The organism is Microbispora sp. GKU 823, assembly GCF_002027145.1.
Taxonomy (GTDB): domain Bacteria; phylum Actinomycetota; class Actinomycetes; order Streptosporangiales; family Streptosporangiaceae; genus Microbispora; species Microbispora siamensis.
On sequence record NZ_MWJN01000013.1, the window covers coordinates 1 to 115,343 of the forward strand.

A 115,343-nucleotide genomic window follows, 5' to 3' on the forward strand; every position below is an offset into this window, starting at 1 on the left:
CTTACATCTATCTCGGCACCGTGACCGTGGCAGCCCTGGTGATCTGGCTCCGCACGTGATCCAAGAAACAGGACCTAGCCGCCTCGATCCGGGCTCAGGCCGGCCGGGCGGCGGGCCGGAGGCCGTCCATCAGGAGGTTCAGCAGGCGACCGGCCTTGGCTTCATGCTCGCGCCGGGGGGCCACGGTGAAGATGCCGATGAGGGAGGCGGCGATGTCTTCGGCGGTGACGTCGGAGCGGAGGTCGCCCGCCGCGCGACCGGCGTCGAGAATCGTGGTGATGGCCGCCAGTAGCTCGCTCCGGGTTTGTGCATGGGCGATCTCGCCCGACTCGATCATCGCAAGCAGCGTGTCGAGCATGCCGTTCTTGGTCGCGATCCAGTCCCCGAACAAGTCCATCCAGCGCCGCATCGCCGCAGCCGGGGGCAGCCGGCCGAGCAGCTCGCGGGCGCCGGTCGTCAGCCGCACGACCTGGTCCCGGTAGACCGCATCGACCAGCGACTCGCGGGTCGGGAAGTGCCGGTAAAGCGTGGCGATGCCGACTCCGGCCTCGCGGGCGATCGCACGCATCGACGGCTCGGCGTCAGCCGACATGAACACGCGGGTCGCCACCGCGAGCAACTGGTCGCGGTTACGGGCTGCGTCCGCCCGTGGCGCACGCATCTCCGCCTCAGTCAAAACGGATCACGCTCCGGTTGTGTTAGGGTCATCCATCGAAACGGAGCATAGTCCGTTTCAACGCGTTCCCTCGGTCCCCAAGGAGACAGGCGTACATGCAGGAACAGAGCGATCAACCGCCGACAGGCAGGAGCAGGGCGGTCCGGCTCAATTCATTCGGCGGCCCCGAAGTCCTGGACATCCGTGAGGTTCCCGCTCCGCAGGCCGGCCCGGGACAGATCCGCGTGCGGGTCACCGCGGCCGGTCTGAACCCGATGGACTGGATCATGACCGCCGACGCGGACACCGCCGCCCGGTTCGGCTTGAGCCTCCCGGCCGGGTTCGGGACCGACTACGCGGGACTGGTCGACCAGGTCGGTGACGGGGTGACCGGCTTCGCGCCCGGCGACCGGGTGTTCGGGGGGCGCCCTGTCCCGCGCGGTCGCCGACTTCGTGGTGATCGGACCCGGCCGGGGGGAGTCGGCGGCGAACGAGGCCCATCACACTCCCGACGGCGTCGACGACCGCACCGCCGCCACCCTCACGATCGCCGGCCGCACGGCATCCGCCGCCCTCGCCGTGGTCGACCCCGGTCCGGACGACACAGTGCTGATCGGCGGCGCGGCGGGCGGGGTCGGGGTGTTCGCCGTCCAGCTGGCCCGGATCGCAGGAGCGCGCGTGATCGGGACGGGATCGGCGACATCATCCGATTTCCTGCGCGATCTCGGAGCCGAGCCGGTCGCCTACGGCGACGGCCTGGCCGACCGGGTCCGAGCCCTCGCTCCCGGCGGTGTCACCGCCGCCATCGACCTGCACGGGACGGAGACAGTGCACGCCGCAAGGGAACTCGGCGTCCCGGACGGCCGCATCTGCACCATCGCCGCGCAAGTCGACGGCGTGCCGACGGCCAACGGCGCGAACGCCGCCCCCGGCGCCCTGGAAGAGATCGCCCGCCTGGTCGCGGCGGGCCGACTCCGGGTGCCTATCGCGGCGAGCTTCCCGGTCGAGCAGATCCGCCGCGCGGCCGAACTCCAGGCCGACCGGCACGTGCACGGCAAGGTCGTCATCGACCTCTAGATCCGTCGGTGCTCGTTGGCGCGGCGCACCTCGCGTTCCAGCTCGGCGATCCGATGAACGTCAGCGGTCGAGGTGCCGGGCCGCTGCCCTCGTCGATCTCGGCCTGGCGCACCCACCCGCGCAGCGCCTCCCGGTGAACGCCGAGCTGGTCGGCCACCCGCGCGATAGCGCCGGGGCGCCGCCGGTCCGCCCTGCGGGACGCCGGCCGGGGGGTCATGGCCTGGTCAGCGGAATGAGCACCTCATCGACGATGGAGGCGATCTCGCCGGGGTCCACGAGACCGCCCTCCCATGCCTGGAGGAGGATCAGGCGTGGCCCGACCGAGACAATGCGCGGGGTGAGGCTGCCGGGTGCGGCTTCGCCGCGTTCGACCGCCTGGCGCAGGACGGACAGCAGTACTTCCTGGTGCGGGCGGACCACCAGCCGGTGGACCTGCTCGAACAGCTCGGGATGGCGGTGGCGGTGGGCGATGAGCGGGAGCAGCGCACGGCCGCGCGGCTCGCCGAGCGCCCGTACGAAGTGCTCGAGCAGGGCGATCAGGTCATCGCGCAGTGCGCCCGTGCCGGGCGGCGCCGGCGGGTCGCCGAAGCCGGTCGCGGGGTCGCTCAGCGCGGCGAGGACGAGTTCGGCCGGGGTGGACCAGCGCCGGTACAAGGCCGCTTTCCCGGTCCCGGCCGCGGAGGCGATCTTGTCGAACGTCAGCTCCTCGAAGCTGCTCCCGGCCAGTTCGCTCAGGACGGCCTGGAAGATCGCGGCGGTGAGGGCGTCTCCGCGGCGACGGGTGGGACTCATGAGGACGGATATATCACGCACTTCGCCGTGCTAGCCTCCATTAGTGAACAAAGTTGTTCCCTATTGAGGCGGGTGGCCCATGTCCACTGACGGCAGGACAGCCTTACGCAATGTGCGGGTCTTCGATGGCAAACGGCTCGGCGAGCCCCGTACCGTCGTCATCGACGGTGCGCTGATCGGCGACGATCCCGCAGGCGCGGAGGAGATCGACGCGGCGGGGGCGGCGCTGCTGCCCGGGCTGATCGACGCGCATGTCCACCTGCACGACCCCGGGAACCTGGCCGCCCTGGCCGCCTGGGGAGTGACGACCGGACTCGACATGGCCTGCTGGCCGGCCGAGCGGGTGGCCTCGCTGCGCGAGACCGAGGGAGCGGCCGACTTCCGTACTGCCGGACTGCCCGCGATCGGGCCGGGCGGCCACCATGCCCGCATGCCGGGAATGCCGCCGGAAGCCGTCGTCCTGACGGCAGCCGATGCCCGGCGGCACGTCGAGGCGCGGGCGGCGGAGGGTGTCGACTACATCAAGGGCGTCGCCGAGGCCCCCGGCGAGGGCGGGCCGCCCGCGGACGCGCTGCGTGCGCTGGTGGAGGCGGCGCGCGAGTACGGGCTCAAGACGATCGTGCACGCCGCCACTCAGGGCGCCTACACGATGGCCGTGGAGTCGGGAGCGGAGTTCGTCACGCACACGCCGATCGCCGGCGGGGTCCGGGCGCACGACGTGGCCGCGATGAGGAGCGCCGGCCAGAGGTCCATCCCGACGATCACCATGATGGAGGCGTTGCTCACCGCCTTCATGACCTCCGGCCCGCCGCCTGGGCGGGCCGACCACCTGGGGGAGGTGCTGGGCGACGTCGGCCGTCTGCACCGAGCCGGTGTTGAGATCCTCGCCGGGACGGACGCGAACGCCGAGCCGTCCGCGCCGCTGCCCGTGCCCCACGGCGAGAGCCTGCATCACGAGTTCGAGCTGATGGCGCGGGCCGGAATGACGCCGGTGGAGATCCTGCGCTCGGCGACCGTGCTGCCCGCCCGAGCCTTCGGCCTGGCCGACCGGGGCGCCGTCCGGCCGGGCGTGCGGGCCGACCTGTTGCTGGTCAACGGCGACCCGACCCGGGACATCACGGTCACCCGCGACATCCGCGCCGTTTGGTGCGCCGGTCACCCCGTCACTCCGGCCACCGCTCGCGAACCCTGAAACCCGAGCGGCTGCGCGAGCGGAGGTCCCGGCCACGGCGGTTCATCATCGTTTCGGCGAACTGACGCACATGGCCCCGGAGCGCTGCCAGCCGGGGACCTATAGCGGTGAGGGTGTTGCTCGCCGGATTCGAGGTGGGCGGGGTTCCGCAGGGACCAGCCGGTGGCCTGCCACACCGTAGGCGGGCACGGTGTTGCGGCCGAGGTTCAGTCGCCGGGCCATCTCCCGGACGCCGTGGACCTGCTTCAGCAGAGCGTGAACGACGGCCGTCCGGCTCACTGAGGTGGCCAGGCGCTGGGTGGGCCGGGATCCGGCGCGACCGCCCAGCGCCAGCACAATCGCCCGCAACGCCGTGCCCGCTGGGATGCTGCGGCGGCCGGATCGCACCATCAGATCCGGGCTGCTCGGCGAACATCGCCCTCGGACAGGTGGCGTTGGGGCAGGAGAATCGGTTCACCCGCAGGTGGATGAGCAGTTCCCGGCCACCGACTGCGGCGTCGGACAACCGCCGTTCATGGTGACTGTGCCTGCGCCGCGACCGAATTCCGCAGTCCGGGCACGCGGCCTCCATGGTGCCGGCTCTGGCCCGTATCCGCACCGTCGTTCCCGCAGGGAACACCTGGTCAATCCTCACGCGGGCCAAGTGGGGAACACAACCGCGACCATCTCACCGCTACCGCCCACCGTCACTCAATCAGCATCCGTCGCATTCGCCAGGAAGGACCGGTTGACCTCGATCAGGTGATCAAGCGCTTCCCTGGCGGCCGTGAGGCTGTCGATCATCGATGTAAGGCGGGTTCGCTCATGATTCATGACGGCCAAGGCATGCAGGGCCTTGGCCCTGGTGGGCTCCGACATGCAGGGGACCATCTGAGCGATGCTCATGCTGGACATGCCAGCGGCTAGGAATGTCTGAATCAGCGCCACCCGCTGGACGTGATCGTCGTTGTAGCACCGCTGGCCACTGGGCGATCTCGTGCTAACCAGCAGGCCCTGCTGCTCGTAATAGCGCAGCGATCGACGGCTTGCTCCCGTCCGGGCAGACAGCTCACCGATCCGCATCTCAACTCCTCGTGTGCATTAGGTCACAATGCCTTGCCCATGACATCGATGTGAGCATTTAGCGTATCCCCGTAGCTGCCAACCCGACGCCGGGGCAGGCGGTCGCCTCCCCGCGCCGCGAGACGAAGGAAGCAAATCATGATCAAGTTCGCTTTCATGATCAACCGCATCGGGGGGATGACCCTCGAGGAGTTCGTTGATTATCACCGCAACCACCACGCCCCATTGTTCGCCTCCATTCCGGAGGCGCGACGGTACGTGAAGAAGTACACCGTCTCTCACCCGGTTCCCGCCGACGGCTACCCGAGCCCCGGCTACGACGGCCTCACTGAGATCTGGTTCGAAACCTGGGCGGACCATGACGCCTTCTTCGGATCGAAGAATTACAAGGAGCTGCTGAACCCGGACGAGAGCAAGTTCATCGATTTGGATTCGGTGGTGGTCATGGTCACCGAAGAAAAGGTTGTGATCTGATACGCGCTGCGGCGGAGCTGGACGACGAGGCGGAGCCTGGCGGGCGAGGTGCGCCACCTCGGTCGGCATCTCCGAGGCCGCACCCGCCACCGTCCGCCGCGCCCACGCCGTCCACCCCGTCACCGCCGGCCAGTACGAGTACCCCCTGTTCACCCGCGACATCGAAACGACCCGCTGCCCCCGCTCCGCGAACTCGGCCGCGGCCCGGCCCTCGCCTGGGTGCTCAACCGGGGCGGGGACGACGTCGTGCCGATCCCCGGCACCAAGCGGATCGCCCGGCTGGAGGAGAACGCCGCGGCCCTGCAGATCGAGCTCCAGGCCGGCCACCTCGACGCGCTCCACAGCCTCGCCGGTCAGGTCGCCGGCGACCGCTACAACCCGGCCGGAATGAGCACCGTCAACCGCTGACCGCTCACCCGGCGCGGATGCCGACGCCGGGCGGGTGGCTTGCTGCTCACGGCTTCACCATCGTGCGGACGAATGTGGCCGCGCGGGTCATCGCCGCGTCGGCCTCGTCCCACGAGGCGGCGAACGGCTGGAAGACGTGCGTCGCGTGCGCGGTGACGTCCAGCGTCACCGACACGTCGGCCGCCACGAGCCTTGCCGCGAGCCGGGTGGAGTCGTCCAGCAGCACCTCGTCAGAGCCGACCTGGATCAACGTGGGCGGCAGACCGTGCAGGTCTGCGAACAGCGGGCTGTGCTGTTCTGCCGTGGATGCGTCGCCGAGGTAGTCGCGCACGCGGCGTTCGAGGGCGGTGCGGTTCACGATGAAGTCCGCCTCGGCCCTGACCGTCATCGAATCGCCGCTGAGCGTGAGGTCGACCCACGGTGAGAACAGCAACGCCGCGGCGGGCATCGGCTCGCCGGCGGCGGAAAGAGCCGCCAGCAGGCCGAGCGCTACCCCGCCGCCGGCCGACTCGCCGGCGACCGCCACCCGTTGCGGGTCGACGCCGGAGGCGATCAGGGCGCGATAAGCGCGTACCGCGTCGTCGGTGGCGGCAGGGGCGGGATGCTCGGGTGCCAAGCGGTAGTCGATGGTGATCACCCGTGTCTGTGACCTGCGGGCGAGGTCTGCGACGATCCCCAGCGAGCTGCGCGCCGACCCGAAGACATACGCCCCGCCGTGGAAGTACAGGACGGTGCCGGCGCAGGGCTCTTCCGCGGGTTCGACCAAGAGGCCAGGGATCGTGTCGTAGTGGGCTTCGGTGACGATGACGTCCTCAGGGACGGGATGGTGGGACAACAGCTGCTCGAACAGGGCGCGCTGTTCGTGGACCGCACCGCCGAGGTCGAGGGGGGACGACGCGCGCAACTGCCGGATGGCCTCTCGCTGCTCGCGGCTCATATCTGCTCCTTGTTGTGGGTTCGGTCGGCTTTGTTCCGGACGGGTCTTGAAGGTGTGAGTTCAGACGGCCCGGGCGTGCTCGATGAGAAGGTCGGCGAAGGCGTCCGGCTGGTCGATCGGGGTGATGTGACCGCAGTCCTCAAGCAGGTGCTGGGTGAGGCGGCCGGTGATCGGTTCGAGCTGGCGGGCGGTGGCCGCGCCGATCGCGCCACCGCCGATGGCGAGGGTCGGCGTCGTCAGTCGCTGGTCCTGCGCCCAGTTCCCGATCCATTCCGCGGTGGCCGGCATTGCGCGGTAGTGGTCGAAGGCATTGCCGAGACTCGTTTTGCCGCGATATGCCTCGACGATCACCCGTGTGAGGTCTGCTGGCAGACCTCGGCGACTGCCGGCGGAGAGGAAGAAGCGGATGTAGCGCTCCGCCGAGTTCTCCAGGACGTCCTCGGCCAGACCACCGGGCGCCTGGTGGAAGCCGAACCACCACGGCGGCCCCTGCCGTAGGAAGGCCTCGGCGCCGGGCAGAAGCCCGATCAACCCTTCGGACAGGGTCAGGCTGGTCACGCGCTCGGGCGACGATGCTGCCAGGGCGAATGCCGGAGCGACACCTAGGTCGGTGCCAACGACGTGTGCCTCGCGGTCACCGAGGACGTCCAACATTCGGAGCAGGTCCGTGGCGATCGCGGATGCCTGGTAGCCGCGGACGGCGGGTGTGCTGTCGCCCAGCCCGTGCAGGTCCGGCGCGAGGGCCCGGAAACCTGCCGCGGCCAGCCGGGGTGCGACATCGCGCCAGATCGCGCGAGTGTGCGGGAAGCCGTGCAGCAGCAGCACAGCCGGCCCCTGCCCGAGAGTCTCCACGGCGAGTTCGACCCCGTCGATCGGTATCCGGTGCACGGTCGCGCCGGGAAGGTGGGGAGAAAGAGTCATCTGGCGCACAGGTGCCCTCCATGGTTACGCTTGGGAACGTGGTAACCGTAGGAGACCTTCAATGAACAGGGAAGAAGGCACTTTTCCGACACCAGGTGACCTCGTGGTAACCGCCTCGCGGCAGGGGAACTTGTTCGATCCTCTGTGCCCGACAAGGCTCCTGCTCGACCGGGTGGGGTCGCGATGGACGACCATGGCGGTGCTGTCGCTTGCCGCCGCCGAGGGCGAGCTGCGGTTCACCGAGTTGAAGCGCGAGATGACCGGTGTGTCGCAGAAGATGCTGGCGCAGACCCTCAGGGCGCTGGAACGAGACGGACTTGTCGATCGTCGTGTCGAGGCGAGCAAGCCTCCACGGGTGTACTACCGTCTGACCGGCCTGGGCACCACGCTCGTCGCGCCGCTGCGAAGTCTGCGAGCCTGGGCTGAGCAGTACATGGCCCTGGTCCAGCACAACTGCGATATGTTCGACGCCGCCGACCGCGCGGACGGCCACGGCTAACAGCCGCGAGCCGACGAAGGACTCCTCCAAGCTCCGTGGTACTGCGTTGGCATGAATTTCGAAAGGCGGGTGGAACCGCCGTTGTTTCGCGCGCTACCACGCTTCGAACAAGAGGATCGCTGCAACGCTGTCGGGCCGCGCTCTTGATCATCGGTCGTTACTGTCGGGGTTTACGCTGGTCGTCGCCGGGCTCAACCGCGATCACAGCACCCCAGAAACTCACCTGAACTCACCGGTGCCCAGCGCTGGCGGCGACAGCGACGGCCAGATGACGGTCAAACGATCAAAGGGCGAAGGTGTGGCGGTCGCCGCGTCGGCGTGATGCCGGGCCATGACCACGAGCGCAGGGCGAGCCGGCAGCGCCCGCGGCCGGTTCCGGCGCGCCGGAAGCAGGGAGAGCCACGCCGGAAGTCGCCCTGATGTCTCGGCATGCCGCCCTTTCTCCCCAAGGAAGGGGCCACAACCTGGCCGCTTCCCCTGCGACTGTGGTCGCCCAGCACGCCTCGTACGGGAAATCCGAGAACTAGGAGCCGGCACCTGTGCTGGACGGTGGCGCCGCCCCATCGTCGGCGGGTGTGTGCGGTACGGCACGGTTATGACGCGGTGGGCGGGCCGAGCGCGGCCCTGGCCGGGACCGGCCCCCAGGCCGCATGCCCGGACGGGTGCCGCAACGATGGGCCGCCACACGGATGGGGCTGGAGGAGTTTCTGCGCCGGGTGGCTGAACGAGAGGGCGCGTCCCTTGACCAGGCGCGGGAACATGCCGCCGCCGTGTTCGCCACGTTGCGCGAGGCCATTACGGACAAGGAGTTCTTCGACGTCACCGTCCAGTTGCCGGACGAGTACCGGGCCATGCTTCCCCGTCCGTGAGCGGGCGACGAGCGGGCTCGCCGCTCCACGTGCGCCTTCGGATCTGGCGCTCCCCCTGGGCGACTTGCTACTGCTCATGGGAGGCAGATGAGGGGCAGGGAGGGTGGTGCGAGGGAACGGCAGGCGGGATCCTGGCATAGGAGACGAAAATCCCGTCGGGGTGTTCCACAAGGCCGACGGGGGATACGCGTCATAGGGATTGTTCTCGCTGGTAGAGCCCTGATACCGCCAACGTCGAAGGTGGCGTGGTTTCCGGTTCTCCCGCTCCGGCCGATGCGCATCGGCGGCGGAGCGAGTCGTTTCCATGAGCTGGAATACCCGAGGGGGTTGGTCCGTGAGCGTCCCGAGAACAGCAGGGCCCCACAAGGTGGTGCTGGCCACCTACAGCAGCTACGACGCGTCCCAGCACGCGGTAGACGTCCTGGCCCGCCACGACTTCCCGATCGCACACGTCACCATCGTGGGCTGCGATCTGCGGTGGGAGGAGAAGGTGCTCGGGCGATGGGGCCTCGGCAGAGCACTCGTCACCGGCGCGGGTACCGGCGGCTGGATCGGTCTTCTCATCGGCTTGATATTCGCGATCTTCAGCCCGTGGGCCGGATGGGCCATCGGCTCCTCGATCGTGCTCGGGCTGATCTTCGGCCTCGTCGGGGGTGCGATCAGTCACGTGGTGCAGCACCGGGCGTTCGCCTCGATGCCTGCGGTCGTCGCCGGCCACTACGACATCCTCGTGGACCCCGAATTCGCCGACGAGGGCCGGCGCGTGCTCACGCACGCTCGTGCGGCCGCTGCGCTCAGGTGAGCGCCAGGAGGGGGATGAGGACATGGCCAAGGCGGTGGGCATCGACCTCGGCACGACGAACTCGGTCATCGCGACCACCGAGGACGCGCATCCGACGGTCGTCCCGAACGCCGAGGGGTCGCGCACGACTCCCTCGGTGGTGGCCTTCACGGACCAGGGCGAGGTGCTGGTGGGCCAGATGGCCAGACGCCAGGCGATCCTCAACCCGAAGGGCACGATCTATTCGGCCAAGCGCTTCATCGGGCGCAAGTTCGACGAGGTGCAGAGTGAGATCAAGGCGGTCTCGTTCGACGTCGTGCCGGGCCCGGACGGCGCCGTGCGGTTCAAGGTGCGCGACAAGCTGTATGCGCCGGAGGAGATCTCCGCCTTCGTGCTGCGCAAACTGGCCTCGGACGCCGGGAAGTTCCTGGGGGAGAAGGTCAACGAGGCCGTCATCACGGTGCCCGCGTACTTCAACGACGCGCAGCGGCAGGCCACCAAGGACGCCGGCAAGATCGCCGGCCTGGAGGTCCTGCGGATCATTAACGAGCCGACCGCGGCGGCCCTGGCATACGGCCTGGACAAGAAGGGCAACGAGACCGTTCTCGTGTTCGACCTGGGCGGGGGCACGTTCGACGTCAGCGTCCTCGACATCGGCGAGGGCGTCATCGAGGTCCGCGCCACCTCGGGCGACACTCACCTGGGCGGCGACGACTTCGACCGGCGCATCGTCGACCACCTGGCCGACGAGTTCCACAAGCAGCAGGGCATCGACCTGCGGCGCGATCCGCAGGCCCTCCAGCGGCTGTTCGAGGCTGCGGAGAAGGCCAAGGTGGAGCTGTCGGCGGTCACCCAAACGCAGGTCAGCCTGCCGTTCATCACGGCCGATGCGACCGGCCCCAAGCACCTGAACACGGCGCTCATGCGCTCGACCTTCGAGCAGATCACCCACGACCTGTTCGAACGCTGCCGGGGCCCGGTGGAGCAGGCCATGGCCGACGCGAAGCTGACGACGAACGACCTCGACGAGGTGATCCTCGTCGGCGGCTCCACCCGCATGCCGGCCGTGCAGCAACTCGTGCGGCGGCTGACAGGCAAGGAACCGAACATGACGGTCAACCCGGACGAGGTCGTGGCCGTCGGCGCGGCCGTCCAGGCCGCCATCATCAAGGGCGAGCTGAAGGACGTCGTGCTACTCGACGTCACTCCTCTGTCGCTCGGCGTCGAGACGCTCGGCGGCGTGATGACGAAGATCATTGACAGGAACACCACGATCCCGGCCCGCCGTACGGAGACGTTCAGCACGGCGGACGACAACCAGTCGGCCGTGGACGTGGTCATCCTGCAGGGCGAGCGCGAGCGGGCCGCCGACAACCGGGTGCTCGGCCGGTTCCGGCTGGAGAACATCCGGCCCGCGCCGCGCGGGGTGCCGCAGATCGAGGTCACCACCGACATCGACGCCAACGGCATCCTGAACGTCTCCGCCAAGGACAAGGACACCGGCGCCGAGCAGCGCATCACGATCAGCGAGAGCTCCAACCTGGACAAGAGCGAGATCGACCGGATGATCGCCGACGCGGAGCGGCACCGCGCCGAGGACGCGCAGCTTCGCGCCGCGATCGACGCCCGCAACGAGCTGGACTCGGTCGCCCATCAGGTGGAACGCCGGCTGTCGGAGCTGGGCGAGGCCGTCCCGGTGCACGAGAAGGCGCGGGCCGAGCAGCTGATCATGGAGGCGCGTCAGGCGATCAAGGAGGAGGTGCCCGTCGACCGGCTGCGCGGCCTGACCGCGGACCTGCAGCAGGTCCACCACGGCCTCGGCGTGGCGGCGTCCGCCGCCCAGGCCCAGACCCAGGGGCCGACTCAGGCCGGGCCCGGCCAGGCCGCCGCCGGCCCCTCGGACGAGGACGTCATCGACGCCGAGTTCACCAGCCCCGAATAGCCCGTGACATGACATGACCGAGCGGAATGAGACACCACCTCCGGAGCCCCGGCAGGCCGTCGAGGAACCCGTTGCGGAGAAGCTCGCCGAGCTGGAGGACCGGTGGCTGCGGGCCGTCGCCGACCTCGACAACCTCCGCAAGCGTGTCGCGCGCGACATGGACCGGCAGCGGATCGAAGAGCGTACGCGCGTCGCGGCCGAGTGGCTGCCGGTGATCGACAACCTCGAACTCGCGCTGAGGCACGCGGGCGCCGACGCCGACGCGGTGATCGAGGGGGTCCGGGCCGTCCGCGACCAGGCGGTCGGCGTGCTCGCGCGCCTCGGCTTCCCGCGCAGGGACGACGTGGGCACGCGGTTCGACCCCGCCAGGCACGAGGCGGTCAGCACGGTCGCCGTCCCGGACGCCGACCCCGGCACCGTCGTCGAGGTCGTACGGCCCGGCTACGGCGACGGCGCGCTGCAACTGCGCCCGGCCTCCGTCGTCGTCTCCACGAAAGCCGACGAGTGATGGCGGAGCGCGACTTCTACGAGATCCTGGGCGTGCCGAGAACGGCGGACCAGGACGAGATCCAGCGGGCCTACCGGAAGCTGGCCCGCACCTACCATCCCGACGTCAACAAGTCCCCCGACGCCGAGGACCGCTTCAAGGAGGTCTCGGAGGCGTACGAGGTGCTGTCGGACCCCGGGACGCGGCGGCGGTACGACGCGTTCGGACCGGACTTCCGCCGGGTGCCCGAGGGCGTGGACCCGGCGGCGTACGCCCGCGCCCGCGCCGGAGCGGGAGCCGGCGCGGGGCCGGGCTGGGCGGGGCCGGGGCCCGGCTGGGCGCGCGGACCGGGCGGGGAGGAGATCCACTTCACCACCGGCGAGGGCTTCGAGGGCATCGACCTCGAAGACCTGCTCGGCGGCGTCTTCGGCAGGCGCAGGCGCGGCGCGACCGGCCGCGGCTGGGGCCCGGTGCCCGGCGCCGACCAGGAGGCCGAGCTGCCGCTCACGGTGGAGGAGGCCTACCGCGGCGGCCGGCGGACCATCACGATCCCCGGCCCGGGAGGCGGGCGGAGCCTCCAGGTGAACATTCCCCCCGGGGTGACCGACGGCCAGCGGATCCGGCTCGCGGGCCAGGGCGGCGCGGGCAGCGACGGCGCCAGGGCGGGCGACCTCTACCTGATCGCGCGGATCGCCGACCACCCCCGCTACCGCCTGGAGGGGCGCGACATCCACGTCCGCCTCCCGCTGACGCCGTCGGAGGCCGCGCTGGGGGCGACCGTCGCGGTCGACACGCCCGGCGGGGAGGCGAAGGTCAAGGTGCCGCCGGGCACCTCGTCCGGGCGCCGCCTGCGCCTGCGCGGACAGGGCATGCCGAACCCGCGCGGCCGACCCGGAGATCTGCTGGCCGAGGTCCGGATCACGGTGCCGCCCACGCTCGGCGACGAGGAGCGCCGCCTGTACGAGCAACTGGCCAGGATCTCGGCGTTCAACCCGAGGAGCCCGTCATGACCTATCCGCTCGTCCGGCTCGCCCAGGTGGACGTCGGGCACCTGGACCTGGAGTCCTTCTCCCGGGCCACGGGACTGCACCCGGAACTGGTGCGTCGCCTGGTGGCGCTCGGGCTGATCGAGGCCTGGACCGGCTTCTCGGGCGGCCTGTGCTTCCCGCCCGCCCAGGTCGCCGCCGTGGGGCGCCTTCAGCGCCTGCACGCGGGGCTCGCCGTCAACTACGCCTCCCTCGGCCTCGTGACGGACCTCCTGGACCGCATCGCGGAGCTGGAGGCGGCTCTGCGCACCCATACGAGATGGACCGGAGACAGATCGTGGACCTGAACCGCCTGACGCAGAAGTCTCAGGAGTCCCTGCACGACGCCCAGACCGCGGCGATCCGCTTCGGACACACCGAGGTCGACGGGGAGCACCTGCTGTTGGCGCTGGTCCGGCAGCCCGACGGGCTCGTCCCGCGCCTGCTGTCCGCCGCCGGCGCCGACCCGGACAAGCTCCGGCTCGAACTGGAGCACGAGCTGGAGCGGCGGCCCCGCGTCACCGGTCCCGGCGCCGCCCCCGGCCAGGTCTACGTCACCCAACGGCTGTCGCGGCTGTTCGATGCCGCCGCGCGGGAGGCCGGCCGGCTGAAGGACGAGTACGTGTCGGTCGAGCACCTGCTGATGGCGCTGCTGGACGAGGGCGTCGACAGCGCGGCGGGCCGGCTGCTCAAGGGACACGGACTGACCCGTGAGCGCTTCCTGCAGGTCCTGACGCAGGCACGGGGGAATCAGCGGGTGACCTCCGCCAATCCGGAGGTCGCCTACGAGGCGCTTGAGAAGTATGGGCGCGACCTCGTCGCCGCGGCGCGGGCGGACAAGCTCGACCCGGTCATCGGGCGGGACGGCGAGATCCGCCGGGTCGTCCAGATCCTGTCCCGCAAGAGCAAGAACAACCCGGTCCTGATCGGCGACCCGGGCGTGGGCAAGACGGCGATCGTGGAGGGCCTCGCGCAGCGCATCGCGCGCGGCGACGTGCCGGAGGGCCTGAAGGACAAGACGATCTTCAGCCTGGACATGGGCGCGCTCGTCGCGGGGGCGAAGTACCGCGGCGAGTTCGAGGAGCGCCTGAAGGCCGTGCTCACGGAGGTGACGGCGTCCGAGGGGCGCATCCTGCTGTTCGTCGACGAGGTGCACACGGTGGTCGGCGCGGGCGCCGCCGAGGGGGCGATGGACGCCGGCAACATGCTGAAGCCGATGCTGGCCCGCGGCGAGCTGCACATGATCGGCGCGACGACCGTGGCGGAGTATCGCAAGCACATCGAGAAGGACGCCGCGCTGGAGCGCCGCTTCCAGCCCGTCTTCGTCGACGAGCCGTCAGTCGAGGATTCCATCTCCATCCTGCGCGGGCTGCGCGAGCGGCTCGAGGTCTTCCACGGCGTGAAGATCCAGGACGGCGCGATCGTCGCCGCGGTCGTGCTGAGCCACCGCTACATCTCCGACCGCTTCCTCCCTGACAAGGCGATCGACCTGGTCGACGAGGCGTGCGCCATGCTCCGTACGGAGATCGACTCGATGCCCGCGGAGCTGGACGAGCTGACCCGCCGGGTGACGCGGCTGGAGATCGAGGAGGCGGCGCTCGCCAAGGAGGACGACCCGGCGAGCCGGGAGCGCCTGGAGACGCTACGCAAGGAGCTGGCCGACCTGCGGGCCGAGGCCGACGCCATGCGGGCCCAGTGGGAGGCCGAGCGGCACGCCCTGCGCAAGGTGCAGCAACTGCGCGAGGAGATCGAGAGCGTACGCCGGGAGGCCGAGCAGGCCGAGCGCATGTACGACCTGAACCGCGCGGCCGAGCTGCGACACGGCAGGCTTCCCGAACTGGAGCGCAGGCTGCGTGCCGCGGAGGAACAGCTGGAGAGCAAGCAGGGCGGGCACCGGCTGCTGCGCGAGGTGGTGACCGAGGAGGAGATCGCCGGCATCGTGTCGCGGTGGACCGGCATCCCGATCAGCCGCCTGCAGGAGGGCGAGCGGGAGAAGCTGCTACGGCTCGACGAGATCCTGCACCAGCGGGTGATCGGCCAGGACGAGGCCGTGCGGGCGGTCGCCGACGCCATCATCCGGGCGCGCTCGGGGATCAAGGACCCCCGCCGCCCGATCGGGTCGTTCATCTTCCTCGGGCCGACCGGAGTCGGCAAGACCGAGCTGGCCAAGACGCTGGCCGAGGCATTGTTCGACACCGAGGAGAACATCGTCCGCGTCGACATGAGCGAATACCAGGAGCGCCACACCGTCAGCCGCCTCGTCGGCGCCCCGCCCGGGTACGTCGGCTACGAGGAGGGCGGCCAGCTCACCGAGGCCGTGCGGCGCAAGCCCTACTCCGTGGTGCTCTTCGACGAGATCGAGAAGGCACACACGGACGTGTTCAATACCCTGCTGCAGGTGCTGGACGACGGGCGGCTCACCGACGCCCAGGGGCGCACGGTCGACTTCCGCAACACCGTGATCATCATGACGTCCAACATCGGCTCGCACTACCTCAGCGAGAAGGCGGCGCCGTCGGGCGAGATCGACCCGGAGGTGCGCGAGATGGTCATGGCGGAGCTGCGCGCCCGCTTCCGCCCCGAGTTCCTCAACCGCATCGACGACATCGTGCTGTTCAAGCCGCTCACCGAGGCCGAGATCGAGCAGATCGTCAAGCTGATGTTCAACGACATCAGAGCGCGGCTCGCCGAGCGCAGGATGACGCTCGAGATCAGCCCGGAGGCGGTCCGCCACATCGCCGAGCGCGGGTTCGACCCGATCTACGGAGCCCGCCCGCTGCGGCGTTACATCGCCCGCGAGGTGGAGACCCGGGTCGCGCGGGCGCTGGTCGCCGGCGACGTCCGCGACGGCGCGACCATCCGGGTGGAACTGTCCGGCGGCGAGATCGTGGTCACGTACGAGAACCCGGAGGGCTGACCGATGCCGCCGAAGGTCACGGAGTCGAGCGTCGTCCGGTGCCCGCACTGCGGCCGCAACAACCGCGTGCCCCGGGCGGGTTCCGGGGTCCCGCGCTGCGGCGAGTGCCGCGAGTCGCTGCCCTGGGTGGTGGACGCGGGGGACGAGGACTTCACCGAGGTCGCCGAGGCGGCGCGGATTCCGGTCGTCGTCGACTTCTGGGCGTCCTGGTGCGGACCATGCCGCATGGTGAGCCCGGCGCTCCAACAGGTCACCACTGAGCTGGCCGGGCGGATCAAGCTGGTGAAGGTGAACATCGACGAGGCACCCGAGACATCGCGGCGCTTCGACGTGCGAGCCGTGCCGACGCTCGTCGTCCTGCGGCTCGGACGGGTCGTGGCCCAGCGGGCCGGTGCGGTGCCGGCGCCCGTGCTGCGGGAGTGGGTCGGCGATGCGCTGGCCGGATGAGCTCACCGAGCCGCCCGATCTGCAGGGCGCCTACCCCCGGCTGAGTGATGTGCAGATGCGGACGCTGGCCGCCCACGGCGAGCGTCGCCCGGCTCACCGGGGCGACGTGCTGTTCGCGGAGGGCGACCCGTGCGCCGCCTTCTTCGTCGTACTGAGCGGCAAGGTGGCGAGGGCGTGCCGGACTCCACGAGTCGGCCGTTCCCGCTGGAGACCGGCAGAGCGGATGTGTTCGCGGTCGGCGACGTTCGGAACGGATCGATCAAACGCGTCGTGTCGGCCGTCGGCGAGGGCGCGATGGCCGTGCGCCTCGTGCACGAACACCTTCAGCTGAGGGGCTGAGTCGCCCACGCGGGGAGGAAGGGCACTGGCGATGGCAGAAGTGATGGCGGTGCCGAGGTTCGAGCGGTTCTTCAGGACGGCGGCGGGCCTCGACGTCGACAAGGAGGATCTGCGGCGCTACAGCGACTTCGTGAACCAGAAGCTGTACGACCTGCTGGTGATCGGCCAGGCCCACGCGAAGGCGAACGTCCGGGGACGTCGTCGAGACCTGGGACCTGCCCATCACCAAGGGCCTCCAGGAGAGCATCCACCGGTTCCGCGACCTCGACGAGGACATCGAGCTGAAGCCGATCCTGGAGCAGCTCGCGGCGTTGCCTCCGCTCGACCTGTCCATCGGCGAGGAGGTGAGGGAACGGCTGCCCGAGACGTCGGCGGGCTGGCGCTGGCGCTGGCGCGCACGTTCACCATCCTCGATCCCGGCCTGAAGAATCCGAGGACCGAGCAGTGGGAACGCGTGATCCGCGTTTTCGAGCTGCTGCTCTAGAAGCGAGGACATCATGAAGGCAGTCGTATACGAGGGACCCCGACAGGTCGCCGTCAAGAACGTGCCGGACGCGCGGATAGAGACGCCCACCGACGTCCTGGTCCGTGTCACCACGACCAACATCTGCGGGTCGGACCTGCACATGTACGAAGGCCGGACCGACCTGGAGCCGGGCCGTGTCCTCGGCCACGAGAACCTCGGCGAGGTGGTCGAGGTGGGGTCGGGAGTGGTACGCGTCCGCGTCGGCGACATGGTCTGCGTGCCGTTCAACGTCGCGTGCGGCTTCTGCGCCAACTGCGAAAGAGGCCTGACCGCCTTCTGCCTCACCACCAACCCGGAGCCGGGGGTGGACGGGGCCGCTTACGGCTTCGCGGACATGGGCCCGTACAACGGCGGCCAGGCCGAGCTGCTGCGCGTGCCGTTCGGCGACTTCAACTGCCTGGTCCTGCCTGAGGACGCGCGGGAGAGGCAGAGCGACTACGTCATGCTGGCCGACATCTGGCCCACCGGCTGGCACGCGACCCAGCTCGCCTGTGTGCAGGCCGGCGACTCGGTCGTGATCTACGGGGCGGGGCCGGTCGGCCTGATGGCCGCCTACTCCGCGACGTTCAAGAGCGCGGGCATGGTGATGGTCGTGGACCGCCACCCGGACCGGCTGGCCAAGGCCGAGGAGATCGGGGCGATCCCGATCGACGACTCCAAGACGTCGCCGGCCGACCAGGTCATGGAGCTCACGCACGGCAGGGGCGCCGACCGGGGCTGCGAGTGCGTGGGCTTCCAGGCGCACGACCCCCAGGGGCACGAGCATCCCAACATGACGCTGAACAACCTCGTCAAGTCGGTGAGGTTCGCCGGGACGATCGGGGTCGTGGGCGTGTTCATCGCCACGGATCCCGGCAGCCCCGACGACCTCTACAAGCAGGGCGAGATCGCCTTCGACTACGGGATGTTCTGGTTCAAGGGCCAGACCATGGGCAACGGTCAGTGCAACGTCAAGAACTACAACCGGCAGCTCTGCACCCTCATCCACGAGGGGAAGGCCCGGCCGTCGTGGATCGTCTCACACGAGCTGGATCTGGACGACGCGCCCGGCGGCTACGAGCACTTCGACCGGAGGGATTCCGGCTGGACCAAGGTCGTCCTGCATCCCGCCGGCACCGGCTGACCCTCCCGTGGCGGCCACGGGCCTCGCGGTCCGACCGCTCTGGCAGTGAGGGAGCGACGCGCCATGCGCATGCCGGACGCCGACTGCCTCAGCAAAGGCTGCACGACGCCTTCAGCAGGCACGATCTGGACGAGGTGATCCAGTGTCACAGTACGCAGCTCGCAGCAGCTCTCGCTTGATCGACAAGACCGGCTCTACCCGGCGGGGCGTTGGCCGGACGTCGACGACGGAGAGGCGTCCGACCGCGGATAGCCGAGGTTCCCGATGACCAGGGTGGTCAGCATGCTCCGCAGTGTGCTGGTGAAGTCGAGCCGCTGCTCAGCCAGTGATGGGACGAGCTCATAGGCGGCGAGCATGCTCGGCGACGGCACCGAGTGCGTCCAGATGGCGCCGATCACCAGGATGGCTTGGGCGGCCAGTTGGCCGGCGCCGTCGCCGAGTTCGGGCAGCGAGCCACGAATCAGCCCGGCGAGAGTGATCACGTTGTCGATGGCCGCGTGCTTGTACCGAATGGCGACTTCCGGCGAGACATTGTGCTCCAGAACCCCGGCCTGGGCCGAGAGCAGGTCGCATAGCGTGCGCTGGCGGTCGAGCGAGCGGGTGAGGGTGTCGACGAGCTGCGCGCAGCGCTGCTGGGCGGTGTCGTCGATGTCGATGCCGACGGCGAGTTCTTCGGAAAGCTGGTCGAGCCACAGTTTCCAGGTGCGGTCCAACAGTTCGAGCAGGATCGCCTCGCGGGACTCGAAGTAGCGCAGCAGGGGTGACTTGGCCAGCCCCACCCGGCGGCTCAGCTCGTTGAGGCTGACCTTGCTCACGGGCATCTCGTCGAGCATGGCGGCGGCGGTGTCGAGGATCGCCTGCCGACGGATCTCCCGCTGTTCCTCGCTGCGCGCCCGACGGAATGTCGTCATGTTCGCCATGATAGACCGCCGGTACATTGACATGATACCGCCGGTCTATTACCTCGGCCGGGAGAGTAATAGACCGCCGGTATATAAGGAGTTCGATCATGTCGAAGGTGTGGTTCGTCACCGGAAGTTCTCGCGGCCTGGGCCGGGCTCTGGTCGAGGCGGCGCTGGAGGGCGGCGACCGCGTCGTCGCTACCGCACGTAAGCCCGCTCAGCTGGACGACCTGGTCGAGCGCTACGGCGAGCACTCGAGCGCCTCCGCCCTGCTCGGCATCATCCCGGCCGTCGTCTTCTTCCTCATCTTCCAGCGCACGCTCACCCGTGGCGTCATGGTCGGCGCCATCAAATAGGACCGGGCTGGCAGAACGCCCACTATCTCGTGGACAAGCTTCATGACGGACGAAATCACATCATTCAAGCCACGGCGCACAGACTTGTGGCGGAGCCTCGGCATCCGCCGAGCGGGGCAACATGACCGTCATCCCGTGCTTCGCCATGGCGCTCATCGGACTGGTCCGGGGTCAGTACCGACAAGCAGAAGACCCAGCGGCAGCATGACGCCCTCGATCCGGTCTGCCTGAAGGTCATCGAGGAGAAGGCCAGCGGCAAGCTCGCCACCGAGGACCGGCCCGACCTGCTCACCGCGCTGTCCTACATCCGCGGGGGCGACCTGCTTCGTCCAGGAGGTCGACCGGCTCGGCCGCAACCTCCTGGAAGGATTGATCGTCCTCAACGACCTGTTCCAGCGGGGCGTCGGCGTCAAGGTGCTGGAGGGCATCGGCGCGGGGAATCCATCCGCACCATCGCAGCGGGTGTGAAGGTCTCCGTCGGCGCCGTCCACAAACCCTCACAGCCGCTGCCGAGGGCAACCTCACTGACCAGCCCCCGACTTCTTGAGGAGCACGCCGTGACACTGCCGCAGATCCCGCTCAACGACCCACGCGTGCTGGCCCCCGCCAAGGCCCGCCAGCAGTTCGCCCACGACTGCGCGTTTCGGCCTTCGGGGAGGATCGGACCGAACTTTGGCGCAATGCAGCCGCCCGAGGAAGCCGGACCCGGTCAGGCCAGGTCCCCTGCTCGGAGCGCGCGCTTGACCGTGGTCATCGCCGGGTGGAGTCGCGCAGGACCAGGCGCCATTCGATCGGACCGGTCTCAGCCGCCACTTCCTCGCCTAGGACCAGCTGCGCGCAGCGGGCTCCCTGGGCGCGCAGGTCCTGCGCGACGGTCGTCAGCCCGGCGGCGGCGGCCGCGTCGGTGCCGTCCCACCCTGTGACGGCGAGGTCGCCGGGGATGGCGAGACCGGCACGGGCGGCCGCTCGCATCAGGCCCAGGGCGAGCTCATCGCTCATGGCCATGACAGCGTCCGGCGCGTCCGATCCCTTGAGGAACGCCGTGGCCAGGGAGTCGGCCTCGCGCGCGCTGTTGCGTGCGCACACCGCGACCCGCACCTGCGGCCACCGGCCGCCGACCGCCTCCCAGGCGTCACGGACTCCGCGCAGACGCTCACGGGTCACGCGGAAAGTCGCCTCGGCCGGATCCAGCCCGTTGTGGACCCCCGGCGTCCTGGCGCGGTCGAGCGGGAAACTGAGCACCATCGGCCGCCGGGCGCCGGCGAGGGCCTCGGTGGCGACGGCGCGGGCTGCGGCACGGTCGTCGATGGCCACGATCGGCAGGTCCCGGTGGTGTGGTCCGCCGTGCACGACGGCGGGGAGACCGGTGGCGGCCACCGCTGGCAGCACGGGGTCGTCGTCGCTGGTCGTCCAGACGACGAAACCGTCCACCGCGGCCTCGGCGACCCGGTCGGTGTCCGAGGGCGCCCCGGTGATGGGCACGATCGTGAGCCCCAGGCCGTGACTGGCACAGACCTCGGCAACGCCGGCCAGGAACCGGGTGGCCTGGGGGTCCTCGAAGGCGTAGGTGAGGTGCTCGCCAAGCACCACCCCGAGGCTGCCGGTCCGTCCCCGGCGCAGCGAGCGGGCCCCCGGATGAGGGCCGGGGTATCCCAAGCGGGCAGCGGCTTCGCGGACCCTGGCCCGGGTGCGTTCGGAGACGCGATCAGGCTGGGCGTAGGTGTAGGAGACGGTCATCACCGAGACCTTCGCCGCGCGGGCCACCTCCGCCATGGTTGGCCGGGGCTGAGAAGGGTCTTTGGCCATGCCTCACTCTATCTTGTGTATCGTTACACGGCATGTGTATCGATACACAAACAGCCGCCGATCATGGTCACATCCGAGCCTGGGTGCCGTACGCGGGATTCACTGTCTTCGGCGCGTTCTGGGGCGTGTGGGGTGCGTCCGTGCCCGCCATTCGCGACCAGGCCGGGCTGACCGATGGCCAACTCGGCACGGCGCTGCTGTTCATCGCCGTCGGCGCCCTGCCCGCAATGCCTCTTGCGGGCAGGGCCGTGGACCGATGGGGGCATCGCGTCACGGCCATCACGCTCACGTCGCTCGGCATCGCCGGCATCGCCGTGGCCGTCACCGCTCGCGACCTGCCTGCCTTATCCGTGGGACTGGCGGTTCTCGGCGCGGCGTCCGGCGCTGCGGACGTGACGATCAACGCGGCGGCCGGCTCCGTTGAACGGGCCAATGGCCGTCCGGTCATCACCAGGGCGCACGGCTTCTTCTCCTTGGCCGTGGTCGCGGCGAGCCTCGTCACCGGCCTGCTGAACGCCGCCGGCCTGCCCGTGGTCGTGCCGTACTTGCTGGTCCTGCTCGTCGCCAGCGCTGCGAGCGCCGCCATCGTCACCGACAATCGCACGCAGGCTGATTCCGGCCGTCACGATCACGACCGGACCTCAGTTGCGCACAGCCGGGCGGGTCTGCGCGCTCATCTGCCGCTCCTGCTTGTCGCGGGCGGACTCGGTGCGCTCGGATTCGCAGTCGAGAACGCTCACCAGAGCTGGAGCGCCGTCTACCTCGCCGATACCGTGCACGCCGGACCCGCGCTGGTCGGCGCCGGACCCGCGGTCTTCGCACTTGCCGTCTCGCTCACCCGCTTCGCGATCAGCGCGGTGAAGACCCGGCGCGCCTGGATCGTCCTCACCACTGGCGCGGTGATCTCCGCGGCGGGACGTCCCTGCTCGCCCTCACCGCGTCTCTCCCTCTGGCTCTGCTCGGGCTGGCCCTGGCCGCCGTCGGCACCGCCGTGCTCTTCCCCACCGTGCTCGCCCTGGCCACCGCCAACGTCCCCGCCGCGGCCCGCGGTGCCGCCACCTCGGTCGTGTCCACCTTGGCCTATCTCGGCTACCTCGCCGGGCCGGTGTATGTGGGGCACTGGGCGCAGGCGACCGGGCTGCCGGGTGCCATGCTGGCCGTGGCGGCACTCGCCGCGGCCTTGGCGCTGCTGGCGTGGCCCGCGCTCAGAGCCGTCGTTCCCTCCCCCGCACGGCGCGGCACCGCCGAAGCACGAGCGACGGGCAGGCCGCACACGTAACGGGGCAGCTCGTCGCGGGCGAGGTCGGCCTTCCTGGCTAGCTCGCCGCCGAGCGAGACGCTAAGCCGGGCCCGCCGGGCTCCTTAACGTCACTGGCCGTTCGGTTGCTGGCCCCGAGGCAGACCGAGCGGGGCTACTTCGCTTGGTCGAGGATGACCTTGGCGAGGGCGTCAGCGGCATCGGGCCGGCCCAGGGCTTTGGCGGCATCGGTCATATGCGCTCGGAGGCCAGGGTCGAGGAGAAGTTCGTCGAGTTCGGCCCGGAGTTGCTGTGGGGTCGGGTCGGGTTCGAGTAGGGCGCGAGCGGCTCCGGCGTGGACAAGGTAGCGGGCGTTGTTGCGTTGCTCGTCTCCGGCGGCGGGGACGAGGGGGATGAGGACGGACGGCTTCCCGACCGCGACCAGCTCGGCGACGGTTCCCGCGCCGCTGCGGGAGACGACGACGTCCGCGGCGGCATACACATCGGGCAGTTCCTCGCCGACGTACGCCGTGGGGTGATAGCGCTCGCCGATCTCGGCGGGGAGGTTGGCGGCGACCTCGGTGAGATGGCCGATCCAGTCCCGGCCACACTGGTGCAGCACCTGGGCGCGGGTGAGCAGCGTGGGCAGTATCTGCTCGATCAGGGTGTTGATCTGCCGACTGCCCTGGCGCCGCCGGTCACGTAGACGAGCGGCAGATCCGGGGCCAGGCCGTGCCGCTCATACGCCCGGGCAGGGTTTCCGTGCAGGAGCTGGGGACGGATGGGGTTGCCCGTGACCACGGCTCGTGCGCGTGCCCGCTGAGGGAGGTGGTCGATGGAGGTGGGATGGGTGAGCGCGACCGTCGTGGCCACGCGGGCGAGGATGCGGTTCGCCAGGCCGAGCGAGGTGATCTGCTCATGCATGACCAGCGGGCGGCCGAGAAGGCGAGCGGCGAGACCGAGTGGCACGCAGACATACCCTCCCGTCGACAACACCACATCGGGCCGGTAGCGGGCGGCTATGCCGGCCGCCTGCAGAACGCCGATCGGGATCTTGAAGAGGTCGATCACGTTCTGGCCGAACTCTCGGAGGCTGGGTGATCGTCTGACCTTGCCCGCGCTGATTGCCTTGAACGGGATGTGCTGCTCCGCGGCGATGCGCGCTTCCAGCCCATCCGCCGTGCCCACCCACAACACATCCACGTCGCGGCCCTGCCCGGCGGCGTGCTCGCGCACCGCCGTGATGGTCGTGAGCGCGGGATAGGTATGTCCGCCGGTCCCGCCTCCGGTGACGAGCATCCGGATCTTCCGCGCGGCTGTCATGCGGTCGTCTCCTCCATAGGTACGGCAAGGCCGAAGCGAGCGCCGGCCTGGCGGATCGTTTCGGGGGTCTTGATCGGCACCCACTGTTCCACGGGTACGGCCATGCCCTTGGTGTCCGCGGGCGAACAACACGCTCATGGAGACCTCGTAGTACCCCAAGTCCGCGAGCGTGGCAGTCAGCTCTCGGACGAGGCGGGCGCCGTTGATGCGGTGAACCCAGATGTTGGCCCAGGCTCCGGGCGAGCAGCCGCCCGGCAGGGCGCTCGACGATTCTGTTGATGCGGAAGTCGGGGCCGAGGGTGAGCATGCCGCTGATGAAGGTGTTCTGGAGCACCGCGGTTGTCACAGCGATCGGCGACGGGCAGGCAACCAGCCGCTCATAAGTGTCGTCGGGGACAAGGTCGGTGATTCCGCTCACGAACACGGAGCTGGCCGTACGGACACGCCGCAGCCCGGTCAGAGCGGCACCATCCGCGGTGAAACCCTCCTGCAAGCAGACCTTGACGTCGCTATAACCGGTGGCAGCGACGTCCGCCTTGATTTGCTGCACGTTCCCCGGATTCGCGATGACCAGGAAGCGGTGAACCCCCGCGCGGGCAGCCTGGCGCATGTGTCGTTGCAGTAAGGTCTCGCCGCCCAACCGAAGGGTCGCCTTGTCCGCGGCCGAGGCGGGTGCCACTGCCTCCGGCGAGCAGGATGGCGATCATAAGCTGGTCTTTCACCTCTCCAGGTCTTCTGCCAGAAGGCAGTTCTTAAGGGCGTCCGCCACGGTCATGCAGTCGGCTGTGCTGAGCGAGGGATGAAAGGGGAGGGACAGCGTGCGCACCAGCAAGTCCCGAACCTCACCCCAGTCCTCTTCGCCCTGGTGGACCGCGAGGGTCGGGTAGTCGAACCACGGCCGGTCGAACATGACCGTGCTGGCGACCCCATGCCTCGCGAGCCTTTCCCGTAGGTCAGGCATCGGATTCGGAAGGTGAACGGCGTAGCGGCTCTGGGTGGCCTGAGGAGTACGGCCCGGCATCACGACGGCCAGGGGGAGAGCTCGTTGGTAGGTGTCGGCGACGCACTGCAGGCAGGCACGCAGAAGGTCGCGCTGCGCCCACTGGTGATAGGCGCGACTGTCGCGCCTCCTATTCCGCGTGCCCGCCCACCTCGGCCTTAAATGGCTCGGCGTCGCCCCATTCCCAATAGGCAGTACCATCTCTAATCTCCCGCTCTACCGCAGCGAACAACCCTGCAGGATCTACAGCGGCCGGAATGTCTACGGCAACATGCCTATCCCCACTCCATTCAGAAAGGAAACCACCAGAGGAGATCGCTGAACGCAGTGCTCCACGCAAATCCGAGCCCCTGATAGGAGGACGAGGAGCCGTGAAGAAGACGCGAAAGACGCGCCTACCGGATTTGGACGCGACACTCGACACGAACTTTCCATCCCTCAGCTTAACTCTGTCACCAAGAGCGACCCCGTAAACTCTGAACGGAATGCAACAGAATTCGAACTCATCACCTTCCAAAGGACGCAGCCATACTTGTTCCCACTCATCCTCAAAGCCAAATGGGGCGAGGTCCACCATGGCGATGTAGTTGTGCTCGGCACGCCAAACTGGGGCGTCATGAGTAATGTAGGAAACGTGGCCTGGAGAGTTGGTCATCTGTAACTCCATCTGCTCTGGAACGTCAGCCTGGCCCGCCACAGGAGCGGCGGGCCAGGCAGCAGGTTCATCTAAGGATAACTCCTTGGTACACGAACCGTGGACTGCATCCATGTGGGCCACCACGGAGGGGGCCATGATCCTATATAGTTTGGCGGGGGATTGAGAGGCGCTATTCTGTTTCTCTTCGAGCTGTTGCAAAACGTGCAGGCTGGCGTGAGGTTGTCATCCTCAAGATTGCCGCCGTTGATCCGGGCATGCACGTGGTCGACAGATGTAGCTGTGTTAGTACGGCAGTACGAGCAAAGTGGCTGGTTGCTGCCAGGGGTGGCTTGCTTGCCAATGTTGTAAGACTTAAGAATCGATTTGGTGATGGGCTTTCCGGCGGTCGGACCGCCGCTCGATCCTGGGGGAATCTCATATATCGGATCACCATTCGGCCCACACCCGACCGGGGTATTGATGTTGTGTACGAGGACCGGTGTGTTGCCAGTAAGAACATAGTAGGTATGAAGGTCGGCGATAGTAAGGTTGTGAACGCGCTGGTTGTGGGCTGTCCATTTTTTTATAGCCGTAACCTGGACGTAGGTGCCAGCGGAAGTACGCAGCCACATGCCGCGCTTGAGGTCGGTTGCGTCCACCCACTTGCGGAGCTCCTCCACCCAGAAGGGGTGGTGGTCCGTGGCGATTACTGGGCTAGACTTTTTGCCCCGGTCGCCGTCAGTGTTGACGGTGATTTGCACCAGATTCTTTTCGCCTTCGCCGATGATCAGAGCGATGACTGGCTTGGCTTCGCTCTCGCCGGTTTCCGGGTCGGTGGCGAGGACCTTGTCGCCGACTTTGACCTCTTCAATTGGCTTGGAGGAGCCGTCGGCCATAACAACTTCTGTGCCGGGAGCGAAGCTGTTTGGGGTGCATCCGTAGTTGGCGATCCCTCCGCTCGAGCGTGGCGTCGCCGACCCGCCGAGTGGCATTCTCCCAGCAGAGGCGCAGAAGCTGGTTGCGCATGCCGCGGCAGCAAGCCAGCTCTCGGTATCTGATATGCGGCTCAGATCCGCGCGGAACTGCTGCGAACATCCCGTGCCGGGGTCACCGCAAAGGGCTCGGACAAGGTCGAGTTCGCATTTCTGGATGCCCCCCTGACCGTATTCTGAGAAGCTGCAGGAGTTGTTGACCTGATTGACGTACGTCTTGGACAAAGCCTCTTTGAACTTCGGGTTTTTCTGGTCGGCCTCGGGGACGGCAACGCCACCGATCTTGTCCAAGTTGGCGCATGCGCCGTTGCTGTAACACACGGACTTGTCCAGGTCCAGCCCCCCACCGCCAGAGGGGTTGGCCATCAGCATGTGGCCGTCGAGTTCGATGCCGGTGATGGGATTGCCACCGGCGAAGGCATAGCGGTTGGCGGTCCAGGGGTCGGTGCCGAGGTTCAGGTCGTTCAGGGCGCCGTTGTAGTAGTCGAGGGTGAGGAAGCGGTTGAGGTTGGGGTTGTAGTCCCGGAACCCCATGTCGTACATGCCGGTGGAGTTGTCCCAGCGCTTGCCGTTGAAGCGGTAGGGGTTGTACTCCTCCTTGGCGGTGGGGTCGACCGGGTCAGGCTTGTCGACGCCGGTGAACAGCTTGTCGTCGTTCTTGCCGTAGGACGTGTAGCCGTAGGTGGCGCGAGTGTCACCGGTCTCGGACGTGACCTGCTCGACGTCGGTGTGCGCGTTGTAGCCGTAGTAGGAGGACTCCTCACCGCCGGTGGCGGTGAATTTCACCTGCGACAGGCGCTCACCCCAGGGGGAGTACTGGAAGGAGCGGGTCAGCTTGCCGGCGACCTCTTCGTCCAGCACCTCGCCGGACATGCCGAGGTAAGAGTAGTCGGTGGTCTTCGCGGCGGTGGTGCCGTTCTTTTCGGTTTTGCTGGTGGTGCGGTCGAGCGGGTCGTAGGTGTAGGTGGTGACGGTCGAGGTGGTGCCGTCGGTGCCGAGCTTTTCGTGCTTGGTCAGGTGGTCGAAGCCGTCGTAGGTGTACTTCTCCCAGGTCTTGCCGCCGCCGGTGATGGTGCGCAGCCGGCCGTAGGGGTCATAGTTGTAGGTCGACGTCTGCCCGTTGGTGGCCGAGGTCATCAGCCGGTTGCGGTCGAAGGTGAACTCGGTGCGCTCACCGTGGACGGTCTGGTCGTAGACGCTGGAGTTCGGGTCGTGCAGGTAGGTCTCGGTCTCCGCCGCACCCCCGCCGACCGGGGTCTTGACCGTCTTGGCGATGCGATCCCGCGGGTCGTAGGTGTAGGTGAACTGGTTTTCCAGGTACGCGCCAGGGTTATCGGCGTTCTGCACCTTGGCCAGGTCGCTGGCGCGGTTGAGGTTGGCCTGGTAGCCGATGGTGTGCTCGGCGACCACCGTCCCATTGGGCTTCTTCTCAAGCGAGTAACGCAGCAGGCTGTCGAGGAAGTAGTCGTAGGTGACGGTGTTGCCGTTGGCCTTGGTCTCAGTTTTGCGTTCGGCCTTCTTCGTATACGTGTAGGTGGTGACCTTCGGGGACGCATCGGTGGCCGACTTGGCGTTGGACACCCGCTCGACCAGGTCGCGGATGTCGTAGCCGTAGGTGGCGACGGTCTTGTCGTGCGTCCGGGTGATCGGCGCGCCGTTCTCGTTATAGTCGTAGGTGGTGGTGTTCTTGACCGTGCCGTTCAGCTTCTCGAGGATCTGCTGGACCTGGTTGAGCCCCGTGTAGGTGACATCCCAGGTGTCGATCTTCGCGGTTGGCGTCCTGTCCTTGATCTGCGTCAGGTTGGCGTTGACGTCGTAGAAGTACTCGAAGTCCTTCTTCTCGTTGTCGGTGTCGCCGCTGTTGTCGCGGACCAGCTTGACCGAGTCGGCCGCCACGGTGCCGTTGGCGTCGTTGGTCAGCGTGATCGAGTGGGTGATGCCCTCGGTGAAGGTGTAACTGCCCAGCTCGACCCACTCGCCCGGGCTGGCGGTCTGGTCGACGGTCTTGGTGTCCTGCCCGCCGTCGTACTTGACCGTGTACTTGGCGTTGGTCGCGCCCGCCCCGGAGGGGTAGCGCACGTACGCCTTGTAGCTGCCGGCCGTGGGGATGGTCAGGTTCCAGGTGAAGCTGGCGTCCCCGGTGCCGGCTGGCGCGGTGGCATAGTCGTAGCCGGTGAAACCGGACGTGCCGGCGACGGTGGGCCCGGCGACCAAGGACGAGGTGCTTCCGCCGGTGGTCCAGGTGCCGGTGGTGGTGACCTGGCCGGTGTCGGAGTTGTCGGCCAGCACCACGTCAAGGCCGAGTGGGACGCCGTTGTCGGAGTGGGTCTTCAGCTTGCCGTCGGGGTAGTAGGTCCACTCGATGGCCCGCTGGGAGGACCCGCCAGCCGAAGTGACGGTCCGGTTCTTCTGCTCGCCGAGCTCGTTGTAGTCGTAGGTGGTCTTGATACCCCACGGGTCGGTGGTGGTCTTGGTCCACCCGTTGTCCCAGTAGGAGATCGTGGAGTCGTTACGGATCGTCTGCCCGTGGGACGGCGGGTGAGAGATCTTTTCCAGCCGCGACACCGCGTCGTAGCTGTAGATGACCTTGTCCGGGGTGTTGTACAGCGGATCGTTGTGGTCGAACGGGTAGATCTGCTCGCTGACGCGGTTCAGCTTGTCGTAGACCGTCTCCTGGACGAAGTCCGTCGTCGATCCGGCTTCTACGGCCCGCGGTGTGATGACCTTGGTTTGGTTGCCGACCTCGTCGTACTCGAATTTGGTGACGGTGTACTTGATTGTGCCGCCGGTCTCCGAGTGCGGGACCCTGATCTCCTTGACGTCGCCGCGCTCGTTCAACAGGTAGTCGGTTGTCTTTTGGTCTTGGTCGGTGGTGGAGATGACCAGGCCGTCCAGGTCGTAGCCGGTCGAGGTTTCGTAGCCGGCGGCGTCCTTCACCGATTTGACGTGGTGGTTGAGGTCGTAGGTGTAGATCGCGGTGTAGTCGGCAGTGTCGGCGGTGGCGTTCTTGCGGGGGTCGATGACGGTCTTGACGTTGCCGACGTTGTCGTAGGTGTAGGTGATCTTTTTCTGCTCGGCGTTGATGACGCCGGTCAGCTGGTAGATCTCGTCATACTCGTAGGTCGTGGTGAAGTCGCCGGGCTGGGCCTCGGCAAGGTTGCCCTTCGGCTCGGTCTGCGTCTTGAGGTTGCCGGCCGCGTCGTATTTGAACGTGGCCTTGCGCTCGGGCCCGCCTTCGGTGTCCTTGGGCAAGTAGGACTCGATCAGCTGGTCAGCGTCGTCGTATACCGCGGTGGAGGTGGCCCCGTTGGGGGCGGTCATCTTGGTGATGTTGTCGTTGCGGTCGTAGACCGGGGCGGGGGTGGTGATGAAGACCGGCGGGGAGGCGTTCTGGTCCTTGGGGGTCTTGTTCTCCAGCGGCCGCTTGAAGATGTCGTAGGTCTGGGTGGTCTGCTTACCGAGCGCGTCGGTGACCTTCAGCACGTTGCCGCGGACGTCGTAGACGAAGGTCGTGTCCTTCAGGTCTGCGTTCGTAATCTTCTGCGGATAACCGGTGGGGTGGTAGTCCGCATACTGGGTGGAATGCTCGTTGGCGTCGGTGACCTTGGTCAGCTGGCCGTAGGGGTCGTACTCATAGCGGGTGGTGTAGTCCCCGTCGGCGGCGGTGCTCACCCCGATCGGGTCGGTGACGCTAGTGAGATTGCCGTTGGCGTCGTAACCGAACTGCCATGCGTGGCGCTCGGGGCTGATCTTCTCCTTCAGGTCCGCCACAAAGTCGTTGAGGTGCCAGTAGTAGTCCAGCGTGGTGGGATAGGTTCCGTTATGGATGGCTTCGGCATCCCAGATCTTGCGCGGGTAGCCGGTCTTCTGGTCGTACTCCCAGCGAGTGTGCGCCTGGTTGGCCTCGATCAGGTCGGTCAGGTTGTGGTCGGAGTCCCACCCCAGCGTCGTGGTCTCGTTCTTGGCGTTAGTGATCGACTTCGGCCGGCCAAGGGCGTCCAGCAGGTAATGGGTGGCGTGCTGGAGGGGATCGGTGACGGTGGCGTTGATCTCTCCGAGCTGCGGGCCATCGAGGTCTTCGTAGTCGAAGTGAGTGACGCCGTTCAGCCGGTCGGTGAGCGTTTCGACCTTCCACTTGTCCTTCGGGTCGACCGGCGCCTTGTAGTAGGTGAACGTGGTGTCGTGCGTGCCGTCCTCGGTGGCCCCGCGGGGGTCGGTGACCTTGACGAGCTTGACGTTCTTGTTGCCCTGGGTCGCGTCGTAGGTGAAGCGGAACGTCTTGGCCTGATCATCGCCCGCACCGTCGACCATCTTGGCCATCAGGCCCTTGTCGGTGTAGGTGAAGGTCACCTTCCGCCCGGCGATGTCGGTGATGGACTCGACCTGGTCGATAATGTGCGGGTTGGTCAGCTTGGTGTCGTCGACCTCATCCCCGTCGTCGTTGACGTAGGTGTAGTCCTGACCCTTGCTGTAGTACGTCAGGGTCAGCGTGGTGCGCCCGGCGGCGTCGGTGATGGTCTGCAGGAACTTGGTCGGCTTGTTGTTGGACCGGCGCCGTTCGTAGGTGAACGACATGGTGTTGCCGTTCTTGTCCACGATCGCGGACTGGAAGCCCTCGTCGTCGTAGAAGAACTGGGTGCGGTCGGGCTTGGTGAACACCCACTGCCGGAGCGGGTCGTCCAAGCCGGTCTTCTGCAGGTACAGGTGCACCCCGCGCGGTGGATGTAGTCGCAGGTGGTCGGCTGGCAGTTCTTGGGGTCGCCGTCGGCGGGGTCCCGCGTCCACACGTGGGTGGTGCCGTCCCCGTCGGTCAGCCGCACCTGATCGGGCCAGCTCTGGCCAGGCGGGTGGAACTGCAGCTGGGAGCCCAGCCGCTGCAGGGTCGAGGTCTGCAGCGACCAGCCGTATCCCATGGCCGAGGCGGAGGTGTCCAGGCTGTTGTAGGTCATCCGGACGAACGTCTGCACTCCGCGGGAGGGGTTGGTGAAGGCGTTGTAGGACCACATCAGGTTCCCCGCGTACGGGTTAACCATCGCGGTCGATCCGGCGCCGTGTTCTTGCCGGTGTAGGCGTAGAACTTCTCCGCCCCGAGCAGGTCGGAAGTGGGTGAGTCCACCCGGATCTGCTGCGGCAGGGTCGGCAGCTGGTGGGAGGCGGACTTCCAGTTGTTGTTGAGCGTGTCCTGCACGTCCCACACCAGGGTGAGGCCCTCGGCGAGGTTGGTGCCGGCACCGGAGATGGTCGGGGCCTTGACGTCGGCGTTGACCACCGTCGTCTCCCCGGGTGCCAGATCTTTGGTCAGCTGCTTTTTGAGCTGGTTGTCGGGGGTGGAGATGTCAGTGCCGTCGGGCAGCTGCCAGTGGTAGCTCACCGCGGTGGAGGAGGCCGGCCAGGGCTGGGAGGTGGTGTTGGTGATCGCCACCGGGATCTGCGTGGTCGCCTCGCTGTCCATCCGCTCGGGGGTGGCGGGGACGAAAAAGGCGGGCGAGGTGGCGGTGTCCGCATAGGTCACCCGCAGCCGGGGTTGCAGCAGGCTCTCATCGGCCTCGCTGGCGAGGAACTGCGCCGTCTGCTTGGCGGTTCCCGGCTCGTTGGCGACCTTCACCAACAGCCCGTGGTTGCTGCCCGGGTCGGCGATCCAGGCCTTGGCCGCGTCGGTGACCGTCCACGTCCGCCAGCCCGGGTTTGCCGGGATGTCGACGACCGTGCCCAGCACGGCCGGGTCGAAATCGCCGCCGGGGCTGGTCCACGGCGAGTTCCACGTCGCCGTCTCGTCGAAATCACGGGTGAGCTTGTGGGCGTTGAAGGCCGCCCCTGCCCCGGTCGTGTTGACTCCCCATAGGGAAAGCTCCGCCTTGCTGATCTTCGCATCGGCGGGGATCCGGTCGGCGAAGTCACCGAAGCCGATCACTGCCCGGGTGGTGCCCGCGCTGCTGGTCGTGTTGCCGGCCTGCAGCCACTTCTGCCCGCCTGTCCCGATGGTGTCGTGGCCGGTGGAGGGCTCGCTGGCGGCAAGGGTGGTATCGGCGCTGCCGTAGACCACGGCGGTGACCAAGCCCGGCTTGGGCAAAATCACCTTCCTTTCCTGCGACGCGACAACCTCCCCGTTCTTCAGCACCGCCTCGACCCAGTAGCGGACCTCATGAACGTAGGAGGGGTCGCCGACCTTCGCAGGATCACCACCGCTGCTGGTATCGACGAAGGAGGTGACGCCAGGGGGCAGCGTGGTGATGAGCGAGTCCACCACACCGCCGTTGGGATTGACCTGGCAGGCCGCAGGGCACCAGCGGCGCAGCCGATACTCGACCAGATCATCGGACGGGTCGGAGGGGGTGGCGTCGTTGTAGGCAGTCCAGGACAGGGACGCACCCACCGCGCTGGCCTGGCGCGGCTCCTTCACAATCACGCCCGGATTGCCGTAGGTGACCACCAGCTTGGGGACGTTCACCGACTCCGGCGCAAGACCATCCGCGCCGTACAGCTCAGAAGAGCCCTCATACACCGGGCCGGCGATCGGAGCCGACGACGATTCGTTGGTCGCCTTCAACATAAAGCCGTTGGTCCAGTCCGGGTTGGAGAACCAGGGGCGGACGAGTTGCGTCACGTTGAAGGAATGCCACCGCGACAGTTCCCCCTGATTACGCGTCACCGTCGCGACCGGCTGAGTCGCGAAGGTCGGCTGGCTGCTCCAGGTGACAGTGGAGGGATCCCAGTCGGAGGTCACCTCGTATACGCCCACCGTCACCGGCCCGGCCTCGCCCAGCGCCTGGTCGAAGTACACCTCAAGTCGGGCGTCGTCGATCAGCGTGGCCTCTTCCGGCACCGGGACGAGCCACGGGGAGATGTTGATCAGCGCGCGGTTGATTGCGGTACCGGCCTTGCCGACCGGCAACCGCCAGGAGGAGTCGAAGTTGGTCGTCTTCTTGCTGGAGTCCACATAGGCGTCCCAGGCCTCCGGCCACCCCGGCTGCATCCTGATCGTCGGATCGATCACCACCGGCCACTTGCGCTCCGGCGCGGTCAACCACGCTGCGTCGGGGGTGATCGTGATCGTGGTCTCCGCCCCCTGCTGGGAGGTCAGCGTCTGCGTCACCGCGTCCGAGTACCGCTTGCCGTACGGCGAGGCCGGGTCGTCCTGGGCGTCGAGCATGAACGGCTTGGGCACCGAGAACACCGGACCCGATCCGTCAGCCGCATCGAAGACGATCGACCCGTCCTGCTGCTGCCGGGCGTTCACCCCGCCGGTCTTGACCGTGAAGGTGAACGAGGCGCCCGCCGCCGGCGGCTTGGTGAGCGTGATGAGCTCCTTAACCCCCTCAGAGGTGACCGCGTACGTCAGGTCCGCACCGTCCCACACCCCGGGATAGGTGACCGCGGATCCGCCGACCTGCGGGCTGATCTGCCGCCCCTGACCGATCACGCCGAGGGTGACCTGCCGGTTACCCAGCTTGATCTTCGCGAGCTTGTCGGTCTTGTCTCCGAACCGGGAGGAGAAGCCGGCCTTGTCGTTGCCCTGGACGAAGCCCTCCTCGGAGGTGCCCTGCAGGCGGGTCTCGATGTTCTGCCACTTGCCGCCGGCGTCCCGATAGTGGACCGGCCTCGATGAAATCTCCGCCTGGAGCCGACCGTCTTCCAGCTCGTACACCGTGCCGTAGCGCGACCGCTTGCCGGTCAGCTCCTTGACCCGCTTGCCTGGCGGTGGCGCCGCCTTCGCCTTCTGGGATGCGGCACTGCGCCCCGGCAAAACGAAAGCGTTGTTGCTCGGCCGCGTCCCCCTGTCGGGGTCCTCGGCGAACAAACCGGCGACGGTACCGCCGAGCCAGGTCGCCAGGCGCGTCAACAGCCCAGGCGTATCAGCGGAGGCGGCCGTCTGCGCGTTGGCCGGGGCGGTCAACGCCAGCGAGGCCAGCACTACCAGCGTCGCGATGGCGGCGACCGCACGGCGTAATCTCCCGCGGCGCCGTGTTCCACCGGGGTCGGATGCTCTCTTCCACGGGTGCAGGACACGGTTCGACGGCGACAGGCGCACGCGATCTCCCTCGGGCGAGATAAGGAGAAGTTAAAAACGAACCGATCAAGCCAAAAACCCGACAATCCGTCAAGATCAACGCAAAGTGATCATCATTTACTCGAACATGTGTCCGTACACGTTGGAACGAGTCATTAAGCTGGCCAAAGATCCCAAAGTGGACGTTGCAGGTGACAACCCATCAAGGTGACAGTCTGTGATAGTCCAAGGTCAAATCAGACGCAGCGTTATCAAAGCGTGATCTTTGTGGCTGGTACTGCCCTGAGATTCAGGGCAGTCGGAAGGGTTTGACGACGACCAGGGAGACAGCCGTCCAAGGCGATGGCCAAGCGCAGAGGCATCACACAAAGTCAGGTGACGGGCTGGTGCCGCCGAAAGATGATCGCTAGTCTCGCCGTCCGTGCAGGAAACCCTCTCTTTCGGACCGCCCGAGGGTCCGCCTCGCGCGAGGAGATCACGGTGGCTTTGGCCGGCCCTGGGCCTTACGGCCGTCGTGGGTTTGAGCTCTGGGGCGTACGGCGCCATCGGGGTCAAGCGGGAACTCGACCGGCCCCCGACCGAATCCGAGCTGCACGCCGTGTCGGTGCAGGAGATCGAGCTGCGGTGGCGCACCAGATCGGCGGGCGAGATCTTCCCGGCCACCGTCGACTATGGCTCGGGCAGGACGAAAGAGCTGGCCGTCCGTGTGGGGATCGCTCCGCAAGCGTCCTGCACTAAGGCCCTGGACGCGGTGATCGCGAAGGTGGCCGTGGCCGACGGCTGCAGGGCCGTGCTGCGCGCCACCTACCTGGACAAGACCCAGACGCTGGTGACCACGGTGGGCGTCGCCGTGTTTCCGGACGAGACGTCGGTGTGGAAGGTGTCCCGAGTCGTGTGGGGGAACAGTGCGAGTCGGGGTGTACGTGCCGTGGCCTTCCCCGGCACGCTGTCGGCCCGGTTTCGCGACGCCGCTCGGCAGCGGTTCTTCATGACGAACTACGCCAACTATCTGATCTTCGTCAGCGGGGGATACGCCGACGGCCGGCCGAAGGCCAAGCTGGACCGGCCCCAGCTGTTCATGTTCGGTGACCAGATCGCCGCCCAGGTCGGCGGACGGCTGCAGACCTACGTGGATCCATGCACGGTCAAGGGGGTCGTCACATGCTGAAACGCACGCTCCCCCTGCTGGTCGCGGCCATGCTCCTGCCCGCCGCGCCGGCCTCGGCCTCCACCGACGACGTGCTGGGACAGCTCGCCGGGGATTTACAGGCCGCCCACCGCCTCGCCACTGGCAAGGGCGTCACAATCGCGATCCTGTCCGACGGCGTGGACCCGGGGCTCCACGAACTCGCCGGCCGCCTCAAGATCGCTCCGGACCTGGTCAAAAGAACCGAGCCGGACCAGCGCGTCGGCACCCTGCTGGCCTCGGCAATCGCAGGAACAGGCACGATCACGGACCGGCCGATCAAGGGCATCGCTCCCGCCGCGACGATCCTGTCGGTCCGGGTACGGCCCTCGTCAACGGCCGCGTACAAGAAGTTCCTCCAGACCGACGCGCTGGACAAAGTGGCCACCGGCCTCCGCTACGCGACAGATCACGGGGCCAAGGTCGTCTTCATCGAGGAAGGGCGCGGAGCCGCGGCCAACACCGACAAACTGGCGCAGGCCGTCGACTACGCCCTGCGCAAGAACGTCGTCATCGTGGCCGAGGCCTCGCGACTGGTCACCTATGAGGGGAAGCCGATCCCGCCCGAGTCGCTGTCCTATCCGGTCGCCCTCCCGGGCGTCATCGGTGTCGGCGCCACCGACGAGAAGGGACGACCGCTCACCAAGATGTCGGCCCGCAACTCCACCGTGCTGCTGTCGGCGCCGGGGACACGGCTGAACGTCACAGGCGACGGCAACCAGAGCCGGTGGTACATCTACGGACCGCCCACCGCCGCGGCATGGGTGGTCGGCACCGCCGCCCTCATCAAAGAGAAGTACCCCAAGCTCTCACCGGCGCGGGTGGCTCAAGCCCTCGCCGTGTCCGTACGACACCGGCCCAGAGGCGGATACGACGCGACCGTCGGCAACGGCATCCTCAACCCGGTCGAAGCACTCAGGCAGGCCGCCCGGTTGAACCAGCTGCCCGGCTCCGCGCCACCGAGCAAGTACGCGGTACGGCCCACGACCCGCTTCGGCGGCCTCCCGGACTCTCCGATCAAGGCCGTACAGTGGGACGGGACCAAGCTGATCCGCTACGGCTCCATCTCCGGTGCCGGATTCCTCCTGCTGGTGATTTCTCTTGCCATCGCTGCCGTGGCCGTGATCCGCAGGCGCAGGGAACGCTTGGAAAGCACCGTCCCAGGTGGTCCGCTGACGGACCGCTCCCTCGGGACACCGCCCGCGGTAGCCGAACCCGGAGGGATGAACCACCGCCCTGAGTGACTTGTGAGGTGCGACAGCGCTCCCAGTACGGTCCACATGATCACCAGATTGGACGACGGCGCCGTCCGAATCCGGCATCACACGCCCGGCACCCCCGACAGCTGGGTGATCAATACATACCCCGCATGCCGACGATGGACGTGCTGGCGTATGAGATGAGCTCAGGACAGCGAGCACTCTCTTCAGGAGGAGAGGGGGAACACTTCGACCACTTCTCAATGGCGGAGAGTGAGTACGGCCCGGCGCCTGATGACGCGCCGCCGACAGTTCGGCCGATATGGCGTCGATGTCAGCCTCGTCCATGATGATCGCCGCCTCTCGCGGTTTACGTGTATCCATCATCGCGATCCGAAGATGCGTGGGCGGATGGGTCGTGTCGATGGACGACATACGCAGGGCCGATACTCGCAGCCGTCGTAGCCGCTCGGTCTGGGGGACCGAAGCGATGTAATCCCGCAGTTCCTGCCAGAGGTCGAAGTCGCTTTCCTGGTTCAGCGCGCGGTAGAACCCTCCCTTCTGATGCAGGGCGGTCTGACGCTGGAGCAGGGTTTCAACGCTCTCGTGCAGGGCCAGGGCTTCCAGCATCGATCTGGTCGCCGACGACGAGGCCACCCGCGCGGCGAAGTCGTCGGCCAGGTACTCGGCTCGCTGCCCGCTGCGCAGCGTGAGACGGTGCAGCAACAAGAGGACCAGGCTCGTGATCTTATGCGGGATGAACAGCAGCGCCGCGGCGGTGACGGAGGCGAGTGTCGAGATGAGATCCGAGCCCGCACTGACGATCCTGCTCGGATGGGTGACCTCATACCAGTGCGCGAGAGCCGCGGAGGCCGAGTGCAGCCACAGGCTGCGCCGGTTGTCGCCGTTGCGGGCATGCCCGAACTCGTGCCCCAGCAAGGCGACCCGCTCCTGCGGGCTCAGTACCTCCCACAACGCCAGGCCGATCGTGAGGACGGTACGCCGGCGCAGCCCAACCCTGCCGAAGGTCGCGTTGTAATCCGGGGTCACGCGGATCATGTCGGCGGGCCCCACCCCCAGCTCAGCGGCGACCCGATCGGCGAGACCGTAAAGACGAGGTGCCTCGGCCCGGCCCAGCGACCACTCATCCCGCCGAAATCTCCCCAGTCTCGGCCGCAGGGAGAAGGCGACGACCAGCCCCAGCACGCCAAGAACCCGGGCCAGGAATATCCCGTTGATCACGAGCCATATCGATCCGGCTACGAGAAGCACGGTGCCCAGGTGCACCACACCTGCGATGACCATAGCGGCGGCCCCCGCTCGGTCCCGCCCGTGGGCCGGCTCACGGGCACTGCTGACCTCGGCGTACAGCCGTTCGACGGCCGCCCGGTCGGCAGCGCGGCGTCTGTCCTGCCATCGACGCCCTCGCCGGGTGGGCGTGGCGGCCGTCTCCGCCAGCGGGTCGACGTTCCAGTCACATGCCGGGCACCAGGCGCTGAACCGGGGGTCCGTTGAGACGGGGGCGGAGCACGAGGGGCAGATGCTGTCGGACGGGGACGTCATGACGCAGATCTTGCCGAAGAAAGAACGTGTAGCGGGACGAATTTGGGTAACCGCCGTAGATCGTTCGACACCAGGTTCCTGAACTCACCCAGTCCGCCATCCGACCTGGTCCTCTCACCGAAGACGCCTCCCGTTACTGCGACAGGAGTACGCGCTGGTGCGGGTACGGGGTTGGGAGCAGATGGTCGCTCGATAGAGGCGGCTGCGCGTGTCAGCCGACGCAGGCCAGCCCCACACTGGTGAATCTAGGACTGCTCCGATCGCGGAAGGTCTCCGGGCTGTTCCCGTAGAACCGGAAAGGCGCCGCTTGCCCGAGTGGGGGCGGCGCCTTCGTCATGGCGGTTCAGCAGATCTTGTAGTCCACCTTCGTGGAGTTGTATGAGCAGGAGTCCACGAGCTTGCCGGCGGCGTCGCGCAGGGACGCGGTGTCCTGTCGTTGTTCCACACGTAGTTGCCCATGCCCCAGTAGCGGGTGCTGGTGCCGCTCTTGCCCGAGCCCGTGCGAATGGTGATGGTCTTCCTGGCCGGGATGGAGAACGTGGGGAAGGTGTACCGATGGCGGGAGGCGTCGGCGAGGGTCCAACCCGTGACGGTGACCGTCTTGCGTGAGGTGTTCTTGATCCAGACGTACTCGGCGTTCAGGCTGGAGTTGGAACGGGTGTCCGTACCGGGACTGTCGTAGTAGATCTTCGTTATCTGAATCGCCGGGCCGGCCGCGAGCGCGGGCTGCGAGACGACGAGCAGAGCGCCGACCGAGACCGCGGCCGACAGAAGGAAACGAGTTCGCATGGGGGACTCCTGACAGAGCGAATGACAGGAGTGAGGACGGACGACACTGCTGGATGGTTGCCTCGGATCGCTATCTGGAACCCCAGGAACCGCTCGGGGTCCCACAGGAAGACATCCAGGCAGTTCCAGCCGATCGGTATAAAGATCTTCCACTCGGTGTGGATTTGTCTCCCGCCGCCCCTCTCGCGGCCGTCCGGGGGATAAAACTACACCTCTCACATCTCAGGAAGTGATCATGACCAGATAGCGTTTACTCACGTGAACACGCTCCCCGAACCCCAGTTGCACGATGGTTGGCGGATCCTGCGGAGCGATGCCGGACGACTGTGGGCGACCCGCGAGCGCCCCTTCGATCTCGCAGCCGAGAGGGCAGGCGCCTTCCGTACCGTCGATGGCGACGACCTTGCGCAACTACACGCCGAAATCGCGCAGCAGGAACGTACCGCTCACGCGGCTCTGTCGGGCAGCGAAGGCACCGCCAGAAGTGACGCGTGACTTACGCAGGTCAGCGGGCCGCTCCTGACGTTCCTGGAGTCAAACTAGCGATCAGCGCAGCGACTGTCGGCGTTGATCCCATGCATCGAGGAGTTGGCGTACCCGCTCAGAGGACAGCCCATGGTGAGCTTGGCGACCGTAGGCGAGAGGGCCGCCGGTCTCAGTGAGCCAGAGGTGCGTGTCGCGGACAGTCGCCGCGATCGATCGGCATACCAGGCCAGCCGCCAATGCCGCCGCCGAGTCCACCTGCCATGTTCCCAGGGGAGTCCGCCACAGGGGGATCTCAGTCCACTGTCTTACGTCGTGCTCGACGAGGAAGGCGTCGTCCACCCAGGTCAGTTCGGCCGCCGAGCTCGTGACCGTCTTGCAGGCGTCGAGCATCTCCCCGAAGGTCGCCCGGCTCTTCGGGGCGGTGACGTTGAAGGTCCCTGTCGTGCCCTGCTCAAGGCAGCTCAGCGTGAAAGCGGTTAGATCACGGATGTCAACGGGCTGGATCGGCTTGGCCGGCTGGCCCGGAGCCAGGACTCTGCCACCTTGTGCGCCGCTGGTAGCGCGCACCGCTACGGACGCAGCTACACGACCTCGACACGCGTGCTGGTTACGGGTAGTTGACCCATGGGCTATAGGCGGTCGCGATTACATATCCGCCACTCCCGCTACTCTTATTCCAAAGTTCCACCTTGTTCCGCACGCTGCCGCTGCTCCCGAAAATGGAGGCGTAGCACGGAACGGGGCCATTGTGTCCGATCGCCGGTGTGTAGACGTTATCCACAACCTGGGAGCGGCCGTCGGCGTGCACGAGGACCTCGTGGTAAAACTCGCCATGGCCGCTGTACTGCGGAACGATGCTGTTGATGTAGAAGTCGGGCAGGAGCATCTTGTCCGACCCGCGGTAGCTGATGCACACGCTGATGTTCCAAACACCCAAAACGTTGGTGATGGTGCAGCCGCCGCCAGTCGCCGCCGACGCCGGATTAACGGCGATTCCCAGCCCCAGGATCGCGGTCACAAGGACCACCAGGGATTTGAGCACGCGTTGTCGCCACGCTGGTCTCGTCACTGAACCTCCTGTTGCTCTTTACGTCGAGTTCCCGTCGTACTCAGAGGGCCAGGAGCGTGAGGCCGCGGATCTCGTTGCGGCCTGATGAAGGTGTCTTTCACCTTCCTCCTGGAGCTCTCAACTGCACCGTTAGCGAGGTGGACCAGACGCCTCCACAACCATTGGCGTTTGCGGTTGTTGCGTAGCTGTTGCACCTTTTTCGCTCGATTCACGTGAAGTGAACACGATCAAGGAGTGATGGTCAAGAGGTCCGGATGTAAGTCAGTATGAAATGGCCGACCATAATTAATCCCGCTATGTCACGGACGATGACGGTGTGTTGACGTACGCGGCGGGTGTCACGAGCAGGTTGATGGCCGCCACCGGCTTGCGGCAGTGCGGGCAACTCTGCACCGGCGCAGTCCGCCAGGGGCAAGTACGTCAGCGGCACCGCCGGTCACCAGCTCGCCGATTTCCCGGCGACAACCGAGACCAGCGCAGCTTCGGCTACTGGCTGACCCTCATCCTCGCCGAGTGCCTGCGTACTAGGGCCTGTATCAAAGTCGGTCAGAGCCATTCGTTGATCGCGGCGACGAGGACCGTGGCTTCGTAGCGCACGGCGAGTTTGTCGTAGCGGGTGGCCACCGCGCGATGGCGTTTGAGCCGGTTGATACCGCACTCGACCGCGTGGCGCTGTGTGTAGACCTCGGGGTCGAAGGTGGGCGGCCGCCCGCCCTTGGATCCCTTGGCCCGGCGGTTGGCGTCCTGGTCAGCCTTGCTCGGGATAGTCGCTTTGATGCCGCGCCGCCGCAGGTAGGCGCGGTTGGCCGTGGAGGTGTAGGCCTTGTCGGCCAGGACGCGGTCCGGGCGCGTGCGGGGACGTCCCCCGCCCAGGCGGGCACCCGGATACCGCCGATGACCGCAGTGAACTGCGGGCTGTCCCCGCGCTGCCCGGCGGTCAGCACGATCGCCAATAGCGGCGGAACAGGGCGTACACCGCCGGCCAGGATCCGTAACAGGCGGGCACATCCCGCCAGGGCGCACCGGCCCGGACCCGCCAGCGGATCCCGTCGATCAACTGCCGTCTGCTGAACGACGACGGCCGCCCTGCGCGTTTCGGCGCAGGTAGCAGCGGTTCCAGCACCGCCCACTGCGCATCGGTCAAGTCGAACCGCCGCGTCACCGCTAAGGTGGCCAACGAGGTCTCCGGTATTCAGGTTGTTCTTGGTCGATCAACCCTCTTACCGGAGGCCTCGTTCGTTGTCGATCTCCCACGCGCACACAAGCTTCAGAGCGGCGGGGCCGCCACAGCGGACTTTGATACAGGCCCTAGTCGGCCCGGCGCCTCCGCCCTGGTCTTCTGCGACTGGCGCCAGCTGCCAGCTACCAGCGACGCCCTACAGGCCCCGGCTGGATATGGCGGGGAATCGTGCCCTGGCACAAGCCGATCAGCCGTCCCCAGCGCGACGGCTTCCGACGCGAGTGCGAGTACGTGCTGTGGGGCAGCCATGGCCAGCCGCGCCGGCACGCCGAGCCGCTCTACCTTCCCGGCCTGGTCCACGGCTCTAGCCGCGCGGCCGCGGCCGCGTACACATCACGCAGAAGCACAGGCGCAAGCGCTGATCGAGAGCAGTCCCGACCGTCCCCGCCTCGTAGCCGACTCCCTCTCCGGGCAGGAGAAGCGGTTTCGGAGGCAGCTGCGCAAGGTACGTGGACCGAACCGGCCTCGCTCCGGCGGTGATCTCTCGATCCAGGAAGCGTCGCAAGAGAGTCCTCGGCGAATCCAACCCCTGTGTAAGGCTCACATCACGGAACGTACAGGGTGGCTATGACATTGCCAGTGATGCCGTTCATGACCTCACGGGCGTTCAACCCCATCCGCACGCAGGGAAGATCGGCTGCCAGGACCTGTCGATGTGGATCGATGTCTGCTACCTGGTGCCGGACGCCCGTGATGGCGAATCGATGGCAAACGATCAAAAGGCCAGATCCCGAATCTTGGGAACTGGCCTCTGAGCTGGTACTTCGTGGTGGGGCTACCAGGACTTGAACCTGGGACCTCTTCCTTATCAGGGAAGCGCTCTAACCGACTGAGCTATAGCCCCGCACCGCGCAACGAACGTTACCGCATCCCGTTTCCGGTGGCGAATCCGTCGTTCCGAACGAGGAAAAGCTTACCGTGTCCGGGCCCGTGGTCGTGCCATCGAGGCGCATCCGTACGGCGGGCCGCTCGCGTGGGCGGCCTGCCGTACCGGTAGGGTCACTCGGCTTCGCTGAACGTGACCTCAACACCGCCCACGAGGTCCGCGGAGATGTTGTAGATCACGGCGCCGAGCGTGGACAGCGCGGTGATGAGCACGACGTTCAGCGCGCCCAGCAGGGCCGCGTACCCGAGGATGCGGACCGGCTCGAACCAGCTGCCGATGTCGATGGTGCCGGCCCCGGCGCCACCGGCGCCGCTGGTGAGCTGGTTGACGGTGTCGGTGATCGAGGAGAAGACGCCGAGTGCCGACAGCACGCCGTACAGCACGGCGACGGCCACGAACAGCACGACGAAGCACACCAGCGACACGACGAAGCTGAACTTCATCGCCGACCACGGCTCGATCCTGCGCAGGACCAGGTGGGCCTTGCGCGGCGGACGCACGCCGAGCTTCTTGTCCTTGTCCTTCTTGGAGGACTCGGGCCGGTCCCCGGCCGGGCCGAAGTTCAGGCCGCGTACGGAACCGCCGTCCACCGAGGGCCGGCCGTTGTCCACAGACGGACGGACGTTGTCCACAGGGGGTGTGGACGCACCGGCGCCGGTGGGCCGGGGGTACTGCGCGGTCGCCCCGCCGCCGTCGGACCTGCTGCCGTTGTCGGACGCGCCGTCCGTGGCCGTCTGCCGCTTCCATGGCTGGTCAGCGGCCGAGGTCCGGATGCGCATGGTGTCGTCGGCCTTCGCCTTGTCGGCGGCGGTCACGTCATCTCCTTCGGAAGCCACCTTGGCGACGCTACCGCCATCGTGCGCCCGCGCGGTAACCCCGTTCGGGGGCGACGCCGGGCGGGCGCCCGTGGGTCTCTGCTTGCTGCCGGGTGTCCGCGGCCCACCGGTGTCGCTCATGCCACACCCTCACCCGGTGCGCACTCGCGGATGACGACTCGCTCGCTCATGCCTCGTCTCCTGCCCCGTTCTCCTCGGTCTCCAACGACTCGGCGTTGCGAGCGAGGGCCACAACGCTGTCACCCTCGGCCAGGTTCATCAGGCGGACGCCCATGGTCTGGCGGCCCGACTGCTTGATCTCGCCGGCGCTGGTACGGATCACCCCGCCGGCAGAGGTGATCGCGAAGACCTCGTCCTCGGGACGCACCATGACGGCTCCGACCAGCTTGCCACGAGCGCTGACGATCTTCGCCGTCAGTACGCCCTTGCCGCCCCGGCCCTGGACCGGGTACTGGTCGGCGGGTGTCCGCTTCGCATACCCACCCTCGGTCGCGATCAACACGTCATCGCCGTCGCTCATGACGTTCATCGCGAGAAGTTCGTCACCGTCCACGAACCGCATGCCGATCACACCGCTGGTGGCGCGGCCCATCGGGCGCAGCGCCTCGTCCGACGCGGTGAACCTGATCGACTGCGCGTTCTTGGACACGAGCAGCAGGTCGTCACCCTCGGAGACGAGACGTGCGGCGATCACCTCGTCATCTTCGCGCAGATTGATCGCGATCAGGCCACCGGATCGCGGCGAATCGTATTCGGAAAGCCGCGTCTTCTTCACCAGACCGCTACGGGTCGCCAGCACCAGGTAGGGCGCGACGTTGTAGTCCCGCAGGTCGAGGATCTCCATCACGTGCTCGTCGGGCTGCATGGCGAGCAGGTTGGCCAGGTGCTGGCCGCGGGCGTCCCGGCCCGAGTCCGGCAGCTCGTACGCCTTGAAGCGGTAGACCCGGCCCTTGTTCGTGAAGGCCAGCAGCCAGTGGTGCGTCGTGGTGACGAAGAAGTGCTCGACGATGTCGTCCTGGCGGAGCTGCGCGCCCCTGACGCCCTTGCCGCCGCGCCGCTGCGCCCGGTAGAGGTCGGTGCTCGTCCGCTTGGCGTAGCCGCCGCGCGTGATCGTGACGACCACGTCCTCCTCGGCGATCAGGTCCTCGATGGACATGTCGCCCTCGTACGCGGTGATCTCGGTCTTGCGTTCGTCGCCGTACTTGGCGACGATCTCCCCGAGCTCGTCCGACACGAGCCGGCGCTGCCGGGGCTCGGAGGCCAGGATGTCCTGGTAGTCGGCGATCTGCGCCATCAGGCCGTCGTACTCGTCCTGGATCTGCTGCCGCTCCAGCGCGGCCAGCTTGCGCAGCTGCATGTCCAGGATGGCCTGCGCCTGGACCTGGTCGATGTCCAGCAGCGTCATCAGGCCGCCCTGCGCCTCGGCCGCGGACGGCGACCGCCTGATCAGGGCGATGACGTCGTCGAGCCGGTCGAGCGCCTTGAGCAGACCGCGCAGGATGTGGGCCGCTCCTCCGCCTTGCGCAGCAGGAACCGGGTCCGCCGGACCACGACCTCGATCTGGTGCGTGATGTAGTGCCGGACGAACTGGTCGAGCCGCAGCGTCCGCGGCACGCCGTCCACCAGCGCGATCATGTTCGCGCCGAAGGTGGTCTGGAGCTGGGTGTGCTTGTAGAGGTTGTTCAGCACGACCTTGGCGACCGCGTCGCGCTTGAGCACGATCACCAGCCGCTGGCCGGTCCGCGAGGACGTCTCGTCGCGGACGTCCGCGATCCCGGTGATCTTGCCGTCCCTGACCAGCTCGGCGATCGTGAGCGCCAGGTTGTCCGGGTTCACCTGGTACGGCAGGGCCGTGACGACCAGGCACTGCCGTCCCTTGGCGTCCTCCTCGACCTCGACGACGGCCCGCATGATGATCGACCCACGGCCGGTGCGGTAGGCGTCCTCGATGCCGCGACGGCCGACGATCAGCGCGCCGGTCGGGAAGTCGGGGCCCTTGACCCGCGCGAGCAGCCCGTTGAGCAGCTCCTCGTCGGTGGCCTCGGGGTTGTCGAGCGCCCACTTGACGGCCTCGCCGACCTCACGGAGGTTGTGCGGCGGGATGTTCGTCGCCATGCCCACCGCGATGCCGGCGGACCCGTTGACCAGCAGGTTCGGGAACCGCGACGGAAGGACGACCGGCTCCTGCGACCGCCCGTCGTAGTTGGGCTGGAAGTCGACGGTCTCCTTGTCGATGTCCCGGAGCATCTCCATGGCGATCGGCGCGAGGCGGCACTCGGTGTACCGCATCGCGGCGGCCGGGTCGTTGCCCGGCGAGCCGAAGTTGCCCTGGCCGTCGACGAGCGGGTAGCGCAGCGACCAGGGCTGCGCGAGCCGTACGACGGTGTCGTAGATCGACGTGTCGCCGTGGGGGTGGTAGGAGCCCATGACGTCGCCGACGACGCGGGAGCACTTGAAGTAGCCGCGGTCGGGCCGGTAGCCGCCGTCGAACATCGCGTACAGCACGCGGCGGTGCACGGGCTTGAGGCCGTCGCGGACGTCGGGCAGCGCTCGGGACACGATGACGGACATCGCGTAGTCCATGTAGCTGCGCTGCATCTCGGCCTGGATGTCGACCGGCTCGATGCGATCGGCGGGGGGCCCAGGCGGCGTGTTCACTTCCGTCACGAAAAGTCCTTCTGGTTGGCCGCGCTGCTCAGACGTCGAGGAACCGGACGTCGCGGGCGTTGGTGATGATGAAGTTCCTGCGGGCCTCGACGTCCTCACCCATCAGCACGCTGAACAGGTCGTCGGCCTGGGCGGCGTCGTCGAGGGTGACCTGGCGCAGCACCCGGGTGTCGGGGTTCATCGTGGTGTCCCACAGCTGGGAGGCGTTCATCTCGCCCAGACCCTTGAACCGCTGCACACCGTCGTGGAGGCGGGGGTCACGCCGGCCGCGGGCGACGCCGTCCTCGATGATCGCATCCCGCTCCCGGTCGGAGTACGCGTACGAGGCGTCCTCGCCCTTGCGGTCCCACTTGATCTTGTAGAGCGGCGGCTGGGACAGGTAGACGTGCCCGGCCTCGATCAGCGGGCGCATGAAGCGGAACAGCAGCGTCAGCAGCAGCGTGGTGATGTGCTGGCCGTCCACGTCGGCGTCCGCCATCAGGATCAGCTTGTGGTAGCGCAGCTTCGAGATGTCGAACTCGTCGTGGACGCCGGTGCCGAGAGCCGTGATGAGCGCCTGGACCTCGTTGTTCTTGAGGACCTTGTCGATCCGGGCCTTCTCGACGTTAAGGATCTTGCCGCGGAGCGGGAGGATCGCCTGGAACTTGGGGTCGCGCCCGCCCTTGGCCGAGCCGCCGGCCGAGTCGCCCTCGACGATGAACAGCTCGCACTTCTCCGGCTCCGACCACTGGCAGTCGGCCAGCTTGCCCGGCAGGCCGCTGCCGCTCTCCAGCAGCGACTTGCGCCGGGTGAGGTCGCGGGCCTGCCGCGCCGCGATGCGGGCGCGGGCCGCCTGGAGCGACTTGTTGATGATCTCCTTGGCCTCGCCCGGATTGCGCTCGAACCAGTCACGCAGGTGGTCGTTGCAGGCCTTCTGGACGAACGACTTCGCCTCGGTGTTGCCCAGCTTGGTCTTCGTCTGGCCCTCGAACTGCGGGTCGGCCAGCTTCACCGAGATGATCGCGGCCAGGCCCTCGCGGACGTCGTCGCCGCTGAGGTTGTCGTCCTTGCCCTCCTTGAGGAACTTCTGCTCGCGCGCGTACCGGTTGACGATGGTGGTCAGCGCCGCGCGGAAGCCCTCCTCGTGAGTGCCGCCCTCAGCCGTGTTGATCGTGTTGGCGAACGTGTAGACCGACTCGGCGTAGGAGGCGTTCCACTGCATGGCGATCTCGACCGAGATGCCGTCGCCGTGCTCCTCGAAGTCGATCACCGAGTTGTGGATCGGCTCCTTCTTGGAGTTCAGGTGCTTGACGAAGTCGGACAGGCCGCCCTCGTAGTGGTAGGTGACCACCTTGGCCGCGCCGTCGATGATGTGGTCGGGCCGCTCGTCGGTCAGCGTGATCTTCAGGCCCTTGTTGAGGAAGGCCATCTCCTGGAATCGGCGCGCGAGCGTCTCGAAGTTCCAGGCGGTCGTCTCGAAGATGGCCGGATCGGGCCAGAAGCTGATCGTCGTGCCGTGCTCGTCGGTCGGCTCGCCCTTCTCCAGCGGGGCCGTCGGCTTGGCCGTCACGTACTTCTGCCGCCACACGTGGCCGTCGGTGCGGACCTCGACCTCCAGGCGCGTCGACAGCGCGTTGACGACCGAGGCGCCCACGCCGTGCAGACCGCCCGAGACGGCGTACGACTTGCTGTCGAACTTGCCGCCAGCGTGCAGCACGGTGAAGACGACCTCGACGGCGGGCCTGCCCTCGGCGGCGACGATGCCCACGGGAATGCCGCGTCCGTGGTCCATCACGCGCACGCCGCCGTCGGCGAGCAGGGTGACCTCGATCAGGTCGTTGTAGCCGGCCAACGCCTCGTCGACCGCGTTGTCGACGATCTCGTAGACGAGGTGGTGCAGCCCGCGCTCACCGGTGGAACCGATGTACATACCGGGGCGCTTGCGGACCGCTTCCAGCCCCTCGAGAACGGTGATAGAGCTAGCGTCGTAGGACAAGTGCGAAATCCTCCTGCCGCGGACACGCGGCGGGCGGCACCGTGGATTGGCTGCCCCTGCCGTGCCCGTCACCGTCGTGAGTGCCCCGATGCGCACACCCAGGGAAACCGGCCCATGGGACCGGGGTGACGCAAACCGGACGTGTCCTTGAGTCCGTTTACATTCTACCGGTCCGACGGACATCAGGTGGCATTCACGGGGGCTGTGGTGCCCTGTCGCTTGACGATCATGTTTCTGAGCACCCCCCACACGGAATGGGGGTCGGAGCCTCAGACGCGATTTTGGGCCGGTTCGGGGTCTCCTCGGGTCGGTTCTGAGCTCGCCGCGAGCTCGTGCGAGCCCCCGGGAGACGGCGCCGACGCCGGCCCCGGAAGGCGCTCGCCCCCCGGTGCTCAGCCGTACGTGTCGCCCGGGCCGCGACTCCCGCGTACGCGCAGGCCGCCCTCCGGGCGGTGACCCGCACCGGGGCCGTGCACCTTCACACGTGTCACGGTGCCGTCGCCGAGCTCCTCGTTCAGCCGTCTGACCAGGGTGGACGCGAGGAGCCTGACCTGGGTCGCCCAGGCGGTCGAGTCGGCGGCGACCACCACCTCACCGTCCTCGAAGCTCTCCGGCCTGGTGTGCGCGGCCAGCTCGGGGCCGACGATCTCCGCCCAGCGGCCGAACACCCCGCCCACCGCGACCGGCTGCTCCCATCCGCGGGCGGCGAGCAGGTCGCGGATCGCCCGGCCGAACGGCAGCGGGTCACCGGAGTCGCGCCGCGAGGCACCCGAGCCGGAGCGGCGACGCGGCTCGGTGCGGGGGAGCTGCCCCCGCTTCAGCGCGTCGGCCTTCGCCTGGGCCAGCTTCTCCCGCGCCAGCGCGGCACCCCGCGCGACCGCGCCCTGCGGGGACTGTCCACCGCCTGTGGATATCTCATCGGACACGGGTCACATTCCCTTCCATCACGTCGAACCGGGCGCCGGCCAGCTCGGGCGGCACGTCGTCCGGCACCGCCGCCGTGATGAGCACCTGCTCGGCCGGGGCGACGATCTCGGTGAGCCGCCTGCGCCGCTGGCCGTCCAGCTCGGCGAAGACGTCGTCCAGGATCAGCACGGGGTCGCCGCCGTCGGCCCGCAGCAGGTCGTAGGCGGCCAGCCGCAGCGCGAGGGCGAACGACCACGACTCGCCGTGGCTCGCGTAGCCCCGGGCCGGCAGCTCGCCCAGCCGCAGCAGCAGGTCGTCGCGGTGCGGGCCGACGAGGGTCACGCCGCGTTCGAGCTCCGCCTGGCGCGCCTCCGTGAGGCCCGCCCGCAGGTGCTCGGCCAGTAGTTCCCGGTTTGTCCCCAGGGTGGGGATATCTGTGGATAACCCCGACAGTCGGTATTCGAGATCGGCGAGTCCCGACGACGGCGCGAGAGTGGCGTACGCCTTGGCCACGAGCGGACGCAGCGCGTCCACCAGGCGCAGCCGCGCCGCCAGCAGTTCCGCCCCGTGGCTCACCAGGTGGGAGTCCCAGACCTCGAGCGTGCTCAACACGTCTCCCGCGCCGGCGGCGGCGAAGGCCGCGTCGTCCTCCTGCCGCCGGCCGCCGCGCCGCCGTCCTGCCCGCGTCGCCGCGGCCGTACGCAGGAGCGCGTTGCGCTGCTTGAGCACGCGCTCGTAGTCGGCGCGCACGCCCGCGAACCTGGGGACACGGGCGACGAGCAGGTCGTCCATGAAACGGCGGCGCTCGGACGGGTCGCCCTTGACCAGGGCGAGGTCCTCCGGGGCGAACAGCACGGTCCGCAGCAGGCCGAGGGCGTCGCGCGGACGGGGGACGGGCGAGCGGTTCACCCTGGCGCGGTTGGCCCGGCCCGGGTTGATCTCGATCTCGATCAACGCGCGGCGGTCGTCCCTGACCACCGCCGCGCGCACGATCGCCCGCTGCGCGCCGTGCCGTACGAGCGGCGCGTCGGTGGCCACGCGGTGGCTCGAATGGGTCGCGACGTAGCCGAGCGCCTCGACCAGGTTGGTCTTGCCCTGCCCGTTCGGCCCGACGAACGCCGTCGCCCCGGGTTCCAGCACGAGTTCGACCTCAGGGTAGGACCGGAAGTCGGTGAGGGACAGGCTCGCCACGTGCACCCCGCCAGGCTAGTGCCGGTGCCCGCCCTTCGTGTCCCGGCCGCGGCGGCTGTGGAGAAACGGCGCGCTGTGGAGAAACGGGTGGGTGCGGGGTGGTTCGTCCACAGCCTGTGGAGGATCGACGCCGCCGGCCCGCGGTCAGGCAGCGTCACCCGGACGAGGCCCCGACATCCACACCCTTGTGGACGAATCCAAGGCCACGCGTGGACGCCGAGGTCCGGCCGCGCGTCAGCGCTCGGCCTCCACGGGCGGGGTGACGTCGGCTCCGGGGGAGTCGGCGCCCTTGCCGGTCTGGCCCTCGGCCGAGGCGACCGCGTGCCCGCCGAACTGGTTGCGCAGCGCCGCGACCATCTTCATCGACGGGGAGTCGGCCTGGCGCGAGGCGAAGCGGGCGTACAGCGCGGCCGTGATGGCCGGCAGGGGCACGGCGTGGTCCACGGCGGCCTGGACCGTCCACCGGCCCTCGCCGGAGTCCTCCGCGTAGCCCTTGAGCTCGGCGAGGTCGGGGTCCTCCTCCAGCGCCCGCACCAGCAGGTCGAGCAGCCAGGAGCGGATGACCGTGCCGTGCCGCCAGCTCTTGAACGTCTCGGGGACGTTGGTGACGACGTCGCTGGCCTCCAGCAGCTCCCAGCCCTCGGCGAAGGCCTGCATCATGCCGTACTCGATGCCGTTGTGGACCATCTTCGCGAAGTGGCCGGCGCCCACGCTGCCCGCGTGGACGAAGCCGTCCTCGCCCTCGGGCTTGAGCGTCTCGAAGATCGGCATCAGCCGGCGGATGTGCTCCTCGTCGCCGCCGGTCATCAGGGCGTAGCCGTACTCCAGTCCCCAGACGCCGCCGCTGACGCCCACGTCGACGAAGCCGATGCCGTGGGCGCCGAGTTCGGCCGCGTGCCGCTGGTCGTCCAGGTAGTGCGAGTTGCCGCCGTCGATGACGATGTCGCCCTCCGACAGCAGGTCGCGCAGCTGCTCGACCGTGCTCCGCGTCGGCGCCCCGGCGGGGACCATGACCCAGACCGCACGCGGCGCCTGAAGCCTCTCGACGAGGTCCTTCAGGCTGCCGACGTCGCTGATGGAGGGATCGCGGTCGTAGCCGACGACCTCGTGGCCGCCGCGCCGAAGCCGCTCGGCCATGTTCCCGCCCATCTTGCCGAGCCCGATCATGCCGATCTGCATCTGAGCCACCCCTCAACCTCTGCGTCGTCCACCGAGGCACGCGTACCCATGCATCAGGGGTCCATGCCCGCAGGAGATCGTACGCCCGGGGTGTCGGAGGCGCGTCAGCTGGACAAGCGGATGGGCATGATGAGGTAGCGGTAGTCCTCGCTCCCCCCGTCGTCCACAGGCTTGCCCCCGGTGAGGATGGCGGGCTTGGTGGGAGTGGTGAACTGGAGCCGCGCGACGTCGGAGTCGATCGCCCCCAGGCCCTCCAGCAGGAACTGGTGGTTGAAGGCGATGTTGATCTCGTCGCCGTCGAACTCGACCGGCAGCGCCTCCACGGCCTGCGCCTCGTCGCCGCTGCCTGCCTCCAGGACGACCTCTCCGCCGCGGAAGGCCAGCCGTACGGGGGTGTTGCGCTCGGCGACCAGCGCGACGCGCTTGACGGCCTCGACGAACGAGGCTGTGGACAGGTCCGCGCGCGCGGAGAACTCGGTGGGCAGCAGCGAGCGGTACTTGGGGAACTCGGGGTCGAGCAGCCGGGTCGTCGTCCGCCGTCCGGAACTGGAGAACCCGATCATGCCCTCGCCGGTGCCGCCGGCCGAGCTCAGCGCGATCTCCACCTCCGCGCCGGTGCCGCCCAGGGCCTTGGCCGTGTCCGCAAGCGTACGGCCGGGGATCATTGCCACGGCCTGGAAGTCGGGCTGCTCGGGCTGCCACTTCAGCTCGCGTACGGCGAGGCGGTAGCGGTCGGTGGCGGCGAGGGTCACGGTGTCGCCCTCGATCTCCATCCGTACGCCGGTGAGCATCGGGAGGGTGTCGTCCTTGCCCGCGGCGACGGCCACCTGGCCGACGGCGGAGGCGAACACGTCGCTGCCGACCCGTCCGGCGGCGGGGGGCATGGCCGGCAGGGAGGGGTAGTCCTCCACAGGCATGGTGAGAAGTGTGAACCGGGCGCTGCCACAGGTGACGACGGCCTTGGCTCCGTCCACAACCAGCTCGACCGGCTGTGCGGGGAGGGCGCGGGTGATCTCGGCGAGGAGCTTGCCGGAGACGAGCACCACACCTGGCTCTCCGGTCTGCACGTCGAGGGTCACCTCGGCGGAGACCTCGTAGTCGAAGCCGGAGAGCTTCAGCCGCTGGTCGTCGGTCACCTCCAGCCGCATGCCGGCGAGCACCGGCACCGAGGGACGGGCCGGAAGCTCCGTGCCGTCCACGCCACGGCCTCGGCGAGCACGTCGCGATCGATCCGGAACATCACGTGGATCAGCCTCCTGGGTGTCGCTGCTTCGTCAAGTCTTCACTCTCCCGCACCTGTGTGCCTCCAGAACCCCTTCTATGGTTCTTGAGTTCTTAGGGAGAGAGATACAAGTCGTCTCATTAGGCAGTGTGGATATGTGGATGTCGAGCATTTTCGCAGCTCAGCGGAGCTGATTCATCCACTGCCGGTGTGGGGGAAACGTGGACGGACCCCCTGTGGACTGTGGGCGGTCCCGCTGTCCCCACACCCGTTCCCCAGGCGAAGGGCCCTCTGTCCACGAGTAATCCACGATGTTTCCACCGGTTGTCCACGGGGTAAATGGGACAGCTGAGCTGTGTGTGACGAGTACGCACAGGGCGTCCCCAGCTCGTCCACGGGTATTCCCCAAGCCATCCCCAGCTTCTCCCCAAAGTTTTCCCCAAGTAGGGACGGCGCGTTGGCGGGCCGGAGAGGGTGGGGGTAACGCACGGAGCCGCCGCCGAGGGCGGCATTTTTGATCCACAGAGTTATCCACAGCTGTGTACTAAGCGTTGCGTGCGCGCTGCTTGATCCGTGTCGTCAGCTCGTTGACCTGGTTGTACATCGAGCGCCGCTCGGCCATGAGCGACCGGATCTTACGCTCCGCGTGCATCACCGTGGTGTGGTCGCGCCCGCCGAACTGCTGGCCGATCTTCGGCAGGGACAGGTCGGTCAGCTCGCGGGCCAGGTACATGGCGATCTGGCGGGCGGTGACCAGGGCGCGCGAGCGTGAGCTTCCACACAGGTCGTCGAGCGAGACGCCGAAGTACTCGGCGGTTGTGGACATGATGAGGGAGATGGTGATCTCCGGGCTCGCGTCCTCGCTGATGAGGTCCTTGAGGACGATCTCGGCGAGCTGGATGTCCACAGACTGCCGGTTGAGGCTGGCGAACGCGGTGACCCGGATCAGCGCGCCCTCGAGCTCGCGGATGTTGGTCGCGATGCGGCTGGCGATGTACTCCAGCACGTCGGGCGGCGCGGCCAGGCCCTCCTGGATCGCCTTCTTGCGCAGGATCGCGATGCGGGTCTCCAGCTCGGGCGGCTGGACGTCGGTGATCAGCCCCCACTCGAACCGGTTGCGCAGCCGGTCCTCCAGCGTCACGAGCTGCTTGGGCGCCCGGTCGCTGGAGATGACGATCTGCTTGCTGGCGTTGTGGAGGGTGTTGAAGGTGTGGAAGAACTCCTCCTGCGTCTGCTCCTTGCCCTCGAGGAACTGGATGTCGTCCACGAGGAGGATGTCCACAGCCCGGAAGCGGGAACGGAACCCGTCGGCCTTGTGGTCGCGGATGGAGTTGATGAAGTCGTTGGTGAACTCCTCGGAGCTCACGTACCGCACCCGGGCGCCGTCGTACAGGCTCTGCGCGTAGTGGCCGATCGCGTGCAGCAGGTGGGTCTTCCCCAGCCCCGAGTCGCCGTAGATGAACAGCGGGTTGTACGCCTTGGCGGGGGCCTCGGCGACCGCGACGGCGGCGGCGTGCGCGAAGCGGTTGCTCGCGCCGATGACGAACGTCTCGAACGTGTACTTGGCGTTCAGCCGGGCCGGCTCGCCCGAGGTGCGGCCGCCGCGGGCGTCCCAGCGGTTCTGCCCCGCGCCGGGCACGGGACCCGGCACAGGTGGTCCGGGCACAGGACCGGGCAACGGGCCAGGGACCGGCTCGGGCTTGGGCGCGGCGGGCGGCTCGGGGGAGTAGCCGCCGGGCCGCTGCGGGTGGTCCGGCGGGGACATGTGCTGCGGAGGCTGTGGATACTGCTGGCCCTGTGGATAGTGCGGCGCGTGCGGCTCGGCGTCGCGCCGGATCGGGCCGTCCTCGCCTAAGGGGAAGCGCGGAGCCTGGGGACGGGCCTGTGGATAATCTGTGGACGGCACCTGTGGACGATGGTCGGCCGGCGGTGCCGCGGCGGGGTCGGAGGCGGCGGGCAGGCCGGCGCCGGGATCCACCATCACGGCGATCCGCACGGGCCGGCCGAGCTCCTGCGACAAGGCGTGCACGATCAGCGGGCGCAGCCGTACCTCGATGACCTCCTTGGCGAAGTCGTTGGGGGCCGCCAGGAGAATCGTGTCGTTGATCAGGCCGGAGGGCTGCGTCATCTGGAGGAACGCGCGCTGCTGCCCCGAGACGCCCTCGTCGAGCAGGGTCCTGAGCGCCCGAGCCCATACAGCGTTGAGATCGACGCCTTCCATGGCTCGGCCCCTCCTCTCGTTACGCGGCCCCGCTCGCCCGCCGCGATCCGTGTCGTTTTCTCAGTCCCGTACGCCTCGCCGCACCGGCCCTCGTCCGGCTGCCATCCACATATGATCCACATGATGTGCACAGCCCGTGCATCCTCCCCGGGCACATTCACGCTGATGGGGGGAAGGGCCGGACGGCCGACGGTAGCGGTGTGCGCAACCTGCGTTCAAGGCGTTGTCCACAGCCTAACGGGCCATGGTCGCTCGCCGTACTCGCTTGCCGTCACGGGTGCCGGTTTGACCTGACGTACCGTGGGCCCGTAACGTGTCCCGGTCGGCTAATCACGCGACGGCTTTTTCGCATGCCCGCGCATCTGACGAGCCGTGACCTTGGAATGTACCGCGCCCGCGGAACGCCGCGGACGTACCTGAAGCCTGGAGCCCACCCGTGAGCAAGCGTACTTACCAGCCGAACAACCGTCGCCGCGCGAAGACCCACGGCTTCCGGCTGCGCATGCGCACCCGGGCCGGCCGCGCCATCCTGGCCGCGCGCCGCCGCAAGGGCCGCGCCGAGCTGACGGTCTGACGATCAGACGCCGCCCGCCCGTGCCGAGCGGAGCGGGCGGCCGTACGTCGAGGAAGGCCCGGTGCTGCCGTCCGCGTCCCGCATGCGGCGGGGTGACGAGTTCGCCGACGCGATTCGCCGTGGGCGGCGCGCCGGGCGCCCCACCCTGGTCGCACACCTGAACCTGCGTGACGCCGACGAGCCACCGCTGGTCGGCTTCGTCGTGAGCAAGGCGGTCGGTGGCGCCGTGGTGCGGAACCAGGTCAGGCGCAGGTTGAGACACCTCGTGCGGAGCCGTCTGCCGCTGCTGCCGAGAGGTAGCCTTCTGGTGGTACGCGCCAATCCACCGGCCGCGTCCGCGCGCAGCGAGCACCTGGCCGCCGAACTCGACGTCGCGCTGAGTCGTTTACTCCGGCGGCGCGGGTCCGATTCCCGGACCCCGACGGATGGACGGTCATGACAGCGCAGCAACCGACCCCGGCCGTGGTGCCCGGGGAGGCCGATCGGCCCGCGACCGGGCCGGTCGCACGTGTGCTGCTCGCGATCATCCGGTTCTACCGCGCCTTCATCAGCCCGATGCTGGGGCCGAGGTGCCGGTTCGAGCCGTCCTGCAGCGCCTATGGTCTGGAAGCCGTCGCCGTTCATGGAGCGGCGCGCGGGGTATGGCTGACCGTCAGGCGTATCGGACGGTGTCACCCGTTCCATCCTGGAGGTTTCGACCCGGTGCCCCCACGCCGAGTCCGGTCTCACGACGAAACGCAAGGGAGCTAGCTCGGTGGAGCTGCCATTCCTGAACTGGCTGTATACGGCGGTGGCCTGGGTGATCACCCAGATCCACGCCGGCTACAGCACTTTCATCCCCTCGAGCAGCGGTCTCAACTGGGCGCTGACCATCATCACGCTGACCGTGCTGATGCGTCTGCTGATCTTCCCGCTCTTCATGAAGCAGATGCGCTCGTCGCGCAAGATGCAGGAGCTGGCGCCCAAGGTCCAGGAGCTGCGCAAGAAGTACAAGAACGACAAGCAGCGCATGAACCAGGAGGTCATGCGGCTGTACCAGGAGGCCGGCGCCAACCCGCTCGGGGGCTGCCTCCCGATCGTCGCGCAGTTCCCGATCTTCATCTCGATGTTCACCGTGCTGCGGGCCATCGCCGAGGACCGGGCCGTTTTCGGTATGACCAAGGAGCTGGTGAACAGCGCGCGTGCCGCGCACGTCATCGGCGCACCGCTGGCGGCGAAGTTCTTCGACAGCGCCGAGGTCATCAGGAGTCTCGGCGCCCAGCCGGTGATGACGAAGATCGTTCTCGCCTGCTTCGTGGCCGTCAGCTCGTGCACCACGTTCCTCACCGTCCGGCAGAGCGTGAAGCGCTCGATGGCGCAGATGCCGGACAACCCCATGGCGCAGCAGCAGAAGATCCTCATGTACATCTCGCCGCTGTTCGCCGTCTTCAGCCTGAACTTCCAGCTCGGTCTGATCCTGTACTGGGTGACCACCAACCTGTGGACGCTCGGCCAGCAGCACTGGTTCTACAGCCGTCATCCCATGCCGGTCGTGGACGAGAAGGGCAACGTCACCACTCCCGAGCCGACGAACGGCATCTTCACCAAGCTGGTGGGAAAGCCCAAGGCGCCGGCGCAGCCTGAGCCGGAACCGGCCCCCAAGATCGTCCGTCAGCAGCCGACGCGCCAGCCTCGAAGCAAGCGCACCGGCAGCAAGAAGTCGTAGGAGAAGGAGAGTCCGGACGTGACCGAAGCTGAGGAGACCCTCAAGCCTGCTCCCGACATCGAAGCCCTGGAACAGGAGGGCGAGATCGCGGCGGACTACCTGGAGGGCCTGCTCGACATCGCCGACCTGGACGGCGACATCGACATGGACGTCGAGGGAGACCGCGCGGTGGTCTCGATCGTGGGCATCAAGGGCGACGAGCTCGTGGGTCCCGGCGGGGAGGTGCTGGAGGCGCTGCAGGAGCTGACGCGCCTGGCCGTGCACCGCCAGACGGGGGAACGTTCGCGGCTCATGCTCGACGTGGGCGGTTATCGGGAGCGGCGCCGCGCCGAGCTCACCAAGGTGGGCGCCGCGGCGGCCGACGACGTCAAGCGCACCGGTGAGCCGAAGGCGCTCAAGCCGATGACGCCGTTCGAGCGCAAGATCGTTCACGACGCGGTGGCCGCGGCAGGCCTGCGCAGCGAGTCCGAGGGCGAGGAGCCCCGCCGCTTCGTGGTGGTCCTGCCCGCCTGACCGCTTTTCACAGTTCCGACGCGGGGAAGCCGCCGGTCCCGACCTCCGGGACCGGCGGCTTTTCCGTCCTGTACGTCCCTTCCTCGCCCTGCCCCTCAGGCCGGGTCCGCACGGCCGGCCGTCGCCGAGGGGGAAGGACGGTTACCCTTGGCCGAGAGCGTTCCTGGATGAGTGAGTGATGACGGAGAGCAACGAGCTGCCCGAGGCGCCCCCGGTGGCGCGGGAAATCTTCACCGGTGAGGCGTTGGAGCGGGCCCGGGTGTTCGCCGAGTTGCTCGCCGGGCCGGGTGTGGTGCGGGGACTGCTGGGGCCGCGCGAGGTGCCCCGCATCTGGGACCGGCACCTGCTGAACTGCGCGGTCGTGGAGGAGGCGGTCCCGCCGGACGCGACTTTGGTCGACATCGGTTCGGGCGCGGGCCTGCCCGGCCTCGTGCTCGCGATCGTCCGCCCTGATGTGACGGTGACGCTGCTGGAGCCGCTGCTGCGCCGCACCGTGTTTCTGTCCGAGTGCGTCGAGGCGCTCAAGCTCGACAACGTGGAGGTGCTGCGCGGGCGGGCCGAGGAGCTCGCCCACAAGCGCGTCTTCGACGTGGCGACGGCGCGGGCGGTCGCGCCGCTCGACCGTCTGCTGTCGTGGTCGATGCCGCTGCTGCACGAGGGCGGGGAGTTGCTCGCGATGAAGGGGGAGCGGGCACAGGAGGAACTGGACGCCGCCCGCCCCCAGTTGGAGTCGTTCGGCGTGAGGCACGTCGAACTGGTCACAGTGGGGCGCGGTAGGGTCGAGCCGCCCGCGACCCTCGTTCGCGTCGTCGCCGGACGGTCTCCGCGAACGGACGCGCGGAGGCGACGAAAGAGGTGAGCCGGTGGCGGACGCCGGATCAGGCGGTGTGACAGCGGGCCTGGGTTGGCCGGAGACTCGGCTCCCCCTACGCTGGGAGATCGCGACAGCAGGCCGGTCCTCCGGGGTGGGCTGGCCTCGTCCCCCTGTCTCGCCGGTCGAAAGGACGACGACCGTGTCCCAGACCCCCCTTAACTCTGGCGATTCGCCGCTGGTACGAGAGGCACTGAGTTCTGTGGTTTCACGTGAAACAGCCGCCGCGCCCCCGCAGGCGGCTGCGCCTTCCGTCGGTTACTCGACGCGCGACGAGGGGGCCTGGCCCCGGCCTTCCCGGTGTCGCGTGATGACGGTGGCCAACCAGAAGGGCGGCGTGGGGAAGACCACCACGGCCGTCAACCTCGCGGCGGCGCTGTCCATGCACGATCAGCGCGTTCTCGTGGTCGATCTCGACCCGCAGGGCAACGCGTCCACAGCGCTGGCGACGGAACACCGGTCGGGGATGCCGTCGGTGTACCAGGTCCTCGTCGACGACATGCCGCTGTCGCAGATCGTGAAGCCGGTCCCCGACATGCCGAACCTGTACTGCGCTCCCGCGACCCTCGACCTCGCAGGCGCGGAGATCGAGCTGGTTCCGATGGTGGGCCGGGAGACCCGCCTGCGGCGGGCGCTCGCCTCGTTCGACGCGATGGAGTTCGACTACATCCTCATCGACTGCCCGCCGTCGCTGGGCCTGCTGACCGTGAACGCCATGGCGGCGGCCCAGGAGGTGCTGATTCCCATCCAGTGCGAGTACTACGCCCTGGAGGGGCTCACCCAGCTTCTGCAGAACGTGGAACTGGTGCGGGCGCACCTCAACCAGACGCTGTCGGTCTCGACCATCCTGCTCACGATGTACGACGGCCGGACCCGCCTCGCCTCTCAGGTGGCCGAGGAGGTGCGCTCCCACTTCGGCGACACCGTGCTCGACGCCGTCATCCCCAGGAGCGTCCGCGTTTCCGAGGCGCCCAGCTACGGCCAGTCGGTCATGACGTACGACCCGGGATGAGCGGCGCACTGGCGTACATGGGCGCCGCTCGCGAGATCGCCTACCGGGCGGCGGCCCTCACCGGCGCCTGACCGGGTAACGGCGGCACCCCGGACGGTGCCGCGCGGGAGACAGCGGGTGTGCGGCGAGACGTCGCAGGTACCCGGTCACAGGCTTCGGCCCTCGGGACGCGTGGTGCTAGAGGCGTCATGACGTCGAGGCGTGATGCGCGTGGGCCGTGGCAGCTTGAGTGTCAGGGCTCCGCAGGTGCCGGCTTGTGGATGCCACGGCTTTGGGGCGTCACGGCATTCGGACGTCACTGCGCCGGGCAGAAGCTCCGGTCCTCGCGAAGCCCGCTCCGCTGGGCCTTCGCTGCGGTCCTCGCTCCCGCCCGCCCCGCTCCTTACGCCCGGCCCCGTGCCGGGGTCTGAGGGTGGGGCGTGCACGGCTGAAAGCGCGGAGACTCATGGCGGGGCTTCGCAGCGGTACTCTCTCCTGGTGTGCGTGCCGGTGCCCAGTGACCCCGAGTCGCTGGGCACCGCCTTCTGTGCGGGTGCGGGTATGAGGGAGCAGCGGTGAGCCAGCAGCGTCGGGGACTGGGCAAGGGTCTTGGGGCTCTGATCCCCACAGGACCGATCGTCGATCCGGCGTCCGTGGCGAGCGCTCCTCCGCCCGCCGGTCCGCTGTCGGCCGCGCCGGGGACGGACGTGGCCGGCCTGCGTCCGGTCGAGGGCGCCTACTTCCAGGAGATCGAGGTCGACTCCATCTCCCCGAACCCACGGCAGCCGCGGGAGGTGTTCGACGAGGACCGGCTCGACGAGCTCGCAGCCTCCATCAAGGAGGTCGGCCTGCTGCAGCCGGTCGTCGTCCGCGCAGTGGAGGACGGCCGCTTCGAGCTCATCATGGGGGAGCGGAGGTGGCGCGCCTCGCAGATCGCCGGGCTTGAGCGCATCCCCGCGATCGTCCGGAGCACCCAGGACGACGAGATGCTCCGCGAGGCGCTGATCGAAAACCTTCAGCGGGAGCAGCTGAACGCGCTGGAGGAGGCGGCGGCCTACCAGCAGCTTCTGGACGACTTCGGCGCCACCCACGAGGTGCTCGCCAGGAAGGTCGGACGGTCGCGCTCGCACATCAGCAATACCCTGCGATTGCTTAACCTTCCTCCCGAGGTGCAGCGCCGGCTGGCGGCCGGGGTCATCAGCGCCGGGCACGCGCGGGCGCTGCTGACGCTGAACGACCCCGCCGCCCAGGAGCGGCTGGCTACCCGGATCGTGGCCGAGGGGCTGTCGGTCCGGACGTCGAGGAGATCGTGGCGCTGGGCGAGGCGACGGCGGGGCCGGCTCCACGCAAGCCCCGGGCGAAGAAGCCGACCGCCCCGGCGCTTCGCGACCTGGCCGATCGACTCTCCGACCACTTCGAGACGAAGGTGAAGGTCGATCTCGGCAGCCGGAAGGGGCGCATCGTGGTGGAGTTCTCCACGATCGACGACCTGGAGCGCATCATCGACACGATGGCCCCCGACGCGGCCCACGCGATGCGCACCAGGGGCATCACGACGGAGTAACCGCAGAACCTGCAGTAGCACAGGCGGCTAGCCACCGGTTTCACGTGAAACATCGCGCCAGGGCCTACTGGCGAGGGCCACCGCGCCGATGTGACGACCCGCTGCGCCCGAGTCCGCCATCTGTCTGCCCGACGGCATCTGCGTGAGCGCCAATGCCACGCTCGTCTCGGCAGGCGGCGATCGGGAGGGGACCTTCTGGGGCGGTCGTACCGTGGTGGCTGGAGCGTGTCACGCTCGCCCGGCGTCCCTGCTGTGCTGTGGCCAACGATCGCCGTGGAGGAGGGAGCGGAGCGGAAGGGAGCGAGGACCGCAGCGAAGGCCCAGACCGGGCCCCGCGGAAATTCCGAGCTTGCGAGGAATTTTCGTGGGTGGAGCGGAGCGGGCTTCGCGAGGACCGGAGGTTCCTTCCGGCGCAGTGACCGGACCCGGCCAAAGTCCTGGACACTCTACTGACAACGCTCGCTGTGCCGCCCCAGGGGGAGCGCGCGGTCGCCGAACGCTGACGTCTGAGCGTCCTCGCCGCTCGGGTGCTTGCTGGTCGGAGCAACCCCTCCAGGCGAGCCTGGAGGGGAGTGTTTCACGTGAAACCGAGGGCGGGGTCAGCCTCGGGTGGCGGCGAGCTCCAGGAGTCCCTTGCACAGCGTGCCGAGGTCCCGGCCCGCTGCCTCCGCCGCCATCGGCAGCAGAGAGGTCTCCGTCATGCCGGGCGCCACGTTCACCTCGAGGAAGTACGGCTTGCCGTCGGCGTCGACGATGAGGTCGGTGCGGGAGATGTCGCGCAGGCCGAGCGCGGTGTGGGCGGCGACCGCCATACCCGCACACGCCTCGGTGGCCTCGGGGGAGAGCCGGGCCGGCGCGAAGAACTCCGTCTGCCCGGCCGTGTACCGGGCCGCGTAGTCGTACACGCCTCGGTCGGGCACGATCTCCACCGGTGGCAGGGCGACCGGTCCGTCGCCGAGGTCCACCACGGAGACCGCGACCTCCACGCCCTGGACGTACCGCTCGATGAGCGCGGTGTCGCCGTAGGCGAAGCACCCGACCATCGCGGCGGGCAACTCCTCCGCCGTGCGCACGATGGAGGCGCCCAGCGCGGAACCGCCGCGCGAGGGCTTGACGAAGAGCGGCAGGCCGAGCCGGTCGATGATGCGGGCGAGCACGGCCGTGGCGCCGAGATCGTGGAACGTCTCCTTGGGCAGCGCCACAGAGTCGGGCGTGTTCAGCCCCCAGGAGCGGACGACCGCCTTCGCCGTGGGCTTGTCGAAGGCGACCCGGCAGGCGTCCGGCGTCGCCCCGACGTAGGGCACGTCGAGGAGTTCGAGTACCGAGCGGATGGCGCCGTCCTCTCCGGCGCGCCGTGCAGGGTGACGAAGACCGCGTCCGGCGGGTCCGCCAGCACGGCGGGCACGAGGGTGGCGTCGGCGTCGCGTGTCTCCACGTCCACACCGGCCGCGCGCAGGACCTCCGCGACGCGCGTCCGGACCGGATGGAGACCTCACGCTCGTAGGAGAGCCCTCCCGCGAGGATGAGCACGTGGCCCAGATCGCTCATGGCGCCTCACCGCCGATGCGCTCCGCCGCGGCGCCGGTTCCGGGCCGGCGGTGATCTGTCTCGCCTGGTCCGGGTCGCGTCCCCCTCCACGGACGCGCGGGGGGCGATCCTTGGGTCATCGTTCGCTCGCTCACGAAGAGGGCCTTTCTCGCCTCGAGAAGTCAGTACGGCCAGCCTGAACAGGCTAGTGCCCCGCCCGCGCCGCCGCGTCGCCGCGTCACGTCTCAGACAAGGTCGTACTTGCGCCGGAGCCGCCCATGAGCGGTGTCATGGGCGGCTCCTCCGTCACGTGGGGGGCAGCGGCCGTACGTGTCTAGGCGAGATCCGGGCCGGGGGTGTCGACGCCGGCGCGCCCCGGAGTGGAGCCCGTGCCGAACGTGTCCCGCAGCCTGAGCTCCTGCTCGATCACACCGGCCAGGCGGCGCACGCCCTCCTTGATGCGGTCGGGCTCGGGGTAGCAGAACGACAGCCGCATGTTCCGCGAGCCGCCGCCGTCGGAGTAGAAGCCGGTGCCCGGCACGAACGCGACCCGCTCGGCGACCGCACGGGGGAGGATCGCCTTGGAGTTGAGCCCTTCGGGGAGCGTCACCCAGACGAAGAACCCGCCGGCGGGGCGGGTCCACGTGCAACCGGGCGGCATGAGCACGTCGAGCGCGCCCAGGAGCGCGTCACGCCGCTCGCGGTACAGCTCACGGAACGACTTGATCTGCTCGCGCCACGGCTGGGTGGCCAGATACTGGCCGACGGCGAGCTGGGTGAAGGACGAGTGCGACAGCACCGCCGACTCCATCGCCAGGACCAGCTTGTCGCGTACGGCGTGCGGGGCGAGGGCCCAGCCGACGCGGAAGCCGGGGGCGAGGGTCTTGGAGAACGAGCCGAGGTAGACGACGCCCTCGGGGTCGTCGGCCCGCAGCGCCCGCATCGGCTCCCCGTCGAAGCCGAGCAGTCCGTAGGGGTTGTCCTCCACCACGAGGACGCCGGCGCGGCGGCAGATCTCCAGCACCTGGCGGCGGCGCACCTCGTTCAGCGTCACGCCTGCCGGGTTCTGGAAGTTGGGGATCGTGTAGAGGAACTTGATCCGGTTGCCGGCCGCCTGGAGCGCGTAGATGGTCTGCGCGAGGGCCTCGGGGATGAGGCCCTGGTCGTCCATGGCGATGTGCACGACCTTGGCCTGGTAGGCGCTGAACGTTCCGAGCGCCCCGACGTACGAGGGACCCTCGGCGAGCACGACGTCGCCGGGGTCGATGAAGATCCGGGTGATCAGGTCGAGCGCCTGCTGCGAGCCCACCGTGACGACCACGTCGTCGGCGTTCGCCTCGATGCCCTCCATGCGCATGACCTCGCAGATCTGCTCGCGCAGGGCGGGGTCGCCCTGCCCGGAGCCGTACTGCAGGGCCACCGAGCCGCGCGAGGTGACCAGGTCGGCGACGAGCTCGCTGACGAGGTCGAGGGGGAGCGCGTTGACGTACGGCATGCCGCCGGCGAGCGAGACCACCTCGGGCCTCGATGCGACGGCGAAGAGAGCTCGGATCTCGGAGGCGACCATCCCGGCGGCGCGGGCGGCGTACCTGTCGACGTAGGCGTCAATGCGCGACCCATGGGTCACGTTCGTCCGACCGTGATCAAGCTCTTGTGCCACGGTCCACCTCCGATCACGTAGCCGAGAAATCCAGGGTACGGTAACGCGCCACTCCGATCACAACAGGGTATTGACCATCAAGGGCCCCTTTTCTTGCATTCCCGCACCACTGGTTTCGGCCCGGCCAACCCCTTTAATGGTCGTCCGCGACCGTTGTGGCGCACCCGCTCCCGCCCTTCCGCTGAGTTACGATGCGAGCTGGAGACGCCGTATTCGCGCGCTTTTCTGGCAGGACTCCTGACGGGGATTGGGGCATCACGTGTCGCGTCGGCTGGTCAATGTCACCCTCGACAATCTCGATGACCTGCCGCGCCGGTGCCGGCGGTGCGTGTTCTGGGAGCTCGACCCCGTGAACGGCGAGCGCGCCGTGGAGGCGGGCGACCCGGCCCTGGAGAAGGAGGCGTGGATCTCGGCGACCCTTCTCGAATGGGGGAGCTGCGGGAAGATCGCCTACGTCGACGGCGTGGCGGCCGGGTTCGTGCTCTACGCCCCGCCGCTGTACGTCCCGCGCTCGGTGGCGTTCCCCACGTCCCCGGTCAGCTCGGACGCCGTGCTGCTGATGACCGCGCACATCGTGCCGGAGTTCACCGGCGGCGGGCTGGGCCGGATGCTCGTGCAGGGCGTCGCCAAGGACCTGACCCGCCGCGGCGTACGGGCGATCGAGGCGTTCGGCGACCTGAAGTGGGAGCAGCCGGGCGGCTGCGTGCTGCCCGCGGACTACCTGCTGTCGGTCGGGTTCAAGACCGTGCGCCCGCATCTGCGCTTCCCCCGGCTCCGGCTGGAGCTCAAGACGGCCGTGTCGTGGCGTGAGGACGTCGAGGTGGCGCTGGAGCGCCTGCTGGGGTCCATGTCCCCGGAGCGGGCCCTGCGGCCCGTCTGAGGGGCTTCCAGGAGTCCCAGGAGCACCGGAGAACGCGGAAGCCCCCCGCGCCGCACGCACGGGGGGCTCTTCGGGTGGTGCCGGCGGGAACGGCGTCAGATGACGCCGTCGAGCTCGCGCAGCAGCATGGCCTTCGGCTTGGCGCCGATGATCTGCTTGACGACCTCGCCACCCTTGTAGACGTTCATCGTCGGAATCTGGAGCACACCGTAGTCCCGCGGCGTGACCGGGTTCTCGTCGATGTTCAGCTTGACGATGGTCAGCTTGTCGGCGTTCTCGGCGGCGATCTCCTCGAGGATCGGCCCGACCTGACGGCACGGGCCGCACCACTCGGCCCAGAAGTCGACCAGAACCGGCTTGTCGCTCTTGAGGACCTCGGCCTCGAAGCTCGCGTCCGTCACGCTCTTGATCGCGCCCACGGTATCTCTCCCCTTGCGTGAGTGGTGTGGCGGTGCAGACAACCGCGGGGACGGTCCCCGCATTCCCGATGTCGGGACTCAGGCGTTCAGCGTCAGCCAGCGCTCGGCGTCCAGCGCCGCCGCACATCCGGTCCCGGCCGCCGTGATCGCCTGACGATAGATGTGGTCGACGACGTCCCCGGCCGCGAACACCCCGTCGATGTTCGTCCGCGTCGACGGCGAATCGACCTCGATGTACCCCTGCTCGTCCAGATCGACCTGACCCTTGAGCAGCTCGGTGCGCGGCTCGTGTCCGATCGCGACGAACACGCCGCCCACCGGCAGGTCGGACTCCTCGCCGGTCTTGACGTTGCGTACCCGCACCCCCGAGACCCGCTCCTCGCCGAGCACGTCGGCGACCTCGCTGTCCCAGATGAAGCGGATCTTCTCGTTCGCGAACGCCCGATCCTGCATGATCTTGCTGGCACGCAGCGAGTCGCGGCGGTGGATCACCGTCACCGACTTCGCGAACCGGGTCAGGAAGATCGCCTCCTCCATCGCCGTGTCCCCGCCGCCGACGACCACGATGTCCTGGTCGCGGAAGAAGAACCCGTCACAGGTGGCGCACCACGACACGCCCCGCCCCGACAGCCGCTTCTCGTTCTCCAGCCCGAGCTCGCGGTAGCGCGACCCGGTGGCCAGGATCACCGCCTTGGCGTAGTAGGTGTCGGTGTAGGTCTTGACGACCTTCGGGTTCGCCTCGAGGTCCACCTCGACCACGTCGTCGGCCACCAGCTCGGCGCCGAACCGTTCGGCCTGCTTGCGGAAGTTGTCCATCAGGTCCGGGCCCATGATGCCGTCGGGGAACCCGGGGAAGTTCTCCACATCGGTCGTGTTCATCAACGCCCGCCGGCGGTGACCGACCCCTCGAAGACGAGCGGCTTGAGGTCCGCGCGCGCGGTGTAGACGGCCGCTGTGTAGCCGGCCGGCCCCGACCCGATGATGATCACGTTACGAACGTCGCTCAACGGACCCGCCTTCTTCGCTCCCGGTTGATGTGCAGTGCCGACAACAGATCCTAGGCCCCGGTCATTCCCGGGCCGGTCCCCGATACGGCGAAGCCCCCCGGAGGTCGCGGGGGGCTTCGTCACTGCTGATGGTACGGCTCGCGCCGCGTGGTCACTTCCAGGAGGCCAGGACCTCGGGCCGCAGCTTGTGGCACTGCGAGTCCACCACGACCACCCGGACGGCGTTGCTGCTCTTGTCCTCCCAGAACGCCATCACCGTGGCCTCGTTGCCGTTGTAGAGGGCCTTGTCGACGCCGATCGGCGTGCGGTCGAGCTCGGTCGAGAACCGCTTGACACAGGTGTCGAGGTCCTCGTCGTCGTTGGTGCCCGAGCCGGGCGCCACGCCGAAGTAACCGAGCAGCGGCCCGCGCAGCTCACGGCTGGTGTAGTTGTGGCCGCTCGCGTAGGTCGAGTAGGTCAGCGCCTGCGCCTTGGCCGGGCTCTGGCCGGGCTGGGCCTGGCTCACCACCTGCTGGGACGGCGAGTCGCCGAACGAGAGCAGGCCGGTGGCGAGACCGCCGCTCCCGATCACGACGGCCGCCGCCGCGGCGACCGCGGCCGGCAGCGCCCACGTGCGCCGCCTGGACGCCTTGCGGCCCGCCGTACGCGTTCCAGAGCGGCGCCTGGCCGGCACGATCGTCCCGTCGTCGGCGACGACACCCAGGGGAGCCGCGGTCGCGGCGACCGGCACCGGCTCGCGCTCCGGCTCCACGTGCGTCTCCACATCGGTTTCCGCGGTGGTTCCCACCGGGGTCGCGACCGGAGGCTCGACCGTCTCCCACGGGACGTTCTCCCACGGAGCGCTGTCCCATGGGGCGTCCCGCAGGACGCGGTCCCAGTCCGGAGCCTCGGCGGCCAGCGCCTGGTCGATGCGTCTGGCGACGCCCAGTGGCATCGCCGGCACCGGCAGCGCCGCCAAGACCTCGCGGACCGCGGCCAGGTCGGCGAGGCTCTCCCCGCAGGGGTCGCAGACCGCGAGATGCTCGCGGACCCGCCGGGCCGTGGTGTCGTCGAGGAGACCCTCCGCCAGTTCGGCGAGAACCTCCAGGTCGTAGTGCGTGTCACCCGTCACGAAGTTCTGCTCCCTTCCCGGATGAGACGCGAGTGAGGTCAGATCGGTTCCGCAGATGCGAAAGAATCGGGGCGAGTTTGGCGCGTCCCCGCGCGCAGCGGCTCTTCACGGTGCCCGGCGGGACGCCCAGCACCGCCGCCGCGTCGTCCACCGCGTACCCCATCATGTCGACGAGCACGAGGGCCGCCCTCTGGTCGGCCGGCAGCAGCTTGAGCGCCGCCGTGACCTCCAGGGAGACCTCGCGCTCGCCCGCCTGGTCCGTGGCCGGGACCTCGCGTTCCGCGGCCTCGATGAGCTCGTCGTCGGCGACCGGGCGTACCGACTTGCGGCGCATGCGGTCGAGGCAGGCGTTGACCACGATGCGGTGGAGCCACGTCGTGACCGCCGCCTCGCCGCGGAAGCTGTCCGCCTTCCGGTACGCCGAGACGAACGCGTCCTGGACCGCGTCGGCGGCCTCGTCGGGATCGCCGAGCGTACGCAGGGCGACCGCCCACATCCGGTCGCGGTGCCGCCTGACGATCTCGCTGAACGCGTGAGGGTCGCCGCCGAGATGGCGGGCCAGCAGATCGGCATCGGGCATCGCGCGTCGCGCGTGCTCAGCCGTCGGGGGATTGTCTGGTGGGGAATTCACAAGTCCCTGCTATGCCGATCCTGGGGAATGCACCGTTACTTCGTAGATAGTGCCACGATACTGCCCGTTGTAGGAGGGAAGCCGGGTGAACCAGATCAAAACGTACTGACCCGTAGCGGCCTTTTCCGGAGTGAGCGTCACGGAACCCGATGCGCCCTTCTTCTCCGCCACGGTCTTCAACGAGGACAGCTCCGCCGCGTCGCCCACCTTGAGCTGCACCGTCGAGCCGCCCGCGTCGCCCAGGGAGACGACCACGTCGGCGACGGAGACCGGCTTGCCCATGTCGAGGATGAGCCCGACGCCGTCCTTGAGCCGTCCCAGGTCGGCGCTGCTGTAGCTGTCGGTGTGCCAGTCGGTGGACGGCTTGCCGTCGATGGCGAGCGGGGCGATCTCCGGCTTCTCGGCGCGGTCGGAACCGAGGGGGTCGAACCCGGTCGCGCTCACCGGCTTGACGGTGACCGGCTTGCGGGAGGGGGAGGGAGAGGCGGCGGAGTCCGACTGCGCCACGCCCCTCGGGGTGTTGCCGAGGTTCTTGCCCACGGTCCAGGCGCCTACGCCGACGGCCGCCATCACGAGCAGGACGATGACCGTCAGCAGGATCTTGCTCGCGGTGCCGGTCTGCGGGCGCGGCGGAGGGACCATCGTCATCTGCGGCCCCATATGCGACGGCATGTGGGGCGGCATGGTGGACACGCCCAGCCCGTCCGGCGCCTCGCTGCGCAGGTTCAGCGCGGGCGGCGCGGTGGTGACGGGGGCCGGCGCGGGGCGGGGCACCTCGGCGAGCGCCTCGGCCACGTCGGCCGGAGTGGCCAGCGGCGGCTGCCCCCGTCGCGGCTCCTGGAGCAGCGCGCGGCAGGTGATGGCGTCCAGGTAGCCGGGGACCCCGGCGGTGACCTGCCGGGGCGTGCAGATCCTGCCGTCGTCCAGGGGCGCGGCGGGCAGCCCGCAGTCGAAGTCGCCGGGCCAGTGGCCGGTCAGCGCCGCGTAGAGCAGGCGGCCCAGCCCCTCGGCGTCCTCCCTGGCGGGCTCGTCGCTGCTGAGGTCGAGGATCGCGGCGTCGACGGCGAGCCCGAGGAGCTTGACCGTGCCGCCGCTCGTCCAGACCAGGCGGCCGGGAGTCAGGTGCAGGTGGGTGAGCCCGGCCGCGTGCGCGTGCGCCAGGGCCTCGGCGGCCTCGGCGACCAGGGCCGCGCCGCGCTCGGGCTCGATGGGCCCGCTCTCCAGCAGGTCGAGAAGCGAGTCTCCGCTGACCCACTCGCTCACGACGTACGCCGTGCCGTCCTCGTCGGCCGCGTCGAAGACCTGGGTGAGGCGGGGGTCGGTCAGGCGGCTCGCCAGACGGGCGGCGGTGACCACCTCCTGCACCCGGGGGAAATCGGGCGCGAACGTGTGGACCGCGACCGGGCGGGCCAGGATCTCGTCCAGGGCCTTCCACAGGGTCGCGCCGCCGGACTCGTGGACCCTGTCCTCCAGGCGGAACCGATCCGCCAGCCGGGTCCCCGGTTCGACCGTGGACATGCTCATGCGGCCGCCCCGCTCCGCGGCCCGTCGGCATGCATCAGCCGATGCCGGGTGGTTCCGCCCACGCCTTCCCGCTTCCGCTCGCCGGTCCGAAACTCCAGATCGCGCCCCTAAGACCTCCTGCCTGCCGCGGTCGCCGAGCGGAGCACCGCCGGGTCGGCGAGACCCCGGAGACGAGCATTCGCGGGGCCGGAATCGGCCCGCGCGGCGCCGCCGCCCGGTCCTCCTCCGCCTCGCGTCGCCCGCCCGGCCGAATCCATCGGTAGGGCAAGATCTACGGGACGTTCCCTGGGTGTGTCTCAACACTCCCTGGCGCACCATGCTAGTGCCGTGCCGCTTGTGCCCGCCTTCCCGATCGAAGACGTCCGAATCGGACTTTCGGGTTACCTTCCAGTTGCCGGTCGTTCTTGAGGACTCTTACCGTCCTACCCGGCCTGCGACAAGTCCAATGATGGAACGGACCTCGGGCACCCGCAGCCGGTGCGCGGCCAGCATGTACAGCATCAGCCCCGCGCCGCCGCCCACCACGAGCACCACGGCCGAGGTGACCGGAGTGATCGAGGTGACCTCCCTGGCCAGCCACAGGACCGCCAGCGCCAGCGCGGCCGCGGGGATGGCCGCCGCGTACATCCGGCCCAGGCCGGCGGTGATCTCCCGGCCGCCGAGCCCGCCGATCTTCCGGCTCGCCAGCACCCACGCGACCCCGGTCAGCGCGACGTACGTGATCAGGTAGGCGAACGCCAGTCCGATGACGATGTACCGGTCGGGGAGCGTGAAGTAGGCGACGAGACTGAGCGACGCGTTGATGACCACGTTCACCGCCGCCATGATCGCGGGGGTGCGGGTGTCGCCGAAGCTGTAGAAGACCCGCAGCAGGAGCTGGAAGATCGAGAACGGCACGAGCGCGACGCCGAACACCTGCAGGACATGGCCGATGTAGATGGCGTTGGCCGTCGTCATGTGGCCCCACGAGAAGATCAGCGTGGTCACCGCAGGGCCGAGCACCATCAGCAGCAGGCCCGCCGGGACGATGACGGAGGAGACCAGCCGCACCCCGGAGGAGAACTCCTCGCGGGCCGTGGCGAAGTCCCCGTCCGCCACGAGCCTGCTCATCCTGGGCAGCATCGCCGTGATCACCGACACCGCGATGATCCCGTACGGGAGCTGGAAGAGCTGGAACGCGTACGCCCACGCGCTGTTGCCGGCGCCCGGCGCCCGGTCGCCCGCGCCGGTGGCGAGCTTGGTGGTGACCCAGAACCCGATCTGGTTGATGCCGACGAAGGCGAACGTCCACGCGGCGGTCCTGGCCGCCTCCCCGAGTCCGGTGTCGCGCACCCCGAACCGCGGGCGGAACCGGAAGCCGACCCGGTGCAGCGCGACGATCAGGACCAGCGCCTGGGCCACGATGCCCGCGGTGGTGCCGAGCCCGAGCAGCATGAGGTCGCGCTCGCTCACCTTCTCGATGTCGGACGTCCCGACGGCGTAGTAGGCGGCCAGGACGCCCATGACCACGATGTTGTTGAGCACCGGCGCCCACATGGGCGCGGCGAACCTGTCCCGCGTGTTCAGGATCGCCCCGGCCAGCGAGCCGATCCCGAAGAACGCGATCTGCGGGAGCAGGAACCTGGCCAGTGTGGTGGCCACCGCCACCTTTTCGTCGGACCAGTTCGAGGCGGTGTAGAGCTCCATGATCGGCCGGGCCAGCAGCACGCCGATCACCGCGACGGCCGTCAGCACCACCACGGCCAGCGTCATCAGCCGCTGCTCGAACGCCTGCCCTCCGTCGGGATCCCGCTTCTGCGCCCGCACGATCACCGGCACGACCACGGCGCTGAGGACGCCCTGGAGCAGCAGGTCGAGCAGGATGTAGGGGATCTGGTAGGCCGCGTTGTAGGCGTCACCGAGGGCGACGGTGCCGATGGCCGCGGCGAGCATCGCCGTGCGGACGAAGCCGGTGAGCCGCGAGACCATCGTCCCGGCCGCCATGATCGCGCTGGCCCGCAGCATCCTGCTCATGGTTGTCCTTCGGTTCACGGCGGCCGGAATCGGGTGGCCGCCTTCCTCCAGTGGTCCCGGACTTCAGGGTGGTCCAGAGTACGGCGACCCAGACTACGGCGACTGGGTGCGCTCGGCCGGGACGGCTCCCTGCCGGTCGCCGGGCGGGCCGTCCTCGTCGTTCGGCCCGTCGAACGGGAACGCCTTGCGCGACCTGCGGCGCAGGATGCGCATCACCACGGCGGCCAGCATGATGACCACGGCCGCCCCCACGATGACGAGGGCGATGCCGGTATAGCCCGTCGCGCGCACGACGACGCGGACCGCGCTGCCGTACTTCTCGTCCCCGTCGGTCAGCAACTGCACCGAGATGCTCGCGTCGCCGCCCTCGTTGCGTACGATCACCGGCACGTTCACGAGCTGGCTGCGCCCCGAGAGGATCCTGGTGGTGGGGGTCACGTAGACCCCTCCGGGGGCGTCGATCGTGAGCCGCGACTTGCTGGCCGAGGTGACCCGGATCTTGATCTGGATGTCCTTGTCCAGGTTGTTGGCCACACTGACCGGGACCTGGCCGTTGCTTCCCGCGACCGCGCGCGGGGTGTCGAGCACGGACACGTCGTCGATGCGCTCGTCGATCGCGTTCTGCACCTGCCCGGCGAAGGACAGCGCCCGCTTGCCGTCGTCCCGCCAGGAGGCCGAGGCCAGCCGGAGTATGGCCGTGTGGAAGACGTCCGTGTGCTCCTCGGTGACGGTGGCCACGGCGTCGGCCTTGCGCTCCAGCTTGCGTACGGTGGCGAGGTAGGAGCGGCTCAGTTCGGCCTGGCGGTCGTGCTCGGTGTACGTCAGGTCGCCGCGCGGCACCCCGGCCCGGCCGGGCTTGACCGATTCGAGCGAGGTCATGCGCAGCCAGGGGGCGCTGGAGGCGGCCTGCAGGAGGCTGGAGACGAACGCCGGGTCGGGAGTCCACAGGTGTGACTCGGGAGCCGCGATCACCGTGCGCGTGGCCGTCTTCGCGGTCGTGCCCTGGCCGGTCTGGCCGGTCTGTCCGAACTGACCCGTCTGCTGAGTCTGCTGCTCGAAGGCGATCATCGCGGTCTCGGCGAGGAACCGCTGCCGCGCGAGCATCGCGGCGCCGGGGGCGGACACGTTCCCGCCGAGGACCTCGCTGAGCGTGGGGTCGGCCAGCAGCGCCGTCAGCGGGTTGTCCGCGACGGTGTCGAGCCTGGCCGCCGCGTCGGGAGTGGTCTGCGCGGGCGGGGGAGCAACGGGCTGTCCGTTCTGCGGCGCGTCCTGCCCCGTGTCCTGCGCAGTGCCCCGCGGCGGCAGCGCGTCGCCCGACAGCAGCACGGACGTCACACCCGACATCGCCAGTTCGTCCACCGCGTCGCGGTCGATCTTGCCGCCGGCCGGCCACGCGGTGGTGCCGTGGATCTGCCGGCCGAGCAGTTCGCTCGCGAGCGACGCCCCGCGCTGGATGGACGCCGCGGCCTGCTTGTCGAGGCCGTGGTGGACCAGCGCGGCCACGTCCGGGTCGGCGTACGGCGTGGCGACGACGGTCTTGTCCGTCAGCGCGCTGCGCAGGCCGTTCAGCCACTGGCCCGCGGCCGGGTCGGCGTTCTTGCGCGTGCCGCGCACGTTCCTGGTGCCGGAGGACAGGACGCGGACGTCGTCGAGCAGGGCGGGGTCGACGAACCAGGTCACCCCGTCGCCGGTGTCCTGCGCGGTCTGGAGCAGCGACGCCAGGCGGCCGGAGGCGAGCGAGGCGGACAGGTCGTCGTCCATGAACGTCGCGTCGTCGGCGCGGTGGGGCCGGTCCACGATCGGCAGGGCGACGGCCAGCTTGACCTTGGGGATCTGCTCGCCCTTGGGGGCGTATGTCAGGAAGGTCCGCTCGATCCCGAGCCGCTGCCCGGTCGCCGCGTCGGTCACCTCGATCTCGAAGGGATAGACCCCGGGCCGGGGCATCCCCAGCTCCCCGGGGGTCACGGTGAACCGGAAGGGCAGCTTGCCCGACTGGTCGAGCGGCGTGGCCTGGACCCTGGTGCTCCAGTTGGTGGTGGCGTACCCCTGCTCCGACAGGTAGGCCGCCATCTCGGCGCGGGAGGCGAACGGCCGGCCGCGGGAGTAGCGGACGGCGACCCGCACGGAGGACCCCGGCGTGCCCGAGAAGGACCCCGAGACCGTTATGGGGGCGGTGGCGACGCGCACGACCTCCGGCGTGATCTCGCTGACGAGGAGCGGATCGGCCGGAGCCGCGGCCGCGGCACGACCCGGAGGAGGAGCCGCGACAGCCGTACCGGCCATGCCCGCGGGGGAGGCGAGCAGGGCGGTCAGCAATGTCAGCAGCGCGGCCTTACGGATCATGTGCCGGCCGGCGGTGAGGTACGGCGCACGTCCAGAATGCTATTGGCTACGCGGTCCGCATAGGACTCACGAGGCTCGCGAGACCCCTCCGCTGGGTGGCGGTCAGGTCGACGGGCTTGGCCGCCACCAGGTCGAACAGGTGGATGGCGCGCACTCGCAACGCGGTGCGGCGCTCGCCGGTCGCGGTGTGGACGACCTCGTCGGGATCGACGCGCTCCATCAGGCGCTGGTCCACCAGGACGGTCAGATCGTCGGGCAGCAGCAGCGGGCAGACCAGGCCGTGCGCGTAGTCGGTGGCGGAGTTGACGGTGAAGGCGGACGCGGGGGTTACCCTGTGGGCGCGCAGGACGGCGCCCACCGCCGCCGGCCCGGGACAGGAGTTCACGGCGCTCACCACGGCCACCTCGTGTGTCCGCCCGCGCGCCGACACCTCGAACAGCGACACGCACAGGCACGTCTCGGGAGTGACCCCCAGCACCTCGGGAAGCTCGTCCGAGCATGTCAACGGGCGCGGAAGACGTACGATCTCATGGTGGATCTGGTGGGCGAGGAGCCAGCGGTGAATCGCGAGAGCGTCTTTCATCTCGTGTGCTCCTTGCGTCGTCCAGCGCCCCCGAACCGTCCGTGGCCTGGTGATCGCTAAGTGTGTCTCCCCTGGGTGACACCCGAACACCTGGGCCGTCGGGGGAGAGTTTCTGTTCCGTGACCGAAGGACCTACCCAGCCTTGTCCGTTTCAAATCTGAGCGACAGCCAGCAGCGCGCCGTGAACGAACTGTTCCGCCGGATCGCCCCGGTCGCCGATGAGCTCGGTGAGCTGTTCTCGGCCCGGGGGCACGAGCTGGCCCTGGTCGGCGGTTCCGTCCGCGACGTCCTCCTCGGCCGCGCGAGCAAGGACCTCGACCTGACCACGGACGCCCGCCCCGAGCGGGTGCTGGAGATCGTCAAGGACTGGGCGGACGCCGTCTGGACGATCGGGATCGACTTCGGCACCGTCGGCGTCCGCAAGGGCGGCTGGCTGCTGGAGATCACCACCTACCGCAGCGAGTCATACGACCCCGCCTCGCGCAAGCCCGAGGTGATGTACGGCGACTCGCTCGAGGGCGACCTCGCCCGGCGCGACTTCGCGGTCAACGCCATGGCCGTCCGCCTGCCCGGTCACGAGTTCGTCGACCCGTACGGCGGGCTGCCGGACCTCGCCGCCAGGACGCTGCGGACGCCGGGCAGGCCCGAGCAGTCGTTCGACGACGACCCGCTGCGGATGCTGCGGGCGGCCAGGTTCGCGGGCCAGCTCGGGTTCACCGTGGCCCCCGAGGTCGTCGAGGCCATGACCGCGATGTCCGGCCGCATCGAGATCGTCTCGGCCGAGCGCATCCGCGACGAGCTCGACAAGCTGATCCTCGGCGCGTACCCGAGGGCCGGGCTGGCGCTGCTGGTGGAGACCGGGCTCGCCGCCCACGTCCTGCCTGAGCTGCCCAAGCTGCGGCTGGAGATCGACGAGCACCACCGGCACAAGGACGTCTACGAGCACACGCTGATCGTGCTGGAGCAGGCCATCGGGCTGGAGACGGCCGGCCCCGACCGGGTGCTGCGGTGGGCGGCCCTGCTGCACGACATCGGCAAGCCGAAGACCCGGCGCAACGAGCCCGGCGGTCGGGTGTCGTTCCACCACCACGAGGTGGTCGGCGCGCAGATGACCAAGAAGCGGCTCACCGAGCTCAAGTTCCCCAAGGACGTGGTGTCCGACGTGTCCAGACTCGTGGAGCTGCACCTGCGCTTCCACGGCTACGGGACGGGGGAGTGGACCGACAGCGCCGTCCGCCGCTACGTCCGCGACGCAGGACACCTCCTCGAACGCCTGCACAAGCTGACCAGGGCCGACTGCACCACCCGCAACAAGCGCAAGGCGCAGGCCCTGTCGCGCACCTACGACCAGCTGGAGGAGCGCATCGCCCGGCTGGCCGAGGAGGAGGAGCTGGCCAAGATCCGGCCCGAGCTGGACGGCAACGAGATCCAGGAGATCCTCGGCGTGCCGCCGGGCCCGGTCGTCGGCAGGGCCTACAAGCACATGCTGGAGGTCCGCATGGACCAGGGCATGATCGGCAAGGAGGCCGCGCGGGAGGCGCTGCTCGCCTGGGCCCGCGACAACGGGATCCTGGCGTAAGTGGACGCCGGGGAGGTCCTCCGGCTGGACCGGGAGCACGTCTGGCACCCGTACACGGCCGTGCCGTCGGGCGTGCCCGTGCACGTCGTCCGCCGGGCCGGTGGCGTGCGGATCACGCTCGGCGACGGCCGTGAGCTGATCGACGGCATGGCCTCCTGGTGGGCGGCCATCCACGGGTACAACCACCCCCGGCTCAACCGGGCCGCGCGCGACCAGATCGACGACATGGCGCACGTCATGTTCGGCGGACTGACCCACGAGCCCGCCGTACGGCTCGCGCACCGCCTGGCCGGGATGACCGGGCTCGACCGCGTCTTCCTCGCCGACTCGGGCTCGGTGGCGGTCGAGGTCGCGATCAAGATGGCGGTCCAGTACAGCGGGCGCTCGACCCTGCTGACCGTGCGGGGCGGCTACCACGGCGACACGTTCGCCGCGATGTCGGTCTGCGACCCGGTCAACGGCATGCACCACCTGTTCACCGGGATGCTCCCGCGGCACGTCTTCGCGCCGGCGCCGCCGCACGACTACGGCCGCCGTCCGGTCCTCCCTGCCTCGGAGTCCGTTCCCGACGAGGCGTACCTGGCGGAGCTGACCGCGGCCGTCGAGGCCCACGCGGACCGGCTCGCCGCGATCATCGTGGAACCGGTCGTGCAGGGCGCGGGCGGCATGCGGTTCTACCACCCGGCCTACCTGCGGCGGCTGCGCGACCTGGCCGACGAGCACGGCATCCTGCTGATCGCCGACGAGATCGCCACCGGCTTCGGCCGTACGGGGGAGATGTTCGGCTGCGACCACGCCGGGATCAGGCCGGACATCATGTGCGTGGGCAAGGCGCTCACCGGCGGATACATGACGCTCGCCGCCACGCTGTGCACGGCGCGGGTGGCCGACCGCATCGGCGTGCTGATGCACGGCCCGACCTACATGGGCAACCCGCTCGCCTGCGCCGTGGCCGGCGCCTCGCTCGACCTGCTCGCCGAGCGGCCCTGGCGGGAGGAGGTCGCGCGCATCGAGGCCGCCCTGCTCGACGGTCTCGCCCCGGCCGCGGACGCCCCCGGCGTACGCGACGTGCGGGTGCTGGGCGCGATCGGCGTGATCGAGACCGACCAGCCCGTCGATGTCGCGAAAATTCAGGACATCGTGATGGAGCACGGCGTGTGGCTGCGCCCCTTCGGCCGCCTGGTCTACACGATGCCGCCCTACGCCTGCACACAAGAGGACGTCGCCCGCATCGCCGGCGCGATGGTCGCCGCCACGGCGGCGCTCTGAACCCAGCCGGCGGCGTCAGTCGGCGCCGTCAGTCAGTGGCGGGGACCGGCGGCCTGCGTACGGCGGAGGGGAGGATCAGCCGGTACACCACCGCGCCGAGCAGGTAGCCGACGCCGATCACGGCGAGCGCGAGATAGGACTTGCCGTCGGGCGGCAGCAGCGCCGCCGCGAGCACCGCGCCGAGGACCGTCATGACGTTGAACAGCATGTCGTACACGGAGAAGGCACGGCCGAGATAGGCGTCCTCCACGTCCCGCTGCACGACGGTGTCCGCGCAGATCTTCACGCTCTGTCCCGCGACGCCGATCACCAGCCCGGCGACGAGGAACGCCCACTCCTGGAACGTCGCGCACAGCGCGAACTCCAGGACTCCGCAGGTCACGAGCATCATCGGGACCCAGGACTCGATGCGGACCCGCTCGGTGGCCCACGGGGTGACCACCACCGCGGCGAAGCTGCCCGCGCCGACGGCGCCCAGCACGAGCGCGATTCCCTTCAGCGCGTCATCGGGGTCGGTCGTGAAGTGGTAGCGGTAGAGCATCGCCACCGCCGCGGTGGAGATGCCGAACATGAGGCGGTGGGTCGCGATGCCGCCGAGCGCCGCCGCCGCGGAACGCCGGTGCGCGATGTGCCGCGCGCCGTCCACCAGGCCGGCGAGCACGTGCCGTACGGCCTCGCGAGCCTGCGGGCGCTCCGGGTCGTACGCGGGGCCGAGCAGGGAGCGCTCCATCGTCCGCGCGATCAGCGCGCTCAGCCCGAAGACGAGGCCGGAACAGACCAGCAGCACCGCCACGCCCCTGTCGTCCGATCCGGCGATCACGCGGAGCGCGATGCCGGCGCCCGCCCCGACGAACGTCGCCACCGTGCCCGAGGTGGGCGTGACCGCGTTTGCCATCATCAGGTGCTCGGACGGCACGACATGGGGCAGCGACGCGCTGAGAGCCGACAGGAAGAAGCGGTTGACCGCGAGGACGCCGAGCGCCGCCGCGTAGAAGACGGCGTCGGAGGCCCCCGCCGCGACGAGGCAGGCGGCCAGCACCAGCAGCGTCCCCCGCACGACCGGCGCGATGACGAGGATCTGCCGCCTCGACCAGCGGTCGATGAACACCCCGACGAAGGGCCCGAGGATGCTGTACGGCAGGAGCAGCACCGCGAGGCCCGCCGCGATGGCGGTCGCGCTGGCCTGCCGTTCCGGGCTGAAGACCGCGTAGCCGCCGACGGCGAGCTGGAAGATCCCGTCCGAGAACTGCGAGACGAGCCGTGTGGCGAAAAGCCGCCGGAAGTTGCGGCCCTGGAGGACCACCCGCAGATCGGAGACGTAGGACACGGCCACAGCCTACGCGGACGATCACGTGCGGGCATCAGGATCAACCCTGATAAAGCCCCCTACGTCTCACTCGCATCAAGGTGATCACGTACTCTCGCAGAGTGACCTCACAGGAACATGTCGTGCTGGTCGACGGCGAGGGCAACCCGATCGGCACCGCTCCAAAGTCCACCGTGCACGGCGCCGAGACGCCGCTGCACCTGGCGTTCTCCAGTTACGTCTTCGACCACAGGGGCCGCGTGCTGCTGTCGCGGCGGGCGGGCTCGAAGCTGACCTGGCCCGACGCGTGGACCAACAGCTGTTGCGGGCATCCGCTGCCGGGCGAGCCGCTGTCGTCGGCGGTGATCCGCCGCCTCGGGTTCGAGCTGGGCCTGGCGGTCGAGTCCGTCGACCTGATCCTGCCGGGCTTCTCCTACCGGGCCGTGATGGACAACGGCACGGTGGAGAACGAGCTGTGCCCGGTCTACCGAGCCGTCGTGACCGAAGAGGCCGCGCCCAACGCCGAGGAGGTGGGCGAGGTCCGGTGGGAGCCCTGGACGCGCTTCGCCGCCGAGGTGATGAGCGGGGAGCTGGACATCTCGCCCTGGGCCCGGGAGCAGGTGCCGCAGCTCGTCGCGCTCGGGCCGGACCCGCTGGCCTGGCCGGTGGCCGACGCCGCGGCCCTGCCGCCCGCCGCGCGCCCGCTCAGCAACCGCTGAGGCACGCAGGCACGCAACCGCCCCGGTCCGCATCGAGCGGAGCCGGGGCGGGACACGCGGTGGACGACGAGCGTCAGCGCTCGAGCTCGCCGCGGATGAACTTCTCGACGGCCTCGCGGGCGTCGTCGTCGGAGTACTGCTCCGGCGGCGACTTCATGAAGTAGGACGAGGGCGACAGCAGCGGGCCGCCGATGCCCCGGTCGAGGGCGATCTTGGCCGCGCGGACCGCGTCGATGATGATGCCGGCCGAGTTGGGCGAGTCCCAGACCTCGAGCTTGTACTCCAGATTGAGCGGGGTGTCGCCGAACGACCTGCCCTCGAGGCGGACGTAGGCCCACTTGCGGTCGTCCAGCCACGGCACGTGGTCGGACGGGCCGATGTGGACGTCGGCCTTGGCCATCTCGTGCGGGATCTGCGACGTGACCGACTGGGTCTTGGAGATCTTCTTGGACTGGAGGCGGGTGCGCTCCAGCATGTTCATGAAGTCCATGTTGCCGCCGAAGTTGAGCTGGTAGGTGCGCAGCAGCTCGACCCCGCGGTCCTCGAACAGCTTGGCCAGCACACGGTGCGTGATCGTGGCGCCGACCTGCGACTTGATGTCGTCGCCCACGATCGGGACGCCGGCCTCGGTGAACTTCGCGGCCCACTCGGGGTCGGAGGCGATGAAGACCGGCAGCGCGTTGACGAAGGCCACCTTGGCGTCGATCGCGCATTGCGCGTAGAAGCGGTCGGCCTCCTCCGAGCCCACCGGGAGGTACGACACCAGCACGTCGACGCGGGCGTCCTTGAGCGCCTGGACGACGTCGACCGGCTGCTCGTCCGACTCCTCGATGATCTCCCGGTAGTACGTGCCCAGCCCGTCGAAGGTCGGGCCGCGCTGCACGGTGACGCCGAGCGGCGGCACGTCGCAGATCTTGATCGTGTTGTTCTCGGAGGCGACGATGGCCTCCGAGAGGTCACGGCCGACCTTCTTGGCGTCCACGTCGAAGGCCGCGACGAACTCCACGTCACCGACGTGGTAGTCACCGAACCGCACGTGCATGAGGCCCGGCACACGGGTGCCCGGATCCGCGTCCTTGTAGTAGTGGACGCCCTGCACCAGTGATGAGGCGCAGTTGCCCACACCGACGATGGCTACGCGCACCGAACCCATAGCACTCGCTCCTTTACCTATCTGCCTCGGGCGTGTCCGCCCTCTGGGTCTCTTCCTGTACGGCTTGCGCGGGATCCGGGGGGTGATCCCCCTCGCCGGGAGCCGAACGGCTCCGCCGTTCCGAGTCGATCAGCTCGTTCAGCCAGCGGACCTCGCGCTCGACCGACTCCAGCCCATGGCGCTGGAGCTCAAGCGTGTAGCTGTCCAGTCGCTCTCTCGTACGGGCGAGAGCCTCACGGACGCGGTCGAGGCGTTCTTCCAGGCGGCTGCGGCGGCCCTCCAGGATCCGGAGCCGCACCTCCGCCTCCGTGTGACGGAAGAAGGCGAAGTGGATGCCGAAGCTCTCGTCCTCCCAGGAGGACGGGCCCGACTGGCTGAGCAGCTCCTGCAACCGCTCCTTACCCTCCGCCGTGATCTTGTAGACGATCTTCGACCTGCGGCCGAGGACCGTGTCCTCAGGGGGCTCCTCCTCGGCGATGAGGCCCTCGTTGAGCAGACCCCTGAGGCAGGGATACAGCGAGCCGTAGGAGAACGCACGGAACATGCCGAGCAGCGTGTTGAGCCGTTTGCGCAGCTCGTATCCGTGCAAGGGCGTTTCGTGCAGCGATCCCAGGACGGCGAGCTCCAGCACACCTCCACGAGAGCCCGTCACTGGAACCACCCCCTGTGTCCGACCGATGTATCGACTCGATACATCCGCAGGATACGTCGGGGCGTCATAGATGGCAACGGGTCAACGGTTGGGCAAGATTTGGCAAAGGGTCGTAATCTGGCCACATGTGGTCACAGCGGTCGGTCGTGGACTACGGCCTCGCTAAGCGGGCGGCCGTGCAGTCCGTCCGCGCCGGCCGCATGCGGGCGCGGGACGTGTGCGACGCCCACCCATACCTGCTGCGTGCGGCTCGGTACCACGGAGAGCCGACGAGTCGCATGTGCCCCATATGCGAACGAAGGAACGTGACCAACGTCACATACGTATATGGGGATGAACTAGGACGAGTAGCCGGCCAGGCAAAAGGGATGGCCGAGCTCACCGCGATGGCCCGGGAATACCGCGAATTCCGGGTCTACGTCGTGGAGGTCTGCCAAGGTTGTTCCTGGAACCACCTGGCGGTCTCGTTCGTCCTCGGAACAGCCGATCCCCCGGGCCCTTCTCTGTAGGGCGACCTCCACCTCCAGGAGGACCGCCCGCCGGCCTGCCGGCCGACGTCGATCAATTCCCCGAAACATCTGACGAGGACGCGTGACTTACAGCAGCTACGGACCGGAGCCGACCGGCCGTCCCGAGGACGCCTCGGGCTCCGGTGGATCATCCCGCCCTGGGCGCCGTCGTCGCTCGCCCCGGGAATCCGACGAGTACGGCGAGCCCGCTCCGCCGCGACAGCCCGGCAGAGGACCCGCCCCACAGCCGCCTCCGGCCGCCCGGCCGGCCGGACCCGAGCAGCGCCGCCGGGAGGCCGCGGCCTTCGAGGACACGGCGGCCATGAACGCGGTGCCGCAGGGACCGGCACAGAGACCGGAACAGGGGCCGCCGCACAGACCGCAGCAGGGGCCGCGGGGGCCGGTGGGTGGCGGACGTCCGCCGGCCGGCCGTGACCCGCGCTACGCGGCAGGCCCCGGTGGCCCGGCCGGTCAGGGCGGTCCCGGTCGTCCCGGTCGTCCCGGTCGTCCCGGCGGGGACGAGCGCACCCAGGCGATGGGCATGCCGACGGGCGGCTTCCGCGGCGATGCGGACGGGCAGCGCACCGAGGCGATCCAGACCGGCGGCCGCCGCCGCAGGCCCTCGGGCCGAGGTGGCCGCGGTCCCGGCGGCCCGGGTGGTCCCGGTGGTCCGGAAGGTCCCGGCGGGCGCGGTCCCCGGGATCCACGCGACTTCGACGAGGACGACGAGAAGCCGCGCCGCCGCCGTACGGGCTGGAAGCGCTTCCTGCCGAGCTGGAAGATCCTCGTCGCGGCCTTCACCGTGCTGGCCGCCGGCACCTTCGGCATGATCGCGGTGGCCTACGCCAACACCCCGACGCCGACCGCGACCCAGGCGGAAGCCGTGGCCCAGGGCAGCGCCATCTACTACAACGACGGCAAGACCCTGATCGCCAAGGTGGGCACTCCGCGCGTCATCCTGGACAACATCAACAAGGTGCCGCGGCACGTCCAGGACGCCGTCATCGCGATCGAGAACAACACCTTCCGCGAGGACAGCGGCATCTCGATCCCCGGCATGATCCGGTCGGTCTGGATGACGGCGACCGGCCAGCAGCTCCAGGGCGCCTCGACCATCACCCAGCAGATGGCCCGTAACTACTACGACGGCCTCAGCCAGGAAGTGTCGTTCAAGCGCAAGATCAAGGAGATCTTCGTCGCGGTCAAGCTCGACAAGGAGATGCCCAAGGACCAGATCCTCCTGCAGTACCTCAACACGGTGCCCTTCGGCCGTGCGTACGGCATCGAGGCCGCCGCGCAGGCGTACTTCAAGAAGCACGTCGAACAGCTCACCCCGGAGCAGGGCGCCTACCTCGCCGCGCGTATCCAGACGCCCGCCCTGGACGCCGACGCCCCGCGGTTGCAGGCCCGGTTCAAGGACGTCGTCAACGCCATGGCGAAGCTCGACCCGGCCAAGTACGGCAATCTGCCGAGCACGGCCAAGTTCCCGAAGACCGTCCCCGAGCGCAACAGCAACGAATTGGGCGGTCTGAAGGGCTACATGGTCGTCCAGGTGATGCAGGAGCTGAAGACCCGGATGAACCTGTCGCCCGACCAGGTCAGGAGCGGCGGCTACAAGATCATTTCGACCTTCGACAAGAAGCTCATGCAGGCCGCCAGAAAGGCGGTCATCGGCACCACCTCCAGTTTGCCGAAGGAGATCCACGCCGGTCTGGCCGCCGTGGACCCCAAGACGGGACGGGTGCTCGCCTTCTACGGCGGTGAGGACTACGTCAAGGACAACTGGAACGAACCGTTCGACTCCTACAAGCAGGCCGCCTCGGCGTTCAAGCCGTACGTGCTGGCCGCGTGGCTGGACGCCGGCTACAGCTTGAACAGCTTCGTGCCCGGCAACAAGACGGTGCCGGAGGAGCTCCCGGGCACCAAGCCCATCGGCAACAGCCACAACGTCGGGTCGGCGATCAACGTCACCACGGCGACCGCCGACTCGGTCAACACGGCCTTCGCCTCGATGGCGTACAAGCTGGACGAGGACAACGGCACGATCGGGCAACTCAGCGCGGTGAAGCAGATCGCGGAGGAGGCCGGGCTCGGCAAGCAGCGCATGGAGGACGACGTCAAGGCGCACAAGTACGCCTTCTCGATCGGCAGCGCCCTGGTCACCCCGGTCGAGCAGGCCGCCGGCTACTCGATCTTCGCCAACGAGGGCAAGCACGTCGACTACCACGTGGTCAAGGAGGTCCGCAAGGACAAGGAGGTCGTCTTCCCCGAGCGGCGGGACGAGAAGCAGGTGATCACGCCTGAGGCGGCGGCCGACTCCGTGGCGGCCATGGAGGAGGTCCTCAAGTCCGGTACGGCGCGGGGCAAGGGCATCGGCCGCCCGGCCGCGGGCAAGACCGGCACGAACAACGACAACAAGGAAGCGTGGTTCGTCGGCTTCACGCCGCAGATCTCCACCGCCGTCGGCATGTACCGCGAGCAGTGCGTCACCAAGAAGGGCAAGATCGTCCAGCCCGTCAACGCGAACTGTCCGGAGACCCCCGGAGGGAAGCCGAGCAAGAAGTACGGCCCGACCAACCGCTACTCCGAACCCCGTGAGATATCGCTCGGCACCGGCATCGAGGGCGCGACCTACCCGACCACGATCTGGCGGAACTTCATGATGGAGGCGCTCGCGGGCAAGCCGGTCGAGCAGTTCCCGCCGAAGGCGGGGCTGGGCAGTCCGGAGAACATCGTGCCGAGCCCGACGCCGACGCCCAGTCCAGAACCGGACGACGCCGGGTTCCCCACCGACTTCCCGACCGACTTCCCCGACGACGGCGGCTGCTACGACGGCGGCCCGGGATGCGACAACGGCGGCGGTGACGGCAGGGGCTTCGGCGACGACCAGGGCCATGGCGGTGGTCAGGACGGCGGCCCGGGAGGCGACGACGTCCCGTTGAACATCCCCAACGGAGGCCCGGCCGCCCTGCCGACCGGGTCCGGCAACGGCAAGAGCGGCAGCGGCGCCTGATCCGCGATCCGGTGTCCCGAAGGGGCCCGCGGCGACTCCCGCCGCGGGCCCTTTCTGCGCCAGGAGTCGCCAATCCGAGGCGTTGAATGGTGCAATACCGAGCATGACGACCCGGACCACGAACGACTCCGCCCCGCTGCCCGGGGTCGCCGCGCGGGCGGTGCCGTACCTGCCTCTCGGGCTTCTCGCGGGGCTCGGCGCCGTTCTCGCATATCTGTGGAAGTATCCCTGCCGGTTCGGCGGGGCCTGGAACGGCGGTGTCGGGCAGTTCACGAACTTCTGCTACACCGACATCTATCCGCTGTTCTGGGCCGAGAAGCTCAACGAGGGCAAGGTCCCGTACGTCGACTACCCGGTCGAATACCCGGTGGGCATCGGCGGGATCATGGAGTTCGCCCGCAGGCTCGCGCACGGCGACGGTGTCGTGTTCTACGACGTCACCGTGGTCCTGATGGGAATCGCGCTGGTCGTGGGCGTGCTGCTGACGGCCGCGCTCGCCGGCCCGGCCCGCCGCTGGGACGCCCTCTGGTACGCCGTCGGCCCGGCCGTCATCCTCTGCGCGTACATCAACTGGGACCTGGCCGCGGGGGCCCTCGCGCTCGGCGGCCTGCTGGCGTGGGCCCGCCACCGGCCGTGGCTCGCGGGCGTGCTGCTGGCCCTCGCAGTGGCCACGAAGTTCTACCCCCTGATGTTCTTCGGCGCGTTGTTCCTGCTCACGGTGCGTACGGCGAAGTGGGTGCCGTTCCTCAAGACCGTCGCGGCGGCCGCGGCCGCGTGGCTGCTGGTGAACGTGCCGATCATGCTGGTCAACTTCGAGGGCTGGAAGAGGTTCTACGCGTTCAGCAGCGAGCGCGGCGCCGACTGGGGCGGGCTGTGGTTCTTCTTCCAGAAGACCCAGTGGTTCGGCATGGAAAGGCCCGGTTTCCTGGCGTTCCTCGGCGACGCCGAGAAGCTGAACACCATGGCCATGGCCGCGCTGGCGGTGCTGCTGCTGGGCGTCGCCGTGCTGGCGCTCGTCGCGCCGCGAAGGCCGCGCCTGATGCAGCTGTGCTTCCTCGCCCTGGCCGCCTTCATGATCACGAACAAGGTCTGGTCGCCGCAGTACGTCCTGTGGCTGGTGCCGTTCGCGGTGCTGGCCCGGCCGAGGTGGGGCGCGCTGGCCGCCTGGCAGGTCGCCGAGTGCTGGTACTTCTTCTCGATCTGGCTCTACCTGGTCAGTCAGTATCCCGACCAGGCATCCCTCGGCATCGGCGACAACCCGTACTTCCTGTCGGTCTGGGCCCGGGCGCTGACCATCGTCATCCTCATGGCGCTCGTCGTCCGCGACATCCTGCGGCCCGAGCACGACGTCGTACGCCAGGGGGAGGCCGACGACCCGTCGGGCGGGGTGTTCGACCACGCCGAGGACCGTCTCGTGCTGCGCCGTTCGCTCCTCGTCCGGGGCGCGCGGCAGCAGCCGGAGGCGGCCTGAGCCCCTGAAACTTACATCGGATTTCGCCCCGGTCGCGGCGCGGCGGGGAGCGGCCCTCCGGCGAATCGGATCCTGCGCCGCTTCCCCGAGCCGAAGCCGCGAGAGCGGCTTCAGCCGAGCGCAGGCGACGGACCTGCCCGACTCGGTGAAGCCGCTCGAATTCCCGCCTTCGGCGCCTCGGCGAGGTGTTCAGCTCTCCGGCTGAGCCGGCTCGGCCTGCTCACCGCCGAACACCTCCGCGAGGAGGCGCTGGGTCGCCTTCTGGAACGCCGCTGCCATGGACAGGTCGGCGTCGTCGACATAGTTCAGCGCGGCGGTCAGGGTCGTGCCGCCGTCGGGCGTGCTGTACATCAGCGCCGCGTGACCGGCGATGCCGCCGTTGTGCGTGATGACGGTGCCGCCGCCCGGCGCCTGCTGGACGAACAGGCCCAGGCCGTAGCCGGCCTTGGATTCCGGCGTGCACATCTCGGCCAGCAGTTCGGCCGGCAGCAGCGTGCCGTCCAGCAGCGCGGAGATGAAGGTGTGCAGGTCGCGGGTGGTGGAGATCATGTCGCCGCCGCTGGAGATCCAGGAGGGGTTGTGGCGGGTGACGTCGACCGTCCGAGTCTGGCCGTCCTCCTCGTAGCGGTAGTAGGCGTGGGCGTGCGGTTCGGGGATGTCGGTCTCGCTGGTCGGCTGGACGGTGCCCGACAGGCCGAGCGGCCCCAGGATCCGCCGCTGCATCTCCTCGGCGACCGAGCGGCCGGTGACCTTCTCGATCAGCAGCCGGGCCAGCACGTAGTTGGTGTTGGAGTAGCTCCAGTCGGTGCCCGGCTCGAACCGCGCGGGCTTGGACAGCGCCAGCCGGACCAGTTCCTCGGGCCGGTAGGTGGTGAACCGGTTGTCCACCCACTCCTTGCCCGCGGTGGTGGCGGGGATCCCCGGCGCGAACGTCCCGTCGTCGTAGTACTCGCCGGTGAAGTTGAACACCCCGCTGGTGTGCTGCAGCAGCATCCGCACCGTGATCCGCCCGTCCAGGTCGAACTCGGGGAGATAGGCGGCCACCGGGGTGTCCAACGCGATCCTGCCCTCGGCCACCAGTTGCAGCACCAGGGTCGCGGTGAAGGTCTTGGTGTTGCTGCCGATCCGCACGTGTCCGTCGACGGGCGGCTTCTCGGCGTGGCCCAGCTCGGCCGCCCCGGCGCTGCCGGCCCACTCGCCCCGCTCGTCGTTCACCCGCAGCGTCACTCCGACGAAACCGGAATCGACGATCTCCTGGAGGAGCTGCCGCAGCTCCGGGCGATCCTGCCCCGCAGCGGCCTTCGGCACGGCCCCGCCGTCCGCGTCGAGGGCTTCGGTGATCTTGCGAGCCATCTCCACCATGGTGGGGCTGGGCTCGCCGCGGTGGGAGCGGGCGGCTGCTTCGACGGCGACGAGAACCGTGCGGCGGAAGTTGTCGGCCTCGGCCGGATCCTGCTGCTTGAGCAGGCTCATGGCCGCGGTCAGGGCGGGCAGCACCTGGTCGGCGAGCTCGGCCACGGTCTTGCCGTACTTCACGCCCTTGGGCGCCTTGGTGAGCACGTGCCCGACCAGGCCGGTCGCGGAGGTCAGTGCGATGGAGCCCTCGGTGCCGGCCTTGTGGGCCGAGCCGGCGGCACCGGCGGCGGACATCAGCGAGACGGCGCCCCACGCCGCGACGCGCAGGGTGAGCTTGTCCTGGTCGGTGAGGGTGACGGACATGGTTACGCGCTCCTTGGATTCGTGACGAAGGTTCGACGGAACGGATGGATCGTTCAGGTCGTCCGAGAGAGTTCTCACTCAGCCGGCCGCGATCGCCGGGCCGTTCCATGTCGTTCACCTTCGCCGACGGCGCTGATACCGGGCCGTCGCCGTGCTGACGCCGCCGCTGACACGACACCGCATGTTCTCCCCGCATGCGGGAGCCGTCGGAGCGGAGGTATCGCGTAGCGTCGCGTGAGAGTGTGCGACGAACGGGGGAGAGCGATGCGCCGGAGGCCACCATGGCTCCTGCTGCTGGTGTGGGCCGTGACCAGGGGGATGCTCCTCCTCGTCGCGACCCAGACCATCCCCACCGGGCACGGCGAGTCGTTCAGGAACGACGTCACCCTCTACCGCCACTGGTCCGACGTCCTCATGGAGGGGGAGTTCCCTGCGGGTGACGAGAAGTGGCAGTATCCGCCGTTCGCGGCGCTGCCGCTGCTCGCCCCTCGCCTGCTGCCGCTGGACTACCACGTCGCGTTCTACCTGCTGGCGGTGCTGTGCGACCTCGTGATCCTGCTCCTGCTGTGGCGGTTCTCGACCTCCCGCCGCGGCGGGGGCCGTACGGGCCCGTGGGCGTGGACCATGGGCGCGGCCCTGCTCGGCCCGGTGCTCGTCTCCCGGTATGACCTCATGGTCACGCTCGTGGCGGTGCTCGCGCTGACGACGTCGGCCAACCCGGCGGTGCGCGGGTCGCTCATCGGCGTCGGGCTCCTCGTGAAGGTGTGGCCGGTCGCGCTGCTCGCCGGACTGCGACGGTGGCGCGAACTGCTGACCGCGTCGGGGCTCACGCTCGTCGTCGCGGTGGCGGGATGCGGCGTGGCCGCCCTCGTCCTGCCGCACGCGCTGGACTTCCTGGCCGCGCAGGAGGAGCGGGGGCTGCAGATCGAGTCGCTGGCCGCCACGCCGTTCGCGCTCGCCCGGGCCCTCGGCTGGTGGGACGGCTACACCACCTACCAGCACGGCGCGATGGAGGCCGTGGGCGGCGGCGTGGGCGTCGCGACGTTGCTCAGCCTGGCCGCCACGCCCGTGGCGCTGGCGCTGGTCGGCCTGTGGTGGCTGCGCGCGGCCCCGAGCCCGCGGTCGTACTACGACGCCGCGCTCACCACCGTGCTCTTCCTGGTCGCCACCAGCCGGGTGCTGTCGCCACAGTATCTCGTTTGGGTGATCGGCATCGCCGCCGTCATCCTGTCGGTGCGGCGCGACCGGCCGGGCCCGACGCAGCGGCCGGCCGCCCTGCTCGTCATGGTCGCCGCCCTGCTCACGGGGATCATGTATCCCTGGGTGGAGCAGGACTACAGCTGGACGGGCGCCTGCCGGGGACGCTCGTGCTGGTGCTGCGCAACCTCGTCTTCCTGGCCGCGGCCGTCACGTCGTACGTGCAGTTGTGGCGCGCCACGCGCAGGCCTTATCGGGTGAGGCAGGGGCGGGGCCTTCAGGCGGCCCTACCCGCTTCCTGAGGGGTTCAATCCGCAGAGTTATCCACAGGGTGTGGACGACTGTCTACAGGTGCTTGCGCAGGAACGCGATGTCGTCGGCCTGGCCCTCGAACGGCGTCTCGACCACGATGGGCGCTCCGGCCGTCCGGCAGACCTCCAGGATCGACTCGGGGTCGATCTGCCCGCTGCCGAGGTTGGCGTGACGGTCGGCGCCGGAGTCGAACGCGTCCCGCGAGTCGTTGCAGTGCACGAGGTCGATGCGGCCCGTGATCGCCTTCACCCGCTCCACGAGCCCGGCGAGCTCCTCGCCGCCCGCGTGGAAGTGACAGGTGTCCAGGCAGAAGCCGACGACCGAGGGGTCCGGCGCCCCCGCCGTCACCGCGTCCCACAGCCGCGCGATGCGATCCAGCTTGCGCGCCATCGCGTTGCCGCCGCCGGCCGTGTTCTCGATCAGCACGGGGATCGGGCACTCGGTGCGCTCGAAGACCTTGCGCCAGTTGTCGAAGCCGGTCTGCGGGTCGTCGCCCGCGTTGACGTGCCCGCCGTGGACGATCAGGCCCTTGGCGCCGATGGCCGCCGCCGCCTTGAGATGCGCGTCGAGCAGCTTGCGGCTCGGGATGCGGATGCGGTTGTTCGCGGTGGCCACGTTGATGACGTACGGCGCGTGCACGTAGACGTCCACGTCCGAGGTGCGCAGGGCGTCGGCGGTGGCGGGTGTCACCGGGCCCTTCCACCCCTGGGGGTCGCCGAGGAAGAACTGCACCACGTCGGCGTCGCGGGCCGCCGCGTGCGCCAGCGGGTCGTCCTGGTCGACGTGGGCCCCGATCCGCGGGCGGGAGCCACTGTGGCTGTCCATGCCGTTCCTCCACCGTTGCGTGCGTGTCAAGGGGCTGCCGGACGCGGGGGGCGAACTCTATGCGCTCTCCAAGAGCGTTTCAAGAGGACACGCTGTTTCAAAAGTGCGAACCAGGGCAGTCGCGTGTCGCGCGCCCCCGAAACCCGCGCGCGATACTACTTCGTCGCCAAGGAGACGAGCATGAGATATCGCTTAGGCAGCTTCATCCTTCTCATCTACATCCTCGTCGGCCTTTACGTGGCCTGGCTCCACAACTACATCACCCCCACGCTCCTCAAGCAGGTCGCCCAGGCCCTGATCGCGGTCTTCCTGTGGTTCCTCGTGCTGCTCGGCGTGGACCTGCACATCGGCGGCTGAGCCGGCTCTTCTCAGCTGCGCAACGTGAATCCGCGGGGGAGGAAGCCCCCGTGCGCGATGCCCAGCGCGGCGCCCACGAACGACCCCACGATCCCCACGATGATCAGCGACCGCTGTCTGGAGGTCGACGAGACGAACTGGGCGTACAGGCCGCCCCAGAATCCGATCGCGCCCACCCATGACGCGATCATGTGGGCTGTCACGATGAAGCCCGTGACGAACGCCACCAGGCCGCACACCAGCGTCGCGATCGTCATCGCGTTCTCCCGCGGGTGCGGCCTGCCGTCCGTGTTCAGCGTGAGATGAACGGGGTGCCTTCTCTTGCGGCCGATGGCGTGTCGCATCGCGCCTACCCCCTCTCCGACCTCCAGTTTCGCTCTCCGGGACGGGTACGGCCAAGTGGCTGGTAGCCTTATTCGACTGCGTCTGATAAGGGCCGGGGGCATTGCCGCCCGGCGTGAGGCGCAGGGTCCTCCTGTCACGGCAAGGCGTCGTGACCGCAAGAGTCCAGAGGAGGTTGGATCACACATGCGTCGCTACGAGATGATGGTCATTCTCGACCCGTCCCTCGACGAGCGCACCGTGCAGCCGTCGCTCGACCAGTTCCTCACCGTCGTCCGCAACGACGGCGGCACCGTGGAGAAGGTCGACGTCTGGGGCCGTCGCCGCCTGTCCTACGACATCGCCAAGAAGTCCGAGGGCATCTACGCCGTGGTCGACCTGACCGCCGAGCCCGCCACCGTGAAGGAGCTGGACCGCCAGCTCAACCTGAACGAGGGCATCCTCCGCACCAAGGTCATCCGCCCCGAGCTCCACTGAGCTCCAATGGCAGAACCCCGAAGCCCGGCGATTTGTCGGGCCAGGGCCGTACTCTGAGCCCTTGACGGCTCAGCTGACGGGATAGGAAGGCGAAAGCGACCGATGGCAGCAGGCGACACCCAGATCACGATCGTCGGCAATCTTGTCGACGACCCGGAGCTGCGCTTCACCCCGACGGGGCAGGCCGTGGCCCGGTTCCGCATCGCGTCCACTCCGCGGTTCCTCGACAAGCAGACCAACGAGTGGAAGGACGGCGAGGGCCTGTTCCTCACCTGCAACGTCTGGCGGCAGGCGGCGGAGAACGTCGCCGAGAGCCTCCAGCGCGGCATGCGGGTGATCGTGCAGGGACGGCTGCGCCAACGGTCGTACGAGACCAAGGAAGGCGAGAAGCGCACGGTCTACGAGGTCGAGGTCGACGAGGTCGGCCCCTCGCTGCGCAACGCCACGGCGAAGGTCAACAAGACCTCCCGCCAGGGCGGTGGCGGCGGCTTCGGAGGCGGCCCGGCCAACGACCCGTGGGCGACCGCGGCGCCCGCTCCGCAGGGAGGCTACGGCTCCGGCGGTGGCGGCGGCTTCGGCGGCCCGCAGGGCGGTGGCGGCTTCGGCGGCGACTTCAGCGACGAGCCGCCCTTCTAGGTCACGGGGGCCTTCCGGTCCCACCACCGTAAACACAACCGAGCGACCATTCCCGCGACATGCGGGGCTCTGAGAGGAGCACCACGATGGCGAAGCCGGCAGTCCGCAAGCCCAAGAAGAAGGTTTGCCTTTTCTGCCACGACAAGATCTCCTACGTCGACTACAAGGACACGGGGCTGCTGCGGAAGTTCATCTCCGACCGCGGCAAGATCCGTGCCCGCCGGGTGACGGGCAACTGCACCCAGCACCAGCGCGACGTGGCGACCGCTATCAAGAACGCCCGTGAGATGGCCCTGCTGCCGTACACGAGCACCGCGCGCTGAGAAAGGAGACTCAGGACAAATGAAGCTCATCCTCACGACTGAGGTCTCCGGCCTCGGCGCTCCCGGCGACATCGTCGAGGTCAAGGACGGCTACGGCCGCAACTACCTCATTCCCCGTGGCTTCGCCATCCGCTGGACCCGCGGCGCCGAGTCGCAGGTCGCCTCGCTGAAGAAGGCGCGTGCCGCCCGCGAGATCCGCGACCTGGGCTCCGCCAAGGAGGTCGCCGGCCAGCTCGGCGCCCTCAAGGTGCGGCTCAAGACCCGCGCGGGCGAGTCGGGCCGGCTGTTCGGCTCGGTCACGACCGGCGACATCGCCGAGGCCGTCAAGGCCGCCGGCGGTCCGCAGCTCGACCGCCGTCGCATCGAGATCGGCAACGCGATCAAGAGCGTCGGCACCCACAAGGTGAGCGTCCGGCTGCACCCGGAGGTCGCCGCCACCCTCGATGTCGAGGTGGTCGCGGGCTGACACCCGTCGCAGTCCGTCGAGGGCCCTTCTCCGTACGCCGGGGAGGGGCCCTCGCGCTTCTCCGAGCCGCCCGGCGAGGCGATTCCCCTCAGGTAAACACGGGTTATACGGAACGCTAGTATCTTGCCGTCCGATTTAGCGGATTTCGTGGAAAGACCCCCTGATGGAGGCTGTGATGCGCCGTCCCTCACTCCTGCTGGCGTCCGGCGCCCTCGTGCTGGCGGCCGCCGCCTGCGCTCCGGCGGACGACACCTCCACCAGCGCGAGCGTCGCCGCGAGCCCGGCCGGTTCCGCCGCCGCGAACGCCTGCGCCAAGGAGAGCCTGAAGCTCACCACTCCCGGCAAGCTCACGATCGGCACCGACAAGCCGGCGTACGAGCCGTGGTTCAAGGACGACAACCCCTCCAACGGGCAGGGCTTCGAGAGCGCGGTCGCCTACGCGGTGGCCGAGAAGATGGGCTTCACCAAGGACGAGGTCACCTGGACGGTCGTGCCGTTCGACTCGTCGTTCGCCCCGGGGCCCAAGCAGTTCGACTTCGACGTCAACCAGATCTCGATCACCCCCGCGCGGCCAAGGCCGTCGACTTCAGCCAGGGCTACTACACGGTCAAGCAGGGCGTCGTGGCCCTCGACGGCACGAAGTTCGCCTCCGCCACGAGCCTCGCCGAGCTCAAGGACGCCAAGATCGGCGTCCAGGCCGGCACGACCGCCCTGGAGGCGGTGCGCTCGGTCATCCAGCCCAGCAACGAACCGAGTGTGTTCAACCAGCAGGTCGACGCGGTCAACGCGCTGAAGAACAAGCAGATCGACGCGATCGTCGTCGACCTCCCGACGGCCTTCTACGTCACCGCCGCCCAGGTGAAGGGCTCGAAGATCGTCGGCCAGTTCGCCGCGAACGGCGGGCAGCCGGAGGAGTTCGGCCTGCTGTTCCAGAAGGGCAGCCCGCTGGTGAGCTGCGTCGACAAGGCGCTCGGCGACCTGAAGTCGTCCGGTGAGCTGGCCCAGATCGAGAGCCAGTGGCTGACCGCCGCCGCGGGCGCTCCGGAGTTGAAGTGACCGACGGGCAATCGGCCGCGGCGGCTCCAGAGGACACGGGATCGCCCGTCTGGGTGAAGAGCGAGCGGCAGCTCCGCCGGGAGGCGGAGTTGCGCGCCCGCGGGCGGCGGTCGGTCTCGGTCGCCACCGCGTCCACGATCGTCGTGGTGTTGGCCCTGATCGTCGCGATCACCTCGTCGCCGGGGTGGCCGCGGGTCCGGGAGACGTTTCTCAGCCCTGAGGCGTTCGTCGCCGCGCTGCCCGACGTGCTGCGCGGGATCCTGCTCAACATCAAGATCTTCCTCATCGCCGAGGCGTTCATCCTGGTGCTGGGCCTCCTCGTCGCGCTGGTCCGCGGCCTGCGGGCGCCGGTGTTCTTCCCGCTGCGCGCCCTGGCCGTGCTCTACACCGACGTGTTCCGCGGCATTCCGACCATCCTGCTCATCTACCTGGTCGGGTTCGGCATCCCGGCACTCGAACTACAGGGCGCGCCGAGTGACCCGGTCACGCTCGGCATCATCGCGCTCGTGCTGTCCTACGGGGCCTACGTCGCGGAGGTGTTCCGGGCGGGGATCGAGTCGGTGCACCCCAGTCAGCGGGCGGCGGCGCGGTCGCTGGCCCTGAGCCACGGCCAGACCATGCGTTACGTGGTGCTGCCGCAGGCCGTCCGCCGGGTGGTTCCGCCCCTGCTCAACGACTTCGTCGCCCTGCAGAAGGAGAGCGCGCTGGTCTCCGTGCTCGGCCCGCTGGAGGCGCTGCGGCAGGCGCAGATCCACAAAGACACCGATTTCAACTTCACGCCCTACCTGGTCGCCGCGCTGCTGTTCATCGCACTGACGGTGCCGATGGCGCGGTTCACCGACCATCTCGCCGCACGGACCGCCCGGCGCCAAATGGGAGGCGGCACGGCATGAGCCTGCTCACGATCGAGGGCGTCTGGAAGCACTACCACGGGCAGAGCGTGCTGCGCGGGATCGACCTGGAGGTCGCCCCGCACGAGGTGGTCTGCCTGATCGGCGCGTCCGGCTCGGGCAAGTCGACGCTGCTGCGCTGCGTCAACCTGCTGGAGACGATCGACGACGGCGCCATCTACCTCGACGACACCGAGATCACCGACGTCCGGGCCGACGCGGACGACGTGCGCCGCCGTATCGGCATGGTGTTCCAGGCGTACAACCTGTTCCCGCACATGACCGTGCTCGACAACATCACGCTCGCGCCGCGCAAGGTGCACGGTGTGCGGCCGGAGGAGGCCGAGGCGCGGGCACGGGAGCTGCTCGACCGGTTCGGACTGGCCGACAAGGCGGGGGAGTACCCCGACCGGCTGTCCGGCGGCCAGCAGCAGCGCGTCGCCGTCATCCGCGCGGTCGCGACCAACCCCCGCCTGCTCCTGCTCGACGAGGTCACCTCCGCGCTCGACCCCACGCTGGTCACCGAGGTGCTCGGGGTGATCCGCGAGCTCAAGGAGACCGGGATGACGATGATCCTGGCCACCCATGAGATGGGCTTCGCCCGCGACATCGCCGACACCGTGTGCTTCCTGGAGGGCGGCGTGCTGCTGGAGAGCGGCCCGCCCGAGCAGATCTTCAGCGCGCCGGAGCATCCACGCACTCAGGCGTTCCTCCAGCGCGTGCTCGGTCGTGTCCCGTGATCTTTCTCGCCTACTGCGGTCGTCCAGACGGCGCCTCGCTGCGTTCTCGTCGTCGCCCATAGCTCCGCTATGGGCTCCTCCTCGGCCTTGCGACGCATCCGTCTGGCCGATCCTCGCTACGGCAAAAGATCACGGGACACTCCCTGGAGGCCCGCCGCATGTGAGTCAGGCGGCCGTCCCGCCGGTGACCATCCAGGTGGTGCCGTACGCGCGGAGGGCGAGCGTGACGAGCCGGGCGGCCATCCAGACGCCGAGCGCGATCCACAGGGCGACCAGGGTGCCCGCGACGGCGGCGAACGGCAGGTAGGCCAGCGTCGTCCACAGCCCCGCCCAGGCGAGGTAGCGCTGGTCGCCGGCCCCGATGAGCACCCCGTCGAGCACGAACACGACGCCCGCGATCGGCTGCAGGAGCGCGACCGGCCACAGCACGGCGAGCAGCTCGGTGGCCGCCTCTCCTCGCGCGTCGAACAGGGCCGGGACCAGCGGGCGCGCCAGCAGGACGGCCGCGCAGAACACGACGCCGCACCCCACGCCCCACATCACCATGCGCCTGGTGGCCGCCCGGGTGCCCGACGTGTCGCCCGCGCCCAGCGCGCGGCCCGTGATGGCCTGCCCCGCGATCGCGATGGCGTCGAGGGCGAAGGCGAGGAACGTCCAGATCCGGGCGGCGATCGTGTGCGCGCCGATCTGGTCATCGCCCATCCGGGTGGCGATCGAGGTGGCGACGAGCAGCACGGCCTGCAGGCATGCCGTACGGACGACCAGGGCGAACCCGGCGGCGCCGGCGGCCCGCACTCCGGCGAGGTCGGGCAGCAGCGAGGCGCCGTGCGCCCGGGCGGTCCGCACGACCAGCGCGAGGTAGGTCGCGGCGGCCAGGGACTGCGCGACGACCGTGCCCCAGGCCGACCCGGCGATCCCCCAGCCGAGGCCGAGCACGAACCAGACGTTGAGCAGCCCGTTCAGTACGAACGACGCGACGGACACGGCCAGCGGCGTGCGGGTGTCCTGCAGCCCGCGCAGCACGCCGGTGCCGGCGAGGACCAGCAGCATCGCGGGGGTGCCCAGGAGGCTGATGCGCAGATAAGTGACGGCCTGCGTGGCGAGCTGGCCCGTCGCTCCGAACAGGTGTACGATAAACGGAGCAAGAGGCCAGCACGCCACACTGACGGCCAGGCCGATGATCGCGGCCAGCCACAGGCCGTCCATCCCCTGGCGCATCGCCTGCCTGACGTCCCCCGCCCCCAGCCTCCGCGCGACCGCGGCCGTGGTGGCGTACGCGAGGAACACGCACAGCCCGACGAGAGCTGACAGGGCCGCGCTGGCCACGCCGAGAGCGCCGAGCGCAGGATCGGGGAGGTGGCCGACGATGACGGAGTCGGTGAGCAGGAAGAGCGGCTCGGCCACCAGTGCCCCGAACGCCGGGATCGCGAGCCTGAGGATCTCCCTGTCGTGGGCACGGCCGTGTCCCGTTCCGGAGGTAAGTGGCATAAGCCTATTTTGCGGCTTACGGAGCCATGCTCGATCGGTATCGCGAATCTCCGGTGACTTTCTTTCTTCCACAGGCCGTGGATATCGAAATCCCAGGTGGGAGCGGATCTCCTCGACGCGGTCACATCGCTGTCCACAGGGTCGTCCCCAGGGTTTTCACATGTCCGGGGAGCGGACTGCACACGTTGTCCACAGGGTTGTCCACTGGTCAAGTTGCCGCCCGGCCCTGGGGTTGGGGAGACTTGCGCACCGGGCTGGGGTTGCCGTGACCGCTGGGCAGGGGGTGTGAGGGTGAGCGTGCTCGACTTCCCGGGGGGATCGGGAGGCTCCGATTCGATGTTCGAGCGGACGCCGCCGCACAACATCGAGGCCGAGCAGTCGGTGCTGGGCGGCATGCTGCTGTCCAAGGATGCCATCGCCGACGTCATCGAGGTGCTGCGCGCCGACGACTTCTACCGGCCGGCCCACCAGATCGTCTTCGAGGTGATCACCGACCTGTACGGCCGGGGCGAGCCCGCCGACTCGGTGACCGTCTTCGACGAGTTGCAGAAGCGTGGCGAGGTCGCCCGGGTCGGCGGCGGTGCGTACCTGCACACGTTGACCGCGATCGTGCCCACCGCCGCCAACGCCGGCTACTACGCCAAGATCGTCCGGGAGCAGGCCGTCCTGCGCCGCCTCATCGAGGCCGGCACCCGCATCGTCTCCTACGGGTACGGCGGCCAGGGCGAGGAGGTCGACGACCTGGTCGACCGCGCGCAGGCCGAGATCTACAAGGTCACCGAGCGCCGCACGTCCGAGGACTACCTCCCGCTTTCGGAGATCATGCCGTCGGCGCTCGACGAGATCGAGGCCATCGGCAGCCGCGGCGGCCAGATGGTCGGCGTCCCTACCGGCTTCCAGGACCTCGACGCCCTGACCAACGGCCTCCACCCCGGCCAGATGATCGTCGTGGCCGCCCGCCCCGCGATCGGAAAGAGCACCCTAGGGCTGGATTTCGCCCGATCTGCGGCGATCAAGCATGGGATGACCACGGTCATCTTCTCGCTGGAGATGTCGCGCAACGAGATCACCATGCGTCTGCTGTCCGCCGAGGCTCGGGTGGCGCTGCACACGATGCGCTCGGGCATGATGAGCGACGACGACTGGACGCGGATGGCCCGCCGCATGGGCGAGGTCGCTGAGGCGCCGCTGTTCATCGACGACTCCCCGAACATGTCGATGATGGAGATCCGGGCCAAGTGCCGCCGCCTCAAGCAGCGTCACGACCTGCGTTTCGTGATCGTCGACTATCTCCAGCTCATGAGCTCGCCCAAGAAGACCGAGAGCCGTCAGCAGGAGGTCTCGGAGCTGTCCCGGGCCCTGAAGCTGCTGGCCAAGGAGCTTGAGGTGCCGGTCATCGCGATCTCCCAGCTCAACCGTGGTCCCGAGCAGCGTACGGACAAGCGCCCGCAAGTGTCGGACCTACGTGAATCGGGCTCCATCGAGCAGGACGCCGACATGGTCATCCTGCTGCACCGGGAGGACGCGTACGAGCGGGAGTCGCCACGCGCGGGCGAGGCGGACCTGATCGTGGCCAAGCACCGAAACGGCCCCACGGCCACGGTCACGGTGGCCTTCCAGGGCCACTACAGCCGCTTCGTGGACATGGCCACTCACTGACGTCGTCATCATGCGCCGACCGCGCGGCGGGCACGCGTCCGACCGCGAGGCCGCCGGGGCGGGAACCTGAGGCCTTCGGGCCGACGGCGTCAGCGGTCAGTCGACCTCGGGCCAGTCCCAGCCGAGCTGGAAGAACATGCCCAGGCGGTCGCTCACCGCGCGCATCTCGGAGATCTTCCCGTCCCGCAGGGTGAGGATGAAGATCGCCTCGACGGTGAACGAGCGGTGGGTGGGCTCGGGCATGCGCGGGTGGGAGCCGGAGTTCACCCCCGACATCGTCAGCCGCACGGCCACCCGGTCGCCCTCGCCGATCATCTCCTCGACCTTCAGGTGGAACGGGTCGAACGCGTCGAGCTGCTGGGCGATGGCGTCGAACGCCGCGCCCGGCTCGTCGGGCTCCCCGTGGATCACCTTGTTGTGGTCGATCACGTCGTCGGTCATGTAGCGGCGCAGGTCGCCCAGCCTCCGGTCGTTGATCGCGTCGAACAGCCCTTGGACGACGGTCTTCGCGGCGGTGCTCATGGGTGCTCCCCTTCGTTTTCTTACGGTGTAAGAGGACGATATTCTTACGACGTAAGAGACGTCAAGTGGAGGATCGATGCCGCGAGTGGGACTGTCCCGGGAGAAGGTGCTCGCCGCCGCGCTGGGCCTGGTCGACAGGGAGGGCATCGCGGCGCTGTCGATGCGCAAGCTCGGCGCCGAGCTGGGCGTGGAGGCGATGACGCTCTACTACTACGTGCCGAACAAGGACGCCGTCCTGGACGGGCTCATCGACATGGCGGTCTCGCGGGTCACGGTCGAGCCGGTGGGCCCGTGGCGGGAGTGGCTTCGCGCCTTCGCGGTCGCGATCCGGCGGGAGCTGCTCGCGCACCCCGCCCTGCTGCCGCTGGTCGCCACCCGGCCGGTGCTCGCGCCCGGCGGTCTCGCGACCGTGGAACGGATGGCGGCCGCGCTGCGGGCCGAGGGGTTCGGCGCACTGGAGGGGCTCCAGCTCGTCAACGCGGTGGCGACGTTCGTCGTGGGGCACACGCTGGCCGAGGCCGGACGTACGCCGGGGCACGACGAGCCGGACGTCGCCGGCGTGATGGAGAGCCTCGACCCGGGGGAGTATCCCGTGCTGGCCGAGGCGCTGCGCGCCGGGCTCGGCACTCCCGAGGACCATCAGGAGCGCTTCGACCGCGCGCTCGACGCCCTGCTCCGGGGTCTGGCTCCCCGCGCCACCCTCTAGATCACGCCGACTGGCCGTACGCACGGCGGCTGTGGTTTTCCCCACCCCTGAACGGCCACGCGCCTCATGGTGGCTCTACCCTGATCGTTCCTAGTCTCGGGCGCATGACGGAATGGCTGATTCACCTGATGGAGCTGCTCGGCGCGCCGGGGGCCGCGATCGCGATCGCGCTGGAGAACCTCTTCCCGCCCCTCCCCAGTGAGGTGATCCTGCCGCTGGCCGGTTTCACCGCCTCCCGGGGAGAGATGAACCTGCTCGCCGTCCTGCTGTGGACCACGGCCGGCTCGGTGGCCGGGGCGCTGGCGCTGTACTGGGTGGGCGCGATGCTCGGTCGTGAGCGCACGCTGGCCCTGGCCGCGCGGATCCCGCTGCTGAAGGTCTCCGACATCACCAAGACCGAGGCCTGGTTCCTCAAGCACGGGCGCAAGACGGTGTTCTTCGGCCGGATGATCCCGATCTTCCGCAGCCTGATCTCCGTTCCCGCCGGCGTGGAACGCATGCCGCTGGGCGTCTTCACGCTCCTGACCACGGCAGGGAGCCTGCTCTGGAACACCCTCTTCGTACTGGCAGGCTGGACGCTCGGCGAGAACTGGTCTCTGGTGGAGAAGTACGTGAGCGTGGGCACCAACGCGGTCGTCGCCACGGTGCTGCTGGCCGTGCTGGTCTTCGTGGGCGTACGGCTGAGTGAGCGGCGCAAGGGGCGGCATGCGCTGGACGGTTAGAGCGCTGAGGCTCGTCGGGGCGGTGGCCGCAGGCGCGGTCACCGCCCTTCCGGGGTTGGTCTTCGTCCTGGTGGCGGTGCCGTTCGCCGGCCGTCCCGCGGTGCGCGCGACGGCCGCACGGCTGACCGGCCTGGAGTTGCGGCGGCTGCGCCTGGACCTTCCGGGCCGCACCGAGGAGGGTGAGCTGCGCTTCCTGGCCGCCCGGGCGCCCGTGGGCCTCCTGGGCGGCCTGGTGGTGCTGCTGCTGGTGGTCGGCGTCGGTATGGCGGTCAGGCTGGCGTGGTCCTGGGGGCGCGGGGAGGCGTTCGACGGCATGCTGCCCACCCCGCCGTTGCTGGCCTACTTCCTCCTCGCGGGCGTCGTCCTGCTTTTCCTGGACGTGTCCGGCCTGGTGGGGGTGGACGCGCTGGAGCGGCGGCTCGCCGTACGCCTGCTCGCTCCCGACCCCGCCGAGGTGCTCCGGCGGCGGATCGCCGAGCTGACCGAGAGCCGCGCCGGGGTGGTCGCGGCGGTCGACGCCGAGCGGCGGCGGATCGAGCGCGATCTCCACGACGGGGTGCAGCAGCGGCTGGTGGCGCTGTCCATGCTCGCGGGACGCGCCCGCCGGGGCCGCCCCGAGCTGCTGGAGCAGGTCCACGAGCAGGCTCAGCAGGCGCTGGTCGAGCTGCGCGAGGTGGCCTGGCGGGTGTACCCGTCGGGGCTGGACGCGCACGGGCTGGGGGAGGCGCTCGCCGGCGTGGCCGAGCGGGCGCCGGTCAAGGTCACGGTGACCTGCGCGCTGCCGGAGCGGCCCCCGTCGGTGGTGGAGGCCGCCGCCTACTTCGTGGCCAGCGAGGCGGTGACGAACGCGGCCAAGCACTCCGGGGCCACCCTGGTCACCATCGACGTACGTCAGGAAGGCACGATGGTCGTCGTGCGAGCGGAGGACGACGGCGTGGGCGGAGCCGACGCCACCGGCGGCGGGCTGACCGGGCTGGCGCGGCGGGTGGCCGCGCTGGACGGCCGGTTCACCGTGACCAGTCCGCCCGGCGGGCCCACTGTGATCGAAGCGGAGTTGCCGTGCGGGTGATGCTGGCCGAGGACTCGGCGCTGTTGCGCGAGGGCCTGGTGCGGCTGCTGAAGGAGGAAGGCCACGACGTCCTGGCCGCGGTGGGCGACGCCGACGCGCTCCTGGAGGCGGTGGACGGCGACAGGCCCGACGCGGTGGTGGTCGACGTACGCATGCCGCCCACCCACACCGACGAGGGCCTGCGCGCCGCGCTGGAGATCCGGCGGCGCGGCCGGAGGTCAAGGTGCTGGTGCTGTCGCAGTACGTCGAGAAGAAGTACGCCACCGAGCTGATGAGCGGCAGCATCGACGGCGTCGGCTATCTGCTCAAGGACCGCGTGGCCCAGGTCGGCGACTTCCTGGACGCGCTCGAGCGGGTGGGCGCGGGCGGGACGGCGTTCGACCCGGAGGTGGTGCGCCAGTTGCTCGCGCGCACCAGCCACGCCGACCCGCTGGCCCAGCTCACCGCCCGCGAGCGCCAGGTGCTTGAGCTCATGGCCCAGGGCCTGACCAACGCCTCGATCGCCCAATCCCTGCACGTCTCGCAGAGCGCGGTGGAAAAGCACGTCAACGCGCTGTTCGACAAGCTCGCGCTGTCGCACACGACCGGCTACAGCCGCCGGGTCCTGGCCGTGCTGCGCTACCTCGGCTCCTGAACCGCTGCGGTTTTCCGCAGGTCGAGTGGGCGGCGCACCGCATTCCTCCGCGAAGCCGATCTCCATAGCGTTGATCACATGATGCAGACGATGACGAACGTGCTGGTGGCGATGACCGTCGCGGCGGGCGGCCAGGCCGTGGACGTACGCCCCGACCTGGAGAAGATCGTCGCGGGCGGCGGGGCGACGGCCGCCCTGGCGCGGGTCTCCGACGGCGGCCACACCTGGTCGGGCGCCGCGGGCGTGCGCGACATCGAGCGCGGTGGACGGCCGTCGCCCAACGGCTACTTCCGGATCGGCAGCGTCACCAAGACCTTCGTCGCGACGGTGGTGCTCCAGCTCGTGGACGAGGGCAAGGTGCGGCTCGACGACCCCATTGACGAGTACCTCCCCGGTCTGGTGCCGGGCGGCGAGCAGATCACCGTCCGGCGGCTCCTCAACCACACCAGCCACCTGTACGACTACATGAGCGAGCCCGGATACTCGACCAACCGCTGGCGCGGCGACGCCCGGTTCCGCTCCTACGAGCCGCGCGAACTGCTCAAGGTGGCCTTCGCCAAGAAGCTCCCCGACGACGGGAAGTGGCACTACTCCAACACCAACTACGTCGTGCTCGGGCTGTTGGTGGAGAAGCTGACCGGCCACCCGTACGGCGAGGAGGTCACGCGCCGGATCCTGCGCCCGCTGGGGCTGCGCCACACGGTGGTGCCGGGCGACCGTGCAGGGCTGCCGTCACCGCACGCCAAGGGGTACGAGCCGCTGCCCGGCCTGGTGGACGCGACGCGGATGAATCCCTCGCTGGACTGGGCCGCCGGGGAGATGATCTCGACCGCCGCGGACCTGGAGCGGTTCATGTCGGCGCTGCTCGGCGGCAAGCTGATCAGCGACGCGTCCTTGCAGGCGATGCGCACGACGGTGGAGACGGGAGCCGGATTCGGCTACGGGCTCGGGCTGCAGGCCTACCGGCTCCCGTGCGGCACGGTGTGGGGGCACAGCGGGGAGCTGATCGGTTATCTGACGTTCGCGTTCCGGTCGGACTCGGGCACGTCGCTGACCCTGTCGATCAACCCCTCTACCCGCAACCCGACGACCCCGGAGGTCATGGGGATCGCCGTCAAGGTGTTCTGCGGGTCGGCGGGCTAGTACCCGGCGCACACGTTCCGGTACGCCGGGGCCCCGGGAGTTGTCACTCGGCCCCGGCCTGCCCGGCCTTCTCGTGTTCGAGTGCCCCCACCCGCCCGGCCGCCCACTCGGCCCAGTCGCGCTGCGCGGCGGTCAGGCGCAGGCCCCACTCCAGCGCGATGTCGCCGTAGAGCCGCAGCGCGTCGTCGCCCTGGCTGATCACGAACTCGCGGATGCCGCGGAGCTGGTCGTGCTCGTGGACGGCCCGCTCGGCCAGCCGCTCCAGGTAGCCGCGGGCGGCGTCGGCGCCGACCTGGTCGAGGAAGAAGACGCGCAGCAGCATGTCGCTGCGCCGGCTCAGGGTGGGCGGCACCTCGACCAGCCAGTGGCGCAGCTCGGCCCGGCCCTCCTCGGTGATCTCGTATTCCTTGCGCCCGCGCGGGCCCTCCGCCGCGACCCTCACCAGCCCTTCCTTGGCCAGCCGGCCGAGCTCGGCGTAGAGCTGGCTCTGGGTCGCGGGCCAGACGTTCTCCAGGGACAGCTCGAAGGTCTTCAGCAGGTCGTACCCGCTGGCGGGCCCGGCCGACAGGAGGCCGAGCATGGCATGACGAAGGCTCATGGGTCCGATCGTACATTCCTGTGTTGACATGTCGCTAGCGGAGGTTCTACTTTCGACATGTCACTCATGGAATGTCGAACCTAAGGAACTCCCCCGTGCTCCGTTACGTCCTGACCTTCCTCCCCTGGATCGCCTTCGCCGTTCTCAGCACGAACGGCGAGGCCCGTTTCGGAGCCGCGGCCGCGCTCCTCGTCTCGATCGTGCTGCTCGCCATCGACCGCAGGGCGGGGCGCGGCTGGGACGAGATGGTCATCGAACTCAGCTCTGGGGTGTTCTTCGCCGGTCTGACGCTCGCCGCGTTCACGGTCACGCCGGCACCCTTCGGCGAGTACGGCCCGGCCGTCTCGGTGGCCTGGCTGGCCCTCACCGCCTGGGGGTCGCTGGCCATCCGCAAGCCGTTCACGCTGGGCATCGCCCGCCGGACGACCCCGGCCGAGGTGCAGGCGACCCCGCTGTTCTACCGGGTCAACGCCGTCATCACCGCCGTGTGGGCGGTCGGCTTCACCCTCAACGCCGTCGGCCTCGCCCTGCTGCTCGCCTTCGCCCCGCACGCCACCGCCGCGATCATCGCGGTGAAGGTCTGCGGCTTCGCGCTCCCCGCCCTGTTCACCATCCGCTACCCCCAGATCGTCCGCGCCCGCTACGCCGCCTGAAGGGAGTCACCGACATGACCGCCTCCTACCTGACCGGCCGCCTCGCCCCCGTGTCCGACGAGATCGACGCGATCGACCTGCCGGTCGAGGGCACGCTGCCGCCCGAGCTCACCGGCCGCTACTTCCGCAACGGCCCCAACCCCCGCCCCGGCGAGGACGGCGGGCACTGGTTCGTCGGCCACGGCATGATCCACGGCATCCGGCTGCGCGACGGGCGGGCCGAGTGGTATCGCAACCGCTGGGTCCGCACCACCCGCTTCGCCGGCGCGCCGTACGTGCACGAGCGCGGCGTCGACCTCGCGGCCGTCCCCGCCAACACCCATGTGATCCGGCACGCCGACAAGATCCTCGCGCTCGTGGAGAACGGCCTGCCGTACGAGATGACGCCGGAGCTCGACACGGTCGGCCCCTGCGACTTCGGCGGGCGGCTGGCCACGGCGATGACCGCCCACCCGAAGGAGGACCCGATCACCGGGGAGCTGCACTTCTTCGGGTACGGCTGGGCCGCGCCCTATCTCACCTATCACCGGCTGTCGGCCGACGGCGAGCTGGTGGAGAGCCGGCCGGTGGACGTGCCGGGGCCCACCATGGCCCACGACTTCGCGATCACCGAGCACCACGTGGTGTGGCTCGACCTGCCGGTCGTCTTCGACTTCGACCTGGTGGGCCGCGGCATGCCGTACCGGTGGGACGACGCGTACGGCGCGCGGCTGGGCGTGATGAGCCGCGGGACCGGCGACGTGCGGTGGTTCGAGATCGACCCCTGCTACGTCTTCCATGTGGGCAACGCGAGCGAGGACGAGCACGGGCGCGTCGTCGTCGACGCGGTGCGCTACTCGCCGGGGGCGTTCTGCGGCTTCTGGCCCACCATCGGGGGCGCGGCCAACCCGGCCGCCCACACCGGGGGCGCGGCTCTGCACCGCTGGACGCTCGACCCCGCCATCGGCATCGCGAAGGACGAGCCGCTCGACGACCTGGACGTGGAGTTCCCGACGATCAACGAGACCCGCACCGGCCTGACCAGCCGTTACATCTACGCGGTCGGCAAGGGCGCGATCGTGAAGTACGACACCGCGAACGGCACGAGCCGGGCCCACCGGACGGGCGAGCGCTCGCCCGGCGAGGCCGTGTTCGTCCCCGCTGCGGGCGCCAGGGCCGAGGACGAGGGCTGGCTGCTGTCGATCGCGGGCACCGAGCACGGCGCGGAACTGCTCGTGCTCGACGCGTCGGACCTGGCCCAGGTGGCGTCCGTACGGCTGCCGCGCCGGGTGCCCGCCGGATTCCACGGCTCGTGGATCCCCGACGACGTTCCCGGAGCGTGAGCCGTACGGACGCTCATCGGGGGATCAGACCCGGGTGACGCGGACGGCGTCGGCCACGACGTAGCCCGTGCCCGAGGTCCAGCGACTGACGCCGACGGCGTTGTAGGTGCCGGCGTTGAGGGAGAACGTGCCCAGGCTGCGCCAGGTGCCGCCGCCGGAGCGCTGGTCGACGTAGACCGTCTGGTTGCCGCTCGACGTCGCCACGATGTACGGCGCGGAGGAGTTGTAGCCGGGGTCGGACGGATACCAGACCTCGACCCGGTAGGTGCCCGCGCTGGGGACGGCGACCTGATACCAGGCAGGATCGCTGGCGGCCACGGGGTTCGCGAAGCGGTAGTCGGCGCCGTAGCGCTGGCCGGAGTAGGACGAGGTGCCCCAGTTCGCGCTCGCTGTGAACTGGCCGCTCGAATTGTCCACCGTGGCCGACCACGACGGGGTGCCGCCGCCGGTCACGTAGTTCATGTAGGTCGTCCAGTTCCAGTAGGAGCCGGGGTCGGTGTGGGTGGCGCCGGGCACCTCGTTGTGGCCGATGATGTGCGCGCGGTCCTTCGGGATGCCGTACTTGTCGCAGATGGCGCGGGTCAGCGCCGCGGAGGCGCGATACATGGCGTCGGTGAACCACGAGGCGTCGCTGATGTAGCCCTCGTGCTCGATGCCGATGGAGCGGGTGTTGTAGGACCAGTTGCCCGCGTGCCAGGCGATGTCCTTCTCCCGCACCGTCTGCGTGATCTCGCCGTTCGACGACTTGACCACGTAGTGCGCCGAGACCTGGGCGGCGGAGTTCTGGAACCAGGAGATCGTGCCGGCGTACGAGCCCTGGGTCACGTGGATGACCACCCGGTCGATGGCGTAGCTCGACGGGCGGCTCGATGCGGTGTAGTTGGCGGAGCTGGCCGGCACCCACGCGGCGGGGCCGTAGTCGGTGCTGAGCGTCTCCACCGGGGAGTTCAGGTCGCGGACCCGGGCGTACGCGCCGCGGTCCGCGGTGACCTCCCGCGGCGCGACCGTGACGCCGCGGGCCTTGATCCCGAGGCCGAGCTGCTCGTAGACGGAGTCGGCGTAGAGGCGGGCGACCTCGGGTGAGGCGGCGTTGGAGTATCGGGCCACGGCCTGATACCAGCGGCCGGCGTCCTTCCTCGCGGTCTCGTCGAGGCCGAGCTCGTCGGCGTGGGCGCGCAGCAGGGCCGCGCCGCCCATGACGTTGGCCTCGGTGTCGGAGCGCAGCGTCTCGACCGGCAGCCCGGTCAGCTCGGCGGCCTTCTCCAGGGCGTGGACCGTGGGGTTGCTGACCAGGTGCATGACGCCGTAGCCGCCGCTGGCGCTCGGCTTGCCGCCGTGGTCGTCCAGGTGGGTCTCGGCGTAGGCCACGGCGACCAGCAGGTCGCGCGGCACGTCGTGCGCGGCGGCGGCGCGGTCGAACGCCGCGGGAAGCGGGGTGGGCCCGGCCGCCATGGCGGGCCGTCCGGTGAGGCCACAGAGGACGAGGAGGGCGGCGAGGACGGTGGCGGTGAGGGCGGCTAATCGGGCGAGGGGGAGACTCATGCGGGGCTCCTGGTGAGGGGGGTGACGGCTGCACCGTATGCCAGTTCTGACACGATGTCGATAATTGACATCACAGCCGTGTAAGAAGAAACTTTCCGCCTTCGTCGTCGTGCTGTGACCGGATTTGGGCCCCCTCCGATCGGCTGAAAACTATTGCATGGTCAAGGGAAGGCGTTGAAACTTCCCTTCGTGACCACGCTTCCGCGTACCCTCCTGGCCACGTTCATCGTCCTGGTCGTCACTCTCGTCACTCCCCGGTCCGAAGCCGCGGCGGCCTGCGCCACGGACCCCGCGACGCCCAAGCGGCAGCTGCGCGCCATGTGGATCTCCACGGTCGCCAACATCGACTGGCCCAGCCGCACCGGCCTGAGCGTCTCCGCACAGCAGGCCGAGCTGCGCTCCTGGCTCGACCTGGCCGTCAGCAAGCGCATGAACGCCGTGATGGTGCAGGTGAGGCCCACCGCCGACGCCTTCTGGCCCTCGCCGTACGAGCCGTGGTCGCAGTGGCTGACCGGTGCCCAGGGCCGCGACCCCGGCTACGACCCCCTGGCGTTCCTGGTGGCCGAGGCCCACGCCCGCGACCTCGAGCTGCACGCCTGGTTCAATCCGTACCGGATCGCCAACGACGACGACCCGGCCACGCTGGTCTCCACCCACCCGGCCCGCGTGCATCCCGACTGGCGCTTCGCGTACGGCGGCAAGCTCTACTACAACCCCGGCATCCCCGAGGTCAGGGCCTTCATCGAGGACGCCATCATGGACGCCGTCACCCGATACGACATCGACGGCGTCCACCTCGACGACTACTTCTACCCCTATCCGGTGAGCGGCCAGGCCCTCCCCGACTCCGCCACCTTCAGCCGGTACGGCGGAGGCTTCTCCGACATCGGCGACTGGCGCCGGGACAACGTCGACCGGCTCGTACGGGAGCTGGACCAGCGCGTCCACGCGGCCAAGCCGTGGGTGTCCTTCGGCGTCAGCCCGTTCGGCATCTGGCGCAACTCCGCCACCGACCCGCTCGGCTCCCGGACCTCCGGGCTGCAGTCGTACGACGCGATCTACGCCGACACCAGGCTGTGGGTGAAGCAGGGCTGGGTGGACTACGTCGCGCCGCAGATCTACTGGAACATCGGCTACGGCCCCGCCGCGTACGAGGTGCTCACCGCCTGGTGGTCCGACGTCGTCAGGGGGACCGGCGTCGGCCTGGTCGTCGGCCAGGCCGCCTACCGGGTCGGCGCGAGCGGCCAGGACGCCGCCTGGCAGGACCCGGCCGAGCTCAGCGACCACCTCTACGACAACAGGAAGCACCCCGAGGTGACCGGCGACGTCTACTTCAGCGCCAAGGACGTCAGGGCGGACCGGATCGGGGGCTTCTCGGCCCTCGTGGCGGCCCACTACTCCCGGCCGGCGCTCCCGCCCGCGCGGGGCACCGGCAACCCGCCCCCCGCTCCGTCGAGCACCTCCGCCGTCCGCACCTCGACCGGCGTCACCCTCTCCTGGCAGGGCAGCGGCTCCTCGTACGCGGTCTACCGGGTCGACGGCGCGGTCCCGACGGCCGATCCGTGCTCCATCGCCGACGCCCGCAACCTGCTGACCACGACCGGGCAGACGAGCTACACCGACACCACCGCGACGGGCACCGTCACCTACTACGTCACCGCGCTCGACCGATGGCGGCAGGAGAGCGCGCCCAGCGGCGGTGCGACCGCCACCGGGGCGTCCGCGATCGTGGTCGACAACGCCGGGACGTCCTTCACCGCGGGCTCGGCCTGGGGCACCTCGGCCTACTCCGCCCAGCGGTACGGCGCCGACTACCGCTTCGCCACCCCCGTGGCCGCCAGCGACCCGGCCTGGTTCACCGCCACGATCCCCAGTGCCGGGAGCTACCGGGTCGAGGTCTGGTATCCGTCCGACCCCGGCTACAACAGCGCGGCGCCGTACATCGTGGCGACGTCGAGCGGCAACCGTACGGTCGCGGTGGACCAGCGGACGGGCGGCGGCCAGTGGCGCTCGCTCGGCACGTTCACGCTGTCCGCCGGGACTTCGAAGGTGGTCGGCGTGAGCCGGTGGACCTCCGCCACCGGCTACGTCGTCGCCGACGCCGTCCGCATCACGAAGGTCTAGCTAGGGGACGGGCCGGTAGTGCGTGGTGATCCGGCCGTCGTCCAGCACGTGCAGGGCGACGGCGGCGGCAGGTCGTAGTCCACCGGAGGGTGCGCCGAGGTCTCGGACGGCAGCAGCGCGGTGCTGACCACCCCCGGCGCGACCAGCAGCGGCAGCCCGGCGAACGTCGTCGCCGCGGCCGTGTGGGCGTGCCCGGCCAGTACGGCGATGGCGTGCGGGTGGCGGCCCAGGACCTCCGCCAGGCCCTCCGGCCGCCCGAGCCGGATCTCGTCCACGTACGGGATGCCGAGCGCGACGGGCGGGTGGTGCATGCCGACGAAGGCCGGGACGCCGGGGGTGGCGGCGAGCACGGAGTCGAGCCAGGCCAGGGTGTCGTCGTCCAGCGCGCCCTCGGGGCGGCCGGGGATGCTGGAGTCGCACAGCGCGATCGTCGCGTGGTCGAGGTTGAGCGCCTGGTTGACCGGGTGGTCGCCGTCCTGCTCCAGCAGGACCTTGCGGAGGTTCCCCCGTGCGTCGTGGTTGCCCGGGCACAGCACGAGCGGCACGTCGTCACCGGCGATCAGCTCGCGGACGGTCTCGTACTCCTCCATCGCGCCGTGGTCCGCCAGGTCGCCGGTGAGCACGATCGCGTCGGGCCGCAGCGACCGCGCGTAGGTGAGCGCGCGGGCGGCGCGCGAGGTGTTCCGCTCGCTTCCGTCGATGTGGATGTCGCTGACGTGCGCCAGCACGAGCATGGGGTACCTCCGGGGCAATGGTGGGGGCTTCAGCTTCTCACGCCGGAGAGCGGCGGTCAGGACGGACATCGCACCCAGCACTTATGGCATCGAGCCCGCCGCTCTCGACCCGGCGCTCGCGACCGCGGCGTACGCCGAGTCGCCGGAGCCGTTCACGAACCGCGCGTCGACCGCCCGGACAGCCGTTCGGCGAGGATCCGGGCCCTGGCGAGCTGCACCTTCCTCGCCTGGCCCGCCGCGAACCCCACCACGAGCCACGGCGCGCTCAGGTCCAGCCGGTCGTCCATCCGCGTGCCGCCCGCCTCTGGGGACAGGTCGAACCGATAGCCCATGTGGACGCCGCCGGGGCTGCGCACCTGTCCCCGTACGGACAGTCCCCCGGCCAGGTGCTCGGTCAGCAGCGTGACCGCGATGGGGTTGTCGTACTTCAGGCCGAGGAAGCGGAACCGCTCGATGGAGGTGTAGCGCACCACCCCCGGCTCGGAGGTGTCGACGTCCCGCACGGCGACGACGAGCGGCGACAGGCCGATGTAGCTCTCCGGCGTGGTGAGGTGCTCGAACACCTCCTCCGGCGCGGCGTCCACGTGGAACGTGTTGGTCAGCACCCGTGCGGGCACCCTTGTCTCCCCTTATTGGGCGTGGCTTGATGGGGGAATTGTGGCAGGGCCGGATCGCCGCGCGGACGCCAGATGATCACGAAGAGGTGTCGCGCAGGAAAGCCGCCGTCGCGGGATCGGCCGGGTAGAACGACTCGATGGCCAGCTCGGAGACCGTGATGTCGAGCGGAGTGCCGAAGGTCGCCACGATGCTGAAGAACGACAGCTCCCGCCCGGCCCGCCGCACCCGGAGCGGCACGAGGATGTCCCCGGGGCCGGGCAGCTCCACCTCCGGCTCCGGCTGGTCGCAGGGGTAGTCGCGCAGCTCGGCGTACAGCTCGGTGAGCCGCGGGTCGGCGGTGAGCGTGATCTGCCGGCGCAGCCGTCCGAGCAGGTGCGCCCGCCACTCGCCCAGGTTCAGGATGTGCGGGGCGAGCCCTTCCGGGTGCAGGCTCGCCCGCAGCACGTTGCTCAGCAGGTCGGGGTCCACGCCCTCGGCCAGCAGCGCGATGCCCTCGTTCGCGTCGACGAGCTCCCAGGTGCGGTCCACCACCACGGCCGGGTAGGGGTCGTGGGCCGACAGCAGCCGCCGGATCGCCTCGCACACCGCCGCCATCCCCGGTGAGTCGAGCGGCGACTCGGTGTAGACGGGGGCATATCCGGCGGCCAGCAGCAGGTGGTTGCGCTCGCGGAGCGGAAGGTCCAGGTGCTCGGAGAGATGGAGCACCATGTCGCGGCTCGGCGTGGCCCGGCCGGTCTCCAGGAAGCTGATGTGCCGGGTGGAGATCTCGGCCTGGTTGGACAGATCGAGCTGGCTCAGCCGCCGGTGCTCGCGCCACTGGCGCAGGAGCTCCCCGAACGGCCGCTGGTGAAGCGTGGCAACGGTCACGCAAAGGACGCTATCCGGTCGCCGATCGGCCCGGCGATTACCCCTGGGGTAGGCGCCGGGCGCCCGGGCGGCATCGACTACTCCCAGCGGAACAGCCGGGCCGCGGCGAGACCGGCGGCCAGCGCCCAGCCCGCCAGTACGGCGAGGTGGAGCGGCTGGGGGACATGCCCGCCCAGGGCGTCCATCAGCCCCTGCCCGAAGGCGCCCGTGGGCGTGAAGTCGCTGATGCGGCGCAGGATTTCGGGCATGAGCGGCCGGGGCAGCCACATCCCGGCGAGGAACAGCAGGGGGAACATGAGGGCGGAGCCCACTCCCTGGGCGACCCGGGAGTTCGGCGTCACGGCGGCCAGCAGCAGGCCGATGGTGAGCATGGTGAGCGTGCCGAGGACGAAGATCGCCACGAACGCCCAGGGCGAGCCGGGCAGCGGCACCCCCAGGATCAGGTGACCCAGCGCCAGCGTCAGCGTGGTGGCGACCACGGACACGACCACGTTGATCAGCAGTTGGGCCGCCAGCAGCGCGCCGGGACGCACCGGCGTGGTGGACAGCCGCCGCAGCACGCCGCGTTCCCGGTAGATCACCAGGGTACCCGGCAGCACGCTCAGCCCGAGCGTCACGATCGACAGCAGCACCATCATCGCGGTGAAGGGCGCGTCCACGAACCGCTGGCCGCCCAGCGACGGATCCGCGTCGCGGAAGCCGGGGATCGTCGCGCCGAGCCCCAGCAGCAATCCCACCGGCAGCACGATCGCGAAGAACACCGCCATCGGCTCGCGGAGGAAGAGCCGGGCCTCCACGGTCGTGAGTCTCGTCAGGGCTCTGGTCATGACTTCTCCTGGCTGCCGGTGAGCGGCCCGGTGACGGGCTCGGTGGTGGGCTCGGTGGTGGGCTCGGTGGTGGGCTCGGTGGTGGGCTCGGTGAGGGTGAGGAACGCGTCGTCGAGGGTGGTGCGCTCCATGCGCAGGCCACGGGTGCGGGACGGGGGAGCACGGCGGCGACGGCGCTCAGCAGGTCGCCGGTGCCGGTGACGGTGACCTCCGCGCCGTTCCTGGCGACGGACGCCACCTCGGGCAGCGCCCGCAGGCCGTCGACGGGCTCGTCGGTCTCGAAGACCAGGCGCTGCTCGCCGCCGGCGCGGGCGACCAGCCCGGCGGGGGTGTCCACCGCCCGCACGCGCCCCCGGGAGATGACCGCGACCCGGTCGCACAGGCGCTCCACCTCCTCCATGAAGTGGGTCACGAGCAGGACGGTCACGCCGCGCTCCCTGACCCTGGCGACCAGGTCCCACGTCTCGCGGCGGGCTCGCGGGTCGAGGCCGGTGGTGAGCTCGTCGAGTATCGCGACGCGGGGGCTTCCGACCAGCGCGAGCGCGACCGACAGCCGCTGGCGCTGCCCGCCGGACAGCTTGCCGAAGGGCGCGCGGAGGTCGAGCCCGGCCTCCTCGGCCAGGGCCCGCCAGTCGGCCGGGCGGGAGTAGAACGAGGCGTAGAGCGCCAGCGCCTCCCCGACCCGGATCTTGTCGGGCAGCGAGCACTCCTGGAGCTGCACGCCGACCTGTTCCTTCAGGTCCGCGTCCACGGTGACGGTGCCCGCGGTGGGCGTGCGCAGCCCGGCGACGCACTCGACCGTCGTCGTCTTGCCCGCCCCGTTGCGGCCCACGATGCCGAAGACCTCGCCCTCCTCCACGGAGAACGACACGTCCTCGACCGCCACCCGCGTTCCGTACGTCTTGCGGAGGTGGTCCACGGTGATGATTGCCATGCCGACGACGTTAGGAACCGGGCGGGCGGCCCGGAATGCGGCTGCGGACCCGGTGGGGGGTGCACTTTTCTCCACCCCCATCGGGCGGCTCGGGCCACTGTGCCGGCCCGGCGGCAGCCCCCAGACTGAAGGCATGACCTCAGCTCGCTCGGCCCTCACCGCCCTGGCACGGAGCACCGCCCTCGCCGGGCTCGCTCTGGCGGGCCTGGCCGCCGGCCTGACGATGCTGGCGGCGGTGCTGCTCACCTTCGCGGTCGGCCTGGTGATCGTCTTTCCCCCGGCCGTACGGCTCGCGCGGGCCGTGACCCGGCTGCAACGCCGGCTGGCGGCGCGCTGGTCGGGCATATCGATCGACGAGCCGTACCGGCCCGAGCCGCCCCCGCCGTTACCGCAGCACGACGGGTGGTATCGCGACGGCCGCACGCTGTACAAGCGGCCGACGATCCCGGCCTTCAACCTGCGGTGGCACTGGATGACGAAGGACCCCGCCACCTGGCGCGACTTCGCCTACCTGCTCGCCGCGCCGTTGACTAGCGGGCTCGTGGCCGCCGCTCCGCTGCTCGCGACCGCGTACGGCCTCGTCCGCGTGGCGGGCGGAGACCCCCTGGGCCTGGTCTGGGTCCTGCTCGCGGTGATCGTCGTGCCCTGGTACGCGCCGTGGGCCGTGCGCCTGCACGGCCAGGTCGCCGCCGCGCTGCTGGGGCCCACCGAGAAGGCCAGGCTGGCCCAGCGGGTCAGCCGCCTGGACGCCGCCCGCACCGAGGCCGTCGACTCGCAGGCGGCGGAGCTGCGCCGGATCGAGCGCGACCTGCACGACGGCGCCCAGGCCCGCCTGGTGGCGATCGGCATGACCATCGGCGCGGCCGAGCAACTGCTGGAAAGCGACCCGCAGGCGGCCCGGGCGC

99 protein-coding genes, 1 tRNA gene and 14 pseudogenes (1 of these 114 running past the window's edge) are annotated in these 115,343 nt (G+C 69.3%); 61 read left to right on the forward strand and 53 right to left on the reverse strand.

Going from position 1 to position 115,343, the window contains the following annotated elements:
• Positions 1-94: 94 nt before the first annotated feature.
• Positions 95-610 carry a TetR/AcrR family transcriptional regulator gene (locus B1L11_RS09690; protein ID WP_239109206.1) on the reverse strand — a complete coding sequence of 172 codons (516 nt, stop codon included), beginning with the start codon at positions 608-610 and terminating at the stop codon, positions 95-97.
• A gap of 332 nt (positions 611-942) precedes the next feature.
• Here B1L11_RS09690 and B1L11_RS53790 point away from each other — a divergent pair.
• From B1L11_RS53790 to B1L11_RS50215, 3 genes and pseudogenes are all read left to right on the forward strand, one after another.
• Positions 943-1,014, forward strand: a pseudogene (locus tag B1L11_RS53790) (hypothetical protein); the annotation flags it as partial.
• 94 nt (positions 1,015-1,108) lie between these two features.
• Positions 1,109-1,732: a zinc-binding dehydrogenase gene (locus B1L11_RS48020; RefSeq protein WP_218671000.1), complete on the forward strand. Its 624-nt coding sequence runs from the start codon at positions 1,109-1,111 to the stop codon at positions 1,730-1,732.
• An 8-nt stretch (positions 1,733-1,740) separates the two neighbouring features.
• Complete coding sequence (locus B1L11_RS50215) at positions 1,741-1,869, forward strand: hypothetical protein (protein ID WP_256862392.1); 129 nt, start codon at positions 1,741-1,743, stop codon at positions 1,867-1,869.
• Positions 1,870-1,945: 76 nt separating this feature from the next.
• On the opposite strand, the gene B1L11_RS09700 is transcribed toward B1L11_RS50215, so the two are convergent.
• Positions 1,946-2,524, reverse strand: a complete 579-nt coding sequence (locus tag B1L11_RS09700) for a TetR/AcrR family transcriptional regulator (RefSeq protein WP_079314176.1) — start codon at positions 2,522-2,524, stop codon at positions 1,946-1,948.
• Positions 2,525-2,636: 112 nt separating this feature from the next.
• Here B1L11_RS09700 and B1L11_RS09705 point away from each other — a divergent pair, with 112 nt between their 5' ends.
• Positions 2,637-3,716, forward strand: a complete 1,080-nt coding sequence (locus tag B1L11_RS09705) for an amidohydrolase family protein (RefSeq protein WP_218671001.1) — start codon at positions 2,637-2,639, stop codon at positions 3,714-3,716.
• Here the strand turns inward: B1L11_RS09705 and B1L11_RS54640 are convergent.
• Both B1L11_RS54640 and B1L11_RS09715 read right to left on the reverse strand, forming a co-directional pair.
• A complete protein-coding gene (locus tag B1L11_RS54640; RefSeq protein WP_372974659.1) occupies positions 3,688-4,287 on the reverse strand; it encodes a transposase family protein in 600 nt (199 codons plus the stop codon). The two genes, B1L11_RS09705 and B1L11_RS54640, sit on opposite strands and share 29 nt — an antisense overlap.
• A gap of 119 nt (positions 4,288-4,406) precedes the next feature.
• Positions 4,407-4,778: a MerR family transcriptional regulator gene (locus tag B1L11_RS09715; protein ID WP_079314179.1), complete on the reverse strand. Its 372-nt coding sequence runs from the start codon at positions 4,776-4,778 to the stop codon at positions 4,407-4,409.
• 138 nt (positions 4,779-4,916) lie between these two features.
• Here B1L11_RS09715 and B1L11_RS09720 point away from each other — a divergent pair, with 138 nt between their 5' ends.
• Together B1L11_RS09720 and B1L11_RS46655 are read left to right on the forward strand one after the other, a co-directional pair.
• Positions 4,917-5,252, forward strand: coding sequence for an EthD domain-containing protein (locus B1L11_RS09720; RefSeq protein ID WP_079314180.1), 336 nt, complete (start codon positions 4,917-4,919; stop codon positions 5,250-5,252).
• Positions 5,253-5,471: 219 nt separating this feature from the next.
• Complete coding sequence (locus tag B1L11_RS46655; RefSeq protein WP_179155060.1) at positions 5,472-5,660, forward strand: hypothetical protein; 189 nt, start codon at positions 5,472-5,474, stop codon at positions 5,658-5,660.
• Positions 5,661-5,706: 46 nt separating this feature from the next.
• Here B1L11_RS46655 and B1L11_RS09730 read toward each other — a convergent pair whose 3' ends face one another.
• Positions 5,707-6,597: an alpha/beta hydrolase gene (locus B1L11_RS09730; protein ID WP_079314181.1), complete on the reverse strand. Its 891-nt coding sequence runs from the start codon at positions 6,595-6,597 to the stop codon at positions 5,707-5,709.
• A gap of 60 nt (positions 6,598-6,657) precedes the next feature.
• Positions 6,658-7,518, reverse strand: coding sequence for an alpha/beta fold hydrolase (locus tag B1L11_RS09735; protein WP_079314258.1), 861 nt, complete (start codon positions 7,516-7,518; stop codon positions 6,658-6,660).
• Positions 7,519-7,579: 61 nt separating this feature from the next.
• On the opposite strand from B1L11_RS09735, the gene B1L11_RS09740 reads away from it, so the two are divergent.
• The 14 genes and pseudogenes from B1L11_RS09740 (at position 7,580) to B1L11_RS09790 (ending at position 18,473) form a co-directional block, all read left to right on the forward strand.
• Positions 7,580-8,017 carry a helix-turn-helix domain-containing protein gene (locus B1L11_RS09740; RefSeq protein WP_079314182.1) on the forward strand — a complete coding sequence of 146 codons (438 nt, stop codon included), beginning with the start codon at positions 7,580-7,582 and terminating at the stop codon, positions 8,015-8,017.
• Positions 8,018-8,667: 650 nt separating this feature from the next.
• A complete protein-coding gene (locus tag B1L11_RS09745) occupies positions 8,668-8,886 on the forward strand; it encodes a DUF2267 domain-containing protein (protein WP_079314183.1) in 219 nt (72 codons plus the stop codon).
• Positions 8,887-9,220: 334 nt separating this feature from the next.
• The gene (locus tag B1L11_RS09750) at positions 9,221-9,688 is read left to right on the forward strand and encodes a general stress protein (RefSeq protein WP_143737156.1); all 468 of its coding nucleotides are present in this window, start codon (positions 9,221-9,223) and stop codon (positions 9,686-9,688) included.
• A gap of 22 nt (positions 9,689-9,710) precedes the next feature.
• Positions 9,711-11,609, forward strand: a complete 1,899-nt coding sequence (dnaK, locus tag B1L11_RS09755; protein WP_079314259.1) for a molecular chaperone DnaK — start codon at positions 9,711-9,713, stop codon at positions 11,607-11,609.
• A 13-nt stretch (positions 11,610-11,622) separates the two neighbouring features.
• Positions 11,623-12,117, forward strand: a complete 495-nt coding sequence (locus tag B1L11_RS09760) for a nucleotide exchange factor GrpE (RefSeq protein WP_079314185.1) — start codon at positions 11,623-11,625, stop codon at positions 12,115-12,117.
• Complete coding sequence (locus tag B1L11_RS09765; protein WP_079314186.1) at positions 12,117-13,106, forward strand: DnaJ C-terminal domain-containing protein; 990 nt, start codon at positions 12,117-12,119, stop codon at positions 13,104-13,106. The genes B1L11_RS09760 and B1L11_RS09765 overlap by 1 nt, the downstream gene beginning before the upstream one ends.
• Positions 13,103-13,429, forward strand: coding sequence for a chaperone modulator CbpM (locus B1L11_RS09770; protein ID WP_079314187.1), 327 nt, complete (start codon positions 13,103-13,105; stop codon positions 13,427-13,429). The genes B1L11_RS09765 and B1L11_RS09770 overlap by 4 nt, the downstream gene beginning before the upstream one ends.
• Complete coding sequence (gene clpB / locus B1L11_RS09775) at positions 13,402-16,038, forward strand: ATP-dependent chaperone ClpB (RefSeq protein WP_218671004.1); 2,637 nt, start codon at positions 13,402-13,404, stop codon at positions 16,036-16,038. The genes B1L11_RS09770 and clpB overlap by 28 nt, the downstream gene beginning before the upstream one ends.
• Positions 16,039-16,041: 3 nt before the next feature.
• Positions 16,042-16,485 carry a thioredoxin gene (trxA, locus tag B1L11_RS09780; protein ID WP_079314189.1) on the forward strand — a complete coding sequence of 148 codons (444 nt, stop codon included), beginning with the start codon at positions 16,042-16,044 and terminating at the stop codon, positions 16,483-16,485.
• A 174-nt stretch (positions 16,486-16,659) separates the two neighbouring features.
• Positions 16,660-16,824 (forward strand): hypothetical protein, encoded by a 165-nt coding sequence (locus B1L11_RS46660; protein WP_179155057.1) that lies wholly within the window; start codon positions 16,660-16,662, stop codon positions 16,822-16,824.
• Positions 16,825-16,867: 43 nt separating this feature from the next.
• Positions 16,868-16,993, forward strand: a pseudogene (locus tag B1L11_RS54645) (DUF1931 family protein); the annotation flags it as partial.
• A gap of 52 nt (positions 16,994-17,045) precedes the next feature.
• On the forward strand, positions 17,046-17,249 hold the full coding sequence (locus B1L11_RS54650) for a DUF1931 family protein (RefSeq protein ID WP_372974660.1): 204 nt from the start codon (positions 17,046-17,048) through the stop codon (positions 17,247-17,249).
• The gene (locus B1L11_RS54655) at positions 17,201-17,308 is read left to right on the forward strand and encodes a DUF1931 family protein (protein ID WP_372974661.1); all 108 of its coding nucleotides are present in this window, start codon (positions 17,201-17,203) and stop codon (positions 17,306-17,308) included. The genes B1L11_RS54650 and B1L11_RS54655 overlap by 49 nt, the downstream gene beginning before the upstream one ends.
• A 13-nt stretch (positions 17,309-17,321) precedes the next feature.
• The gene (locus B1L11_RS09790; protein ID WP_079314190.1) at positions 17,322-18,473 is read left to right on the forward strand and encodes a glutathione-independent formaldehyde dehydrogenase; all 1,152 of its coding nucleotides are present in this window, start codon (positions 17,322-17,324) and stop codon (positions 18,471-18,473) included.
• Positions 18,474-18,667: 194 nt separating this feature from the next.
• Here B1L11_RS09790 and B1L11_RS09795 read toward each other — a convergent pair whose 3' ends face one another.
• The gene (locus B1L11_RS09795; RefSeq protein WP_256862381.1) at positions 18,668-19,393 is read right to left on the reverse strand and encodes a TetR/AcrR family transcriptional regulator; all 726 of its coding nucleotides are present in this window, start codon (positions 19,391-19,393) and stop codon (positions 18,668-18,670) included.
• Positions 19,394-19,482: 89 nt separating this feature from the next.
• Between B1L11_RS09795 and B1L11_RS48025 the strand changes: the two genes are divergently transcribed.
• Complete coding sequence (locus B1L11_RS48025; RefSeq protein ID WP_079314191.1) at positions 19,483-19,731, forward strand: SDR family NAD(P)-dependent oxidoreductase; 249 nt, start codon at positions 19,483-19,485, stop codon at positions 19,729-19,731.
• Positions 19,732-20,481: 750 nt separating this feature from the next.
• Here the strand turns inward: B1L11_RS48025 and B1L11_RS09810 are convergent.
• Complete coding sequence (locus tag B1L11_RS09810) at positions 20,482-21,495, reverse strand: LacI family DNA-binding transcriptional regulator (RefSeq protein ID WP_256862382.1); 1,014 nt, start codon at positions 21,493-21,495, stop codon at positions 20,482-20,484.
• 74 nt (positions 21,496-21,569) lie between these two features.
• Here B1L11_RS09810 and B1L11_RS09815 point away from each other — a divergent pair.
• Positions 21,570-22,427: pseudogene (locus tag B1L11_RS09815) on the forward strand (MFS transporter); the annotation flags it as partial.
• 80 nt (positions 22,428-22,507) lie between these two features.
• A complete protein-coding gene (locus tag B1L11_RS50220) occupies positions 22,508-22,816 on the forward strand; it encodes an MFS transporter (RefSeq protein WP_256862391.1) in 309 nt (102 codons plus the stop codon).
• A gap of 133 nt (positions 22,817-22,949) precedes the next feature.
• Here B1L11_RS50220 and B1L11_RS53795 read toward each other — a convergent pair whose 3' ends face one another.
• Positions 22,950-23,447, reverse strand: a complete 498-nt coding sequence (locus tag B1L11_RS53795) for a glycosyltransferase (RefSeq protein WP_306291623.1) — start codon at positions 23,445-23,447, stop codon at positions 22,950-22,952.
• Positions 23,435-24,097, reverse strand: coding sequence for a glycosyltransferase (locus tag B1L11_RS53800; protein ID WP_306291620.1), 663 nt, complete (start codon positions 24,095-24,097; stop codon positions 23,435-23,437). The genes B1L11_RS53795 and B1L11_RS53800 overlap by 13 nt, the downstream gene beginning before the upstream one ends.
• Before the next feature lie 220 nt (positions 24,098-24,317).
• Here B1L11_RS53800 and B1L11_RS46665 point away from each other — a divergent pair, with 220 nt between their 5' ends.
• The gene (locus tag B1L11_RS46665; protein WP_079314193.1) at positions 24,318-24,722 is read left to right on the forward strand and encodes a hypothetical protein; all 405 of its coding nucleotides are present in this window, start codon (positions 24,318-24,320) and stop codon (positions 24,720-24,722) included.
• 93 nt (positions 24,723-24,815) lie between these two features.
• Here the strand turns inward: B1L11_RS46665 and B1L11_RS50225 are convergent, their stop codons facing one another.
• From B1L11_RS50225 to B1L11_RS09845, 4 genes are all read right to left on the reverse strand, one after another.
• Complete coding sequence (locus tag B1L11_RS50225) at positions 24,816-25,298, reverse strand: DegT/DnrJ/EryC1/StrS family aminotransferase (RefSeq protein ID WP_143737157.1); 483 nt, start codon at positions 25,296-25,298, stop codon at positions 24,816-24,818.
• Positions 25,228-25,752: a DUF4265 domain-containing protein gene (locus B1L11_RS09835; RefSeq protein WP_179155063.1), complete on the reverse strand. Its 525-nt coding sequence runs from the start codon at positions 25,750-25,752 to the stop codon at positions 25,228-25,230. Before B1L11_RS09835 ends, B1L11_RS50225 begins: the two co-directional genes overlap by 71 nt.
• 71 nt (positions 25,753-25,823) lie before the next feature.
• Entirely contained in the window at positions 25,824-31,436 is a 5,613-nt protein-coding gene (locus B1L11_RS09840; protein WP_079314196.1) for a polymorphic toxin-type HINT domain-containing protein, read from the reverse strand.
• Positions 31,437-31,731: 295 nt separating this feature from the next.
• Positions 31,732-34,755, reverse strand: a complete 3,024-nt coding sequence (locus B1L11_RS09845) for a DNRLRE domain-containing protein (protein ID WP_143737158.1) — start codon at positions 34,753-34,755, stop codon at positions 31,732-31,734.
• Positions 34,756-35,254: 499 nt separating this feature from the next.
• On the opposite strand from B1L11_RS09845, the gene B1L11_RS09850 reads away from it, so the two are divergent.
• Positions 35,255-35,902, forward strand: coding sequence for a hypothetical protein (locus B1L11_RS09850; protein ID WP_079314198.1), 648 nt, complete (start codon positions 35,255-35,257; stop codon positions 35,900-35,902).
• Entirely contained in the window at positions 35,896-37,164 is a 1,269-nt protein-coding gene (locus B1L11_RS50230) for a S8/S53 family peptidase (RefSeq protein WP_256862383.1), read from the forward strand. Before B1L11_RS09850 ends, B1L11_RS50230 begins: the two co-directional genes overlap by 7 nt.
• Before the next feature lie 339 nt (positions 37,165-37,503).
• On the opposite strand, the pseudogene B1L11_RS54660 reads toward B1L11_RS50230, so the two are convergent.
• Both B1L11_RS54660 and B1L11_RS09865 read right to left on the reverse strand, forming a co-directional pair.
• A pseudogene (locus B1L11_RS54660) lies at positions 37,504-38,682 on the reverse strand (M48 family metalloprotease); the annotation flags it as partial.
• Positions 38,683-39,015: 333 nt separating this feature from the next.
• Positions 39,016-39,471: a lamin tail domain-containing protein gene (locus B1L11_RS09865; protein WP_256862384.1), complete on the reverse strand. Its 456-nt coding sequence runs from the start codon at positions 39,469-39,471 to the stop codon at positions 39,016-39,018.
• 258 nt (positions 39,472-39,729) lie between these two features.
• On the opposite strand from B1L11_RS09865, the gene B1L11_RS09870 reads away from it, so the two are divergent.
• Positions 39,730-39,966: a hypothetical protein gene (locus B1L11_RS09870; RefSeq protein ID WP_079314201.1), complete on the forward strand. Its 237-nt coding sequence runs from the start codon at positions 39,730-39,732 to the stop codon at positions 39,964-39,966.
• 51 nt (positions 39,967-40,017) lie between these two features.
• Here the strand turns inward: B1L11_RS09870 and B1L11_RS09875 are convergent, their stop codons facing one another.
• The 12 genes and pseudogenes from B1L11_RS09875 to dnaA all read right to left on the reverse strand — a co-directional run bounded on the left by B1L11_RS09875 (position 40,018) and on the right by dnaA (position 55,349).
• Positions 40,018-40,524 (reverse strand): hypothetical protein, encoded by a 507-nt coding sequence (locus B1L11_RS09875; RefSeq protein ID WP_079314202.1) that lies wholly within the window; start codon positions 40,522-40,524, stop codon positions 40,018-40,020.
• A 40-nt stretch (positions 40,525-40,564) separates the two neighbouring features.
• Positions 40,565-40,975 (reverse strand): hypothetical protein, encoded by a 411-nt coding sequence (locus B1L11_RS09880; protein ID WP_143737159.1) that lies wholly within the window; start codon positions 40,973-40,975, stop codon positions 40,565-40,567.
• 597 nt (positions 40,976-41,572) lie between these two features.
• Positions 41,573-42,188, reverse strand: a pseudogene (locus B1L11_RS09885) (transposase).
• A gap of 845 nt (positions 42,189-43,033) precedes the next feature.
• A tRNA-Ile gene (locus tag B1L11_RS09895) sits at positions 43,034-43,110 on the reverse strand.
• A gap of 155 nt (positions 43,111-43,265) precedes the next feature.
• Complete coding sequence (locus B1L11_RS09900) at positions 43,266-43,967, reverse strand: DUF3566 domain-containing protein (RefSeq protein WP_256862385.1); 702 nt, start codon at positions 43,965-43,967, stop codon at positions 43,266-43,268.
• Between the two features lie 187 nt (positions 43,968-44,154).
• A pseudogene (gene gyrA, locus B1L11_RS09905) lies at positions 44,155-46,655 on the reverse strand (DNA gyrase subunit A).
• Between the two features lie 28 nt (positions 46,656-46,683).
• Positions 46,684-48,591 (reverse strand): DNA topoisomerase (ATP-hydrolyzing) subunit B, encoded by a 1,908-nt coding sequence (gyrB, locus tag B1L11_RS09910; protein WP_372974662.1) that lies wholly within the window; start codon positions 48,589-48,591, stop codon positions 46,684-46,686.
• A 431-nt stretch (positions 48,592-49,022) separates the two neighbouring features.
• Positions 49,023-49,556 (reverse strand): DciA family protein, encoded by a 534-nt coding sequence (locus B1L11_RS09915; protein WP_079314205.1) that lies wholly within the window; start codon positions 49,554-49,556, stop codon positions 49,023-49,025.
• On the reverse strand, positions 49,546-50,733 hold the full coding sequence (recF, locus tag B1L11_RS09920) for a DNA replication/repair protein RecF (RefSeq protein ID WP_079314206.1): 1,188 nt from the start codon (positions 50,731-50,733) through the stop codon (positions 49,546-49,548). Before recF ends, B1L11_RS09915 begins: the two co-directional genes overlap by 11 nt.
• A 228-nt stretch (positions 50,734-50,961) precedes the next feature.
• Positions 50,962-51,906, reverse strand: coding sequence for a phosphogluconate dehydrogenase (NAD(+)-dependent, decarboxylating) (gene gnd, locus B1L11_RS09925; RefSeq protein ID WP_079314207.1), 945 nt, complete (start codon positions 51,904-51,906; stop codon positions 50,962-50,964).
• A gap of 104 nt (positions 51,907-52,010) precedes the next feature.
• Positions 52,011-53,149, reverse strand: a pseudogene (gene dnaN, locus B1L11_RS09930) (DNA polymerase III subunit beta).
• 523 nt (positions 53,150-53,672) lie between these two features.
• Positions 53,673-55,349 (reverse strand): chromosomal replication initiator protein DnaA, encoded by a 1,677-nt coding sequence (gene dnaA / locus B1L11_RS09935; RefSeq protein WP_079314208.1) that lies wholly within the window; start codon positions 55,347-55,349, stop codon positions 53,673-53,675.
• Positions 55,350-55,785: 436 nt separating this feature from the next.
• Between dnaA and rpmH the strand changes: the two genes are divergently transcribed.
• The 8 genes and pseudogenes from rpmH (at position 55,786) to B1L11_RS09975 (ending at position 61,567) form a co-directional block, all read left to right on the forward strand.
• Entirely contained in the window at positions 55,786-55,923 is a 138-nt protein-coding gene (gene rpmH, locus B1L11_RS09940; protein ID WP_015772801.1) for a 50S ribosomal protein L34, read from the forward strand.
• Positions 55,924-55,984: 61 nt separating this feature from the next.
• Positions 55,985-56,362, forward strand: a complete 378-nt coding sequence (rnpA, locus tag B1L11_RS09945; protein ID WP_079314209.1) for a ribonuclease P protein component — start codon at positions 55,985-55,987, stop codon at positions 56,360-56,362.
• A complete protein-coding gene (gene yidD / locus B1L11_RS09950; RefSeq protein WP_079314210.1) occupies positions 56,359-56,673 on the forward strand; it encodes a membrane protein insertion efficiency factor YidD in 315 nt (104 codons plus the stop codon). The genes rnpA and yidD overlap by 4 nt, the downstream gene beginning before the upstream one ends.
• Positions 56,674-56,677: 4 nt before the next feature.
• Entirely contained in the window at positions 56,678-57,628 is a 951-nt protein-coding gene (yidC, locus tag B1L11_RS09955) for a membrane protein insertase YidC (RefSeq protein WP_079314211.1), read from the forward strand.
• An 18-nt stretch (positions 57,629-57,646) separates the two neighbouring features.
• Entirely contained in the window at positions 57,647-58,141 is a 495-nt protein-coding gene (locus tag B1L11_RS09960; RefSeq protein ID WP_030508592.1) for a R3H domain-containing nucleic acid-binding protein, read from the forward strand.
• Positions 58,142-58,319: 178 nt separating this feature from the next.
• The gene (rsmG, locus tag B1L11_RS09965; protein WP_079314212.1) at positions 58,320-59,000 is read left to right on the forward strand and encodes a 16S rRNA (guanine(527)-N(7))-methyltransferase RsmG; all 681 of its coding nucleotides are present in this window, start codon (positions 58,320-58,322) and stop codon (positions 58,998-59,000) included.
• Positions 59,001-59,322: 322 nt separating this feature from the next.
• Positions 59,323-60,095: pseudogene (locus tag B1L11_RS09970) on the forward strand (ParA family protein).
• Positions 60,096-60,578: 483 nt separating this feature from the next.
• Positions 60,579-61,567 (forward strand): annotated as a pseudogene (locus B1L11_RS09975) (ParB/RepB/Spo0J family partition protein).
• A 599-nt stretch (positions 61,568-62,166) separates the two neighbouring features.
• Here the strand turns inward: B1L11_RS09975 and B1L11_RS09980 are convergent.
• Positions 62,167-63,115 (reverse strand): annotated as a pseudogene (locus B1L11_RS09980) (D-alanine--D-alanine ligase).
• Positions 63,116-63,428: 313 nt separating this feature from the next.
• Positions 63,429-64,661, reverse strand: a complete 1,233-nt coding sequence (locus tag B1L11_RS09985; RefSeq protein WP_079314262.1) for a PLP-dependent aminotransferase family protein — start codon at positions 64,659-64,661, stop codon at positions 63,429-63,431.
• Positions 64,662-65,013: 352 nt separating this feature from the next.
• Here B1L11_RS09985 and B1L11_RS09990 point away from each other — a divergent pair, with 352 nt between their 5' ends.
• Positions 65,014-65,634, forward strand: a complete 621-nt coding sequence (locus B1L11_RS09990; protein ID WP_079314213.1) for a GNAT family N-acetyltransferase — start codon at positions 65,014-65,016, stop codon at positions 65,632-65,634.
• A 95-nt stretch (positions 65,635-65,729) separates the two neighbouring features.
• Here B1L11_RS09990 and trxA (B1L11_RS09995) read toward each other — a convergent pair whose 3' ends face one another.
• The 8 genes and pseudogenes from trxA (B1L11_RS09995) to B1L11_RS10030 form a co-directional block, all read right to left on the reverse strand.
• Entirely contained in the window at positions 65,730-66,053 is a 324-nt protein-coding gene (gene trxA, locus B1L11_RS09995) for a thioredoxin (protein WP_030508599.1), read from the reverse strand.
• Between the two features lie 78 nt (positions 66,054-66,131).
• Positions 66,132-67,060: pseudogene (gene trxB, locus B1L11_RS10000) on the reverse strand (thioredoxin-disulfide reductase).
• Between the two features lie 151 nt (positions 67,061-67,211).
• A complete protein-coding gene (locus B1L11_RS10005; RefSeq protein WP_079314215.1) occupies positions 67,212-68,171 on the reverse strand; it encodes an anti-sigma factor in 960 nt (319 codons plus the stop codon).
• Complete coding sequence (gene sigM, locus B1L11_RS10010) at positions 68,161-68,751, reverse strand: RNA polymerase sigma factor SigM (RefSeq protein ID WP_079314216.1); 591 nt, start codon at positions 68,749-68,751, stop codon at positions 68,161-68,163. The genes B1L11_RS10005 and sigM overlap by 11 nt, the downstream gene beginning before the upstream one ends.
• A 60-nt stretch (positions 68,752-68,811) precedes the next feature.
• A complete protein-coding gene (locus B1L11_RS10015) occupies positions 68,812-70,326 on the reverse strand; it encodes a protein kinase family protein (RefSeq protein ID WP_079314217.1) in 1,515 nt (504 codons plus the stop codon).
• A 414-nt stretch (positions 70,327-70,740) separates the two neighbouring features.
• Complete coding sequence (gene murJ, locus B1L11_RS10020; protein ID WP_079314218.1) at positions 70,741-72,339, reverse strand: murein biosynthesis integral membrane protein MurJ; 1,599 nt, start codon at positions 72,337-72,339, stop codon at positions 70,741-70,743.
• 93 nt (positions 72,340-72,432) lie between these two features.
• The gene (locus tag B1L11_RS10025) at positions 72,433-74,682 is read right to left on the reverse strand and encodes a hypothetical protein (protein WP_079314219.1); all 2,250 of its coding nucleotides are present in this window, start codon (positions 74,680-74,682) and stop codon (positions 72,433-72,435) included.
• 46 nt (positions 74,683-74,728) lie between these two features.
• The gene (locus tag B1L11_RS10030; protein ID WP_079314220.1) at positions 74,729-75,265 is read right to left on the reverse strand and encodes an aminoacyl-tRNA deacylase; all 537 of its coding nucleotides are present in this window, start codon (positions 75,263-75,265) and stop codon (positions 74,729-74,731) included.
• Between the two features lie 142 nt (positions 75,266-75,407).
• On the opposite strand from B1L11_RS10030, the gene B1L11_RS10035 reads away from it, so the two are divergent.
• Together B1L11_RS10035 and B1L11_RS10040 are read left to right on the forward strand one after the other, a co-directional pair.
• Complete coding sequence (locus tag B1L11_RS10035) at positions 75,408-76,844, forward strand: CCA tRNA nucleotidyltransferase (RefSeq protein ID WP_079314221.1); 1,437 nt, start codon at positions 75,408-75,410, stop codon at positions 76,842-76,844.
• On the forward strand, positions 76,845-78,113 hold the full coding sequence (locus B1L11_RS10040; protein WP_079314222.1) for an adenosylmethionine--8-amino-7-oxononanoate transaminase: 1,269 nt from the start codon (positions 76,845-76,847) through the stop codon (positions 78,111-78,113).
• A 28-nt stretch (positions 78,114-78,141) separates the two neighbouring features.
• On the opposite strand, the gene B1L11_RS10045 is transcribed toward B1L11_RS10040, so the two are convergent.
• Positions 78,142-79,440, reverse strand: coding sequence for an MFS transporter (locus tag B1L11_RS10045; protein ID WP_079314263.1), 1,299 nt, complete (start codon positions 79,438-79,440; stop codon positions 78,142-78,144).
• 101 nt (positions 79,441-79,541) lie between these two features.
• Between B1L11_RS10045 and idi the strand changes: the two genes are divergently transcribed.
• Positions 79,542-80,138: an isopentenyl-diphosphate Delta-isomerase gene (gene idi, locus B1L11_RS10050; protein ID WP_079314223.1), complete on the forward strand. Its 597-nt coding sequence runs from the start codon at positions 79,542-79,544 to the stop codon at positions 80,136-80,138.
• Between the two features lie 73 nt (positions 80,139-80,211).
• Here the strand turns inward: idi and B1L11_RS10055 are convergent, their stop codons facing one another.
• A complete protein-coding gene (locus B1L11_RS10055; protein WP_079314224.1) occupies positions 80,212-81,291 on the reverse strand; it encodes an inositol-3-phosphate synthase in 1,080 nt (359 codons plus the stop codon).
• A gap of 13 nt (positions 81,292-81,304) precedes the next feature.
• On the reverse strand, positions 81,305-81,943 hold the full coding sequence (locus B1L11_RS10060) for a PadR family transcriptional regulator (protein ID WP_030508612.1): 639 nt from the start codon (positions 81,941-81,943) through the stop codon (positions 81,305-81,307).
• 125 nt (positions 81,944-82,068) lie between these two features.
• On the opposite strand from B1L11_RS10060, the gene B1L11_RS10065 reads away from it, so the two are divergent.
• The 3 genes from B1L11_RS10065 (at position 82,069) to B1L11_RS10075 (ending at position 86,936) form a co-directional block, all read left to right on the forward strand.
• Positions 82,069-82,452 (forward strand): DUF5318 family protein, encoded by a 384-nt coding sequence (locus B1L11_RS10065; RefSeq protein WP_079314225.1) that lies wholly within the window; start codon positions 82,069-82,071, stop codon positions 82,450-82,452.
• Positions 82,453-82,987: 535 nt separating this feature from the next.
• Positions 82,988-85,465: a transglycosylase domain-containing protein gene (locus B1L11_RS10070; RefSeq protein ID WP_079314226.1), complete on the forward strand. Its 2,478-nt coding sequence runs from the start codon at positions 82,988-82,990 to the stop codon at positions 85,463-85,465.
• A gap of 103 nt (positions 85,466-85,568) precedes the next feature.
• A complete protein-coding gene (locus B1L11_RS10075; RefSeq protein ID WP_079314227.1) occupies positions 85,569-86,936 on the forward strand; it encodes a glycosyltransferase family 87 protein in 1,368 nt (455 codons plus the stop codon).
• A gap of 189 nt (positions 86,937-87,125) precedes the next feature.
• Here the strand turns inward: B1L11_RS10075 and B1L11_RS10080 are convergent, their stop codons facing one another.
• Positions 87,126-88,655, reverse strand: a complete 1,530-nt coding sequence (locus tag B1L11_RS10080) for a serine hydrolase (protein ID WP_256862387.1) — start codon at positions 88,653-88,655, stop codon at positions 87,126-87,128.
• Positions 88,656-88,919: 264 nt separating this feature from the next.
• Between B1L11_RS10080 and B1L11_RS10085 the strand changes: the two genes are divergently transcribed.
• Positions 88,920-90,113, forward strand: coding sequence for a glycosyltransferase family 87 protein (locus B1L11_RS10085; protein ID WP_079314228.1), 1,194 nt, complete (start codon positions 88,920-88,922; stop codon positions 90,111-90,113).
• Positions 90,114-90,197: 84 nt separating this feature from the next.
• Here the strand turns inward: B1L11_RS10085 and B1L11_RS10090 are convergent, their stop codons facing one another.
• Positions 90,198-90,989: a deoxyribonuclease IV gene (locus tag B1L11_RS10090; protein ID WP_079314229.1), complete on the reverse strand. Its 792-nt coding sequence runs from the start codon at positions 90,987-90,989 to the stop codon at positions 90,198-90,200.
• Positions 90,990-91,169: 180 nt separating this feature from the next.
• On the opposite strand from B1L11_RS10090, the gene B1L11_RS46675 reads away from it, so the two are divergent.
• Positions 91,170-91,346: a hypothetical protein gene (locus B1L11_RS46675; RefSeq protein ID WP_179155065.1), complete on the forward strand. Its 177-nt coding sequence runs from the start codon at positions 91,170-91,172 to the stop codon at positions 91,344-91,346.
• 11 nt (positions 91,347-91,357) lie between these two features.
• Here the strand turns inward: B1L11_RS46675 and B1L11_RS10100 are convergent, their stop codons facing one another.
• Complete coding sequence (locus B1L11_RS10100) at positions 91,358-91,690, reverse strand: hypothetical protein (protein ID WP_079314231.1); 333 nt, start codon at positions 91,688-91,690, stop codon at positions 91,358-91,360.
• 184 nt (positions 91,691-91,874) lie between these two features.
• Here B1L11_RS10100 and rpsF point away from each other — a divergent pair, with 184 nt between their 5' ends.
• The 7 genes and pseudogenes from rpsF to B1L11_RS10135 all read left to right on the forward strand — a co-directional run bounded on the left by rpsF (position 91,875) and on the right by B1L11_RS10135 (position 96,276).
• Positions 91,875-92,165, forward strand: coding sequence for a 30S ribosomal protein S6 (gene rpsF / locus B1L11_RS10105; protein ID WP_030508619.1), 291 nt, complete (start codon positions 91,875-91,877; stop codon positions 92,163-92,165).
• Between the two features lie 102 nt (positions 92,166-92,267).
• A complete protein-coding gene (locus tag B1L11_RS10110; RefSeq protein ID WP_079314232.1) occupies positions 92,268-92,801 on the forward strand; it encodes a single-stranded DNA-binding protein in 534 nt (177 codons plus the stop codon).
• 86 nt (positions 92,802-92,887) lie between these two features.
• A complete protein-coding gene (rpsR, locus tag B1L11_RS10115) occupies positions 92,888-93,124 on the forward strand; it encodes a 30S ribosomal protein S18 (protein ID WP_076439843.1) in 237 nt (78 codons plus the stop codon).
• A 19-nt stretch (positions 93,125-93,143) separates the two neighbouring features.
• On the forward strand, positions 93,144-93,590 hold the full coding sequence (rplI, locus tag B1L11_RS10120) for a 50S ribosomal protein L9 (protein ID WP_079314233.1): 447 nt from the start codon (positions 93,144-93,146) through the stop codon (positions 93,588-93,590).
• Between the two features lie 175 nt (positions 93,591-93,765).
• A pseudogene (locus B1L11_RS54665) lies at positions 93,766-94,646 on the forward strand (ABC transporter substrate-binding protein).
• Entirely contained in the window at positions 94,643-95,539 is an 897-nt protein-coding gene (locus B1L11_RS10130; RefSeq protein WP_079314234.1) for an amino acid ABC transporter permease, read from the forward strand. The pseudogene B1L11_RS54665 and the gene B1L11_RS10130 overlap by 4 nt, the downstream one beginning before the upstream one ends.
• On the forward strand, positions 95,536-96,276 hold the full coding sequence (locus B1L11_RS10135) for an amino acid ABC transporter ATP-binding protein (RefSeq protein WP_079314235.1): 741 nt from the start codon (positions 95,536-95,538) through the stop codon (positions 96,274-96,276). The genes B1L11_RS10130 and B1L11_RS10135 overlap by 4 nt, the downstream gene beginning before the upstream one ends.
• A gap of 165 nt (positions 96,277-96,441) precedes the next feature.
• Here B1L11_RS10135 and B1L11_RS10140 read toward each other — a convergent pair whose 3' ends face one another.
• The gene (locus B1L11_RS10140) at positions 96,442-97,764 is read right to left on the reverse strand and encodes an MATE family efflux transporter (protein WP_079314236.1); all 1,323 of its coding nucleotides are present in this window, start codon (positions 97,762-97,764) and stop codon (positions 96,442-96,444) included.
• 336 nt (positions 97,765-98,100) lie between these two features.
• On the opposite strand from B1L11_RS10140, the gene dnaB reads away from it, so the two are divergent.
• Positions 98,101-99,423 (forward strand): replicative DNA helicase, encoded by a 1,323-nt coding sequence (dnaB, locus tag B1L11_RS10145; protein ID WP_143737165.1) that lies wholly within the window; start codon positions 98,101-98,103, stop codon positions 99,421-99,423.
• A 96-nt stretch (positions 99,424-99,519) separates the two neighbouring features.
• On the opposite strand, the gene B1L11_RS10150 is transcribed toward dnaB, so the two are convergent.
• On the reverse strand, positions 99,520-99,945 hold the full coding sequence (locus B1L11_RS10150) for an ester cyclase (protein WP_079314237.1): 426 nt from the start codon (positions 99,943-99,945) through the stop codon (positions 99,520-99,522).
• Between the two features lie 76 nt (positions 99,946-100,021).
• On the opposite strand from B1L11_RS10150, the gene B1L11_RS10155 reads away from it, so the two are divergent.
• The 5 genes and pseudogenes from B1L11_RS10155 to B1L11_RS10175 all read left to right on the forward strand — a co-directional run bounded on the left by B1L11_RS10155 (position 100,022) and on the right by B1L11_RS10175 (position 104,219).
• Complete coding sequence (locus B1L11_RS10155; RefSeq protein WP_179155067.1) at positions 100,022-100,651, forward strand: TetR/AcrR family transcriptional regulator C-terminal domain-containing protein; 630 nt, start codon at positions 100,022-100,024, stop codon at positions 100,649-100,651.
• Positions 100,652-100,755: 104 nt separating this feature from the next.
• A complete protein-coding gene (locus tag B1L11_RS10160) occupies positions 100,756-101,373 on the forward strand; it encodes a DedA family protein (protein ID WP_079314239.1) in 618 nt (205 codons plus the stop codon).
• Positions 101,357-102,442, forward strand: a complete 1,086-nt coding sequence (locus B1L11_RS10165; protein WP_079314240.1) for a sensor histidine kinase — start codon at positions 101,357-101,359, stop codon at positions 102,440-102,442. The genes B1L11_RS10160 and B1L11_RS10165 overlap by 17 nt, the downstream gene beginning before the upstream one ends.
• Positions 102,433-103,076 (forward strand): annotated as a pseudogene (locus B1L11_RS10170) (response regulator). The gene B1L11_RS10165 and the pseudogene B1L11_RS10170 overlap by 10 nt, the downstream one beginning before the upstream one ends.
• Before the next feature lie 78 nt (positions 103,077-103,154).
• Entirely contained in the window at positions 103,155-104,219 is a 1,065-nt protein-coding gene (locus tag B1L11_RS10175) for a serine hydrolase (protein ID WP_179155068.1), read from the forward strand.
• A gap of 43 nt (positions 104,220-104,262) precedes the next feature.
• On the opposite strand, the gene B1L11_RS10180 is transcribed toward B1L11_RS10175, so the two are convergent.
• Positions 104,263-104,817: a PadR family transcriptional regulator gene (locus tag B1L11_RS10180; protein WP_079314241.1), complete on the reverse strand. Its 555-nt coding sequence runs from the start codon at positions 104,815-104,817 to the stop codon at positions 104,263-104,265.
• A gap of 95 nt (positions 104,818-104,912) precedes the next feature.
• On the opposite strand from B1L11_RS10180, the gene B1L11_RS10185 reads away from it, so the two are divergent.
• Entirely contained in the window at positions 104,913-105,470 is a 558-nt protein-coding gene (locus B1L11_RS10185; RefSeq protein WP_204051104.1) for a hypothetical protein, read from the forward strand.
• Between the two features lie 14 nt (positions 105,471-105,484).
• Complete coding sequence (locus B1L11_RS10190) at positions 105,485-106,792, forward strand: carotenoid oxygenase family protein (RefSeq protein WP_079314243.1); 1,308 nt, start codon at positions 105,485-105,487, stop codon at positions 106,790-106,792.
• A gap of 24 nt (positions 106,793-106,816) precedes the next feature.
• Here the strand turns inward: B1L11_RS10190 and B1L11_RS10195 are convergent, their stop codons facing one another.
• Positions 106,817-108,334: an N-acetylmuramoyl-L-alanine amidase gene (locus B1L11_RS10195; RefSeq protein ID WP_079314244.1), complete on the reverse strand. Its 1,518-nt coding sequence runs from the start codon at positions 108,332-108,334 to the stop codon at positions 106,817-106,819.
• 189 nt (positions 108,335-108,523) lie between these two features.
• Between B1L11_RS10195 and B1L11_RS10200 the strand changes: the two genes are divergently transcribed.
• Complete coding sequence (locus tag B1L11_RS10200) at positions 108,524-110,458, forward strand: family 10 glycosylhydrolase (RefSeq protein ID WP_079314245.1); 1,935 nt, start codon at positions 108,524-108,526, stop codon at positions 110,456-110,458.
• Here B1L11_RS10200 and B1L11_RS10205 read toward each other — a convergent pair.
• The 5 genes and pseudogenes from B1L11_RS10205 to B1L11_RS54670 all read right to left on the reverse strand — a co-directional run.
• Positions 110,455-111,192 (reverse strand): metallophosphoesterase, encoded by a 738-nt coding sequence (locus B1L11_RS10205; RefSeq protein WP_256862390.1) that lies wholly within the window; start codon positions 111,190-111,192, stop codon positions 110,455-110,457. The two genes, B1L11_RS10200 and B1L11_RS10205, sit on opposite strands and share 4 nt — an antisense overlap.
• Before the next feature lie 152 nt (positions 111,193-111,344).
• Positions 111,345-111,809: an SRPBCC family protein gene (locus tag B1L11_RS10210; protein ID WP_079314246.1), complete on the reverse strand. Its 465-nt coding sequence runs from the start codon at positions 111,807-111,809 to the stop codon at positions 111,345-111,347.
• Between the two features lie 76 nt (positions 111,810-111,885).
• Positions 111,886-112,677 (reverse strand): helix-turn-helix domain-containing protein, encoded by a 792-nt coding sequence (locus B1L11_RS10215; protein WP_079314247.1) that lies wholly within the window; start codon positions 112,675-112,677, stop codon positions 111,886-111,888.
• 77 nt (positions 112,678-112,754) lie between these two features.
• Entirely contained in the window at positions 112,755-113,504 is a 750-nt protein-coding gene (locus tag B1L11_RS10220; RefSeq protein ID WP_079314248.1) for an ABC transporter permease, read from the reverse strand.
• Positions 113,505-113,593: 89 nt separating this feature from the next.
• A pseudogene (locus B1L11_RS54670) lies at positions 113,594-114,438 on the reverse strand (ABC transporter ATP-binding protein); the annotation flags it as partial.
• A 133-nt stretch (positions 114,439-114,571) separates the two neighbouring features.
• On the opposite strand from B1L11_RS54670, the gene B1L11_RS10230 reads away from it, so the two are divergent.
• Positions 114,572-115,343, forward strand: partial view of a sensor histidine kinase gene (locus B1L11_RS10230; protein WP_079314249.1) — the 5' portion only. 725 nt of this gene lie beyond the right edge of the window; the window shows 772 of its 1,497 coding nt (coding positions 1-772); it begins with the start codon at positions 114,572-114,574; the stop codon falls past the right edge of the window.

Coding starts and splice junctions, on each gene's coding strand:
- B1L11_RS09700 (WP_079314176.1), bottom strand. CDS start 2,524: ATGAGTCCCACCCGTCGCCGCGGAGACGCCCTCACCGCCGCGATCTTC.
- B1L11_RS54640 (WP_372974659.1), bottom strand. CDS start 4,287: ATGGAGGCCGCGTGCCCGGACTGCGGAATTCGGTCGCGGCGCAGGCAC.
- B1L11_RS09715 (WP_079314179.1), bottom strand. CDS start 4,778: ATGCGGATCGGTGAGCTGTCTGCCCGGACGGGAGCAAGCCGTCGATCG.
- B1L11_RS09720 (WP_079314180.1), top strand. CDS start 4,917: ATGATCAAGTTCGCTTTCATGATCAACCGCATCGGGGGGATGACCCTC.
- B1L11_RS09730 (WP_079314181.1), bottom strand. CDS start 6,597: ATGAGCCGCGAGCAGCGAGAGGCCATCCGGCAGTTGCGCGCGTCGTCC.
- B1L11_RS09735 (WP_079314258.1), bottom strand. CDS start 7,518: ATGACTCTTTCTCCCCACCTTCCCGGCGCGACCGTGCACCGGATACCG.
- B1L11_RS09740 (WP_079314182.1), top strand. CDS start 7,580: ATGAACAGGGAAGAAGGCACTTTTCCGACACCAGGTGACCTCGTGGTA.
- B1L11_RS09745 (WP_079314183.1), top strand. CDS start 8,668: ATGCCCGGACGGGTGCCGCAACGATGGGCCGCCACACGGATGGGGCTG.
- dnaK (WP_079314259.1), top strand. CDS start 9,711: ATGGCCAAGGCGGTGGGCATCGACCTCGGCACGACGAACTCGGTCATC.
- B1L11_RS09760 (WP_079314185.1), top strand. CDS start 11,623: ATGACCGAGCGGAATGAGACACCACCTCCGGAGCCCCGGCAGGCCGTC.
- B1L11_RS09765 (WP_079314186.1), top strand. CDS start 12,117: ATGGCGGAGCGCGACTTCTACGAGATCCTGGGCGTGCCGAGAACGGCG.
- B1L11_RS09770 (WP_079314187.1), top strand. CDS start 13,103: ATGACCTATCCGCTCGTCCGGCTCGCCCAGGTGGACGTCGGGCACCTG.
- clpB (WP_218671004.1), top strand. CDS start 13,402: ATGGACCGGAGACAGATCGTGGACCTGAACCGCCTGACGCAGAAGTCT.
- trxA (WP_079314189.1), top strand. CDS start 16,042: ATGCCGCCGAAGGTCACGGAGTCGAGCGTCGTCCGGTGCCCGCACTGC.
- B1L11_RS09790 (WP_079314190.1), top strand. CDS start 17,322: ATGAAGGCAGTCGTATACGAGGGACCCCGACAGGTCGCCGTCAAGAAC.
- B1L11_RS09795 (WP_256862381.1), bottom strand. CDS start 19,393: ATGGCGAACATGACGACATTCCGTCGGGCGCGCAGCGAGGAACAGCGG.
- B1L11_RS48025 (WP_079314191.1), top strand. CDS start 19,483: ATGTCGAAGGTGTGGTTCGTCACCGGAAGTTCTCGCGGCCTGGGCCGG.
- B1L11_RS53800 (WP_306291620.1), bottom strand. CDS start 24,097: ATGACAGCCGCGCGGAAGATCCGGATGCTCGTCACCGGAGGCGGGACC.
- B1L11_RS46665 (WP_079314193.1), top strand. CDS start 24,318: ATGTTGGCCCAGGCTCCGGGCGAGCAGCCGCCCGGCAGGGCGCTCGAC.
- B1L11_RS50225 (WP_143737157.1), bottom strand. CDS start 25,298: ATGGTACTGCCTATTGGGAATGGGGCGACGCCGAGCCATTTAAGGCCG.
- B1L11_RS09835 (WP_179155063.1), bottom strand. CDS start 25,752: ATGACCAACTCTCCAGGCCACGTTTCCTACATTACTCATGACGCCCCA.
- B1L11_RS50230 (WP_256862383.1), top strand. CDS start 35,896: ATGCTGAAACGCACGCTCCCCCTGCTGGTCGCGGCCATGCTCCTGCCC.
- B1L11_RS09865 (WP_256862384.1), bottom strand. CDS start 39,471: ATGCGAACTCGTTTCCTTCTGTCGGCCGCGGTCTCGGTCGGCGCTCTG.
- gnd (WP_079314207.1), bottom strand. CDS start 51,906: ATGCAGATCGGCATGATCGGGCTCGGCAAGATGGGCGGGAACATGGCC.
- dnaA (WP_079314208.1), bottom strand. CDS start 55,349: ATGGAAGGCGTCGATCTCAACGCTGTATGGGCTCGGGCGCTCAGGACC.
- yidD (WP_079314210.1), top strand. CDS start 56,359: ATGACAGCGCAGCAACCGACCCCGGCCGTGGTGCCCGGGGAGGCCGAT.
- rsmG (WP_079314212.1), top strand. CDS start 58,320: ATGACGGAGAGCAACGAGCTGCCCGAGGCGCCCCCGGTGGCGCGGGAA.
- B1L11_RS09985 (WP_079314262.1), bottom strand. CDS start 64,661: ATGGTCGCCTCCGAGATCCGAGCTCTCTTCGCCGTCGCATCGAGGCCC.
- sigM (WP_079314216.1), bottom strand. CDS start 68,751: ATGCCCGATGCCGATCTGCTGGCCCGCCATCTCGGCGGCGACCCTCAC.
- B1L11_RS10015 (WP_079314217.1), bottom strand. CDS start 70,326: ATGAGCATGTCCACGGTCGAACCGGGGACCCGGCTGGCGGATCGGTTC.
- murJ (WP_079314218.1), bottom strand. CDS start 72,339: ATGAGCAGGATGCTGCGGGCCAGCGCGATCATGGCGGCCGGGACGATG.
- B1L11_RS10025 (WP_079314219.1), bottom strand. CDS start 74,682: ATGATCCGTAAGGCCGCGCTGCTGACATTGCTGACCGCCCTGCTCGCC.
- B1L11_RS10030 (WP_079314220.1), bottom strand. CDS start 75,265: ATGAAAGACGCTCTCGCGATTCACCGCTGGCTCCTCGCCCACCAGATC.
- B1L11_RS10055 (WP_079314224.1), bottom strand. CDS start 81,291: ATGGGTTCGGTGCGCGTAGCCATCGTCGGTGTGGGCAACTGCGCCTCA.
- B1L11_RS10065 (WP_079314225.1), top strand. CDS start 82,069: ATGTGGTCACAGCGGTCGGTCGTGGACTACGGCCTCGCTAAGCGGGCG.
- B1L11_RS10070 (WP_079314226.1), top strand. CDS start 82,988: ATGGGCATGCCGACGGGCGGCTTCCGCGGCGATGCGGACGGGCAGCGC.
- B1L11_RS10075 (WP_079314227.1), top strand. CDS start 85,569: ATGACGACCCGGACCACGAACGACTCCGCCCCGCTGCCCGGGGTCGCC.
- B1L11_RS10080 (WP_256862387.1), bottom strand. CDS start 88,655: ATGTCCGTCACCCTCACCGACCAGGACAAGCTCACCCTGCGCGTCGCG.
- B1L11_RS10085 (WP_079314228.1), top strand. CDS start 88,920: ATGCGCCGGAGGCCACCATGGCTCCTGCTGCTGGTGTGGGCCGTGACC.
- B1L11_RS10090 (WP_079314229.1), bottom strand. CDS start 90,989: ATGGACAGCCACAGTGGCTCCCGCCCGCGGATCGGGGCCCACGTCGAC.
- B1L11_RS46675 (WP_179155065.1), top strand. CDS start 91,170: ATGAGATATCGCTTAGGCAGCTTCATCCTTCTCATCTACATCCTCGTC.
- B1L11_RS10100 (WP_079314231.1), bottom strand. CDS start 91,690: ATGCGACACGCCATCGGCCGCAAGAGAAGGCACCCCGTTCATCTCACG.
- rpsF (WP_030508619.1), top strand. CDS start 91,875: ATGCGTCGCTACGAGATGATGGTCATTCTCGACCCGTCCCTCGACGAG.
- B1L11_RS10110 (WP_079314232.1), top strand. CDS start 92,268: ATGGCAGCAGGCGACACCCAGATCACGATCGTCGGCAATCTTGTCGAC.
- rpsR (WP_076439843.1), top strand. CDS start 92,888: ATGGCGAAGCCGGCAGTCCGCAAGCCCAAGAAGAAGGTTTGCCTTTTC.
- rplI (WP_079314233.1), top strand. CDS start 93,144: ATGAAGCTCATCCTCACGACTGAGGTCTCCGGCCTCGGCGCTCCCGGC.
- B1L11_RS10135 (WP_079314235.1), top strand. CDS start 95,536: ATGAGCCTGCTCACGATCGAGGGCGTCTGGAAGCACTACCACGGGCAG.
- B1L11_RS10140 (WP_079314236.1), bottom strand. CDS start 97,764: ATGCCACTTACCTCCGGAACGGGACACGGCCGTGCCCACGACAGGGAG.
- dnaB (WP_143737165.1), top strand. CDS start 98,101: ATGTTCGAGCGGACGCCGCCGCACAACATCGAGGCCGAGCAGTCGGTG.
- B1L11_RS10150 (WP_079314237.1), bottom strand. CDS start 99,945: ATGAGCACCGCCGCGAAGACCGTCGTCCAAGGGCTGTTCGACGCGATC.
- B1L11_RS10155 (WP_179155067.1), top strand. CDS start 100,022: ATGCCGCGAGTGGGACTGTCCCGGGAGAAGGTGCTCGCCGCCGCGCTG.
- B1L11_RS10160 (WP_079314239.1), top strand. CDS start 100,756: ATGACGGAATGGCTGATTCACCTGATGGAGCTGCTCGGCGCGCCGGGG.
- B1L11_RS10165 (WP_079314240.1), top strand. CDS start 101,357: ATGCGCTGGACGGTTAGAGCGCTGAGGCTCGTCGGGGCGGTGGCCGCA.
- B1L11_RS10175 (WP_179155068.1), top strand. CDS start 103,155: ATGATGCAGACGATGACGAACGTGCTGGTGGCGATGACCGTCGCGGCG.
- B1L11_RS10180 (WP_079314241.1), bottom strand. CDS start 104,817: ATGAGCCTTCGTCATGCCATGCTCGGCCTCCTGTCGGCCGGGCCCGCC.
- B1L11_RS10190 (WP_079314243.1), top strand. CDS start 105,485: ATGACCGCCTCCTACCTGACCGGCCGCCTCGCCCCCGTGTCCGACGAG.
- B1L11_RS10195 (WP_079314244.1), bottom strand. CDS start 108,334: ATGAGTCTCCCCCTCGCCCGATTAGCCGCCCTCACCGCCACCGTCCTC.
- B1L11_RS10205 (WP_256862390.1), bottom strand. CDS start 111,192: ATGCTCGTGCTGGCGCACGTCAGCGACATCCACATCGACGGAAGCGAG.
- B1L11_RS10220 (WP_079314248.1), bottom strand. CDS start 113,504: ATGACCAGAGCCCTGACGAGACTCACGACCGTGGAGGCCCGGCTCTTC.